Annotated in this window: 105 protein-coding genes, 1 tRNA gene and 2 pseudogenes (2 of these 108 cut by a window edge); 48 read left to right on the top strand and 60 right to left on the bottom strand. The window is 35.1% G+C overall.

Annotation, left to right across the window (positions count from 1 at the left end; translation table 11 throughout):
- From FJOH_RS22735 to FJOH_RS22675, 16 genes are all read right to left on the bottom strand, one after another.
- On the bottom strand, window positions 1-149 hold the start of the coding sequence (locus FJOH_RS22735; protein WP_012026370.1) for a hypothetical protein. Its footprint begins 292 nt before the window's first position; the window shows 149 of its 441 coding nt (coding positions 1-149); it begins with the start codon at window positions 147-149; its stop codon lies off the left edge, out of view.
- A gap of 29 nt (window positions 150-178) precedes the next feature.
- Complete coding sequence (locus FJOH_RS22730) at window positions 179-3,286, bottom strand: type I restriction endonuclease subunit R (protein ID WP_044048033.1); 3,108 nt, start codon at window positions 3,284-3,286, stop codon at window positions 179-181.
- A complete protein-coding gene (locus FJOH_RS22725; RefSeq protein WP_012026368.1) occupies window positions 3,273-4,505 on the bottom strand; it encodes an AAA family ATPase in 1,233 nt (410 codons plus the stop codon). Before FJOH_RS22725 ends, FJOH_RS22730 begins: the two co-directional genes overlap by 14 nt.
- A gap of 4 nt (window positions 4,506-4,509) precedes the next feature.
- Complete coding sequence (locus FJOH_RS22720) at window positions 4,510-5,754, bottom strand: restriction endonuclease subunit S (RefSeq protein WP_012026367.1); 1,245 nt, start codon at window positions 5,752-5,754, stop codon at window positions 4,510-4,512.
- Window positions 5,751-7,298, bottom strand: a complete 1,548-nt coding sequence (locus FJOH_RS22715) for a type I restriction-modification system subunit M (RefSeq protein WP_012026366.1) — start codon at window positions 7,296-7,298, stop codon at window positions 5,751-5,753. Before FJOH_RS22715 ends, FJOH_RS22720 begins: the two co-directional genes overlap by 4 nt.
- Window positions 7,299-7,324: 26 nt before the next feature.
- A complete protein-coding gene (locus tag FJOH_RS27290; protein ID WP_235023056.1) occupies window positions 7,325-7,675 on the bottom strand; it encodes a nucleotidyl transferase AbiEii/AbiGii toxin family protein in 351 nt (116 codons plus the stop codon).
- A 239-nt stretch (window positions 7,676-7,914) separates the two neighbouring features.
- Window positions 7,915-8,151 carry a nucleotidyl transferase AbiEii/AbiGii toxin family protein gene (locus FJOH_RS27285; protein ID WP_012026364.1) on the bottom strand — a complete coding sequence of 79 codons (237 nt, stop codon included), beginning with the start codon at window positions 8,149-8,151 and terminating at the stop codon, window positions 7,915-7,917.
- Window positions 8,148-8,969 (bottom strand): type IV toxin-antitoxin system AbiEi family antitoxin domain-containing protein, encoded by an 822-nt coding sequence (locus FJOH_RS22705; RefSeq protein ID WP_044048032.1) that lies wholly within the window; start codon window positions 8,967-8,969, stop codon window positions 8,148-8,150. The genes FJOH_RS27285 and FJOH_RS22705 overlap by 4 nt, the downstream gene beginning before the upstream one ends.
- Window positions 8,970-9,787: 818 nt before the next feature.
- Window positions 9,788-10,135 carry a DUF3024 domain-containing protein gene (locus FJOH_RS22700; RefSeq protein ID WP_012026362.1) on the bottom strand — a complete coding sequence of 116 codons (348 nt, stop codon included), beginning with the start codon at window positions 10,133-10,135 and terminating at the stop codon, window positions 9,788-9,790.
- 12 nt (window positions 10,136-10,147) lie between these two features.
- Entirely contained in the window at window positions 10,148-10,297 is a 150-nt protein-coding gene (locus tag FJOH_RS27085; protein WP_159436643.1) for a hypothetical protein, read from the bottom strand.
- 15 nt (window positions 10,298-10,312) lie between these two features.
- Window positions 10,313-10,471, bottom strand: coding sequence for a DUF6965 family protein (locus FJOH_RS27435; RefSeq protein ID WP_012026361.1), 159 nt, complete (start codon window positions 10,469-10,471; stop codon window positions 10,313-10,315).
- Between the two features lie 58 nt (window positions 10,472-10,529).
- Window positions 10,530-11,000 carry a JAB domain-containing protein gene (locus FJOH_RS22695; RefSeq protein WP_012026360.1) on the bottom strand — a complete coding sequence of 157 codons (471 nt, stop codon included), beginning with the start codon at window positions 10,998-11,000 and terminating at the stop codon, window positions 10,530-10,532.
- A gap of 270 nt (window positions 11,001-11,270) precedes the next feature.
- Complete coding sequence (locus FJOH_RS22690) at window positions 11,271-12,587, bottom strand: PcfJ domain-containing protein (RefSeq protein ID WP_012026359.1); 1,317 nt, start codon at window positions 12,585-12,587, stop codon at window positions 11,271-11,273.
- Window positions 12,584-12,964, bottom strand: a complete 381-nt coding sequence (locus tag FJOH_RS22685) for a Cas9 inhibitor AcrIIA9 family protein (RefSeq protein ID WP_012026358.1) — start codon at window positions 12,962-12,964, stop codon at window positions 12,584-12,586. Before FJOH_RS22685 ends, FJOH_RS22690 begins: the two co-directional genes overlap by 4 nt.
- A gap of 26 nt (window positions 12,965-12,990) precedes the next feature.
- The gene (locus FJOH_RS22680) at window positions 12,991-13,350 is read right to left on the bottom strand and encodes a DUF7222 domain-containing protein (protein WP_012026357.1); all 360 of its coding nucleotides are present in this window, start codon (window positions 13,348-13,350) and stop codon (window positions 12,991-12,993) included.
- 38 nt (window positions 13,351-13,388) lie between these two features.
- Window positions 13,389-13,778, bottom strand: a complete 390-nt coding sequence (locus FJOH_RS22675; RefSeq protein WP_044048030.1) for a single-stranded DNA-binding protein — start codon at window positions 13,776-13,778, stop codon at window positions 13,389-13,391.
- Between the two features lie 377 nt (window positions 13,779-14,155).
- Between FJOH_RS22675 and FJOH_RS22670 the strand changes: the two genes are divergently transcribed.
- A complete protein-coding gene (locus FJOH_RS22670) occupies window positions 14,156-14,527 on the top strand; it encodes a DUF1810 domain-containing protein (RefSeq protein ID WP_073099513.1) in 372 nt (123 codons plus the stop codon).
- A 50-nt stretch (window positions 14,528-14,577) separates the two neighbouring features.
- Here FJOH_RS22670 and mobC read toward each other — a convergent pair whose 3' ends face one another.
- The 3 genes from mobC to FJOH_RS22655 are packed head-to-tail and all read right to left on the bottom strand — an operon-like array spanning window position 14,578 to window position 18,212.
- Window positions 14,578-16,566, bottom strand: a complete 1,989-nt coding sequence (mobC, locus tag FJOH_RS22665) for a conjugal transfer protein MobC (RefSeq protein WP_012026354.1) — start codon at window positions 16,564-16,566, stop codon at window positions 14,578-14,580.
- Window positions 16,567-16,584: 18 nt separating this feature from the next.
- A complete protein-coding gene (locus FJOH_RS22660; protein WP_012026353.1) occupies window positions 16,585-17,835 on the bottom strand; it encodes a relaxase/mobilization nuclease domain-containing protein in 1,251 nt (416 codons plus the stop codon).
- The gene (locus tag FJOH_RS22655; protein ID WP_012026352.1) at window positions 17,820-18,212 is read right to left on the bottom strand and encodes a plasmid mobilization protein; all 393 of its coding nucleotides are present in this window, start codon (window positions 18,210-18,212) and stop codon (window positions 17,820-17,822) included. The genes FJOH_RS22660 and FJOH_RS22655 overlap by 16 nt, the downstream gene beginning before the upstream one ends.
- Window positions 18,213-18,613: 401 nt before the next feature.
- On the opposite strand from FJOH_RS22655, the gene FJOH_RS22650 reads away from it, so the two are divergent.
- From FJOH_RS22650 to FJOH_RS22640, 3 genes are all read left to right on the top strand, one after another.
- Entirely contained in the window at window positions 18,614-18,904 is a 291-nt protein-coding gene (locus FJOH_RS22650) for a hypothetical protein (RefSeq protein WP_012026351.1), read from the top strand.
- Window positions 18,905-19,123: 219 nt separating this feature from the next.
- Window positions 19,124-20,602: a MauE/DoxX family redox-associated membrane protein gene (locus FJOH_RS22645; RefSeq protein WP_012026350.1), complete on the top strand. Its 1,479-nt coding sequence runs from the start codon at window positions 19,124-19,126 to the stop codon at window positions 20,600-20,602.
- Window positions 20,603-20,700: 98 nt separating this feature from the next.
- Window positions 20,701-20,970, top strand: coding sequence for a DUF6520 family protein (locus FJOH_RS22640; RefSeq protein WP_012026349.1), 270 nt, complete (start codon window positions 20,701-20,703; stop codon window positions 20,968-20,970).
- 73 nt (window positions 20,971-21,043) lie between these two features.
- Here the strand turns inward: FJOH_RS22640 and FJOH_RS22635 are convergent, their stop codons facing one another.
- The 3 genes from FJOH_RS22635 to FJOH_RS22625 all read right to left on the bottom strand — a co-directional run bounded on the left by FJOH_RS22635 (window position 21,044) and on the right by FJOH_RS22625 (window position 28,123).
- Window positions 21,044-23,554 (bottom strand): alpha/beta hydrolase family protein, encoded by a 2,511-nt coding sequence (locus FJOH_RS22635; protein WP_159436644.1) that lies wholly within the window; start codon window positions 23,552-23,554, stop codon window positions 21,044-21,046.
- A gap of 106 nt (window positions 23,555-23,660) precedes the next feature.
- Window positions 23,661-25,076: a RagB/SusD family nutrient uptake outer membrane protein gene (locus FJOH_RS22630; protein ID WP_012026347.1), complete on the bottom strand. Its 1,416-nt coding sequence runs from the start codon at window positions 25,074-25,076 to the stop codon at window positions 23,661-23,663.
- Between the two features lie 17 nt (window positions 25,077-25,093).
- Window positions 25,094-28,123 carry a SusC/RagA family TonB-linked outer membrane protein gene (locus FJOH_RS22625; protein ID WP_012026346.1) on the bottom strand — a complete coding sequence of 1,010 codons (3,030 nt, stop codon included), beginning with the start codon at window positions 28,121-28,123 and terminating at the stop codon, window positions 25,094-25,096.
- Window positions 28,124-29,083: 960 nt separating this feature from the next.
- On the opposite strand from FJOH_RS22625, the gene FJOH_RS22620 reads away from it, so the two are divergent.
- From FJOH_RS22620 to FJOH_RS22610, 3 genes are all read left to right on the top strand, one after another.
- Window positions 29,084-29,347: a helix-turn-helix transcriptional regulator gene (locus FJOH_RS22620; RefSeq protein WP_012026345.1), complete on the top strand. Its 264-nt coding sequence runs from the start codon at window positions 29,084-29,086 to the stop codon at window positions 29,345-29,347.
- A gap of 332 nt (window positions 29,348-29,679) precedes the next feature.
- Window positions 29,680-30,192, top strand: coding sequence for a hypothetical protein (locus FJOH_RS22615; protein ID WP_012026344.1), 513 nt, complete (start codon window positions 29,680-29,682; stop codon window positions 30,190-30,192).
- A 3-nt stretch (window positions 30,193-30,195) separates the two neighbouring features.
- The gene (locus FJOH_RS22610; RefSeq protein ID WP_012026343.1) at window positions 30,196-30,993 is read left to right on the top strand and encodes a hypothetical protein; all 798 of its coding nucleotides are present in this window, start codon (window positions 30,196-30,198) and stop codon (window positions 30,991-30,993) included.
- A 199-nt stretch (window positions 30,994-31,192) separates the two neighbouring features.
- On the opposite strand, the gene FJOH_RS22605 is transcribed toward FJOH_RS22610, so the two are convergent.
- Window positions 31,193-32,422, bottom strand: coding sequence for a hypothetical protein (locus FJOH_RS22605; protein ID WP_012026342.1), 1,230 nt, complete (start codon window positions 32,420-32,422; stop codon window positions 31,193-31,195).
- Window positions 32,423-32,805: 383 nt separating this feature from the next.
- Between FJOH_RS22605 and FJOH_RS22600 the strand changes: the two genes are divergently transcribed.
- The 3 genes from FJOH_RS22600 (at window position 32,806) to FJOH_RS22590 (ending at window position 34,753) form a co-directional block, all read left to right on the top strand.
- The gene (locus FJOH_RS22600; protein WP_012026341.1) at window positions 32,806-33,096 is read left to right on the top strand and encodes a hypothetical protein; all 291 of its coding nucleotides are present in this window, start codon (window positions 32,806-32,808) and stop codon (window positions 33,094-33,096) included.
- 101 nt (window positions 33,097-33,197) lie between these two features.
- Window positions 33,198-34,115: a hypothetical protein gene (locus FJOH_RS22595; RefSeq protein ID WP_012026340.1), complete on the top strand. Its 918-nt coding sequence runs from the start codon at window positions 33,198-33,200 to the stop codon at window positions 34,113-34,115.
- Window positions 34,112-34,753: a hypothetical protein gene (locus tag FJOH_RS22590; protein WP_012026339.1), complete on the top strand. Its 642-nt coding sequence runs from the start codon at window positions 34,112-34,114 to the stop codon at window positions 34,751-34,753. The genes FJOH_RS22595 and FJOH_RS22590 overlap by 4 nt, the downstream gene beginning before the upstream one ends.
- A gap of 371 nt (window positions 34,754-35,124) precedes the next feature.
- Here the strand turns inward: FJOH_RS22590 and FJOH_RS22585 are convergent, their stop codons facing one another.
- Window positions 35,125-35,301, bottom strand: coding sequence for a histone H1 (locus FJOH_RS22585; protein ID WP_012026338.1), 177 nt, complete (start codon window positions 35,299-35,301; stop codon window positions 35,125-35,127).
- Between the two features lie 78 nt (window positions 35,302-35,379).
- On the bottom strand, window positions 35,380-37,053 hold the full coding sequence (locus tag FJOH_RS22580; RefSeq protein ID WP_012026337.1) for a helix-turn-helix domain-containing protein: 1,674 nt from the start codon (window positions 37,051-37,053) through the stop codon (window positions 35,380-35,382).
- A gap of 332 nt (window positions 37,054-37,385) precedes the next feature.
- On the opposite strand from FJOH_RS22580, the gene FJOH_RS22575 reads away from it, so the two are divergent.
- From FJOH_RS22575 to FJOH_RS22490, 17 genes are all read left to right on the top strand, one after another.
- A complete protein-coding gene (locus FJOH_RS22575) occupies window positions 37,386-37,991 on the top strand; it encodes a hypothetical protein (protein WP_012026336.1) in 606 nt (201 codons plus the stop codon).
- 337 nt (window positions 37,992-38,328) lie between these two features.
- Window positions 38,329-39,198 (top strand): helix-turn-helix domain-containing protein, encoded by an 870-nt coding sequence (locus FJOH_RS22570; RefSeq protein ID WP_012026335.1) that lies wholly within the window; start codon window positions 38,329-38,331, stop codon window positions 39,196-39,198.
- Between the two features lie 56 nt (window positions 39,199-39,254).
- Window positions 39,255-40,448 carry a protein kinase family protein gene (locus FJOH_RS22565; RefSeq protein ID WP_012026334.1) on the top strand — a complete coding sequence of 398 codons (1,194 nt, stop codon included), beginning with the start codon at window positions 39,255-39,257 and terminating at the stop codon, window positions 40,446-40,448.
- 198 nt (window positions 40,449-40,646) lie between these two features.
- Window positions 40,647-41,108: a hypothetical protein gene (locus tag FJOH_RS22560; RefSeq protein WP_012026333.1), complete on the top strand. Its 462-nt coding sequence runs from the start codon at window positions 40,647-40,649 to the stop codon at window positions 41,106-41,108.
- 128 nt (window positions 41,109-41,236) lie between these two features.
- The gene (locus FJOH_RS22555; RefSeq protein ID WP_044048028.1) at window positions 41,237-41,572 is read left to right on the top strand and encodes a DUF4134 domain-containing protein; all 336 of its coding nucleotides are present in this window, start codon (window positions 41,237-41,239) and stop codon (window positions 41,570-41,572) included.
- Between the two features lie 12 nt (window positions 41,573-41,584).
- Entirely contained in the window at window positions 41,585-41,899 is a 315-nt protein-coding gene (locus FJOH_RS22550; RefSeq protein WP_012026331.1) for a DUF4133 domain-containing protein, read from the top strand.
- 32 nt (window positions 41,900-41,931) lie between these two features.
- Window positions 41,932-44,403, top strand: coding sequence for a TraG family conjugative transposon ATPase (locus tag FJOH_RS22545; RefSeq protein ID WP_044048026.1), 2,472 nt, complete (start codon window positions 41,932-41,934; stop codon window positions 44,401-44,403).
- Window positions 44,404-44,412: 9 nt separating this feature from the next.
- Window positions 44,413-45,096 (top strand): hypothetical protein, encoded by a 684-nt coding sequence (locus FJOH_RS22540; protein WP_012026329.1) that lies wholly within the window; start codon window positions 44,413-44,415, stop codon window positions 45,094-45,096.
- Window positions 45,097-45,111: 15 nt separating this feature from the next.
- Window positions 45,112-45,726 carry a hypothetical protein gene (locus FJOH_RS22535; RefSeq protein ID WP_012026328.1) on the top strand — a complete coding sequence of 205 codons (615 nt, stop codon included), beginning with the start codon at window positions 45,112-45,114 and terminating at the stop codon, window positions 45,724-45,726.
- Between the two features lie 11 nt (window positions 45,727-45,737).
- Window positions 45,738-46,373 (top strand): hypothetical protein, encoded by a 636-nt coding sequence (locus FJOH_RS22530; RefSeq protein WP_012026327.1) that lies wholly within the window; start codon window positions 45,738-45,740, stop codon window positions 46,371-46,373.
- Window positions 46,374-46,376: 3 nt separating this feature from the next.
- A complete protein-coding gene (gene traJ, locus FJOH_RS22525) occupies window positions 46,377-47,588 on the top strand; it encodes a conjugative transposon protein TraJ (RefSeq protein WP_012026326.1) in 1,212 nt (403 codons plus the stop codon).
- A 24-nt stretch (window positions 47,589-47,612) separates the two neighbouring features.
- Window positions 47,613-48,221, top strand: coding sequence for a conjugative transposon protein TraK (gene traK / locus FJOH_RS22520; RefSeq protein WP_235023051.1), 609 nt, complete (start codon window positions 47,613-47,615; stop codon window positions 48,219-48,221).
- Window positions 48,222-48,483: 262 nt separating this feature from the next.
- Window positions 48,484-49,773 (top strand): conjugative transposon protein TraM, encoded by a 1,290-nt coding sequence (gene traM / locus FJOH_RS22510; protein WP_012026324.1) that lies wholly within the window; start codon window positions 48,484-48,486, stop codon window positions 49,771-49,773.
- 12 nt (window positions 49,774-49,785) lie between these two features.
- On the top strand, window positions 49,786-50,649 hold the full coding sequence (traN, locus tag FJOH_RS22505; RefSeq protein ID WP_012026323.1) for a conjugative transposon protein TraN: 864 nt from the start codon (window positions 49,786-49,788) through the stop codon (window positions 50,647-50,649).
- A gap of 15 nt (window positions 50,650-50,664) precedes the next feature.
- Window positions 50,665-51,816 (top strand): hypothetical protein, encoded by a 1,152-nt coding sequence (locus tag FJOH_RS22500; protein WP_012026322.1) that lies wholly within the window; start codon window positions 50,665-50,667, stop codon window positions 51,814-51,816.
- 5 nt (window positions 51,817-51,821) lie between these two features.
- Entirely contained in the window at window positions 51,822-52,124 is a 303-nt protein-coding gene (locus FJOH_RS22495; protein ID WP_012026321.1) for a hypothetical protein, read from the top strand.
- 35 nt (window positions 52,125-52,159) lie between these two features.
- On the top strand, window positions 52,160-52,435 hold the full coding sequence (locus FJOH_RS22490; protein WP_012026320.1) for a hypothetical protein: 276 nt from the start codon (window positions 52,160-52,162) through the stop codon (window positions 52,433-52,435).
- Window positions 52,436-52,863: 428 nt separating this feature from the next.
- Here FJOH_RS22490 and FJOH_RS22480 read toward each other — a convergent pair whose 3' ends face one another.
- Window positions 52,864-53,088, bottom strand: coding sequence for a hypothetical protein (locus tag FJOH_RS22480; RefSeq protein ID WP_044048021.1), 225 nt, complete (start codon window positions 53,086-53,088; stop codon window positions 52,864-52,866).
- Window positions 53,089-53,646: 558 nt separating this feature from the next.
- On the opposite strand from FJOH_RS22480, the gene FJOH_RS22475 reads away from it, so the two are divergent.
- On the top strand, window positions 53,647-53,901 hold the full coding sequence (locus tag FJOH_RS22475) for a hypothetical protein (protein ID WP_012026319.1): 255 nt from the start codon (window positions 53,647-53,649) through the stop codon (window positions 53,899-53,901).
- Between the two features lie 317 nt (window positions 53,902-54,218).
- Here the strand turns inward: FJOH_RS22475 and FJOH_RS22470 are convergent, their stop codons facing one another.
- The 6 genes and pseudogenes from FJOH_RS22470 to FJOH_RS22440 form a co-directional block, all read right to left on the bottom strand.
- Window positions 54,219-55,526: a site-specific integrase gene (locus FJOH_RS22470; RefSeq protein WP_012026318.1), complete on the bottom strand. Its 1,308-nt coding sequence runs from the start codon at window positions 55,524-55,526 to the stop codon at window positions 54,219-54,221.
- Window positions 55,527-55,817: 291 nt separating this feature from the next.
- Window positions 55,818-55,898: transfer RNA gene (locus FJOH_RS22465), tRNA-Tyr, on the bottom strand.
- Between the two features lie 485 nt (window positions 55,899-56,383).
- A pseudogene (locus tag FJOH_RS22455) lies at window positions 56,384-56,722 on the bottom strand (TlpA family protein disulfide reductase); the annotation flags it as partial.
- Between the two features lie 66 nt (window positions 56,723-56,788).
- Window positions 56,789-57,550 carry a DUF4369 domain-containing protein gene (locus FJOH_RS22450; protein ID WP_012026317.1) on the bottom strand — a complete coding sequence of 254 codons (762 nt, stop codon included), beginning with the start codon at window positions 57,548-57,550 and terminating at the stop codon, window positions 56,789-56,791.
- Window positions 57,551-57,809: 259 nt separating this feature from the next.
- On the bottom strand, window positions 57,810-58,250 hold the full coding sequence (locus FJOH_RS22445; RefSeq protein ID WP_012026316.1) for a KTSC domain-containing protein: 441 nt from the start codon (window positions 58,248-58,250) through the stop codon (window positions 57,810-57,812).
- A gap of 203 nt (window positions 58,251-58,453) precedes the next feature.
- On the bottom strand, window positions 58,454-58,702 hold the full coding sequence (locus FJOH_RS22440) for a hypothetical protein (protein ID WP_012026315.1): 249 nt from the start codon (window positions 58,700-58,702) through the stop codon (window positions 58,454-58,456).
- Between the two features lie 84 nt (window positions 58,703-58,786).
- Here FJOH_RS22440 and FJOH_RS22435 point away from each other — a divergent pair, with 84 nt between their 5' ends.
- The 9 genes from FJOH_RS22435 (at window position 58,787) to FJOH_RS22400 (ending at window position 67,046) form a co-directional block, all read left to right on the top strand.
- The gene (locus FJOH_RS22435; RefSeq protein ID WP_012026314.1) at window positions 58,787-59,341 is read left to right on the top strand and encodes a hypothetical protein; all 555 of its coding nucleotides are present in this window, start codon (window positions 58,787-58,789) and stop codon (window positions 59,339-59,341) included.
- Entirely contained in the window at window positions 59,328-59,468 is a 141-nt protein-coding gene (locus tag FJOH_RS27080; RefSeq protein WP_085950295.1) for a hypothetical protein, read from the top strand. Before FJOH_RS22435 ends, FJOH_RS27080 begins: the two co-directional genes overlap by 14 nt.
- A gap of 89 nt (window positions 59,469-59,557) precedes the next feature.
- A complete protein-coding gene (locus FJOH_RS22430; RefSeq protein ID WP_044048528.1) occupies window positions 59,558-59,791 on the top strand; it encodes a hypothetical protein in 234 nt (77 codons plus the stop codon).
- Window positions 59,763-60,161, top strand: a complete 399-nt coding sequence (locus FJOH_RS22425) for a YchJ family protein (protein ID WP_235023052.1) — start codon at window positions 59,763-59,765, stop codon at window positions 60,159-60,161. The genes FJOH_RS22430 and FJOH_RS22425 overlap by 29 nt, the downstream gene beginning before the upstream one ends.
- Before the next feature lie 106 nt (window positions 60,162-60,267).
- Entirely contained in the window at window positions 60,268-61,386 is a 1,119-nt protein-coding gene (locus FJOH_RS22420; RefSeq protein WP_012026311.1) for a vWA domain-containing protein, read from the top strand.
- Between the two features lie 151 nt (window positions 61,387-61,537).
- On the top strand, window positions 61,538-63,001 hold the full coding sequence (locus FJOH_RS22415; RefSeq protein ID WP_012026310.1) for an AAA family ATPase: 1,464 nt from the start codon (window positions 61,538-61,540) through the stop codon (window positions 62,999-63,001).
- A gap of 105 nt (window positions 63,002-63,106) precedes the next feature.
- On the top strand, window positions 63,107-63,961 hold the full coding sequence (locus FJOH_RS22410; protein WP_012026309.1) for a DMT family transporter: 855 nt from the start codon (window positions 63,107-63,109) through the stop codon (window positions 63,959-63,961).
- A gap of 434 nt (window positions 63,962-64,395) precedes the next feature.
- Window positions 64,396-65,682 (top strand): Glu/Leu/Phe/Val family dehydrogenase, encoded by a 1,287-nt coding sequence (locus FJOH_RS22405; RefSeq protein WP_193345421.1) that lies wholly within the window; start codon window positions 64,396-64,398, stop codon window positions 65,680-65,682.
- A 140-nt stretch (window positions 65,683-65,822) separates the two neighbouring features.
- On the top strand, window positions 65,823-67,046 hold the full coding sequence (locus FJOH_RS22400) for a sterol desaturase family protein (protein WP_012026307.1): 1,224 nt from the start codon (window positions 65,823-65,825) through the stop codon (window positions 67,044-67,046).
- Between the two features lie 236 nt (window positions 67,047-67,282).
- On the opposite strand, the gene FJOH_RS22395 is transcribed toward FJOH_RS22400, so the two are convergent.
- Entirely contained in the window at window positions 67,283-68,881 is a 1,599-nt protein-coding gene (locus tag FJOH_RS22395; protein ID WP_012026306.1) for a DUF6377 domain-containing protein, read from the bottom strand.
- A gap of 474 nt (window positions 68,882-69,355) precedes the next feature.
- Here FJOH_RS22395 and FJOH_RS22390 point away from each other — a divergent pair, with 474 nt between their 5' ends.
- From FJOH_RS22390 to FJOH_RS22365, 6 genes are all read left to right on the top strand, one after another.
- Window positions 69,356-69,877, top strand: coding sequence for a DUF5004 domain-containing protein (locus FJOH_RS22390; RefSeq protein WP_012026305.1), 522 nt, complete (start codon window positions 69,356-69,358; stop codon window positions 69,875-69,877).
- A gap of 8 nt (window positions 69,878-69,885) precedes the next feature.
- Entirely contained in the window at window positions 69,886-70,968 is a 1,083-nt protein-coding gene (locus tag FJOH_RS22385) for an antibiotic biosynthesis monooxygenase family protein (RefSeq protein WP_012026304.1), read from the top strand.
- A gap of 28 nt (window positions 70,969-70,996) precedes the next feature.
- Window positions 70,997-74,014 carry a SusC/RagA family TonB-linked outer membrane protein gene (locus FJOH_RS22380; RefSeq protein WP_012026303.1) on the top strand — a complete coding sequence of 1,006 codons (3,018 nt, stop codon included), beginning with the start codon at window positions 70,997-70,999 and terminating at the stop codon, window positions 74,012-74,014.
- 24 nt (window positions 74,015-74,038) lie between these two features.
- On the top strand, window positions 74,039-75,553 hold the full coding sequence (locus tag FJOH_RS22375; protein ID WP_012026302.1) for a RagB/SusD family nutrient uptake outer membrane protein: 1,515 nt from the start codon (window positions 74,039-74,041) through the stop codon (window positions 75,551-75,553).
- Between the two features lie 219 nt (window positions 75,554-75,772).
- Complete coding sequence (locus tag FJOH_RS22370) at window positions 75,773-77,017, top strand: glycoside hydrolase family 71/99-like protein (protein WP_012026301.1); 1,245 nt, start codon at window positions 75,773-75,775, stop codon at window positions 77,015-77,017.
- 25 nt (window positions 77,018-77,042) lie between these two features.
- A complete protein-coding gene (locus tag FJOH_RS22365) occupies window positions 77,043-79,061 on the top strand; it encodes a glycoside hydrolase family 97 protein (RefSeq protein ID WP_012026300.1) in 2,019 nt (672 codons plus the stop codon).
- A gap of 347 nt (window positions 79,062-79,408) precedes the next feature.
- Here FJOH_RS22365 and FJOH_RS22360 read toward each other — a convergent pair whose 3' ends face one another.
- Entirely contained in the window at window positions 79,409-80,323 is a 915-nt protein-coding gene (locus FJOH_RS22360; RefSeq protein ID WP_012026299.1) for a hypothetical protein, read from the bottom strand.
- 211 nt (window positions 80,324-80,534) lie between these two features.
- Here FJOH_RS22360 and FJOH_RS22355 point away from each other — a divergent pair, with 211 nt between their 5' ends.
- Window positions 80,535-81,710 (top strand): hypothetical protein, encoded by a 1,176-nt coding sequence (locus tag FJOH_RS22355; RefSeq protein ID WP_012026298.1) that lies wholly within the window; start codon window positions 80,535-80,537, stop codon window positions 81,708-81,710.
- Window positions 81,711-81,768: 58 nt separating this feature from the next.
- Here FJOH_RS22355 and FJOH_RS22350 read toward each other — a convergent pair whose 3' ends face one another.
- Both FJOH_RS22350 and FJOH_RS22345 read right to left on the bottom strand, forming a co-directional pair.
- Complete coding sequence (locus tag FJOH_RS22350; RefSeq protein WP_012026297.1) at window positions 81,769-82,203, bottom strand: DUF6526 family protein; 435 nt, start codon at window positions 82,201-82,203, stop codon at window positions 81,769-81,771.
- Between the two features lie 324 nt (window positions 82,204-82,527).
- Window positions 82,528-83,010 carry a DNA-deoxyinosine glycosylase gene (locus FJOH_RS22345; protein WP_012026296.1) on the bottom strand — a complete coding sequence of 161 codons (483 nt, stop codon included), beginning with the start codon at window positions 83,008-83,010 and terminating at the stop codon, window positions 82,528-82,530.
- 184 nt (window positions 83,011-83,194) lie between these two features.
- On the opposite strand from FJOH_RS22345, the gene FJOH_RS22340 reads away from it, so the two are divergent.
- Both FJOH_RS22340 and FJOH_RS22335 read left to right on the top strand, forming a co-directional pair.
- Window positions 83,195-84,217 carry a helix-turn-helix domain-containing protein gene (locus FJOH_RS22340; RefSeq protein ID WP_044048526.1) on the top strand — a complete coding sequence of 341 codons (1,023 nt, stop codon included), beginning with the start codon at window positions 83,195-83,197 and terminating at the stop codon, window positions 84,215-84,217.
- Window positions 84,218-84,681: 464 nt separating this feature from the next.
- Window positions 84,682-85,629: a bifunctional helix-turn-helix transcriptional regulator/GNAT family N-acetyltransferase gene (locus FJOH_RS22335; protein ID WP_044048012.1), complete on the top strand. Its 948-nt coding sequence runs from the start codon at window positions 84,682-84,684 to the stop codon at window positions 85,627-85,629.
- 96 nt (window positions 85,630-85,725) lie between these two features.
- On the opposite strand, the gene FJOH_RS22330 is transcribed toward FJOH_RS22335, so the two are convergent.
- The 10 genes and pseudogenes from FJOH_RS22330 to FJOH_RS22290 form a co-directional block, all read right to left on the bottom strand.
- On the bottom strand, window positions 85,726-86,925 hold the full coding sequence (locus FJOH_RS22330; RefSeq protein WP_012026293.1) for an NAD(P)/FAD-dependent oxidoreductase: 1,200 nt from the start codon (window positions 86,923-86,925) through the stop codon (window positions 85,726-85,728).
- On the bottom strand, window positions 86,922-87,413 hold the full coding sequence (locus FJOH_RS22325) for a low affinity iron permease family protein (protein WP_012026292.1): 492 nt from the start codon (window positions 87,411-87,413) through the stop codon (window positions 86,922-86,924). The genes FJOH_RS22330 and FJOH_RS22325 overlap by 4 nt, the downstream gene beginning before the upstream one ends.
- A 10-nt stretch (window positions 87,414-87,423) precedes the next feature.
- Window positions 87,424-90,243: an AsmA family protein gene (locus tag FJOH_RS22320; RefSeq protein WP_012026291.1), complete on the bottom strand. Its 2,820-nt coding sequence runs from the start codon at window positions 90,241-90,243 to the stop codon at window positions 87,424-87,426.
- A gap of 15 nt (window positions 90,244-90,258) precedes the next feature.
- Entirely contained in the window at window positions 90,259-91,098 is an 840-nt protein-coding gene (locus FJOH_RS22315) for an MlaD family protein (protein ID WP_012026290.1), read from the bottom strand.
- Between the two features lie 26 nt (window positions 91,099-91,124).
- Window positions 91,125-91,904 (bottom strand): ABC transporter ATP-binding protein, encoded by a 780-nt coding sequence (locus FJOH_RS22310; protein WP_012026289.1) that lies wholly within the window; start codon window positions 91,902-91,904, stop codon window positions 91,125-91,127.
- 1 nt (window position 91,905) lies between these two features.
- Window positions 91,906-92,664 carry an MlaE family ABC transporter permease gene (locus FJOH_RS22305; RefSeq protein ID WP_012026288.1) on the bottom strand — a complete coding sequence of 253 codons (759 nt, stop codon included), beginning with the start codon at window positions 92,662-92,664 and terminating at the stop codon, window positions 91,906-91,908.
- Between the two features lie 254 nt (window positions 92,665-92,918).
- On the bottom strand, window positions 92,919-94,163 hold the full coding sequence (gene fabF / locus FJOH_RS22300) for a beta-ketoacyl-ACP synthase II (RefSeq protein WP_044048524.1): 1,245 nt from the start codon (window positions 94,161-94,163) through the stop codon (window positions 92,919-92,921).
- Between the two features lie 471 nt (window positions 94,164-94,634).
- Window positions 94,635-94,721, bottom strand: a pseudogene (locus tag FJOH_RS27280) (TetR/AcrR family transcriptional regulator); the annotation flags it as partial.
- 195 nt (window positions 94,722-94,916) lie between these two features.
- Entirely contained in the window at window positions 94,917-97,187 is a 2,271-nt protein-coding gene (locus tag FJOH_RS22295; RefSeq protein ID WP_012026286.1) for a glycosyltransferase, read from the bottom strand.
- Entirely contained in the window at window positions 97,168-98,247 is a 1,080-nt protein-coding gene (locus FJOH_RS22290) for a glycoside hydrolase family 130 protein (protein ID WP_012026285.1), read from the bottom strand. The genes FJOH_RS22295 and FJOH_RS22290 overlap by 20 nt, the downstream gene beginning before the upstream one ends.
- 269 nt (window positions 98,248-98,516) lie before the next feature.
- Between FJOH_RS22290 and FJOH_RS26670 the strand changes: the two genes are divergently transcribed.
- Window positions 98,517-98,678 carry a DUF1328 domain-containing protein gene (locus tag FJOH_RS26670; protein ID WP_012026284.1) on the top strand — a complete coding sequence of 54 codons (162 nt, stop codon included), beginning with the start codon at window positions 98,517-98,519 and terminating at the stop codon, window positions 98,676-98,678.
- A 65-nt stretch (window positions 98,679-98,743) separates the two neighbouring features.
- Here FJOH_RS26670 and FJOH_RS22280 read toward each other — a convergent pair whose 3' ends face one another.
- The 12 genes from FJOH_RS22280 to FJOH_RS22225 form a co-directional block, all read right to left on the bottom strand.
- Window positions 98,744-99,208 (bottom strand): hypothetical protein, encoded by a 465-nt coding sequence (locus FJOH_RS22280; protein WP_012026283.1) that lies wholly within the window; start codon window positions 99,206-99,208, stop codon window positions 98,744-98,746.
- A 3-nt stretch (window positions 99,209-99,211) separates the two neighbouring features.
- Entirely contained in the window at window positions 99,212-99,721 is a 510-nt protein-coding gene (locus FJOH_RS22275; protein WP_012026282.1) for a DinB family protein, read from the bottom strand.
- A gap of 19 nt (window positions 99,722-99,740) precedes the next feature.
- Window positions 99,741-100,115 carry a VOC family protein gene (locus FJOH_RS22270; protein WP_012026281.1) on the bottom strand — a complete coding sequence of 125 codons (375 nt, stop codon included), beginning with the start codon at window positions 100,113-100,115 and terminating at the stop codon, window positions 99,741-99,743.
- 77 nt (window positions 100,116-100,192) lie between these two features.
- Window positions 100,193-100,402 (bottom strand): hypothetical protein, encoded by a 210-nt coding sequence (locus FJOH_RS22265; RefSeq protein WP_012026280.1) that lies wholly within the window; start codon window positions 100,400-100,402, stop codon window positions 100,193-100,195.
- Between the two features lie 11 nt (window positions 100,403-100,413).
- On the bottom strand, window positions 100,414-100,794 hold the full coding sequence (locus tag FJOH_RS22260) for a DoxX family protein (RefSeq protein ID WP_012026279.1): 381 nt from the start codon (window positions 100,792-100,794) through the stop codon (window positions 100,414-100,416).
- Between the two features lie 207 nt (window positions 100,795-101,001).
- Window positions 101,002-101,733: a GNAT family N-acetyltransferase gene (locus FJOH_RS22255; RefSeq protein WP_012026278.1), complete on the bottom strand. Its 732-nt coding sequence runs from the start codon at window positions 101,731-101,733 to the stop codon at window positions 101,002-101,004.
- Window positions 101,734-101,806: 73 nt separating this feature from the next.
- Window positions 101,807-102,412 carry a Crp/Fnr family transcriptional regulator gene (locus FJOH_RS22250; protein WP_012026277.1) on the bottom strand — a complete coding sequence of 202 codons (606 nt, stop codon included), beginning with the start codon at window positions 102,410-102,412 and terminating at the stop codon, window positions 101,807-101,809.
- A 346-nt stretch (window positions 102,413-102,758) separates the two neighbouring features.
- Window positions 102,759-103,220, bottom strand: coding sequence for a hypothetical protein (locus FJOH_RS22245; RefSeq protein WP_012026276.1), 462 nt, complete (start codon window positions 103,218-103,220; stop codon window positions 102,759-102,761).
- Between the two features lie 279 nt (window positions 103,221-103,499).
- Complete coding sequence (locus FJOH_RS22240; RefSeq protein ID WP_012026275.1) at window positions 103,500-104,918, bottom strand: TolC family protein; 1,419 nt, start codon at window positions 104,916-104,918, stop codon at window positions 103,500-103,502.
- 335 nt (window positions 104,919-105,253) lie between these two features.
- On the bottom strand, window positions 105,254-108,418 hold the full coding sequence (locus FJOH_RS22235) for an efflux RND transporter permease subunit (protein ID WP_012026274.1): 3,165 nt from the start codon (window positions 108,416-108,418) through the stop codon (window positions 105,254-105,256).
- Window positions 108,419-108,430: 12 nt separating this feature from the next.
- Window positions 108,431-109,648 (bottom strand): efflux RND transporter periplasmic adaptor subunit, encoded by a 1,218-nt coding sequence (locus FJOH_RS22230; protein WP_012026273.1) that lies wholly within the window; start codon window positions 109,646-109,648, stop codon window positions 108,431-108,433.
- 248 nt (window positions 109,649-109,896) lie between these two features.
- Window positions 109,897-110,490, bottom strand: a complete 594-nt coding sequence (locus FJOH_RS22225; protein ID WP_012026272.1) for a TetR/AcrR family transcriptional regulator — start codon at window positions 110,488-110,490, stop codon at window positions 109,897-109,899.
- Between the two features lie 1,208 nt (window positions 110,491-111,698).
- On the opposite strand from FJOH_RS22225, the gene FJOH_RS22220 reads away from it, so the two are divergent.
- On the top strand, window positions 111,699-112,133 hold the full coding sequence (locus FJOH_RS22220) for a cupin domain-containing protein (protein WP_012026271.1): 435 nt from the start codon (window positions 111,699-111,701) through the stop codon (window positions 112,131-112,133).
- Here FJOH_RS22220 and FJOH_RS22215 read toward each other — a convergent pair.
- A complete protein-coding gene (locus FJOH_RS22215) occupies window positions 112,114-112,560 on the bottom strand; it encodes a hypothetical protein (RefSeq protein WP_012026270.1) in 447 nt (148 codons plus the stop codon). The two genes, FJOH_RS22220 and FJOH_RS22215, sit on opposite strands and share 20 nt — an antisense overlap.
- A gap of 132 nt (window positions 112,561-112,692) precedes the next feature.
- Window positions 112,693-115,343, bottom strand: partial view of an efflux RND transporter permease subunit gene (locus FJOH_RS22210; protein WP_012026269.1) — the 3' portion only. The gene runs 454 nt beyond the window's last position; 2,651 of the gene's 3,105 nt are visible here — the last part of the coding sequence; its start codon lies off the right edge, out of view — the gene reads right to left on this strand; the stop codon is at window positions 112,693-112,695.

Here is a 115,343-nt window from a genome sequence, read left to right as displayed (position 1 = left end):
CTAAAATCAATAGTTAGAGCCGATGGGTTTTTATTGCAGTGAACGACACGATAACTTTGATAAGTACTCATTAAAAAGTTGGCTAAACTTAAAATGGAGGATGATTTCCCTTTGCCACTTGCATTCCATATACCTATTATAGTACTCATTAGTTTGTAATTATTATTTGTAATTTCATTTACAATTGCCCTCCAACTCCTTTAAATTTGTCGACAAAGAAGCTAATTTTCTGGAATACACTTTGCTTTTTCGTCAAATACTGAGGATTTAAAGGACTCATTTTAGGTAAAATTGCATTGAGTTCAGTTCCGTTTTCATTGGCAAATTCACGCTTTAAAGATGCTGTAATATATCGTTTTGCTTCTTCCTCATTTAAGTTTTCATCTGTAATTAATTCTGAAGCCTCCTTTTTTTGTTTTTCCTGAGCATATTTGAAGAATGAATCTATAACATTTGCTTTATCTTGAATGGTTTCAAGGTCTGTTTCATTTATAAAATCTACTACTAAACTTTCTTTTGCTCTGTTGCCTATACTTGCACGAATCACCCGGCGGATTTCTTCTATCAAGGTGGCTTTGTCTTTATTCTTTTTATTATGTTCAAAAATCAATTCAAGAATATAATCCAGGTTAATTTCTTGAGATTTAAGTAGGTCTATTTCGAAGACAACATCATCCCAATCTATAGTGGATTCTTCAGCTTCTTTTCCGCTTTTTTCACGTCTTAACCAATCGCGTATGTCATTATAAGTAGAACGATAATCTTGAATTGTTCGTTCCGGTAACAAACTTATCTCTTGCATTATTGCAATATCATTGTCTGACACAAAGTAGTTTTCTTTGAATTCCTGAATGGCTTGACCATCATTTAGATCAATACCTTGAAATGCTTTGAGATTGGTAAACTCATCGTAATTCTGCAAGATATTTTCCACTCGTAAATACTCTCCGAATAATTTTGAGAATTCTTTTTTATCTTTTTCCGTTACAATTTCATTGTGATTAGGGAATTTTTCATTTAAGTCTTTTACCACATCTATGAAACCTCTACGTGCATGTCCTGTTGCAATGTCTGTAAAACCTTCTAAATATTCTTTATAGCTCTTTTCAAGTACTACGTTTTTTGTGTTTTTGTCTCCAAATAAGGTTATAGCATCTACAGTAGCTGTTTCTAAATCTCTGAAAGTAATAATGTTTCCAAAGGTTTTTGTAGCATCATAAATACGATTAGTACGAGAAAAAGCTTGCATTAAACCATGATAACGCAGGTTCTTATCGACAAACAGAGTGTTAAGCGTTGGAGCATCAAAGCCAGTAAGAAACATACCAACTACGATGATAAGGTCAATTTCTTTATTTTTTACACGTTTTGCAAGATCACGGTAATAGTTTTGGAACTCTTTGCTCTCGACTCCAAAACTTGTTTTAAACATTGTGTTGTAGTCGTTTATTGCTGCCGTTAAAAATTCTTTGGCACTGCTGTCCAATGCCGTTGGCTCAAAGTTTTCATCGACAATTTCACCAATGGCACTTTGCTCTTCATTGGCAGCGTAAGAGAATATCGTTGCTATTCTTAATGGTTTTTCACTTTCTTTTTGCAGGTGGTTTAATTCTTCATAATAACATTTGGCTGCATCCACACTACTTACAGCAAACATGGCATTAAAACCTTTGTTTGTACCTTGATTCCTATGCGTTTTAATTCTAAAATTCTTAAGGATGTATTGTGAAACTTCTTTGATACGGGCAGGATGTAAAAATGCTTTTTTGTTTTCTGCAGCAGTTAATTTTTTTTCATCAATCTCAGTTTCTATACTTTTAAATTGTGGACGAACATCATTGTAATCTACTTTGAATTTCAGTACTTTTTCATCTCTAATCGCATCTGTAATTACATAAGAATGCAATTCGCAACCAAACACACTTTGAGTACTTTCTGCACCAAGTGCATTTATTCCTGCAAATATCGGCGTGCCGGTAAAACCAAATTGATAGAATTTTTTAAACTTCTTATTCAGGTTCTTTTGAGCTTCTCCAAACTGAGAACGGTGTGCTTCATCAAAAATAAAAACTACTTGTTTTTGATAAATGGCTAAATCACTTTCTGTTTTCATCAAGTTGTTTAGCTTCTGAATAGTTGTGACAATAATTTTATTATCATCTTTCTCCAAATTTCTCTTTAAGCCTGCTGTACTATCCGAACCGTTCACACTATCGGGAGAAAAGCGTTGGTATTCTTTCATAGTTTGAAAGTCCAAATCTTTGCGATCCACTACAAAAAATACTTTATCAATGAAATCTAATTCAGTAGCTAAACGAGCCGCTTTAAAACTGGTCAGCGTTTTACCCGACCCTGTCGTATGCCAAATATAACCACCGCTTTCTACTTTAGACCAATTTTTAGCTTGAAAGGAACTTTGAATTTTCCATAACATTCTTTCAGTAGCTGCGATTTGATAAGGTCGCATAATTAGTAATGTATCACTTGTGTCAAAAACGGAATAGGTAAGCAATACGTTTAACAACGTGCGTTTTTCAAAAAAGGTTGTAGTAAAATCTTTAAGGTCTTTAATCAATGTATTATCAGCTTTTGCCCAGTTCATAGTAAAGTCAAAGCTGTTTTTGTTTCGCTCAACAGTGTTTGCAAAATAGCGGCTGTCCGTTCCGTTCGAGATAACAAAAACCTGCAAGTATTTGAAAAGAGAATTAGTACTGTTAAGACTCTCTTTTGTATAGCGATGCACTTGGTTAAATGCTTCACGAATAGCTACACCACGCTTTTTTAGTTCTACTTGTACCAAAGGCAAGCCATTGATTAAAATTGTAACATCATAACGATTGGCATGTGTTCCTTTTTGTTCAAATTGTTTAATTACCTGTACTTTATTACGAGCGATATTCTTTTTGTCAACTAAATAAATATTTTGAATATGTCCATCATCAAAAACAAAATCGTAGATATAATTTTCATGAATTTTTCTAGTTTTTTCAACTAGATTATCACTTGGTTTGTCTAAGTATTCTTCTACAAAACGAGTCCATTCGCTATCTGAAAAGGCCATGTTATTGAGTGCCTGCAATTGCACTCTGACATTTGCCAATAGCGCTTCCATACTGTTTAGATCTGGATTTTCATATCCTTGATTGATTAAGTCCTGGATAAGTTCTTTCTCAAGTGCAGCCTCCGTTTGATAACTCGAAGGTGCTTCATTAAGCACTGAATATTTATCGTACTTATCTAAAACAATAAAATTGTTTGATTCTGCTATGGTTTTATACTGTGACATCTTCCTCATTTACAGGTTGGTAATTGTTCAATTTGAATTTGTATATTTTTTTAATTTCTTCTACTAAATGCTTTAAAACATCTTTTTCTTGAGTCGTTAATGCAGAAACTTCCTCGCTTGAAATTTTACTATGACTAGAAAGTTCAAGAATTCTTTTATAATAACCCTCTCGGGCACCTTCCGCATCATCTGGCAAAAGTTTCTTCCATTCATAATATCCTAAAAAAGTAGAAGTTTTTTCTAAAATATTGCGAAGAAAATTAAAATGATATTTTTGAATATCTCCAGAAACTCTGACTTTTTCAAGTTCATTCAAAAGGAAAAGATGATATGCAAAAGGAGAATCTTTTCCCTGGGCATGAATGTCAAAAGTACCATCATCTAGTTTTTCTAAACGCCATTTTATACAATTCCTTGGTTTGTATCCATATCGTAAATCTGAATTATTGAATTCATTGAATAACACATTGTAAAATAAAGGATTATGTGTTGTTATGATGAATTTAAGGTCTTCTGATTGGCTTGATTTTATCAATTCACCTATATTTACAGCCATTTCAATCAAATGATTGTCATCCAATGAACTTACTGGATCATCAATAAAAACATATTTCAAATCATTAAATCGGTTCGTTTCACGTTCTCCTTCTTCTGCAACATTTAAAACATTGATAGCCTGCTCTAATAAAGTGTAAAAGATACTCCAAATAAAACAACTCTCTTCTCCTTTGGAAATTTTGACAAATACAGAAGGCTCTTCATTTCCTCGTTCAAATGAGAATCTGACTTCAGAATATACATGAATAATTAAATCTTTACCATTCTTATCCTTAATTGTATATTCTTGATTAAAATTAGGCGTTAATTTATCATTTGTATAGCGTTGAAAATGTTTCGCTATGTTAGGCTCTTGTCCTTGTTCTAAAAGTACCCAATTGGTATAACCATTGGGCTGAATTTTTAATTTTCTATCTAAATCGTTATCCAAATCATTATCCCAATAAAACAAATCTTCGGTAAATGCATTATAGTACATTACCTTGATTTTTGATTCTTCTTCGCCTTCCTCAAACGCAGGATTTTTAGGAGCTATCAGTTCTTTAAATTCACGTGAAAGCCTTGTTTTTCCAGAGCCATTGAAAGCATAAATCAATTGTACTTTTACTTTTTTATCAGCATTTTTTAATTTTTGTGCTATTTCAGTTAATGACTGTGCCATATTATTATTCTAGATTGTTCTTAGGAAATGTTAGTAACAAGTCTCTATAATACTCGTATTGTTTTTTTCTTAATTCTATTTCTTTTGGCAGACCTTCACTTATAGAATTAGTTAAAACATCAAATTTGTCTAGAATAGAAACTACACGTTCTTGTTCTTCTTTTGAAGGAACTGGAATTATTGCTTTACCTAAACCATTTGCATTGATAGCAGAAATTTTACCGGAAGAAATGTGTTTTTTAATTTGATCATGGAATTGTTTTGTGCGTGTAAAATAAGCCACAAACTTTGGGTTTAATGTTGTTTTATATGAAAAACATGCATCATGAACAACTACACCTTCGTCACCTAACCAAGCCGTTCCCATTCCGATATCTTCGATAGTTTCACCTGCTGCTACTATGACAACATCACCTTTATTGGCAACCCGTAGATTTTTATTTTTAACTAGTTCTTCACTCAAAAAGGATTTTGTTTTATCTGCCCAAGTTCCGTAATGTGTATACATTTCGCCATAATGAATAACAGGAACTCCTTCAGAAATCAAATCAGTTTTTACAAAGCGTTTACCCCTTTGAAACACTCCAATACTTTCATCATCCATTGGTAAATGTTGTACTTTGTTTTTATCAAAGGTGTACAATTTCTCTCTATAATAACTATATTGCATTTTACGAGCTGTAAGCTCCGCTGTAAGCTCCGCTGTAAGCTCCGCTGTAAGCTCCGTAAATGAATCAAGAATTGCAACTATTTTTTGTTGTATTTCTAAAGATGGAATAGCGATAGTATATTCTTTTAACTTATTTGTTCCAATAATACTTAAGCCTCCATTTTTATTGGCATTCTCAATACACCATTTTCCAAAATCAAAAAAACAATAAAAAAGATACTTGATGCTGACCTTATCTATGAATGATGTTTTTAATGAAAAGTTTGTTATTTGTTGATTTGTTAAGTAAGGCACCAAGACTAATGCATGTTCACCTATTGTTGCGGTTGTAGACATTAATAAAGAGTTTTCAGGAATGAGTTGTCCTTTAACTGCTGAATCTGAAACATGCTGTATAGAATCCGAAAGTACTCTACCATTTTTACGAATATCTTCCATACGAAACCAAGGATTTGTTCCGTTAGTCCAATATTCTTGACTTGATTTAGAAGGCGTATAACCATTTTTAATATAAAAAATATCATCTACAGTTTTCCATTCAACTTCCACACCGTTTAATAATTTTTCTAAATAACTCATGCTTCAATTTCGTTTATAATTGTATCAATATCAGCACGGAGTTTATCTATTTTGATTACTGTTTTAGTAACTTCTTTGTTCAATTCAACTATGTTAGTTTTTACTCGATTGTCTTTCGGTTCTACATAAGAACTTACTGATAGGTTATAATCGTTTTCAGCAATTTTAGTATTGTCGATTGATTTTGCAACATGTTCTACATCGACCTTACTATCAAATAACTCCATTATTTTATCAATATGTGTATCGGTCATCATATTGTTGTTGGTAACCTTCTTGAAGAAATCTTCACCACTTGCATCAATAAATTGTGTAGTAGTATCAGTCTTATGTTTTGAAAGTACCAGAATTGTAACCGCTATAGAAGTTCCATAAAACAAATTAGGCGCTACAGAGATGATAGTTTCTACAAAATTATTATCCACTAAATACTTTCTAATTTTTTGTTCCGCACCACCACGGTAAAAAATACCAGGAAAACAAACTATAGCTGCCCTTCCTTTACTGGAAAGATAACTTAGTGCATGCAGAACAAATGCAAAATCTGCTTTTGATTTAGGAGCTAGTACGCCAGCAGGTGCAAAACGGTCATCATTTATCAGTGTTGGGTCATCATCTCCAATCCATTTTATCGAATAAGGAGGATTGGATACAATAGCATCAAAAGGTTTGTCATCAATATAGTGAGGATGATGAAGTGTATCACCTAAAGCTATATTAAACTTGTCGTAGTTGACGTTGTGTAAAAACATGTTCATACGAGCCAAGTTATAAGTAGTATGATTTATTTCTTGTCCAAAGAAACCTTCTTCAATGATATGGTCATCGAAGTGTTTTTTGGCTTGCAGCAGTAAAGATCCAGAACCTGCTGCAGGATCATAAATTTTATTCACTTTTTCTTGTTTGTGCATAGCTAATTGTGCAATTAGCTTTGACACGTGCACAGGTGTAAAAAACTCACCACCCGATTTACCCGCATTAGCTGCATAATTTGAAATCAGAATTTCATAGGCATCCCCAAAAAGGTCAATTTTATTGTCTTCAAAATTACCAAAATTTAGTTCTTCAACTCCTTTTAAAACCGATGCTAAACGGCTGTTTTTATTTTCAACTGTATTCCCTAATCGTGAACTTGTAGTGTCAAAATCAGCAAATAAACCTTTTATAGCTTCTTCCGATGGATACCCATTTGCAGAACTTTCAATTGCTGTAAAAATGTTTTTTAAATCGGTGTTCAGGTTTGGATTGGTATTAGCCGTTTTGGCAATATTTACATAAAGTTGACTAGGATAGATAAAATATCCTTTTGTTTTAATTGCATCATCTTTTATTTCTGGTGTAATTACATCATCCGATAAGCTAGCGTAATCAATGCTATCATCACCAGCCTCTATATAATTCGTAAAGTTCTCACTAATGTAGCGATAGAAAAGTGTTCCTAATACAAATTGTTTGAAATCCCATCCATCTACAGCCCCACGAACCTCGTTGGCTATTTTCCAAATTTTGGCTAGTAATTCTGCTCTTTGTGCGGTGCTTGTCATTATTTTTCTTTTGTTTATTTCGTTGGTTAAACCATAAAGTTTTTAATCTTTCTACTCACTTCTCTTTCCACTTGCTCAAAATCGGGTAAATCTTTTATTTGATCACTCATCGATTTTTGCCATCGTGCTTTGTATTGGGGTAATTTTTGTTCTAGTTTTTTATGAAAATCATCCGGATTTTGTTGTTTGCTTATGCATTTATTTCGGAATTCATTCGTAAAATATTCAACCTCCATTCCTTCAACTTCTACTAAATACCAAATATCATAGTAATCTCTTGGTTGCATACGTTGCATCGTACAACGTAATTTTTCTACTAATAATTCTTCTAAAGTATAACATAGTAAAGTGTATTCTTCTAAATCTGAGTATTCTATAATTGCCTCTTTTGTATTGGCTCAAACTCTAATTTTTCACTTCTTGAGATATCTATTTTCACTTTTTTGTTGTTTCCAAAACCACCCAATGGGCCAACATAACCTATGTAGAAGTTTAGACCCTCTTCTTTCTCCTCTTTTAGTTTGTTTTCATCGTCTTCATAATCGTCAATCTTTTTTAGTGATATGTTTGCTTCCTCCTTGATTAGATCAAATATTTCGTTGAACCATTCGTAAATTTATTCGTTTGAAATTTCGTTATTTAGTAATGTAAAATCTAAATCTTCTGAGAAACGATAATCTTCAAAATAGACTTTCTTTAATACTGTTCCTCCTTTGAATACTACTGTTTTTGAAAGTTGTTCGTGATTTGCTACCCCCCAAAGTATCCAAGATAAAATGTAATCTTTCTCGATTTGTTGGTAACGAACTCCAACTTGGTTTGCTTTCTTTTGTATTTCGCCCGGTTTGATCATGTGTAAATGGCTGACTTAATTGTTTCTGTTTCTAAATTTTGTTGAATACTCCAACGACTTATCATTTTACCCGATTTTGGCAATTCCGTATCAAGCTGTACGTAAGAGGCTGTTTTCATAATCAACAGCTCTGGAACAATTTCATTGTCAATTTCAAGCATTTCCAAGAGAAATCCCAGTCGTTTTAAAACTGCTTGGGATTTAAATTTTTCGGTATAATCTAAGAGTTTTTTAAAGTTAATTTTGTCTCTCGTTTCGTGTATTGCTCTAGCAATTTCGACGATTCCTCCCGCATAGTCCGGCTTGAACAAACAATCCACTATAGTTTTTTCTAAATCAGAACACAGCACTTTATTAAAATCATCAATCCAAATTTTCTTTTCACCGAAGAAATGGTTTTCATTGTGATAGATAAATTGAAATGTGATGTCTTTGATTTTAATTTCCGATGGCCTCATTTGTTTTGAAACAACAATCTGCTCTTTAAGGGAAGGTTGAGTAATGAGGTTGTGGATTTGCAGGGCAGAGTAGTAGCCAATGTAATACTTCGCATCTTTCACGAGGTATTGTGCGATTAAGTGCCAGTCAGGCATAAAAGTTTCCGGGTTTTCTTCATAGGGTATTATACAATAAATACCCTCTTTTAGCCTCATTAACAACCCTCTTTTGGTCATGTCGCTAAGCAATTCCCTTACCGCGCTTTCTTTTGATTCAGGCAAAGCTTTTAATGCTGCTTTAGAATCAAAACACAGCATATCCTTACTATTGAAATAGGAAAGGATCTCATTAGATTGTGTAGAAATATATTTATGCCTCATAGTCAACATGTCAGGTTTAACCTGACTACAATGATACAAAATATAACAACATCAACAATCATTTATTTTGCACAATTTACATATCATAGTTATCTAGTCAGGTTTAACCTGACTAGGTAAATACGAAACATAATTTTTAATAATGTATTTATCACTTGTCTTTTGTTTCGCTATCAAATGCTATTGGATATACTAACGAAAATCGGAGACAAAGTTAAGGGTGTGATTTAAATCTGTGATTTTTCACCTTGAAATATAAAGATTTGAAAATTTTACGGAGGAGGAAGAGGTTCCGCATTGATTTGTTAGGAGCTTTAGCAAATACTTGACTTCAGATGTTATGTTAGAGCAGGCAGAGGAAAAAAAGTGTACCTCGACATGTTAACAAATTTCTTTAAGCAAATGTCAAATACTCTTGGAACTTAGAAGCAAAAAAACGCCAAAAGATAATTTCTTTATGACATTGTTATTTTCGGTTGGATTATTTGCAGGAGGAATGTTTTTGATTACCAGGTTGATAGCTATTTATTTATTTATTTATTTATGTGGATAATTAACAGATTATAAAACTACTGCATCATTGCAATTCAATCTTAAAAGCGGAATCTGGGCGTGTCCTGTTTTTTTACTATTTTCCCATGCTCAGAATTTTTCTCATAAGTTTAATGTACTTGTCTAGCCGTAGAATATTTTCTCAAAAAGTGTTTAAAATAAATGATTTTATAATTAATGTAGAAAGTTCATTAGAAATGGCAAGAAGTGCAAAATACACTGCTGTCAATACTAACGAAGACAGGCTGTTTAATAAAAGTTCTTGTTTAACCCCTAAAACAATTATATTTATCTTCTTCAATAATTTTCACAAACTCTTTTAGGTTATTTACTTTTTCATTTGGTTTGTAAGTATGCCATTTCATATCAGACTTAAACCAATATACTTTCCATTTGTTCTCGGTTTTCACAAACGTTGCTTTTGCTACATTATACTCCATTTTTTCGCTTGGATTGTCCCAAACGGGACGAATTTCAAAAATAATAATGCTTTGACTTTCTATTTTATAATTGATGTCAACTTGGTTTCTAACTTCCTCTGGTGGACGAGAATTTATTAAGTAGCCTTCCATTACTTCAATAATTTCAATTTCGTTTTCAAATTCTAACGCCATTATTTTTCGTTTTTAAGCTTCTACTTTGAAAAGTATCATGCTATTTTTTATTTTAGGTTTATTTTCAGCTTTTGTGGCGTACCGATCAGCTAGCACATAACGTTTGCGGGTTTGCGAAGTGCCTTCTTTTTCCCACTCATGAATTAAAGCTAAAATAGCCAAATTTTTTAATTTGGACTATTTTATGCGATCGACAGGACCGTTAAAATTTCTAATGGTGGTATAACAGCTGTTGAGGAAAACCTGAGTGTCGGTAATCTTCGCCCACTGGGTCCACACAACTTCCTTCGGCGGCGGATTGTTCTCAAAATATCGTTTTATTTCTTCATGATTCATAGGGCAAAATTACTTAAAAAACCAGAACAGCACAAGGGCATGAAAGATGAAAACGCCTTTAAAGGGCGCCTTCATCTGCAAAAGAGTAATAGGTTTCGGGAGTTACAATCAGGTGGTCAAGCAACGGAATATCCAGCAGTTTTCCTGCTTCTCGGATTTTTCGGGTCATATTTCTGTCGGCCTCGGAAGGTGATGTTTTTCCTGAGGGATGGTTGTGGGTGATGATGATCCCGACGGCGGCAGCTTTCAGGGCTGCCGCGAAAAGCATGCGCATATCAACCAGAGTTCCCGAGATGCCTCCTGAGGAAACCTCGTAGATTCCCAGTACCCTGTTGGACTGGCTGAGCAGCAGCACTTTGAACTGCTCAAAGAATTCTATTTTTCCGGGATCCCAGCTGTCGAGCAGTATTCGGTAAGCATCTCTGGAAGAAGTGATACACGGTCTTTCAGTACTTTTTACTTTGGTTTTATAGATCAGTTCTATTTCTGATACTTTCTGCCAGTCTGTGTTTTGATGTTGATTTTTCATAGCTGCTGTAGTTTTAAGATTAATTACAGCACCGCTACCGGGCAGGGACGAGCGAACGCAGAAAGCAACGCAATAAAGCAGGAGCGCAGCCCTGCATTTATGGGGGAATTTTTTGCGGAAAACCGAAGGACGTGCCCGAACTTTGTGGTGAAATTGACTTAACATTTCACAATAGCCCCTAAGCCGGGACTGCTCCGTGTACCTTAAAGTGTCTGCGCGCGCAAAAAAAATACCGCAGTGTAAAATCTGCGGTATCAATAGTAAAATGGGTTAAGCGGGAGCAGTCTGCTTTTTGCGCTTTTTCAACCGCCCGGCAATCTCAGGGAGGTTTTTATTTATAATCCTAAGAATCCTGCTGTGATATTTAGTGGCTTTATTGCGAAGTCCCCTGCACTGGATAATTTCCATTCTCGAAAGGGACACTTCAATGGTTTCCACGGGTCTGTTTTCAATCTGCGCCGAAAGGATTAAGGAATCTTTCTTTTTATAATACTCGTTGGTAAATACGCAGTGATGGAGCGTGTCGCCTTCATGGAGAAAATCCTGCACACAGTTAAGGACTTTTACGGTAAGGTCATTATCGGTAAAAGAAAGTCCGAAGAATTGTTTTTTATCATTTTCATAAATCGGCTCAGCTTTCTGTATTTCTGCACGCATCTGCGCAAGATGTTTCTTGCGCTGAATGTCCCTTTTTTTGGCAACAAGCCTGTCATGCGCCTGGTCTAGATTTTCGGGGCAGACAAGCGCAGGGGAGCTGAGGTCTTTTTTAAACCATCGGAGCAGGGCAATATAATCCTCCCAAATTTTGGTGTCCTGAATCTGATAACGGTGTTTTAGGCAGGTTTTTACTGCCTGCCAGTTTTCGCGCAGATGCTGTTCATGGGAATTCAGGTAATGTTTCAGCAGAGAAGTCTGAGAACTTTTTAAAAGGGTTTCTGCAACGGGGTCTTTTAAAAGAGCAGTAAAGAGTATCTGCGGTGCAATGCCGTGTACGGAAGTTTTAAAACCGTTTCTTTTCAAAAGCGGAATCACTTTCATATGCGGATAAACCTTGTAGGGATTGATGCGGTATTTTGGCGAGTTCTGAAAATCCTTTGGACGGATTTCCAAAGGGGAATAGTACTGCCATGCATCATAGGCATTGGAAAAAACATTGGTGCTTCTTGAGATGGTGCGTACTTCCCCTTTTGGATTTATCCAATGCTGCATGACTTCGGTATGGGAATAGGCAGGAAGAACATTTTTTTTCATGTTCTTGTGCGAGCAGATGATGCGCACCACCTGATACCCAGAGCAGGTATCGGTGAGGGCAAAGTATTCGATTTCTTTGAAATGCACCTGATTGTGCTGATGCATTTTAAGTTTCCCCTGACAGGCGGTACAGTTAATATAATTTTTGCAGGACTGGCTTTGGCTGTCGGGTTTCCACGAATGGGTGCATTCCAGACAATAGAACTTTCCCCTTGAGAGCACCGCCCATTTCAGGAAAATATTTTTTTCCGCCCACTGGTGCATCTGCGCTGTGATTGGGGCTAGAGTGGTGCTTAAGGCGCTGATTTCTTTTTCTATAACTGTTTTGGGTATCATAAGTCAAAGAGTGTTAAGGTTTTCTGTACAGGCTTCACGGGTTGCACTATTTCTGTTTTTTGAACTGTGCTTTGAGATACTGCGGTGGCAGTTGAGAATAAATCAGGTTTGGCAGGGGGGCTTACTGCAACTCTGCATTGAACAGGGGCAGGCGTTCCAATCGTGTCGTCTGTATAGTACTTCACAGCCATGTCAAAGATTTCCTGATTGTCAAAGGCGCATTCCCCTGTTTTTTTGACCTCGCCGAAAATGTAATGGAAACAACTTTCAAGGTTTTTGCTCTCTTTTTTATAGTCCGCTGAAAACAGGGCATCATTCTGCGCTTTTTCGCTCAGGTAGCTTTCTATGGCGGTTTTAAATTTATCTGATGCTTTCATAAGGGAAGATTTAAGATTGAAAAGCGTTATTCAAAACTGTTTCTGTAAATGTCAAAACAGTATTCTTCAAAGCAGAGCCAGCATACAAAGGTGTAATGGGGCAGACGGTGGCGGTTTTTGACAGATTCCCCAAGGGAATCTTCAATTTCATATCGGATATTTTCCAAATCATCCAAATGCTGTATATAGAATTTCCTGCAGTCCGAGTTATAGACAAACTCTGAAATCATCCCGCAGATGCATCCGTTTTTCTGCAGGTCTTCCAAGAAAGATTTTAACTGCTCTTTTTTTGTCCCGTCATAGGAATCCATATTGGAGAGGACTATTTTTTTGAACTGGGCGGATACGGGATATTCTATGTAAACTGATTTTTCAAAGGCTTTCATGGCGTATAAATTTTGATGTGAAACGGTATATATTCCAATTAGAAAGGCAGGTCGTCAGGGGTGTCTTGATCCGTATTTTTCTTTTGAACTGCGGGAAGAGAAGAACTGTTTTCTGTTTTTGGGAACACCAGTATTTTAATATTACTGGTGTGAAAGGTCAGCGAACCGAGCGCTTTGCCCTCGGCATTATTGTAGACATTCAGACCTATACGCCCGAAGAGTTCAACCACAGTGCCTTTTTTAAGCCACTGCGCCATTTTGGAACCCATCCAATAGGAGCAGTCGATGTAGGTTACAATCTTTTTAAGCTCCTCAGCCCCTTTTGGTCTGTAGCTGTCGTTTATGGCAATGGAGAAATTTACCACCTCCCTGTCATTTGAAACTTTTGCCGTTACGGCATCTTTTGTAATTCGTCCGGAGATTTCCATGATGCAACATTTTAAGTGAGTATTTTTTCTGTCTTTTCTCAAGCCCCGCATAAAATTTTTCAAAGAAAAAACGGGAAAAAAGAAAGCACAAAATCAAGCGCCCGATAAAGGATCCGGAGTGCTATAAGTCCCGAAGGGCGGCAAGGCCGTTATGCGCATGCAGGAGCCTGCGGGTGCTATTTTCGCGGCTCTTTTAATCCGTTTTTATTGAAAATTTCCTTATCAATCTTTACAGCAGGCTGAACTATTTTAGACGCCTGTTTTGGGATCGGCATTACAATATTTTGTAATTTCAGGTGAGAAAAAAGTAATGCAATGGAAAAGCAATATGATCTGGACCGTTTTTAGAGGCACAAAGGGAAACGTATGAGAACGCACTGCGCGAGATCAGGCAGGGCAGCAAACAGACCCACTGGATGTGGTTTATTTTCCCCCAGCTAAGAGGACTGGGATTCACGGATTATAACATCTTTTACGGCATTGAAAACCTAAAAGAAGCCTCACTGTATCTAAATCACCCCATACTGGGAAAACGTCTGGTGGAAATTACCCAGGCAATGCTTGAGATAGAGAATAAAACTGCACTGGAAATTCTGGGAAGGCCAGATGAAAGAAAACTGAAATCCTGCATGACACTGTTCGGACTACTGCCTGAAACGCCTGAATGTTTCAGGCAGGTGCTTGAGAAATATTACAATGGAGAGCAGGACGAAAAGACACTGCAGCTTATAAAAGAATCCGGCAGCTAAAAAAACATTTCTTTTTTCTCTGTCTCAAGAAAACATCGAAGGATTAAAAGTTATTTTTCTTTTTTGAGAACCAGTGATGAAAGCTGCGGGCTTTTGATTATCCGTTCCATTTCACTGTGGATTATTTCCTGAATCTCAATTTTTATCTGAAGATAATTTTTCTGGATGATAACATTATCAATTGTCCGTATGATTGGAATTTCTTTGTAATTATCTGTTTCTTTTTTAATTTTTTCGTGGTCGTTGATGATCTCGCAGTGAAAAGTTTTAAGCTCAATTCTGCAGTCCGGGTTATCGGCTGTCATGCCTACAAATTCTCCCGAACTCAGCGAAGAAATCTTCGAAGGCGGCACTGCGGATTCCAGCTGTCGGGAACGGCTGATGGAGGTGTCGCTGCTGTTTATTGATAAGCTTTCGCGGTCCTGCATTATTTTTCCGAAACGCTCTGAGAGCTGTTTGGCCGTATCTCCGCTGACCTGTCCGCAGACAATATTTCCGACTATATTAATGATCACATCAGCCTGCTCGCGGCCGTAGTCCTTGCGAAGCTGGCTGAAGTCCTGAATTCCAAGACAGGTGCTCACTTTGTTGCTTCTTGCCGTTGCAATCAGACTGTCAATATTATTGAGATAGATGGTGGGGAACTCGTCAAAAATGAGACTGCTTTTAAGCTTTCCCTTCTGGTTTACCTGTTTGATAAGACGGCTGACAAAAAGGGAAAGGACTGCCCCGTATGTCTGTATTTTCTGCGGATTGTTCCCCATTGAAACAATTTTTGGATCAGATGGATTATTAATGTCAAGGGTAAAATCACTGCCCGAGAGCACGTAGTAAAGCTGAGGAGAGGAGAGTTTCGCCAGCGAGATTTTAGCCGACGCAATCTGACCCTCCAGCTGGTCGACTGCCTCATTCAGGAATGCGCTGACAAAGGGATTGATAAGCACTTCGATCTCTTTTTCTGTTCTCAGAATCGTGAAAAGGCTTTCATAGTCGGTCTGGATCATTTCAATGACATGTGGCAGGGTGCAGAACTCGCCATCGTTGTATTTACGAAGGTACCAGATGACGGCCGTCAGGAAATTTATAGGGGATTCCACAAAGAAATCGCCCTGTTTTTTAATCCACTCCCGGTTGAGTCCCATAAGGATTGTGCGGGCAGATTCAGCAGCATCGGTAATGTCTGTCATTGCCGCAGGATCAAGAGGATTACAACGGTGGGTTCTGGAGAGGTCGTCAAAATTTATGATGTAAAATTTGGGCTCCACGGCATAAAGATGACGGAATTTCAGCCAGGCATTATAGGCGATAACGGTGAGGTCGTCAAACTTGAAATCATAGATGAACATGGAAAAGCCCTTGGCAATATGCTGGGTGATTATATGGCGGATCACAAAGTATGATTTTCCCGAACCCGGCGTGCCTGGAACCAGAATGCCTCGAAAGGGATTTATAATGTTAATCCAGCTGCTGCGCACTTTGTCTTTGAGGTGATAACGGGCGGGAAGGTTAACTGAATATTCGTTTTCAATAAGCCTTTCCTCCTGAGGGAAAGTTTCGTTTTCCTTATTGAATATATCTGCTGAACCCAGCTTTCTGCGGATAATGCGGGAGAGCAGGGTGCCCCCGGAAAGTGTCATCAGATAGCCCAAAGAACACAGTGAGATATATAGTACGGAGCAGACCTCAGGATCCAAAAAGATTAGAATAGCCGGATAGGATCCAAAGTAAAGCAGGAGACCCAATGAGATATAATTAAAAGCAGTTCTAAAATGAAGCTTTTCATCTTTTCTTCCTCTGGCACCCATAAGGGAAATAACCAAGAGTCCAAGTGCAAAAAGTTTAGATTTATGGAAGCTGTCCAGAAGCCCCGTACGATAAATATTTTCCAGTATCCTGCAGGCAAAATCCGGAGCAAGATTCCAATGCATGAAGGAATCGAAGCAGTAATAATAAAAATGGATGAGCAGCACTGCGATGCCCATCAGTCTAGTCATATCTAAAATTTTTCTAAGCGCCTGTTCATTTTCTCCCGTCTGCATGCTGTTGATTTTTATGTGTTAATTATTATCGGACTGTCCTTTTCTCTTTCTTTTTTTCCGCTTGTTTTTAAGCTCTCTTGGAACGTAATCTGAAGGCGTTCCGGCGTAAAGCACATCATCAATTATCCGCTGAACTTCCCCTGCGGAAATCAAAGAGCCGTGCTTCTGAGCGGTACCATCAGGAACTGTATATTGCTTCTCAGAATGGGGCGAATGGCTCAGACGCTGCAGGAGCCCTTTGGCTGCATATTCCGAGCCGAGACTGCTTCCGTTGAAAACGCATTTGGTGTTATGATCTATGTAGGTCATACCGTATATTAGTCCCTGTTCATTTTTTCTGACAACTGCCGTAATGCCTTGGTTCGCCAGCCGCGTTTCAAGCTGCGAGAGCGTAATGTTTGGGTATTTTAACAGCAGTAGATCAACCGCATTTCGTGTTCTTTTCATGTTTATCATGCGAGAAGTTTTGGAGGCGGCAAAATTAATTTCAAGCTGGGAAAGGGTAGGCTTGGAATAAAAACTACTGGCCTTTATAGGAACCCCGACAGTCTTTTTGTTCCCATCCAGAATCTGATAGATAAGGCCTTTATTCTGAAACATTTTTGAATTTTCCTTTCCCCTTTCTGCCTTGACGTTATACAGGTTCAATATTGCGTTCAGCTCACCGAGGGTTGTGTATTTGTAGTGCGGAATAACTGCACTCAATACACTGCCGATGGCTCTCTTGGAATCTATTGCCCCATATTTTATTTTTTCCGCATCAATGGCATTAATAAGCGCTGGACTCTGTTTTTTTCTCGAATCTGCCCGAACCAGATTAAAAGAAATCTCCAATTCTTTGCGGGCCGTTTCAGACTGGTTTCTTCCAATATTGTGCATGTTAATCCTGGATCCGTCTGCCCGCACATTTATGGATGCGATATGAAGGTGCGGATGTCCCGCATCGTGGTGCTGGTAGACGAGATAAGGCTGTGCGGCGAATCCAATTTTCTCCATATAACAACAGGCAATCTGCATGAGTTTCTCTTTTGATAAGTCCTTGTCTGAACGATCAAAATTCAGCGAGATGTGCACTGCGCTGCGCTTGACATTTTCATTGAGCTGGAGCTGTTTTAGAAATACACTGAGCTTAAAAGATTCTGACATTTTTTCAATATCGATGGGATAATTTCCCTCGCCGATGCACACAGCTGCGCCCTGGGAAACTTTATTCTCATTATACATTAGGACGCCTCTTATCGAGTGTCCTGTGTTTATGACTGCAACCATTTTTGGGCGAGATTTTCAATGTGTTTTTTTATTTCTTCAACCAGCGAAAAATATCTGTTCCTGTCGGAATCAAAAGCCAGAATCCAAATTCTGAAATCGGCAATTTCAAAAAGGGTATGGAGTTTTTTAACGCTCTGATTGAAATTATTTCCCATGAAATTCAGCTGTGTTCTGAGCTGGATAAGCTCCTGCAGCAGCTTATCCAGCGACTCGTTTCTATATCTCATTACAATGGGTTTTCTCAGCAGATTTCTGCGCACGAAATCACTTCGTTTGCGGCAGGCTGACGCTTTGAAATTCTTATCAATAAAATCAAATTCTTCTTTTGTCAGCCGGATGTGCAGCCATCTGTTTCTGCTGCTGTTTTTGTCTTCCATGATCTTTTCTTTTTTATTGTTGCAATTTCATTCAATCTTAAAGTTTCACTGCCAGCGAGTTCCGAGCAGAGGGGCAGCAAGATTTTTGGTTGTGATACAACCAGACATCTTGCTGACTGCAGAAAACCGCAGTCCGAGAGCTTCAACAAAGTCTCTTTCAGCTTTATTTTAAGTTTATCCGCGAGTCTTGCAGTTCATTAATCATAAACCAGCTGCTGTTAGTCTGCACCGTTTAATCGCGATAAAAAACAGCTTTGAAATTCAGTATTGGGCTTATGATAAAGCTAAATTAGAAAAGCAGGGCAAGCCCTGCAATCCTCCCCAAATTTTGAGTAGGGTGAATAGGGAAGATCCTTTATAATTTTACAATGAACTAAGTATTAATTTTAAAACGTTGAATTATGATTACAGAAAATGATGCGGCCAGAGTTTTTGATACGGTGCTGAGTATCCCTGGCATGAATGAACCGGTTAGGATGGATCTTAAAATCTCACGAAAAAATGTGCTTTTATTAAGCCATCTGATTCAGGACGGACTAAAGATCAGGGAAGGTTCTTCTGTTCTTCTGGGAAGCATAAACGAGAAGGGCAGGGAAGAGCTGGAGGGAATCTCACAAGAGTGCCTTCAGAAAGCAGGACTGATTGAACTTCATGAAAAACTCGCCGGAATCAGTGCATCAATAAAAGGCTGATTCCAAGTGTACTAATTATTATTTAATGCCTGCACAATTCTTACAAAGTGCAGGCATTTTTTTTGAAAATAGCTTAAAACTATAAAATTGACTGATTTTCAAAGATTTCTGCTTGATTTTTAAAGGGTTTATGAGAAAATTCGTATCTACATTTGCACTAGATATAAGTTTAGAAATATCATTCTAATAATAGAAGCAGAGCGTAAAAAATTTGAGGAGATGAATTCTAAGAATAACATAAAAAAATATATAATAGAGACAGTCTGTGTTTTGCATATACTGCTATTTGTATACGCTTCAGTAAGTAAACTTCTGGATTTTGAAAATTTTAAAACGCAACTAGGACAATCACCTATTTTAAGTCTGTATGCTGAGTATGTTTCAGTTTTAGTAATTGGAATTGAACTTTTAACTGCTGTACTTTTATGTATCCCCAGATTTAAATTTATAGGTTTGTGGATTTCGGCAGCACTGATGATTATGTTCACTACGTATATTTATATAATTTTAAACTTCAGTCCGTTTATTCCCTGTTCGTGCGGCGGAATTTTAGAAAAACTGAGCTGGCATGAACATCTGCTTTTTAATCTCTTGTTTACAGGATTGGCCTCATTGGCAATTCTGCTCAGATCAACTTCAAAACAAACAATAAGATATCTTTTACTTTTAACCATTTTTACGATATCCAGTGTAACTGTCCTTTTCTTGTTTACTGATGACATAATGAAAAAGGAAAACCCTTTTATACGCCGGCTTCCTAATGCATCAGCTGCAAAAACTAAAGAACTTGATGTAAGAAATAATTCCTATTATATAGCTGGAATATATAATAAAAAGATTTATTTAGGAAACCGTTTAGCTCCTCTTCAGGTATTGGAAGTGGATGAAAATCTAAAGACAAAAAAGAAACACACTATAAAACTCAGCCGTGAAAATTTCCCGTTTAAAGCATTAGAAGTGAGAGTAAAAGAGAATAGTTTTTATGTCAGTGACGGAACTGTTCCAGTTATATACAAAGGTCTGATTTCTGACTGGAAGGCTGCTGTTATCATTGAGGGTAAATTTTATTTTTCCCAGATTGTTTTCATGAACGACAAGAAGATAGCTTTTCGAGCTCAGCAGCCGTCAACAGGAGAGAATATGCTTGGAATTACAGACGAGAAAAGCAGTTTTATAAACTTCGAATACCAGGCGCTTCAAAAGCAGCACGACGGTATTTTTGATACAGACGGAACAATCCAGTACAGTGGAGCCTTGAATAAATTGGTTTATACGTACTACTATCGAAACCAGTACTTAGTGATGGATACAGATTTAAATGTATTATCTAGAGCAAATACAATCGATACTACAAAGAATGCCAAATTAAAAGTGGTAAAATTAGAGCAGTCTGGCGACATAAAACTTGCAGCTCCGCCATATATGGTAAACAGGAATACTTCGGTCTGTAATAATCTACTTTTTGTAAACTCAATGCTAAGAGGAAGATATGAGGGGGATGATGTATGGAAACATGCCTCGGTTATAGATGTATATGATATGAACCAAAAGACTTATTTATTAAGTTTTTATGTATATGACGAAAACAATTTAAGGATGAAAAGCTTTTATGCTTCGGAATCTTCTGTATATATCATCTCTGGACATTATCTGCTGAAATATCAGTATGGAAAAAACATGAAGTCAAAGTTTAAATGATAGATACATTTTAAAAGAATACTAGCGCTGGTAGCAGGAGTAAGATCGAAAACCTGAAGAAAAGAGTAGATCATTTTTTTAATTTAATTTTTATTATTATGAAAGCAACTATTTTAAAAGCATTTGCACTGCCTCTGGCTGCATTTGCGCTTGCTAGTGCGGGGGCTGTAGGCACCAACACATCAAAACAAAGTAAGGCTGATTTAATTGTCGATGCTTACATTCACAATCCGCTGAATGAAGAATGTGAGCAGGTCGATGTAAACTGTGAATTGGGAACTGGGCCTGCCTGTCAGAGCGGCAGCTTTACCGCATATGGTAAAGAAAGTGAGGATTCCTGTACTATGACACTTCACCGTGTTGAATAAAAGGCTGGATCTAAGCGAAGGTAATGCAGTTTCATTTTAAGAAACTGCATTATTTTGTTCTAAAAATCGCATGTTATTCAGAAGTGCCCTTTTCGATCCAATGGATACTTTTGTTTTTTAAAAAGTAATCAAACCACTGCATCATTCTGCGGGTAAGGTCAATCTGGCTTTCAGTGTTCTCCAGAGAATGATCCTGTTTTGGGTAGCTGAGAAGAATTGTTTTCTTTCCCAGTCTTCTAAGGGCCAGATAATAGGCTGTGCTCTGGCTCCAAGGCACAACTCTGTCCTCTTTTCCTGTCCACAATAAAAGCGGGGTTTTTACATTGTCAGCATAAATAATAGGAGAATTTCTAAGATATGATTCTTTATTCTCATAGAGTGATTTTCCCATCCTCCACTGCTGGCTTTCAAAACGCCACATGTCTGATTTGAAAACAGCATTTCTGCTGATATTAAAATAGAATCCAATATTATCGCTGATTCCAGCACCCGAGATAGCTGCAGCAAAAATATCGCTCTGTGAGACTATAAAACAGGTCTCATAGCCTCCGAAAGAATGCCCGTACAATCCGATTTTGAGAGGGTCAATTGAAGTCTTTTTAATGGTTTCATTTACTGCCGCTTTTACACAGTCAAGTGCGCTAAAACCGGTATTTCCTATCTGGTAGTTAATATCTGGAAGAAGTACAAAATAGTTCTTTAAAGTATAATTAGTTATATTAAAACCTTCCATATTGAGCAGTGATGGATTGACATACTTATGGAGTTCCTTAGACATGCTGTCATAAATGTGAACAATCATCGGGTATTTTTTTTCTGGGTCAAAATCAGCAGGATAAAAAAGTGCAGCTTTTAATTTTTCACCATTACCTGCCGAATAAAAAAGGAGTTCTGACCTACCATAAAAATATTCTTTCTGCTGCTGGTTAGATTTAAACAAAACAGATGGCTTAGTACTATTTTTTTTAATGAATTCAATTTGAGGCGCAGAATTAAAACTCTGGGTTATATAGACGTAAAAGTTGCCTGCACTTTTATAAATATGGCTGTAATCCTTCTGTCCGTATACTAATAGCTTTTTATCAGATTTTATATTAAATGTAAAATAACCTGCGGACCAATCATCAGTATTTACTGCTTTTAAGATTAAGTTGCCGCTCAGATTTAAAATTTCAGGTTTCTCAAGACTGTATTCTGATTTATCAATTCTGAAAATCATATTTTTCTCTTTTCCTCTTGTGAGTCTTTTAACTGATGAACCATCAGTATCGGCAAGCCAGATATCATTTCTGTCATATAAAATGACTTTTCGTCCACAGCTGCTCCATCCAGCGCAGTTATAGACACGAAATTGATGTGGGGCTGACTCTTCTGAACTGTTGTCCCATTTGGCTGTAATTTTTCCTGTTATGTTTAGGTGGGTCTTGTACTCAGGATTATAAATCCACCAGTTATTTTCGCGGTAATATAATATTTTATTACTCATTGGATCAAATATCATCCTGTATGTATCAATAGTGAACTTTTTCAAGAACAATTCCCTTGAGTTGTTTTTGATATTTTGAATATAAAAATCCGCTTCCGGTTGGTATATTTCCTGCCTTCCGTAGGCATTTTTATTATAGGAAATAATATAATCTTCTTTACCAGTCAGTCTGGTTTCAGTCTGATCAGTGCTAGAGATTTCTAAGAATCTGTTCGATTTAGGTTCCCAAGCGGATAGCAGGAGTTTTATCCCGCCGGCTTCCATTCGAATTCTGTCAGGATAAATAGCTTTATCATTCCCATTCCAGATTTCAACCACCCCGATGCCAGCTTGAGAATCATTTCCAATGGTTTTATTTTCTCTAAAAAACACAATGCCGGCGTCGCTGGAAATAGATAAAGGAAGTCGGGAATATATAACAGGAGATGTCCTTCCGTCGTTAAATGATGAAAAAGAAGTAAAAAGTTTTCTTTCCCTTATGTTATAATAATTAATGACATCCCTTTCTGAACTTTTACCAGTTTTAGATAAAAAGGCGACAGCAAGACCATTTTTATGCCATGTCAGGTTATAAAATTTTGCCTGTTTATCTTCGGTGATGTTTTCTCTTGAATAGGAATTAAAGTTTATTATACCAATTTCGTTTAGTCCTTTTTTTTCAAAAGAAAACAAGAGTGCAGTGCTATTAAAATTAAGCTTATATTCGAGTACTCCGCTTATGGTATCAATTATCTTATAACGTCTGTCCCATATCGTAAGAAGGCTTTTGATTCCATGGTTTCGGTTCAAGGTTAGAATGTATTTTCCTCCATCAATCAATTCATACCGACTGACATTTTCAATGGTCTTCACAGTTTCAGATTTAAGGTCTTTTATTCTCAGTTTTGAATCATCGGATAGAAAGGCAAAAATATCTTCTTTTCCAAAGCGGGGATCTCGGCATTTTGGAAAAGCATAAGATTTTGCTGTTTCGGTACGGATAAGAAAGAGTGTGTCTAAATGGTTTTCATAGCTCATATGACTTGAGATCCATTCTCCTTCTGAAGAAACGGCCTTTAATTCCAGTGTTCCCCATTTTGAGAAATCCTGTTCTTCCATATGCTTCTTTTGCCGCTCCTGTCCCATTAGGGGACAGAAAGGCAGCAAAATCACCAAATTCAAAATTAAAATTCTAAAAATATTTCTCACAATTGATTCTATAAGTTTAATATCCAGGGTTCTGAGGCTTTAAGTTTGGATTTGAATTGAGCTCAACTTCCGGCAGGGGCAAAAGCTTATCATCAGTATTCCATCCGGGTTTTACGACTGACAGTGTCTGGTCAAGTCTTTCGGTTCGCTTAAGATCAAAAAAACGCTGTCCGAATTCGGTGAAGAGCTCAAAGCGGCGCTGGCTTTGAACATCTGCAATAATTTCTTGGGCTGTTAAAGCAGGTGTATCTGAAAGCCCTGCAGTGTTTCTGATAACGTTGAGGTCTTCTTTGGCTCCTATTATATCTCCCTGATAAGCCCTTGCTTCGGCACGGATCAGATACTGCTCAGCAAGACGAAAGATCACAGAGTATTCCAAGGAAGCTGAGGTGCTTAAATCCTGTTTGTATTTTGAAGCGTAGTACCAGTTGGAGATGCCATTTGTAATTTTGGCCGTCCACTGCGCTTTCCTTTTATCTCCCGGTTCGAAAGCATCTACAAAATCTGACCGTAAGGCGACCAGTGGTGGAGGTCCCGATCTAAATATATACAGGCTGCCTTCACTGGTATTTGCTCCAGAAGCCGACGGCATAAATTGCAAGATAGTTGTAGTGGATCCTTTCAGAAAAATCCTGTCCAGATTAATTTCTTGTTTATAAAGAGAATTGTTTATTACCGCTGAAGCTGCGTCAGAAGCTTCAGGGTAGAGTTTCATGTACAGATAGACTCTTGCCATTAGGGCTTTTACAGTACTTCGGTTTGGACGGATTCTTTCAGCTGCTGGATAAGTCTCTGATATCATATCAGAAGCCATTTCTAAGTCGTTTATGCAGTTTTCATAAATCCTGTATACAGGCATTTTGATGGCTCTGCTGTTTAATTTATAATCAGTAGATGTTATGTAGGGCAGATCTCCAAAAAGATTGGCCATGGTAAAATGAAGCAACCCTCTAATAAACAGTGCTTCTCCCATGATCTGTTTTTTAGCAACTGAAGGCACCGTTTCAGATTTATTCAGTCCATCAATGAGAGCATTAGCGGTATATATCTGGTTGAAGCTTTGGTTCCAAAGCGCATTAACCTGATAATCTGTGGCAAAAAGGCTGTTATTATAAAAATTGCTCACGGCTGTCTGCTGATAATAATCGAGTTCATCGGTATACAGTCCAAGATAGCAGGATATTCCGGTTGAACTGCCGTTAAGCATTCCTGTGCTTCTAAGTTTTGCATACAGGCCTGCAAGTGCAGCTCCAGCTGAAGATGCATCCGCAAAAACGGCTTCGGACGTAAGCTGGGAGTCAGGAAGATCTACCTCGACAAAACCGTCACATGAGGCTGTTGAAGCGGATAATAACAGAATAAAAAAGAACCTGATGCTGAAAATACCTCTCATATTTGAGAAAATAATGTTTAAATTTTCTATATTTTTCATTGCGTTTATTTTGAAGATTAAAATGTCAGTTCGATTCCGGCTGTGAGAACTTTTAATGGAGGCAGGTATGCGGTATATTTAAATTCTGGATCTCCACCTTTATAAGAGGTAAAAGTCAGTAGATTTTGACCTAGTAATGAGATTCTACATCCGACTCCTTTACTGTTATGTAAAGGAAGCCTGTAGCTAAGTGCAATGTTTTTAAGGCGGATGTATGAACCGTCAACGATGTTGGCATTACTATCCGTGTAATTGTAAAATGCATTTACGGCATTTCCGTTCTGGCCTGATGTATTAATCTGGTATTGTGCAACATCACCCTGTTGCAGCCAAGCATCTGTCATTGCTGAGGGCTGATTTATCGGGCTTCCTCCGGGAACATTGGACGTATAGCTGTAATTAAGCTGTTTTACAAATTGGAATAAAAAGTCGAGCTTCCAGTTTTTGTACTCAAACTGATTATCCAGTCCACCAAAATATTTTGGAGAGAGATCCATTATCGTTTTTTTATCTCCAAGTGATGTAATTATACCATCCTTGTTTACGTCTTCAATCTTGTACAGTCCAGTTACAGGGTCTATGCCGACATAGTTGTAAACCTTTACAATGCTTGTAGACTGTCCGATTACGTATCGGTTTGCATAGGTTGACCCTTCAAGTCCTGGAAAAGCAGTTAGTTTATTTTTTGCCACTGATATATTAAAGCTCGATTTCCATTTGAGCTCGTTTCTGTTCAGATTTACTGTCCGAAGTGTAAATTCGACTCCTGAATTTTCAACCTCCGCCGCAAGATTAGCACTTATTGAAGTAAAACCCGTTGTAGCAGGAAGCGGTATGCCTACAAGCTGGTTGGATGATCTGTTCCTGTACCACGCAGCCGTAAGGAATATGCAGTCTTTATAAAATCCTGCCTCGACTGCTATCTCCAATTTTTTATTGACCTCCCAGCTAAAATCGGGATTAAACAAGCGGGTAGGATCCATTGCAATAATGCCGTTATAGGACTGGCTTGAAGACACATAAGTGTCTAAGTATTGATAATCTCCGATCTGATCGCTTCCTGTTGTTCCGTAACTGGCTCGTAATTTCCCAAAACTCAAAAATGTGCTGTTTTGTAAAAATTTCTCTTTTGAAAACAGCCATGCCGCACCCGCAGCTCCGAAAGTAGCAAATTGTCTTCCCGGTCCGAATCTGCTAGAACCGTCTCTTCTGGCTGTAAGATTTAAGATGTATTTCTGATTCCAGTTATAATTAGCCCTTGCAAAAAATGCCTGATAGCGATACTGTATTTCATCGCTTAGAAATATTGTCTTGGTTGTGGCTGAAAGAAAATCCCTGATGAGGCTGTTGCTGGAGAATCCTCTTCCAAATTGATAAAGCCTAGATGTTTTCTGCTCTTGTGCGGTTCCTCCTATGAGAATATCCAATGTACTTTCTTCAAAATCATGCTTCCATCTGAGCTGTGGTTCAATAATCCATGACTGTCTCTGGGTCAAATTGGAATACATTGACGACCTGCTGCTGTTGTAATTTAAAGCAGGATTGAACATGGTGGAAGGAAGGAGACGCATTTCTGCATTATTTAAATCTGTAAAACCGAGATTGATTTTAATTTCCCACTGAGGTTTCACCTGATAACTGATGACGCTATTCATATTAAGGTCATTGGTTTTTACTTCGGCAGTGCTTCTAAGGGATGCGAGAGGATTCTGCCAGGTACTGTTTTCAAAATTGAGGCTTCCGTCGGAGTTGTACAAAGAGGGTGCATTGGGAGCCAGATTTCGTGCCGTACGGGTCATATCTGTTGCCGCCTGAAGACTACTTTGAAATGTGTATCCAGTGGAGAAAGTAAGTTTAAATTTCTTGTCTTCACTGGCATGATTCAAGTTAAAATTGAACGCTCCTTTGTCATATCCAAAATCAGCCGGCAGCACAGTTGTCTCAGTTCTGTATGTTCCACTTAACAAATACTGCGTGTTTTGGGAACCTCCGGTTAGTGTGGTCTGCAGATTGGTTATTACAGAAGTTCCTCCGGTAAGTTCTTTCTGCCAGTTGGTGTACTTCTTTTGATCCCAAGTTCCGTTAATGTCATATGCTGAAGCTGGATAAGAAGTTATTCCGTCATTTGCAAAACCCTGCCTTCTCATCTCAAGGTATTGCTGCGTATTCATGAGATCCATGAATCTTGTTGCCCTTCCAAATCCTGAAGAGGCGGCAATTATCACTTTGGTTTTGCCCGCGGTTCCTTTTTTGGTGGTAATCAGCACTACGCCGTTAGCCCCTCGAGAACCGTAAATGGCCGTTGCATCAGCATCTTTTAATACTTCTATGCTTTCGATATCATTTGGATTAATACTAGCCAGCGGGCTAGTGGGGGTTGGGACACCGGTTGTTGTATTGCTGTAGCCTATATTTTCCGATGAATATGGAACTCCATTTATAATATAAAGTGGATTGTTTCCTTCAGTCCGAAGACTGTTAAGTCCTCTGATCTGAATCTGAAATCCTGCTCCCGGGGTACCGGAATCCTGTGTAATATTTACCCCTGCCATCCGTCCCTGCATCGTGGCAAGCACATTTGATACGGGCTGTTTTTCAATATCGGTTGCACCTATTCTTGAAATGCTTCCAGTGCGTTCACTCTCTTTTACAGAATAGTAGCCTGCGTTTACTCGCACTTCCTGAAGCGTGGTGGTATCATAGAGCAGTTTGACGTCTACTTTAGTTCTGCCGTTCAGAGGAACAAGAGCAGTTTTAAATCCTATAAAAGAAACAATCAGCGTATCCTGAGGAGAAGCTTTCAATGAATACTGTCCATTATAATCCGTAATACAGGATAGATTTCGATTGCTTTTGACAGTGACCGTTACACCGGGAAGAGGAGAAATACCGTCAGAGATAATCCCCTGTATGAGATGCTGCTGATAAAACAGTGATTTACAATTGATTGAATCTCTGGAATAAATGGAGGAAAAACTAAATAGAAAGCCTGCAAAAATAAGGCAATAAAGAGCCAGCCCTCCCTTGATAAATGAAAAATTATTCATAATATTGGGATTGGTTAGTTAAATGGTATTTGATTAGCTATGGTCCTCTAATCAACCGCCAAGAAGAGTTAGAGGACCTTTTTATTTTATATTGAAGTGAAATTGAACTTTCAATTTTGTCTTCAAGTAGTTTATTCCATAAGCATTTAAGGTTAAAGGTTGATCATAGGCAAGCCAAACCGCCGTTTTCTTGTTGCAGTCTAGTATGGAGTGTTTGTTTTCCATCTAATTAAAATTAACCCATCAGAATTTATCTTATAGTTAGCTAATCTCATGAAACGGTTTCCTTGTAAAAATTTTAGAAAACATTTTAAACTTTCAGTTGTGAAATAGAAATAAAGGATATACTTTTAAAGCGCGAGCTTAAAGATTTTTTATCTTATCATTCTAAGTGTAAACAAGAGAGTGGTTAGAGGGCTAATTTTGGGTATTTATAGTTTTATGTAGGAAAGGTATTGTTAATATGGCTTAAAAAAATTGTTCTCGTACGAGAACAAACTAATGATATACATCCCACTATTTATTTTATTGGGGAAACAAAAAAATTGACCCTTATTAAGGGGGTATTAAAATAAAGGATTTTAAGTAATTCGTTCTCATCAATAATTTATTTTATGATAATTGAACGATGTCTTTCAGAAAAGTAATGAAGAGAAACAATAAGGCGAACTTCAAAACTTTGAAAAGAGGTACCGCTAAGAACCCTACAATCGAAATTGTAGTCCACAAAGATTTACATGAAGTCCGCCCTATTAGATATTTTACAAAAATAGTAAAATCTAATAGATATTGGCGAACTCATATCTTCTCATGTGGAATTTTAGCGGTTTTCTTTCATGAGAGACATCATCAATCAAGTCTTATTAGACTTAATTAAAATTTTATGTCGCAAAATTATAAATACAAATATATAAAAGTTTTACGTTAAACGCAAAACTTTTGAAAATAAATTTTTTAAGAATGAAATTAAACAGATTAAAAAAAGTCTTTGACGATCAGAAAATTAAGAACCGAGTAATTGCTAAATATTTAGGGAAATCTGAATCGACTATATCTTTATGGCGTAATAATAAAAGACAACCGAACCTTGAGGAATTTTATCAAATAGCGAAACTTTTGCGTGTAAATATACATAGCTTGATAGAACCTACTAATTGGAAAGAAGAAACCTCAGAAACTTATGAAGATTTTGCTAAGAGGTATATAGAAAAAAACAATAATTAAAGTTCAAATTATATTTGTACAATTGAAATTAGATCAAATATTTATTGCAAATAAATATCTATAAATTTGATATGTAATAATAGAGAAAAAGAACTAAAGGCTGGTGCGAGTGTCACACTCGTGAACAGAATAAAAATCAATACATTTTTCTAAATTTAAAAGGATAAGCATATATAGATCCTGCTTTATCATTTGTAATCTTTTTTGGTTATTTTTGAAAATATATAATACGAAACAAACATTCGTATATACACTCAATTTTGGGTAGATTGGCGCTACTTTGTAGCGTATATAAATAAGTTGGTGGCAATTTTAACGAAAAACGAAAAATTATGAACAAAATTTTATTTTTACTTATTTTTATTTCTCAAACTTCTATTTCTCAAACATTAAATGATTTAGATTTAAAAAATGGTTTTAGGCATTTCAAATTTGGCAGTAGTCCATCTTTAATTAAAAATATTGTCAAACAAGAAAACCAAGCATTTCAAAATCCAAATGTTGTAGTTTATGACTATGTTGGTACTGATATTAATAATATTTACAATGAAAAAGTTGAAAGTATAAGTTTAATCTTTTTCAAAAATAAACTTTTTAATATCTGTGTGAATTTTGGAGATTTTGAAACAAGTGATTTTAAAAGAATTTTATATGCATTAGAAAAAACTTATGGTAAAAAATGGGTAGAACCTACTAACAAAGAGAGCATAATATTAAATGGAGCGATTTGGGCTGGAAAGAATGTGGTTTTAGAATTGTTTAAAATGGATTCTTTATATAATGGAGGATATATAAATGTTTATGACATAAAACTTACAAACGCAATGTTTTCAAGTGATTTTTAAAATATGTCGTTCAAAAAAGAAATTCCAGACGATTTAACTAAGCAACAAAAAGAACAACTTGTTGCATACATTGGATATTCTGACTCTGATTGGTGTTTAGTCGGTCAATACGAAAATGCAATAGACATGTTAGTAAATCAAATCATTGAAGAAAAATCTAGAGTTGATCTTATTGCACATCCTCTACTTTATCTTATTAGGCACTCAATAGAATTAGCACTAAAAGAAAATATAAAATATTTAAACAAATACAGTAAAATAGGTATTGAGAAAGATTTTAAAAACCATAAATTAAGTGGTTTATTTTCTGTTTTTGAAAAGCATTATGATAAAATTGCAACAAATCAAAATTTCAAAGCTGAATTAAGTTCAGATTACGAGAAATATACAAATGATTTAAAAAATTTAATTGAGTTTCTTGGTGAAGACCAAAGTTCTTTTAGATACACATTTACACATAAAAACAATGCAATTTTTAATCATACGGATAAATTAAATATCATTGAGGTAAAAAAAATATATGATAATTCGCTAAAATTTTTGACTTTTACAGCTGATGTAATTTCACCATTTACAAATTATGCAGATTATATAGAAACTGATAAGTCTATAATAAATGATAGTTTAGGATTTGTTCTATATGTTTTTGATAATCATAAAAAAAATTGGTTAATCGAAAAACTGAATGAAAAGTTTAAAATAATTACAGGTAAAAATGTTTGGTTTGATGAAAAAGAAAATTATTTTTTGCACTTAAAAAATAAAGATAAAAAATGTTATGTTATACCAATGAACAAATAAAAACTGCCACCAACAGCCGTTACACGAGATTTGGGTATTTGGCTGAATTTAAAAATTGGTTTGTATTTGGAAAATTTGTGTTTAACCGAAAGATTACGCATCTTTAATCCCAAACCTCGTGTAGCGCCAGAACGTTATGTGGCATACTAGACAATCCCGGTAAATTCAACAATTGAGAACATTATAACTTACCTTAAACTTATTTTAAATTTGTTTTCAAACGTATAAACTCTTGCATAACCGGATTCATATATCTTGGTAATACTCGCTCGCTCGATTTTGAAAACATTATCGAACTAATATATTTAAAATCATTAATTTGCTTTGTGTCATATGAATGTGATTTAATTGCTAAATGTTTATCAATCATATAAAATGCTAATATCTCGTTTTTAGCATGTTCTATCCTTTCACGACTGTCCAGTTTACTTACTTCATCTAAATCGTAAATATACATTTCTGTAACGAAAAGGACATTAACTATTTTATCTGCTTCAATTCGTCTCGCAATTTCATTAAATTTTCTGTATACAGTAGTTTTGATCGAGAATCCGAAAGTAACTAATTCAAACGTATCATCACTATATAATATCAGGTAAGTCGGTAATAGCGATTTTCCCATTTGGAAAATCACCACATGCATAAGTTCAAATTTACTAAATAAGTCGCCGTTAGGATACATTTCATTTAGATTCTCAATTGGAACTCTAATCTGACCTGAACCAGACTGCAGAGCAACTCGAGAAGCTTTTTCAAAATATTCTTTTTTACAGTAAAATACGTAGTCATCAACGAAGAGCATATCTTTAGGCACCTGATAGAAATTCATCTTATCTATTTTCCTTTCGAGTTCATCGGATAATTTACAATCTTCATTGATTGCCTTTTTCATCTCAGCTAAGAAGAGTTTCATTTGATTTATTCCCAAAATCAAATTATCATATAAATCTTCACTATGACCATACTCAAAAAATAAAAACTCTGCCGAAAACATCACTTCCAATTGACCGGAGTTCATAAATGTTGTCCGCAACGACTCAACTATAGTTGAAATTTCTACATCATTATCAATGGTAAAAATTAATTCAGGTAATGACAACGGAATCTGACCAGAATAGATACTAATAACAATCCGCTTTTCTAGATCAAAAGGTTGTTGTTTAATTACCTCGTTACGTTTTTCGACAAACCATTTACCGAAATTATTAACTAGATATTGATCGCGTAACTCTTCGTAAGTAGGCATGAATTGTGTTTTAGCCAAAGACTTTTGAAGCACAAAAGTGACATTCCTATACTCTGAAAAAAAATTATCCAAAAAACTTATATTGTCGAAGAAGTTTGTTCCTTTTTTAAATTTTTCTAAACTGCTTAAGGCACTATAAAATTTATGCAGTGCAGGATATAATAAGCCTCTTGAATTGTTCATTTTATCTTGTATTAAAAATTAAAGATATGAAAAAACGAATCTAATATCTATTATGTATGCATTTGTGCTTTGGAAAAGTTTAGGTTGATAAAGTACGCCACATAACACACGCTACAAGCAATTTGGGTATTAGGCTTAATTTGAAATTGGTTTTGTATTTGGAAGATTTGGCAAATCCGAATAATGGGCTTAATTTAGTCCCAAACTGCTTGTAGAGCGAGAACGTCAGGCTGTGAAAAAACCTCTGAAAATTTAGGAAGTATTCGGAGGGCTACCAAAGAAAAAACTCAAATACGGGATTCTCAAGAGGGTAATTTTAGTTTTTTCACAGACTGACGTTAGCGGCAACCTAAAAAAAACCGAAGAAAATAGTCTTATAAAATATGATTTCAACAATTTCAGATTTTTTAGAAGAATTCAAAAAAAATGCTTTATCAAAAATTGACCAAGAAGAAAAAGATATAACCCATACACCAACGATTGGGAACATATTTGAGGGCTTAACTGCAAATATATTAAACAAGACAATTTTTAAAGGATTAAACTTAAAAATTGTAAATAATAGTTTTATAGGTACCGGTAACCATAAAATTAACTTTTACAGGGATTGGGATTTTGGCTACCGCCAAGATACCAAGCTGGTCGACCACGCTGGTCAAAAATGGCTGTTTTAGCACAACTTTTTTATTATATTTGAGGTAATACAAACGAAGGTTTTTTCACAGACTGACGTTAGGTGCCAGTTAAAACCAAAATCAGGAATAAAATTATATATATGCAAGCACTTTTACAGCACAAAACAAATCGTAAACATTTTCTTCTAATAGTTGCGTTGTTGTTTTTATTGATTATGGTAATTAGAATATTTGTAATGCCTCAATACCACGCGATTTCCCCTAGTGAAACCCCTGAATATATAAAATATATTGAAAATATTCTCGATAATCTAACAACTTCATTATTTGTATCAGTCTTTATAGGACTATTTTTATTTTATATTGAAGTACCTAGTTCCGAGAAAAAACATGAAATTATTGCCCCAAATCGTTTGAATGAAATTTTTTCAAAAAATCAATTAAATACAGATTTTTGGTATTTTTCCGGTGGAGCGGGTAGATATACTCGAGCTGAAACTATCCCAAAAATTTCAAAAAATTCAAAAGTTCAAAATGAGCATAAAACAATTAAGATTCTTTTAATAGATCCGATGGATGATAAACTATGTAAAAGTTATGCGAACTTTAGGAATAGTTTGAATTCTTCAAAAAATGAATGGAATCTTAATTATGTTAGGAATGAAATCATTGCCACTATTTGTAATGCAGTAATACATAAAAGTTTAAATCAGATGTTAGAAGTTGATATCTTTCTAAAAAAAACTTTTTCTACATTACGTATTGATCTGAGCAAAAATAATTGTGTCGTAACAAAGGAAGATAAAAAGGAATTTGCATTATTGATTCCAAATGACACATTTTTATACAAAACATATAAGGAAGAAATATTACAAGTAGCAAAACAATGTGAAGAGTTAGATATGCGTTGTGTTATGCAAGACCTTGATATTAAAGAAATCAAACCAAGTGAAATTGAGGAAATTTGTTTACATTTTCATTTCAACTCAAAATTAGAGGAAAAAAATTTCATAGAAATCGCAGGAATTATCAATAAAAACAATAATCCCTATAAATGAAAGATTTATATGAAAATTTACGAGATTCTTATAAAGAAAAAAATATTGCTAAAATAAAAAACAATATCAATCATATTTTAAATAATCTTTTAAATACCGATTTTTTAGAACAAAATTTGAGGTATCATCCGTTAGGATTTATATATTGTAGATTACATGAGTTTGAAAATAAAGAAAATATTAGATTACATATTTGGAATAAATTTTCGAATATCCAAACTTCATCTATGGATAAACATAATCACTTTTATGATGTTAACAGCTATGTTGTTAAGGGACAAATTATAAACACATTATATGCTTTAAAGGAAGATGAAGACATTAATTACTATCAATATAAGGGTAGCTACATTAATTCTGATAAAAGAATATTAACAAAGACAAATATTGGAAATAAACTAATTAAAATTAGTAGTACCATAATCAATTGTGGAGAGTTTTATAGAATCCCTAAAGAACATATTCATTCTGGTGGAGCAATTGGAGAGAGTATTACGATTACATATTCCGAAAATCCTGAAAACCCCACTCCTTTAATATTTGGAGAAATCGATGGAGAAAATGAGTATATTTATGAAAGTCAAAAAGTATCAAATAGTATTGTTAAATATATAAGATCGCAAATAACCGGCACCTAACAGCTAAGGGTTCGTTGCGTGCGTAGCACGAACAATGAAACCCGTGTTGAACTGAACTGCTGAGATTCCTCAACTATGGGTTTTTCGTAAAGATTTTACTGATAAGCAGAATACTTCTCTCCAGCCCCGATTGCAGCGGAAATCCGTTTCTGCCGGGGTCCGGCACAAAAGATTACAGCGCAAAGCGGGAGAGGCTGCCAGATAAAAAGCCTTGAGATTCTGCTTCAAAAAAGCACTGCTGTCATTCAGTTTAAAAATATCAGCAAGGACCAGCCATTAGAATCAGCATAAAAAGAACTAAAAACAGGCATAAAAAATGGGGTTTAAAAACCCCATTCTCTTCTTTTAAAAGTAAGTAAGACTGCCAAAAATTATTTCTTAGACTCCTCAATAGAAACTTTTCTAAACTCTTTTAAAAGTTTTTCAATTTCCAAAGTTGATTTACGAGCTCTTGCTCCAGCAGCTTTTACACCTTTCTCAACTAGAGAATCTGATTCTGTTTTAAATGTTTCGATTTCTGCGTTGATTTTTGCAACTAGATCTTTCATGATACAATTTTTTTAAATTTAATCGGGCAAAAGTAAAATTTTGCCTTAAATGAAAACGGTATTATTATAAAAATATTTTCATGAATTCTCTTTTTTCAATTCCTTAAGGAAATAACTGAACGAAATTCCTGTTTTTGAGTGGAATGCATTAGTAAACCGGGGAGTGGAAGTAAAACCGGCTTCCTCCGCCAGTGAGCCTATGGAGTAATTTCTATGCATGCTTGAGTTTCGCAGCAGTTCTACCAGATAATCAATTTTTAGGTCATTGATATAGTCAGCAAAACGCTTGCCGCTGCGATGGTATATCACTTTTGAGAGGTATTTACTGTTAGTATTAAACCTTACAGTTAAAGTGGCTAGTGTTATCTCTTTGTGCAGGAATTTTTTGTCCCTTTCAAATTTTTCAAGGTGTCTTATTATCTGCTGTACAGTCTCCTGGGAAATATCGGTTATTTCGAATTTATCGGTTGCCTGTTTTTGTAAGCTGCTCTGTTCATTTTTTTTCAGAAGCAGATCAAATTTGATCTTATTGCGCTTTTTAGTTTCAAAATGGTTATAGGTCCCGTAAATGACAGCGGAGAATAGAACGACAACCACGCTGATCAAAATAACATCATAATATTTCTCTTTTACAAGCTGCTGCTGTATTTTTTCTTTTTCAAGGAGAATTTCCTTCGTGTCATATTCCTTGTGAATTTTGCCCATTAGGTACTTATTGGTATCTGTTAATACAGAATCTGCTTTTAAAAGCTGGTCTATATAATACAACTGAGATTTCAGGTTATTTTCTTTCTTGTAATATTTAATCATTAATTCAAAAACTTCTCTTAAATCCGGACGAATGTAACCTTTCTCAATAAATACTTTTTCCACCTTTTTAAAGTAAGGAACTGCTTTTGCCTGACGCTGTAGTTTCCAATAGTTTTTTCCAATGTAAAAATTGGCAATTGATTCATTTGCAAACTCTGTCATGCTGTTTAACTGCGGCATAACTTCCTGAAGCAGTTGAATAGAAGTGTGATAATTATTTAGAAAGAACTGGTTGATTCCTTCGGAGTGCTTAAAAAATAATTCCATCTCGGGAATCTTAAGGCGCTCACATTCTTTAATTCCTAAAGCATTAGTTTCAGAGCATTTACTGTAATCTCCAATCTTGTTGTAACAAACACTAAGTGAGTGCAGTGAATTTAAATAGGGGCGGGGCTGATTTTTTTTAAAATATGTAACGCATTCATTAAAGAGTGAAATAGCCTCATCATAGAAGCCGAGATAATATTTAATCTGAGCAATATGATATTTGGTTTTGTAGATCAGGTAATCATTTTCGGTTTTTGAAATGCTTTCATTTGCTTTAATATAATAATCATAGGCTTTTACATAGTTTTTCTGGCTGTAATAGACTATTCCTTTGGATAGCTGAGCAGATCCGATCAGTTCATTATTTCTTGACTTTACAGCTGTCTGCACCATGCTGTCTGCGTATTTTAAACGGAGAATCATAGGTGACTGATGCAGCATATTTTGATATGCATTAACTAACTCTTCATGATTCTTTTCACTGCGCGCTTTTCTTAAATAGGCATATAAATATGGAGATGCTTTCAGACTGTCATTTTTGTATTGATAAATTTTATCATCCAGATATCCATAACTTTTAAAAATAAGGGAATCAGGAATTGTGCTGGGAGTATTCTGGGCAGTTAAAGATTTAATTAGAAATAGAAGCAGCAGTACCGATAAATTACATTTCATAATACACAGAAATTTTGAGTTTATGCTCTGATGAAAGCATAAATCAGATTAATAAAAAAAAATGTAGAGGCCATTGGAGAGCAACTTTCAAAAATAATGTAATTATTTGAATTTCAATATTTAATGTAAGAAAAATACATTATTGATTTCATGGAAATCGATAGTGGATTTTCCGAAAATCCACATACATGCACTTGATTTATGATTTTTTGCAATTTAGATTTGCCTTGAATTCAACAGCAAAAGATTCAGTAAAGTACTGAGCAAAAGTTCTGCTGGCCCGGGTAAAATGGACTGAGACAAGTTCTCAATTAACCAAACCATTTTGCATTATGAAAAATTTATTATTAACTGGTTTAATTATTTTATTAGTTTCATGTTCAAATGACGATTTTGACAATTCTGATTTAAGATTGGTTTCCAGCCAAGCAATCAGCAAAGAGAAAACTGCAGATTTTAAAAATGGGTCTGCTTTAGAGGAAAACTTTAAGGAAGTTCAAGCGGGAGATTACGTACTTCTAGTTCCTGCCCAATTAAAAGAAAAGATCATTTCAGTATTAAAAGCCCAACCTGGGCGAAATGAACTAAAGACTTTTGAGAAAGGCACTTCTGCTTTAGATACAATTTCTTCTACGGAGGATCCTGTCTCAACATTATTTATAATTGTTGATGAAAGTACATTGGGATCATCATTGAAACTTGATATGAAAGGGTATATAGTCAGTCTCGGAAATCTTCGCAGCCAGCAGTATCACATCGTGGATGATTTTATAATTCAATACGAGATTTCAAAAAGACAGGATTCAACACTTCTAACAGACGAAAAGGAATCCATTTTATCTATTTCTTCAATTTCGGAAGCAGTTTTATTTAGTGAAAAGGACAGAAAGGACAGAGATTGGGAGACATCCACCACCAGTAGGAGTACCGGACATTAGTGATGTAACGACGTGATTGAAGTTGAATCACTTCCTGCTTTAATATAGTTGATTAATAATTTTCTAATCTATCTGATTTATGAAAAAGAGAGCTTTGTTTTATATTTTATTGTTCCTTTTTAATCTTTGCAGCCTTTATTTTATAATGAAGCTTTTTGCTGCTGATCAGCTGGTTCAGTTCGTACTTTACGAGGACAATATAATTGAGAGTCCGAGATTAACAGCGTATATTTTATACGTCTGCTGTTTGTCTAATTTATATTTCCAGTTTTTTACATGGATGGAATATTTTTTCAAGGATGAAATTTAAAAGGAGATCTAAACTAAAAGAACAAAAATGATTAGAGAAATCTTAAATACTGAGATTAAAAGCATTGAAAATGATGGTATTGATGTAGTATACATTACAGACTATAGGGCAAAAAATATTGTACCGGTCCCATTTTCCATTTCAAATTTTTCCGTGCTTTTAATCAAAAGTGGTAAAATGAATATCAGATTTCATGACGAAACTAATATAGTTAATCGGAAAGATTTATTGGTAATCCCATTTAATTCCATATGCACCAAGCTTGAAGCTACGGATAATATCCAGCTATATCTTATAAGGACAAATTTTGATTTTGCATTTAATAATTGTTATGAGAAAGAGCTTTCGGATGCTTTTAGTTTTCTAATGTTAAAATCAGATCGAAAGATTAGTCTTCAGGAAACGGATTTTAAGGTTTTGTCACTTATTTATAAATTAATGTATTTATTGCAGAACAGCAATGACAAACCGGAAGTAATTACTAAGCTGCGCCGGATATGCTTTAATTTATTTATATATGAACTCAAGTATATACATTCGAAATATAAACCCGACTTAAATCTTGACTTTTCAAGAAGGGAGAGCATTGTAATACAGTTCCTGACTCTACTATCAATACATTTGAGAAAACAGCATCATGTTCAGTTTTATGCAGGAGCATTATTTATCACTCCAGGACATTTGAATAAGATGGTAAAAGAAAGCACAGGTAAAACAGCTAAAGCATTTATAATTGAAGCTCTTGTCAATGTTTCAAAAAATCTTCTTACGGACTCAAGCTATTCCGTGGCTAATATTGCCGATGAATTAGAATTTAGCAGCGCTGAAAACTTTGGCGTATTTTTTAAAAGACATACCGGTATGCTGCCAACCGAATTTCGTTCTAATAAAAAATAAACTGCCAACACAGCTCCTTATTCTGCCAGAGATTGTTTAATTAAAACGATAAGACGATGATTAAAATGTATCCTTTGGAATGGTTTGATTCGTTGATTATAAATTCATTTGATGCTGATAATTCTTCTTTAAAAGTATCGGAATATGAATTGGAGAGTTTGAGAAAAACAATAGTATCTGAATCAAAAAAAATTAAAATTCATATTAAAGATTCTTTTTTCGAACTGAAAAGTAAAAGGCAGATTAGACTTCTTATAAGAAAATATCATTCTTCATTGGTTTTTTTAATAGACAGGGTAGTAGAAATAAGAAAGATCGAAAAATTCAATTCTCCTGAATTTTTTAGAATATTTGACCTGATCGTTAGTTCGCTGGATGATTTGCTGTCATTTGTAGAAATCAGATATTCGTCCTTTATGAGTTTGGATCAAAGGGTGTCCTACAGCTATTTTTCAATTTGGAAAAAAGAAGCACTCGAGGTTTTAAAGAATCTGATTAAAAAAAAAGAAAATACCGGGGAGAATGATCTCGAATTGGAGTTTGTTGTCGATCTTCTTGCGGCGCCACTTCAAAACAGCATAAAGAGCAAGTATACCTATCGCCAGATTTTGTATTATAGGGAGATAATCATGGAACTTGAAAAATTAAACGATCAAGTTACGGAATCTGAAGGTTTTTCAAATCTGGATCTTGTGCTTATAAGAATGAATTTTAATTCCAGAGAATATACCGAGAGACTGGTTAATAGAATAGGCAGGTATTTAGAAGGTTTTGAGAATTTATCTGAAAGACTTGAAAAGCTGCTGTACTTCTGCAAGAAACTGTCTAAAATAAACGCAGATTTAAAATTAACCTTTAATCCATCTCAACAGAATCTTATCTCATTTTTGGAATACTGGTTCTCCAGCGAAATCAGATTTGCTGAAAAAAAGGCCGCAATTCTAATGCAGGAACAGATTGATGCTTCTGTCGGAAGTGAATTTGTAGAGCAGGCAGATTCAAAACTTGAATGTATACTTTCAGGAGATCAGATTGGACTTATTTTAAGGGCGACAGATGAGGCGAGAATTATTAAGGCCAAGTCTATGAACTACATATTTAAAAGTATTGTGCCTTATCTCTCTACTCCAGTAAAGAGAAATCTTTCGTACCAGTCAGTGAGAAGCAAATCATATAATGCGGAAGAGCGTGATAAGGAAATTGCGATTGAAAGTCTTGAGAAAATAATCCGTAAGATAAAAACGTATTAGATTTGATTGTCGTGTATAATCTGACAACCCTTCAAATTCGGGCATTTTGAAAGGGTACAAGAAGGGTACAGAAAAGTTGTACTTGTAGAAAATTTATTCTTATCGTTCCTTTGACCTGTAGAATAAATCCCATCAACATTTAACGGATGGTGATTTTCATAGAGGAGGATAAAATGTTGAACGATAAAATGAGGAGCTATGTTTACAAATATTTCATGGGGCAGTTATCTGACCGCGGCTGGTATTGCCATAATTTTCTGGTATCTAATAATCTTACTGAAATTTCACAGTAGTGATTTAAAAAAAATCTTATCAGGTGAAAAGAAACTGCAAATACCATTTTTAAAAAAAACTTCTAAAAATTTACAGGATATAAAATCGATATCCGATTCATTTCCGAAATCTTTTGATACCCTGGAAGATGCGGAAAATCTATCGCTGCGTATTAAAGAAGCAGTTAAAGAAAGTGCTGAAAAACGACTAACAAAACAGCAGTTTCAAAATTACCTGCGAATGCTTCTGGATGAATATCCTTATGTCAAAATTTCCTCCCTCAAAGAAAACATTAACCAACAAATGGTATTTGAATCTCAAAAGCATCCCAATCTGCTTTTAACGCTCAGTGAGGCAGACAGTCTTTGGGAAGGACCGGTATTTTAAAAAATTCAGAGGAGGAATATTCCCCGTTCTCTCTGGTGCGGTATGGCTTTATGTGACAGGAAAAATAGAGCAGCAACGGCGGTATTCCTCTTCTTTTTATTAAAGAATAACTTTAAAAATGATTTGTGATGAAAAAATGCAGATGGAAATTAAAAAGTCTTTTTAGACGATTTAGAGTTATGGGATCGTCGCTCCTGATGATTCTGGTTAGTAATGTTATTTACAGCCAGGATGGTGTGGCGGGCATTAATGAAGCCAACCAGAAAGTGAGAAGTTACTTTGATGCCGGCACTGAATTAATGTATGCAGTAGGAGCTATCCTCGGGCTGATAGGGGCAGTAAAGGTATACCAGAAATGGAATGCAGGAGATCCTGATACTGGAAAAGTCGCAGCAGCCTGGTTTGGAAGCTGTGTGTTTCTGGTGGTGGTAGCTACGGTCATTAAATCCTTTTTCGGGGTTTAAACGATAGAGAAGATGAGTAACAGCGTTTATTCGATCAATAAAGGAATCAATCAGAGTATAGAATTTAAGGGACTTAAAGCGCAGTACATCTGGTATTTAGGTGGAGGTGTTGTAGGTCTTATGATTCTGTTTGCTGCCCTGTATATAATTGGGGTTCCTTCCTTGCTATGCATTGGTTTTATTGGAACGGCGGGAGTTTTTCTTGTTTTTAAAATATACAGAATGAGTAATACTTACGGTGAATACGGCATGATGAAGGCTCTGGCTAAAAAACAGATCCCTAAGTGGATTAAAGTTTACAGCAGATCAGTTTTTATGAAGTTATAGCTACAGAACGTTAATGATATAATGTAGAAAGGATGGAGAAGAGGATGGAAGAGCAGCTGCCGGTTATGGCAGTGGAGCATGATTGTATTTTATCAAAACAGGGCGATGTAACTATAGTTTTTAAGGCAGAACTGCCTGAAATTTTTACGCTGTCAGACCAGGAGTATGAAGCTTTCCACCAGTTATGGATAAAGGCGTTAAAGGTGCTGCCGAAGTTTTGTGTTTTTCATAAACAGGACTGGTTCTTAGAAAATGCTTATAGAGCTGATTTTTCAAGTGAAGACAGCAGTTTTCTGACCAGAAGCAGCGAGCGTTTCTTTAACGAAAGACCATTTCTGGATCATTCCTGCTATATCATGCTGACCAAGAAACCGGCGGGAAGAAGAAATGCAACCTCATTGTTTTCTAATCTGCTTAGAAGTTCCATAGTTCCAGAGGAAACCTTAAAACCGCAGCTTCTGCAGGATTTTGCAGATACCTGCGGCCAGTTTAAGAGAATTATGGAAGACAGCGGATTTATAAAGCTGGAGCGTCTGCAAAATGAATCGCTTAGAAGCGAGAGCAGAAGAATCGGGCTGGTGGAAAAGTACTGTTTTTTATCAGAGCGGGAAGATTCATTCGTTTTTAAGGATATAAGGTTTGATGAAGGATTAGCAGTAGGGGATAAACACTGCCAATTGTTTACACTTGGTGATGCAGCTGATCTGCCTGGATTATGCGGATCGAGAATCAATTTTGACCGCTATTCAACCGATAAAACCAAATTCAGCGTTGGTTTTGCTTCAACCCTCGGGCAGCTTTTATCCTGTAATCATATTTACAATCAGTATATCTTCATTGAGGATTCACAGAAAACCATTCAGAAGCTGGAAAGCAAGCGACTCAGACTGCAGTCACTCTCTGCCTACAGCCGGGAGAATATGATTGCCAGGGATGCGACGAATGATTTTCTGAACGAGGCATTATCACAGCAGAGGCTTCCGGTTAAAGCCCATTTTAATGTACTGGCCTGGAGCACGGATATGGAAGACTTGAAAGAGATTAAAAACAAAGTGTCATCAGCTCTTGCCCAGATGGATGCAGCAGCGAAGCATGAAACAGTAGGAGCTCCTCAGATCTATTGGGCTGGAATGGCGGGAAATGCAGCGGACTTTCCCATGAATGACACCTTCGACACCTTTACCGAACAGGCGGTATGCTTTCTGAATATGGAAACGGGATATAAATCTTCGCTGAGTCCCTGCGGTATCAGGCTGGGAGACAGGCTGACAGGAAAACCAGTTCATGTTGATATCAGCGATGAGCCTGTTAAGATGGGAATCTGCACCAATCGCAATAAGTTTATATTGGGACCTTCGGGCAGCGGCAAGTCCTTTTTTACCAATCATATGGTGAGAAGCTATTACGAGCAGGGAACGCATATTGTGCTGGTGGATGTCGGGCACAGCTATAAAGGGCTCTGCGATATGGTAAACGGTTATTATTTTACTTACGATGAAAAGAATCCTATCCGTTTTAACCCATTTTATATTTCAGAAGGAGACAGTCTGGATACGGAGAAAAAAGAGAGCATTAAAACGCTTCTGCTCGCACTCTGGAAAAAAGACGACGAAACCTTTAACCGGAGCGAGTATGTAGCACTCTCAAATGCGCTGCAGCTGTATTACGAGAAATTGGATGTTAACACAAATATATTTCCCTGTTTCAATAGCTTCTATGATTTTCTGAAAGAGGATTTTATCTCAATTTTGGAAGGCGATAAAGTAAAGGAGAAGGACTTTGACGTGAATAATTTTCTCTATGTGCTTAGGCCTTATTACAAGGGAGGCGAGTTTGATTATCTGTTGAACGCGACAGAAAATCTGGATCTTCTAAAAGAAAGGTTTATTGTCTTCGAGCTGGATAATATCAAAGACCATCCGATTCTTTTTCCAGTAGTGACCATCATAATAATGGAAGTTTTTATAAACAAGATGAGAAAACTTAAGGGTATCCGAAAAATGATACTTATTGAGGAAGCATGGAAAGCCATAGCAAAAGAAGGGATGGCCGATTATATAAAATATTTATTTAAGACTGTGCGTAAATTCTTCGGGGAAGCAATAGTGGTAACTCAGGAGGTTGAGGATATTATTTCTTCACCTGTTGTAAAACAGGCTATTATCAATAATAGCGACTGCAAGATTCTTCTGGACCAGAGCAAATATCAGAATAAGTTTGACCAGATTCAGGAGCTGTTGGGACTTACAGACAAAGAAAAGGCACTTGTACTTTCTGTAAATAAAGCCAATGATCCAGCCAGGAAATACAAAGAAGTGTTTATCTCTCTGGGAGGGATGCTTTCAAAGGTCTATAGAACCGAAGTTTCGCTGGAGGAATACTTAGCTTATACAACAGAGGAAAGCGAGAAAGTGAAAATGAATGCCTATGCGAAGAAGTTTGGCGGGGACATAAAGAAAGGAATAGCCGCAATGGCTCAGGATATGAGAAATGGAATTAAATAAAAAGGAATAATGAAAAAGAAATTAATAGTCGTGATGGTCTGCCTGCTGCTAGTGGGCACCTCGGCAAGACCTGCGGAAAAAGTTGCGGTATTGCCGATACTGGAAATTGTAAAAGCTGTTACGAAAAAGGTGATTAAAGCAATTGACCTGAGAATCCAGCGGCTACAGAATAAAACGATCTGGCTTCAGAATGCACAGAAGCAGGTGGAAAATGTACTTTCCAAATTGAAGCTCGATGAGATCTCGGACTGGACTCAGAAACAGAAAGATCTTTACAAAGGCTACTATGAAGAACTCGCAAAAGTAAAGTCAATTATTACCTACTATCAGAGGATAAAAGAGATTATCAAAAAGCAGACACAGCTTGTTCAGGAATATGAAAGAGCCTGGAATCTTTTTAAGCAGGATACCCATTTTAAAGACAGCGAAATCCAGTATATGGAGCGCGTATATACAGGAATACTCGAGGAAAGTGTGAAGAATATCGACCAGATTTTTTTGATTCTGGATTCTTTTGCCACCCAGATGGGCGATCTCAAACGTCTTGAAATCATCAACAAGGCTGCTGATCAGATTGATGGGAACTACGACGACCTTACAATGTTTAACCAGCAGAACATACTGCTGAGTCTTCAGAGGGCCAAAACAGAAGCAGATGTAAACCAAGTGAAACAATTTTACGGAATTCCATAATTCAATAAAACAAACATGAAAAAGATAGCTGTACTACTAGTAGCGCTCTGTGTTTTTAATCAAAGTGTGAGCGGGCAGACAAAGCAGAGGAAGGAACTAATCCTTCAAATAGCGGCACTTCAGGTTTATATTGACTATGCAAAGAAAGGATATTCGGCAGTATCAAAGGGGCTTAATTTCATAGGTGATGCCAGAAAAGGAGAGCTAAACCTGCACGGTGATTATTTTACCTCACTTTTAAAAATCAATCCAAAGGTTCGGAATTATTATAAAACTGCTGAGATCATTTCCATGCAGTTTAAAATAATGAAACTCTGTAGAAAGACTTTGGCAGATCTTAAAACTGCTGATTTGTTTTATGGTAATGAACTGGACTATATAGAGAGGTCTTTTGAGAAACTTCTTCAGAACTGCAGCCAGACTCTTGACCGGCTGCTTGTTATTACCACAGATGCAGAACTAGAGCTAAAAGATGACCAGAGGCTTGAGCGCATTGATCTTCTGCACAAAACTATGCTGGAGGATTATAATTTCTGTCTTTCGTTCAGCAGGGATGCCAGACTGCTGTCGGTTTCAAAATCTGCCGATAAAAAGGATTCTAAGAATGTTGATGAATTATATGGATTATAAATTAAGCTACTATGAAAAAGATTTTGATTTTGACAATATTGATCACTTTGTTAATGATTCCAGTTAAATCAATGGGGCAGTCAGCAGAAATTCAGCAGCTAATTTTGAATATCGAAAAGCTATCCCAGTTCAAGAAAATTCTAAGTGACATGAAAAAGGGATATGAGCTGCTTTCAGGTGGATACAAAACGGTGAAAGATATGACTGAAGGAAACTTCAGCCTGCATAAAACTTTTCTAGATGCGCTTATGCAGGTAAGTCCAGCGGTAAAGAATTACAAAAGGGTAGCAGAGATAGTAGAATATCAGATTTCAATAGTCAAGGAAAGCCGCAACGGAATGAACCGATTTATAAAAAGCGGAAATTTCAGCGGACAGGAAATAAATTACTTTGAGAAAGTTTACGGAAACCTGCTTAATCAGAGCCTGCGAAATCTCGATGAACTTACGATGATCATAACAGCAGATAAGCTCAGGATGTCGGACGACGAAAGACTAAAGGCAGTTGACGATATCTATGAGCAGATGCAGGATAAACTGCTTTTTCTCAGAAACTTTAATACCACGTCGAACGTGCTGGCTCTACAGCGGGCAAGGGAGAAAAATGATGTTTACGCGTCAAGAGGATTACAGACATTTAAAGACTAAAGAATGAAGATGTTATTAAATAAAAAAGTAGTATCAGCGGTGCTTATGGTATTATTGTTTCCATTCAGGATCATGGCTCAGGGACTTGGTGATGATATGAGTAGTCTTCATGGGGTTTTAGAACAGCTTTATGATGAAATGATGCCTTTGTGTTCTAATCTTATAGCAGTAGGGCAGGGAATAGCAGGCTTTGGAACTATATGGTACATTGCCTCACGCGTATGGAGGCATATTGCAAGTGCCGAGCCCATTGATTTTTATCCGCTCTTTCGTCCCTTTGTTATAGGATTCTGCATTATGATCTTTCCGTCGGTTCTGGCACTTATTAACGGAGTTATGAAACCAACTGTTACAGCTACTGCAGCTATGGTAACAGGCTCTAACAATGCAGTTGCTGTTCTGCTTAAAGAGAAAGAAAAAGCAATTAAAGAAACCGATCCATGGAAGATGTATGTCGGGACTGCAGGTACGGGTGATCGTGACAGATGGTATAAGTATACGCATGACGGTGCTGATCCATCGGATGAGAGCATGCTCGCAGGCATAGGCAATGATGTCAAATTTGCGATGGAAAAAGCTTCTTACAGTTTTCGAAATTCGGTCAAGGAATGGCTAAGCGAGGTGCTGAGGGTTTTGTTTGAAGCGGCCGCCTTATGCATTGACACCCTTCGGACCTTTCAGCTCGTGGTGCTTTCCATTTTAGGTCCGCTGGTATTTGGAATCGCAGTATTTGACGGCTTCCAGCACACGCTCACTGTCTGGCTTGCCCGATATATCAATATTTACCTCTGGCTTCCTGTTGCCAATATATTCGGAAGCATAATCGGAAAGATTCAGGAACTCATGCTCAAGCTGGACCTCTCGCAGGTGCAGGCAACAGGTGACACTTTTTTCAGCAGGACCGATATGTCATATTTAATTTTCATGATAATAGGTATCATAGGATATTTTACCGTGCCTTCTGTTGCCAATTATATTGTTCACGCAGGCGGAGGAGGAGCCCTGGGTCATAAAGTGACAAGCATGTTTGGCAATTCAGCTAGTTCTGTTATGAGAACCTCTTCAAACGCGGTTGGAATGGCTGCTGATGCGATGGGAGATGCGGATCGGAGAATGACCAGCAGCATGGCTGCGACAGCAGGAAGCAGTCCTTATTTTACTGATAAAGGAAACTATATGAATGACAGGCTTAAAGGAAATTCTAAACAGACTTAATAACAGGAGCATATGTTTACCAAAATGAAAAACGTTGATACGGCATTTAGATATGTGAGAGGTTTCACGATGCTTGTAATTGCAGGCTGCATCATAATTAGCTGCTATGCTGTCTATAAAAGTTTCCAGACAGTGAGCCTTATGCAGGATAAAGTATATATTCTGGCAAACGGCAAAGCGCTGGAAGCTTACGCTTCGGAAAGAAAAGATAATATTGCTGTTGAAGCAAGGGACCATGTGAAAACCTTTCACAAGTTTTTCTTTACCCTTGATCCTGATGATAAGGTCATTAAAACCAATATCACAAAAGCGCTGTATCTGGCAGACGACAGTGCAAAACGGATTTATGATGACCTGAAGGAAAACAATTTTTATTCGGGTATTATATCAGGAAATATCAGCCAGACCATCCAGATTGACAGTGTGAGTATTGATATCCGTGAATATCCCTACCGTTTTAGATGTTATGCCGGACAGAACATTATCCGTACTACCAGTATTTTAAAAAGAAGCCTGCTTACGGAAGGTGCGCTTCGCAATGTATCAAGAAGCGATAATAATCCGCATGGTTTTCTTATCGAGCGGTTTAATACGATTGAAAACAAAGATCTTTCCGCAGAAACCAGAAAATAGAGATTTATGAAATCCTTTTTTACAAGACAGACTGAGCCTTTTGTGTATCACAAGTATTATCTGCTATTGCAGAAAAGATGGGCAGAAAAAATGAAGAGCGTCACAGATGGGCTCTCTAAAACAAAACTGATCTGGGGACTTCTGTTCTTTACGGTTTTGACATCGGGTTATTTAATTTATAACCTGTATAGGACATTTTATAAACAAGCTGAGGTTTCAACAGCTTCAAAAATTAAGACAATCAATTTAAAAAACTAAAATTATGCAAGAGAAAACATTATCTCCAAAGGAATCTAAAAAGAGAAAGATGCTTTTAATGCTGCCTCTTATAACATTTCCATTTCTCACATTCTTATTTTATTCATTAGGCGGCGGAAGAATGGAATCCAAGATGGCAGGGAACGACGAAAGGAAAGGATTCAATTTTCATCTGCCACTGCCTAAATTTAAAGAAGATTCAGCACTGGATAAGATGAGCTATTACGATCAGGCAGCAGTTGATTCGATAAAACTGCGAGAGCAGATAAAAAAAGATCCTAACTATATTGATAATAAAGTCTCGGAAGATAAAGCAGATTCTTTTTCCACAAGTGATTTTGAATCCCGCATGCTTCCAAAAAACAGATCAGCTTTTAATTCTCAGTCTTTTCAGGACCGCAATGAACAGAAAGTTTATGAGAAGCTGAGGGCTCTTGAAAACATAATCAGCCAGCCAGCTGTCCCTGCTTACGGTCAGGACATGAGGGAATTTGAAAATTACGGCACTTCTCGTGGAGAATCGGAAGAGATTAAAAAACTTGAAGGGCTAATGTCGACGATGAGCACGACCCAGGAACCTGATCCGGAACTTCAGCAGTTAGGCGGTATGCTGGAAAATATTTTGGATATACAGCATCCGCAGCGCGTGCAGGAAAGGCTTAGACAAACATCTGAGAGCAAAAAAGGCAAAATATATTCAGTGCAGAAAAAAGAAGCAGAGAATAACATAAGCTCACTTCAGCGGAATGCCGATTGGCAGACCTCTTTGAAAACAAATGAATTTTATTCTCTGGACGAAGCAGAGCCTGCTGAAGAAATACAAAATTCTATTGAAGCAGTTGTGCACCAGACGCAGACTATTGTCAATGGCTCGGTGGTTAAATTAAGACTCACGAATGATATTTTTCTCCAAGGAACAATTATACCCAGAAATGCTTTTCTGTATGGTATGGCGGCTTTAAAAGGAGAGAGGCTGGAGGTAAAAATCACAAACATCCAGTACAATAATTCGATATTTCCCGTCGAGCTGGCTGTCTATGATATGGACGGGATTGACGGCATCTATATTCCCGGAGCGATTAACAGGGATGTGGCTAAGGCATCAGCTGACAGATCCATTCAGACACTCGGTCTTACCGGGATTTCGGATTCATGGGGTGCACAGGCCGCAGGTATGGGTATCGAGGCTGCTAAAAGTCTGATGAGCAAAAAGGTAAAACTCATAAAAGTGGTTGTAAAGGCAGGGTATCAGGTGCTGCTGTATGATGAAAAACAAAAGAATTTAAAACCTTAAAAGAGAGAAAATATGAAAAGAGCGAATTATTTGTTTTTAATCAGCTTGCTGCTGGTTTGTGTTTCAGTTAATCCACAGTCAAACGCAAGGGAAACTGTCTTTTACGAAGACCAGTATAAAAATCTAAAAATAGGTTTTTCTAAAACCACAAGCATTATTTTTCCTTATACAATCAAGAGCATAGATAAAGGAAGCGCAGAAGTGCTTGTACAGAAAGCAAAAGGAGTTGAGAATATACTACTTGTAAAAGCTGCTAAACAGCATTTTTTCCAGACCAATCTGACAGTTGTAACTTCTGACGGGAAATTGTATGTTTTTGTACTAAATTATGACGATTCTTGCCCTGACTTAAATTTTAAGGCTGAAAATGCAGTGGCTGCAAGCAGGGATGTGCTGTTTTCTTTAGAAAACGAAAATCAGAAAAGAATTGAACAGTGTGCTTTGGCTGCATATTCCAAAAAGAAAAAAATCAGTGGTCTAAAAAAATCAAAGTATCAGATCAGACTGGAGGTGAACGGGATCTTTATCCAGCAGGATGTTTTGTATCTGCGTATTGTTTTTGAAAACAAATCAAAGATTAACTACGATATTGATCAGCTCCGTTTTTTTATCAGAGACCAGAAGAAGTCAAAACGTACCGCGTCGCAGGAAATTGAACTGCAGCCTTTGTACGTGACTTCATCTTCTTCTGTAATTCCTTATAAATCTGAAATAATAAAAGTTTATGCTCTGGAGAAATTTACCATCCCGGAGAATAAGTATCTAACACTTCAGATGATTGAAAAAAACGGCGGAAGACATTTGGAAGTGGATATTAATAATAATCTGACTGATAAGGTAATTCCGATTACAGAATTAAGCAGTGACACTTTTTAAGCTTTAAAATAAATTATGATAATCAATCTAGCTGACACTGAAATGATGCTGTCGTTTGCTGAGGAAATGGCTTATAACGGCCATCGGTTTGCTGCCTTTAATACAGATGAGGTGACTGATACCTATAGCATCGAGTTTTTTAGAAACCCATTGGATGCGAAGGAGTACTGTCTGGTGATGACCAATGATGCGAATTATTTTCAGAGCCTGCCGATTGAATCAGTTATCAACGACTTGCGAGCAGTTTTGAATAGCGGGGCAGATACTTCCGAAAATGAAGCAATACAACTTACTGGATTTGCCAAAAGGGAAATAGATAGGAGAGAAATTTTAGAAAATAATTTAAATGAAAATGCAATGAATGAGAAAAATTTAGAATACCTGAAAGACCAGTTAAAATATACTGGATTTGGAGAAACGTTCGATGCTGAACTGCGAGAGAACATAATGAAGGGAGATAAGGATTTTAAAATTATGCACACCGGCATTATGAACAATGGTCTGCCAAATAAGGATACCTTAACTGTAGAATTAAATTTCAAAAGGTCTGAGCAGACAGATATGTACTTTTTTAATTCCTATCATGTCAATCTTCAGAAAGAAGAAAACAAACCTGGTCTGGAACAGACCTTCTACATCAACAAAGACAGCGCCAGCATTACAATGAAAGAGGCATATAATTTGATGGAAGGCAGATCTGTCAATAAAGATCTTAAAAACAAAGAAGGGGAGAGCTATAATTGCTGGCTGAAAATCGACTTTAAACAATCTGACAATGGTAATTTTAAACTGAACCAATACCATCAGAATTATGGGTATGATTTGGAAGCAAGTCTGGCAAAACATTCAATCAAAGAGCTCAATACTCCGCAGTATAAAGAAGACCTTTTAAATTCCCTTAAAAAAGGAAATCTTCAGTCAGCGACTTTCGTAGTTAGCGGTGTTGAAAGTAAAATGTTTGTGGAGGCAAATCCCCAGTTTAAGACTGTTAATGTTTATGATGAAAATTTACAAAGAATCAACCATCGAGAGAGCAAGGAAGAGAAGAAGGCTGAATCTCAAAAAGAATCAGTATCTAAAGATCAAAAAAAAAATCTAGATTCTGATGAAGGTGATTCAGGGAGGAAAGATAATAAAGTAAAGAAAAGAAAAACTCCTTCACTTTAAAAGTTATGGAAAAATTAAAGCCTTTATCGGATTTTTTCAAAGCAATAGAGAATGATTACCGGATTAGTCCAATGCATATTGCCATTTATGCAGCTCTATTACAATTTAGATCCGTTAAGGGCTTTATTAATCCAATTTTTGTCTTTAGCTCGGAGATTATTGTTATTGCTAAAGTTTCTTCAGCAAATACGTATCATAAATGTGTCCAGGAACTTCATCAGTATGGATATATAAAGTATAGACCATCTTTTAAAAAAAATCGTGGAAGTGAAGTATATTTTTTGTTTTCAGCTGACGCGGACATCTAAAGATTCTGCAATTAATAATTTTATGAAATTGTACTATGAATGAAATTGTAACCAAGGAAGATCTGAGACAGTTTGGTCTTCTTCTAGTAGATAAAATACAGGCTTTATTTAAAGATAAGGATTCTGGACGGAAAGAAACTTTGGAACCAGAGTGGATTAAAAGCAAGTCTGTGAGAAAACTGCTTGATATTTCAGCAGGTTCAGTACAGAATCTTAGAACAAGCCAAAAAGTCCGTTTCAAAAAAGTGCTTGGCTCGTATTACTACAATAAAGAAGATCTTCAAAAACTATTTGATGATGATAAACACTAAAAGATTAAAAGAAAGCGATATAATGAGTTATCTGTCAATATATAGTAATGATCCTAAACTAAATGTCTGGCATCTATCAATTTTGACAGCAATACTGGGATTAGGCTATAGGCAAGGCCAACGAAGAAGGATTAAAGTCAGCCGCAGTAAAATTATGGAGCTGTCACATGTGAATACGCTGCCGACTTATCATAAGTATTTTAAACAGCTTCAGGATTTAGGATACATTAAGTACACCCCATCTTATCATCCAGGATATAAAAGCGAAGTTAAGTTGTGTAAAAAGAGGCTATCTCAAATATTTTGAGATAGCCTCTTTTAAGTTTAAAGATATTTTAAAATGATAATAATATACCCAGTATACCACATTGAAAATCCACTTAAACAGGTGGGTTTTTATATTATAAGAGTTTGTTTTTATAACCCATTTAATAAAGATAAGGCTCAAAATATTGCCATGCATTAATCTGTTCTGTTATAATTTCTTTGATGCTGTCATCTTCAAAGCCATCACATTTATGCCATTTATCTGTATCAGCATTGTAATATGCTATATAATTAAAAGTAAAACCTTCACTATCACAACGTCGAGTTATGCTAACAAGATAAGTCCTAGATGATTCAGGTTTATTTTTTGCGGATACGTTAGCCAACTCATATTCTAGTTTTAATTTGAAAAAAGATACAAAGATGTTCTGAGAAAAAAGAAAAGGCGTGCTTAGAAAGCACGCCTTTTCTTTTGCATCATTTCGAACTTTTAAAAAGCTTTAAACATTCTTTGAGCAATATTGTTCAATTAGTGAAATTATAAAAATTTCATCATGCTAGACACATTAAAACAAACATTGAAGTTCCTACACGAACAATTTTCAAAATTTTTCAAATCATTTAGAGAACTAATGCAATTTATTGTTCGGCTTTATAATTTTTATAAAGCGTTTCACTTTTTAAAGGATTTATTTTCTAAATGATGTTTTCAAACCACCTACTCCAATAGGTGGTTTTTATTTTATAAATTAAACAATATCATTGATTTACTTCGAAGACTTCCTAAAGTTATGACCGACGTCGACATCTATGATTTCAATTCTTGCTACAATAGTTGAAGAAGTCGGAAACATGATAGATTTAGCTCGTTAATAGTATTTCAAAAATATTAGTATCTTAACTTATTATCATTCTTATTTTGTAACTTTAAATTAAAACTATTTATGGAACTACCATTGGCATTGTCTGACGAAATTCTTAAAATACTTGCTCAAAATTATAACAAGACTTACAGTTTAGAAGATTTAACTAGTATAATTATGCTTACAGATAATACGTGCTCAGAAGTGGAATGTCAGGCAAAGGTATTGGATGTTCTAATACAATTAGATGATGACGAGTTAATTGTTTTAAATCCTGAAACTGATGAAAGTTCAATAACTAAAAAAGGTGTCATAAAACAAACTATTAAAATTTAACATAAGATAGTTTATGCTAATATTTTTTTTTTTCTATATTTTTGATAATGTGTTGTTTGCATATAAAATTAAGTTATCAATCATCACTATCTTATAAGCCATTGCAACCAACATAGAAAAATTCTTTAAATATTTACCTGAACATCTGGCTATGATTTCTTGGAAAGATTTAAAGACATATTAAAGAGCAAATATTACTATTTGCTCTTTTGTTTTGTGTAAAATTGAATTCTTATACATAATTAAACTATATCGCGATTATATTGCACCTTTTTAAAGTGGTATACTGTGTATATTATTATCTTTAAAATTATTTATCACGAAGAAATGTTGTATTTCTTTTTGATTGCCTGAATTTCCTTTTCGAGCCTGCTGAGAACCGCCAAATCAGGCTTAGACATTTTGGACCCAGTTTTATTGAGTTTTTTATTGAGAATAGACATTTCACGTCCGATTGTGGCCTGCTCAGTTATAGCATATGCCTCAGTCTGTTTTACCGATGCATGACCCAGCAGTTCTTTAACTACATTAATAGGGACGTTGTTATTTAATGTCACAGTGCTTCCAAAAGTACGGCGTGCCATATGCGTGTTTAATGTAAAAGGAAAGCCGCATAAGACTGCCACCTCTTTTAGATACTCATTCATTTTCTGGTTGGATGAAACAGGAAGCACGGTTCCACGCTGGATACACAGCGGGTGCTCTTTATATTTTTCAACTATTTTCAGTGCTTGGGGAAGAAGAGGGACATTAAATGATGAGTTTGTTTTCTGCCTTTCGGACATAATCCATAGATTTCCATCAATGCCTTCTTTGATATCAGTTTTCTTTAATTGATAAGCGTCTATGTAAGCCAGACCAGTGTAGCATTGGAAGACAAATACATCCCTTACGACATTGAGCCTGTCAGTTGTGAAATAATGACTTTCAAGTTCGTACAATTCCTGTGCGGTGAGTGGTTTTTTTACCAGTTTTGTTTTACGTCCCTTAAAGTTCTTAAATGGGTCCTTGGTGATTAACTCCTTATCAATGGCGCGGATTACAATCTTTTTGAAATTTGCAATATACTTTAGGGTTGTGTTGTTGCTGCAGTCGCGTACAGTTCTAAGGTAAAATTCGAAGTCCTTTACAAACTCAAGATTCAAATCCGCAAATTCAAGATCGTGCTTTTTAAGCTTGAATTTTATAAACGCAGTCAAATGGTTTTTAGTAATGGTAAACCGGTCAAGGGTGCCTTTTGCATAGCCTTTTCCAAGAAGCGCCTCCATTTCATCATTATGCTTTTGAAATTCTTCGAGCACCTTAATCTTTGGCGCTGTCTTTCCCAGAACCCCGTCCATAATTTTCTCAGCGGTTATGGTTTTGCCGCTGTACATCATTTCGGTTTTGATTTCATTGATTTTTAAAGTCAGCGAATCTAAAAAGAAGTTCAGCGACTTTGCATCTTCCTTTGAGCCGACCGCTCTTTCGAACCTTTGATCCCATCGTGTATTATCCCATCTTCTCTTAGTTGAGCTTTCCTTACGGATACCGTCAACAGTTATTCTGAAATACACGATCCATTCTTTACTTTCTATTTTGGGTCTTTTTAAAAAGAATCCCAAACCAAAACTGCTTTCCAACATAATCCTACTTTTTAAATTAATAAATGTAGAATAATATTACTGCCAAATCAAGTCGTTAATCTCATTAACCCCTATGATATAAGGGATTTTTACTGTTTCTGGTGCACTTTTCAGCGCGCCGGAAAGTGCACCGATTCTGCACCTTTAATTTTGTGAGGATTTATAAATATTGAAAACAGGCCTAAAATAAAAAAAACCTGCAAATCCTTGAATTTGCAGGTCTTCAGACATTTTTTGTGGCTTTTTAAAAAGAATGAAAACTTTAAGTTTTCCGCCTTTTAGGCCTTTCCGTGGGGAGAGCAGGATTCGAACCTGCGAAGTTTTCACAGCAGATTTACAGTCTGCCCTCGTTGGCCGCTTGAGTATCTCCCCGAATCTCTAGCGTTGTGCTTTGTTGTTCTAAGCGGTTGCAAAGATAGGAACTCTTTCTACATTTCCAAACAAAAAAACGACTTAATTTTAAGTTATTTTAAAGTTATTTTTTAATTCATTGGAAGTGAATAAAATAAAAAATCTCTAATTTGTATTTTTTTTAATTTATTTTTAAAAGTAGGAATATTTTTATAGTAAATTTTTGGTTTTACATTTAGATTTTTTCTTAAATCAAGTCGCCAGCCATTACTTTTGCTGGTATATTTAAATAAAGATTTATGAAAAAAAAATATTGATGTTGTTTTATAATTGGCTTCTGATGAATTTAAAAATAGCATTACAGTTTTAAATTACTCTTCAAATGAGCTTTTTTAAGCCAGGTTTTTGTTTTTTGTTGATAGACTCCATTTCTGAATTTATGATACAGTATAAAACAAAAAAATCTCCCTAAGGAGATTTTTTTTTGACTTATTTTAAAAGGAGAATTATTTTGCTAATAATTCTAATATTTTAGCTTTCAATTCTGGACCTCTTAAATCCTGAGCAACCACTTTTCCTGATGCGTCAAGAATAAAAGTTGCCGGAATTGATTCAACATTATATTGTTTTGCAATTGGTTCATCCCAGAATTTTAAGTTTGAAACATGAGTCCATGTTAAACCGTCAGCTGCAATAGCTTCTTTCCAGTGTTCAGCATCTTTGTCTAAAGACACACCAATAATATTTAATCCTTTTGAATGCAGTTCTTTGTAAATAGCCACAACATTTGGGTTTTCTTTTCTGCATGGTCCGCACCATGAAGCCCAGAAATCAACAATAGTTACTTTGCCTAAGCTTTCTTTAAGCGAAACTACTTTTCCTTGAGGGTTAGGAGCCGAAAAATCTGCTCTTCATTTAGCGCTGCCAACTGGAGGAGCTGTTGCACCAACCGCAGGCATTTTTGCTTGACCTAGTCTAGATTTAATTTCTTTACCAGGAGTTGTATTTTTTACAGACTCATCTAAAGCGTTGTATAAACTTTCAGCTTTTTTCATATCTGTACTTGGATCATTGATCATTCCTTGTAAAATCAATACAGAAATAAAAGATTTTGGGTGGCCTTCAGCATAAGCTAAGTATTTCTTTTTGCTGTTAGCTTGTACTTCTGTTTGAATTTCCATGTATTGTTTCATCAAGCTGTTGATAGTTGCTGTATCTTGAGCCTGTTGAGCTTGCTGCATTTTCTGAGTATTCTTTTTCTGAAAATCAATTAAGCTTTTTTGAGTTTTGTTTAATTCTTCGTTGAATTTTACGTACTCATCATTGTTGTAAGTTCCAGAAACTTTAGATTTATGAATACTGTCTTTATCAATTTCAATATTAATTTCTCCAGTCTCTAATATAAATGGATATGGCTGGTTAGCACCTTGAATGATTAGAGTGTGGAAAGCAGGCTCAGTAACTTTTCCTTTAATTTCAAATTTTCCATTTTCAACTTTTACTGTATCCAGCGCAACTGACATTCTTGTAGCAGGATCTAAACCTTGAAGAATGATTGTTTTTCCGTTTTCAATTCCTTTTGCAGTACCTGTAATAAGGTATTCTCCATCTTTAACTTTACTGCATGAAATTATAGCTGCAGAAGCTGTAAGTAAAAAAAGTATTTTTTTCATTATAAAAAATTAATTAGTTAATTGATTTGTGCAACAAAAGTATCTAAAATTATAAAACATATAGAATTTTGTAACCTAAAATTTTGTTATAGTTTTTTTTGTTCTAATCGTCCTAAAATCAGGGGTTTTGTTGCTTTTATTTGATTTAAAACTCCTATTTGATTTTTGTTTCTAACGTGAAGATAGGATTTTTATAATAATAAAGTATAAAAAAAGCACTCTGTAAAAAGAGTGCTTTCTGAAATATTTTTGAATAAAATTATTCTTGATTTGTTTTCTTTCTCCAGGTAAAAGCATTTAAGATATGTCTTTTTGCAAACCTTGCAGGAGAATCAGCATTTACCATTTTCACGTAAGTTGCTTTAGGAACACTAATGTATTCGTAAACACTTCCATTAGAAAAATCAATAATCAAACGTCCTTCTACAAATTTAAAATCAGTAATAGAACAAGTTGAAATTGTTTCTGTGTACTCAGGTAAATTAAGTTTGATAGTATCAGGGTGAATACTTACTAAAAAGTGGTAAGCTTCGATAATCGTTTTACTTTTTTCTTCTGCAGCTTTAAGACCAGCTTCATCTCCAACAAATTTATCAGGATGAGATTCTTTCATCGCATTACGATAAATTGTTTTTAAATCTTTTAATTCTGCAGTTTTCTCTACGTTTAGTAACTTGCGGTATTCAACTATTTTTTTCATAAATAAAAGGTAACTACTTGTCTATTAGTTTGAAATTGATCTTTTTTAGTTCAAATCGACAAATTTTTTGCAAAGGTACACTTTTTTTTAACTTTTCAGTTTTCATGTAAAAAATATTCTTTTCGAATTATGAATTATGAATTATGAATTATGAATTATGAATTAGTAGATTAAAACTCATAATTCATAACTTATAACTAACTTTAGTTTCCCGGTTTATGATTTGCTTTATCAAAGTTTCTTGACTTTTTAGGATATTTATCATAGCTGATATCGCTTGGGTTCTCAATAACAGATTTTATGGTAACCCAGTCGCCAACTTTAAAATTAGACTCAACCGTTTTATAATCTAAAAGATATTCTCCACAGAAATAATTGTTGTTTTCATCTTTTTCGATTACGCCGGTGTAAACTCCTTTTTGCGGCAATTTTTCATGTGAATCTTTAGACATGTTTTTATATTTTAAATTGAAGAAGCAAAGTTAATCAATTTAGTTTGTTTTGGGGAGTTCGCCGTAATCTGAGTATATTTGCACATGCAGAAAAATTTTAAACCCCATCCTAATTCATTCAAAAATACGTTTTGTGTTTTTAATGAAGTACTTCCAAATGAAATTGAAGGTTTAAACAAACAATTCGAAAGCAAAGCAGGAAGTTCTTATTATTATACCCAAGCCGGAATGTATCGCGTATCAAACCATTGGGGAAGATTAGCCAATAGTAAATGGCGTTTACTGGCTCGTGAGCCCGAAACTGAATCAAAAACAAAAATAGGATTTGCTCTTTGGGAAGAGTTTTATCCGGATAATGCCGATGAAAAACTGTATTATATAGAAGCCGATTTTGAAAAAAATCTAGCAAATTATCAGCATAAAAAAAATCCAAAATACGACGGAAAAGCAATTTTAAGGACCAGTTTTGAAACAACAAAACGTTTAAAACAAGTCAGAAATCTGCAGCAATTAACTTCATGGGCAAAACATTTTGAATATGAAGATATAAACGATTTAAGAAAAGAGATAATTACCGAACTGATTTTTACCGAAAAAAGTTTAGAAGAAATTAAAAGAGCAATATATGGGACGCAATAATGAACGAAATATCAAAATTCACAATGACAAATTGCACAAAGCCCAGGCAAAGAAAAAACAAGCCGAAGTTTCCCGCAAAGAAAAACTGAAAGAAATTGTGAAAAAATTCAACGAAAGTAAAGAGTAAATAAATTATAGTTTCAAGTTTTAGGTTTCAAGTTTCACGTTATGCGGCAACTTGAAACCTGCAGCTTGAAACCTCAAACAAAAATAACCATGAGTAATAAATTCGAAACCTTAAAAGCCAGCGTTCAGGAAATCATTGATTTAATTGCTGCAGGAGATTCCAGAGAAGCCAATAATAAACTTCTTGAAGTAAGTGATACGCTAGACGAAATGATTGATTTTGCTGAAGAAGATGAAGAAGTGAGAGAAATCAGCCGTTATCAGGTTTTATTAAATCAGCTTCACGTTAAAATTAATGGAGAAGAACCAGTCGATGGAGAATAAAATCTGCTTTTGTGACACAGGATTACTTTTTGAAAATTGCTGCGGATTATATCTCCAAAAGAATCAAAAAGCACCAGCAGCTTTGGCCTTAATGCGTTCCAGATATTCTGCTTATGCTAGCCATAATGCTGATTATCTTATAGAAACGACCTATATTTCTGAAAGAAAATATTATTCTAAAACAGAAATTTTAAGATGGGCACAAGAAAATAAATGGCAGAAACTGGAAATTTTGAGTTTTACCGAAAATACAGTTGAGTTTAAAGCTTATTTTTTAGATTCTGATCAAAAACCTCAAATACATTACGAATTTTCTACTTTTAAATTCGAAAATGGCGCTTGGTTTTATGTTGACGGAAAGTTTGAATAATTATTATATCTAACACTGTTAGTAGTAGATTTTGGTTAAATATTTTAACTAAAAATTAATAAACGTTTCGTTTTTCATAATTCTAAAAAAACGTAATTTTAAAATTATGAAAAACGAATTTAAAAAAGGTTTTTATTTTAAGTCGTACGAAGCCCCTTTTCAGTCTCCGTTTGAAAAACTTTTTGGCATTTTCAAAGAGCTGATCACCCATACTTCGGGTGATTTTGATGAAGCAATCAGCTGGCTTCGTGAGTTAGATATAGAATATAAACTGACCGACGAGAACTACACAATCGATGATTTTATCGAAGATTTAAAAAAGAAAGGTTATATAAAAGACGAAGTCAAAGAAGACGGAACGAACGGTTTTGGAATTACGGCTAAAACAGAACGTGCGATTCGACAGCAGGCTTTAGATCAGATTTTTGGAAATCTGAAACGTTCCGGAAACGGAAATCACAAAACAAAACATGCCGGAAATGGTGATGAACATACCGGAGAATTTCGTGAATTTAATTTTGGCGACGGTTTAGAACGTATTTCGTTAACCGAAAGTCTGCGAAATGCCCAAATCAATAACGGTGTCGAAAGTTTCATGCTGACTGAAAATGACTTGGTTGTAGAAGAAACACAGCACAAAGCACAAATGAGCACCGTTTTAATGATCGACATAAGCCACAGTATGATTTTGTATGGCGAAGATAGAATCACGCCTGCCAAAAAAGTTGCAATGGCTTTGGCAGAATTAATCACAACACGTTATCCAAAAGACACACTTGATATTTTGGTTTTTGGAAATGATGCCTGGACAATCCCAATTAAAGATTTGCCTTATTTACAAGTTGGACCCTATCATACCAATACAGTTGCCGGACTTCAGTTGGCAATGGATATTTTACGCCGAAAACGAAATACGAACAAGCAGATTTTTATGATTACCGACGGGAAGCCAAGCTGTGTGCGCGAACGTGACGGTTCGTATTATATGAACAGTAACGGCCTCGACGAATATATCGTAGACAAATGCTATACGCAGGCACAGCAGGCCAGAAAATTACATATTCCAATTACGACTTTCATGATTGCCAATGATCCGTATCTACAGCGTTTTGTAAATCATTTTACAGAAGCTAATCAGGGAAAAGCATTTTATACAGGACTAAAAGGTCTGGGCGAAATGATTTTTGAAGATTATGAAACGAATAGGAAAAAGAGAGTTAGGTAAAGTGTTCAGTCACAGTAATCAGTCTCTGCCGCAGTTGTCACGCTGAGCGAAGTCGAAGCGCTGTTTTTTTGCCAGCTGGTGTTTAAATTAAATTCAAGGCTTATAATCTGCAGAAGATAAAAACAATAACAAAATCTATATTTCAATAAAAATGGAAATAAACAATATAAAAACATTAGGGCAGTTAAAAGCTGCAGGATATAAAAGCACAGGTATAAAGGACGAATTACGAAATAATCTTCGTGAGAAAATCAAAACCGGAAAACCAGTTTTTGAAGGTGTTCACGGATTTGAAAATACGGTAATCCCAGAATTAGAACGTGCAATTCTTTCTCGTCATAATATCAATTTACTTGGACTTCGCGGACAAGCAAAAACACGTTTGGCACGTAAAATGGTCGAATTATTAGATGAATACATTCCGTTTGTAACAGGTTCAGAAATCAATGATGATCCGCTGAATCCAATTTCGCGTTTTGCAAAAGATCTAATTGAAGAGAAAGGAGATGAAACTCCAATTTCGTGGCTGCACAGAAGCGAACGTTTCTTCGAAAAATTAGCAACTCCAGATGTTACAGTTGCTGATTTAATTGGTGATGTTGACCCAATTAAAGCAGCAAATTTAAAATTATCATACGCAGATGACCGCGTAATTCATTTCGGAATGATTCCGAGAGCAAACCGCTGTATTTTTGTAATCAACGAATTACCTGATTTACAAGCCAGAATTCAGGTTGCATTATTCAATATTCTGCAGGAAGGAGATATTCAAATTCGTGGTTTTAAATTGAGAATGCCTCTTGATATGCAGTTTATTTTTACCGCAAATCCAGAAGATTATACCAATAGAGGAAGTATTGTAACACCTTTAAAAGACAGAATAGGTTCGCAGATTTTAACGCATTATCCTGAAACCGTAGAAATTGCAAGAACCATTACACAGCAGGAAGCTAAACTGGATCAAAACCAAAGCGATATAGTGTATGTGCCGAGTTTAGCCAGAGATATTTTAGAACAAATTAGTTTTGAAGCACGCGAAAGCGAATACATCGACAATAAAAGCGGTGTAAGTGCCAGAATGAGTATTACGGCTTTTGAAAACCTGATCAGCAGTGCAGAACGCCGAGCTTTAAAATCCGGAGTAGATAAAACCAATCTGCGTTTATCAGATTTTATGGGAATCATTCCAGCTATTACCGGAAAAGTAGAATTGGTTTATGAAGGAGAGCAGGAGGGAGCAGCTGTTGTAGCACAGCATTTAATTGGTTCAGCAATTCGAACTTTGTTTCCATCCTTATTTCCGAAAATTGAGAAACTAGAAAAACCGGGAGAAAAAACACCATATTCTGATTTGATCGAATGGTTTTTTGCAGAAAGCGGTTTCGAATTATTAGACGATGCTTCTGATGCGGAATACCAAAGTATTTTAGATGAAGTAACACCTTTAGATCTTTTACTGAAAAAATACCATCCTGAATTAGATAAAAAGGATCAGTATTTCATGAAAGAATTTGTTTTATGGGCATTGGTAGAATATAAAAAACTGAGTAAAGATCGTTTTGCACAAGGACATCAGTTTAAAGATATGTACGGAAGTTATATCAGCAAACTTTAAAGAGCTTTCTTTTTAGAATTTTAATCTGGTCTAGCCGGTTTTTTAAAACCGGCTGGGCCTTTTAAATTTAGAATACTTTACTTTTACCCCTCAAAATATAAATTTATGTTGTTTCTTATTTTAAGTGTATTGTGCAGTGTTACGGTGGGTGTGATTTTCAAAATAACCCGAAAATACAATGCAGATCCTATTCAGATTATTACGTTCAATTATGTAACAGCCTTAATACTCTGCTATTTTACCTTTAGTCCGGATTTAACGGTTGTTCATGCAGATGCACCTTGGAATATTTATGCAGCAGTGGGCGTTTTACTGCCAATTGTTTTCTTGTTTTTGTTTACTTCCATCAAATATATGGGAATCGTAAAGACTGATGCCGCACAGCGTTTGTCTTTGTTTATTCCGATAATTGCCGCCTGGTTAATTTTTAAGGAAGATTTTAATACTTATAAAGTTATCGGACTTATAATTGGTTTTATAGCCCTTCTTTTCATCTTAAGAAAGCAATCAACTAACGATCAGAACAAATGGATATTTCCGGCCGCTGTATTTTTAGGATTCGGGATTATCGATATTCTTTTTAAACAGATTGCGCTTTTTACCGCTTTGCCTTATACAACATCTTTGTTTATTGTATTTGATATTTCTCTTGCCGTTTCTTTATTGGTAGTAGTGTATAATGTAGTTTTGAAAAAAGTAAAATTAAGTTCTAAAAATATTCTTTTTGGAGCCTTAGTTGGTATTTTCAATTTCGGAAATATTCTATTTTATTTAAAAGCACATAAAGCTTTTGCCGAAAATCCTTCAACAGTTTTTGCCGGAATGAATATGGGAGTTATTGTTTTAGGAAGTCTTGTCGGTCTGCTTTTTTTCAAAGAAAAACTATCAAAAATTAACTTCATAGGTATCTTTTTAGCCTTAATTGCGATCATTTTTATCGTTTTCTCGCAATTTATGTAATTTTTTTTACTGTTTTAAGGTCTTAATTTACAGTTGTTTTGCTGTTAATTTGCATTTTTTTTAAAATTAACTCTACTAATTCGATAGAATTTATAAAATATATTTATAAATTTGTCATAACAATGAAAAACTATATTCTAAATATCATCCCGTTTATGTGCTGCTTGACGATGTGCTGCATGTCAAACTATGGGATGAAATGGCGTTAATAGAGAAAGTACTTGTTAGTTATTTTTTTTTTGAGCCTTTCATGCACCATGAAAGGCTTTTTTTAGAAATAGTAAAACCAATACAATGAGATCAAATAGAAATTTAAATAGTACGATGCACAGTTTTCAGACAAAAATTCCGTGTTGTATGTGCTGTTGATTTTATTGCCGATAAACTTTATTAAACCCAAATTCTATAAACCCCAAAAATTTAAAATAAATACTATGAGTACAGAAATTATAAAACAGAATCCCTTTCAATCGATGATTGACAGGTTTAATATAGCAGCCGATATTCTTAATTTAGACGAATCGATCAGACAAAAGCTGCAACGTCCTGAGAAACAAATTGTAGTAAATTTTTCGATTACATTAGATAACGGAACCGAACAAAACTTTGAAGGATACCGCGTAATTCACAATACAGCTTTAGGCCCTTCAAAAGGAGGTATACGTTATGATACTGCCGTAAACCTTGATGAAGTAAAAGCATTGGCCGCCTGGATGACCTGGAAATCTGCTGTAACCGGAATTCCCTTTGGAGGAGCAAAAGGCGGCATTATCTGCGATCCAAAAACACTTTCTAAAACAGAATTAGAAAGAATTACAAGAGCTTATACAAAAGCGTTATCCGATATTTTTGGCCCTGAAAAAGATGTTCCTGCGCCGGACATGGGGACAGGCCCGGACGAAATGGGCTGGTTAATGGATGAATTTTCATTGGTTCACGGAAAAACGATTCATGCTGTTGTAACTGGGAAACATCTGCATTCCGGAGGTTCGTTAGGCAGAGTAGAAGCAACAGGAAGAGGAGTAAGCATTATTACGCTGCTTGCACTTGAAAAATTAAAATTGAGACCGGCAAGATCTACGGCAGCAATTCAGGGATTTGGAAATGTTGGTCTGCATTCTGCTTTGTTTTTATACGAAAAAGGAGTGAAGATTGTAGCCGTAAGCGATGTTTCAGAAGCTTTTTACAATCCGGACGGGATTAATATTCCAGAGTTGATTTTGTATTACAATCTAAATAATAAAACCATAAAAGGTTATCCAAATTCAGTTGCCATTAAACATGAAGATTTACTGCTTTTAGATGTTGATGTTTTAATTCCGGCTGCAAAAGAAGATGTAATTACACAGAAAAATGCCAAAGACATTCGCGCAAAAATAATTATCGAAGCAGCAAACGGTCCTGTTTCATCTGATGCCGATAAAATTCTGCATGAAAACAACGTTTTGGTCGTTCCGGATATTTTAGCAAATGCCGGCGGTGTTACGGTTTCTTATTTTGAGTGGCTTCAAAACTCATTATTAGAATCATGGAGAATTCACCAGATTAACAAACGTCTGGAAGATATTTTAGAAAAAGGTTTTGAAACCGTATTTAGAGTTGCAGTGAAACATGACGTTACGCCCAGAATTGCAGCGTATATAATCGCGCTGAAAAAAGTAGCCGAGACACAATCTGTAAAAGAAGTCGCTCTCGAAGCGCCAAAATTTAAACAGAATTAAGTTTTTATAACCATAATCTAAGATGGGTTTCATCAGTCAATATCATGTCATAAAACAGCAGATATTGATTGATGAAATTGTCTTTTTAATTCAATTAGTTGTTTTTAGTTCTTTAAAAATCAATAAAGTAATCTTTAAAAATGAAAAATATTAATTTTCTAGCTTTTGCAATGCCCGCTTTCTTTCTTTTTTTATTTCTGGAATATAAGCTGGCACAACGAAAAAAAAGACCTGAAATTTTTAATTATGAAAGTTCTGTTTCTAATATAAGTATTGGTATTGCAGAACGATTGATTAATTTATTTGTTGCCGCAAGTTTTTATCAATTGTATTATTTGATTTACGACGAGTATCGAATTTTTGAAATCCCAAGCGGATTTCTGGTCTGGACTGCATTGATTCTGGCAACAGATTTTGTTTGGTACTGGTATCACAGACTAGGGCACGAAGTCAATTTTTTCTGGGCTGCACATATTGTTCACCATCACAGCGAAGAATTTAATTTTACCGCTGCAGCCAGAATTACTACTTTTCAGGCTGTTATTCGAACGGGATTTTGGTGTATTCTGCCATTAATTGGTTTTCACCCCACAATGGTAATTACCATGCTTATTGTGCATGGCGCTTATTCTTTTTTTACCCATACACAGCTTATTGGTAAAATAAAATGGCTGGAGTATATTTTTGTAACGCCTTCAATTCACGGTGTTCATCATGCTTCTGATGAAAAATATCTCGATAAAAATTACGGAGATATGTTTACTTTTTGGGACCGTCTTTTTGGTACTTTTCAGGAAGAAGAAGAAAAACCCAAATACGGATTAACACATCCGCTGAAAAGTTACAGTTTCCTTTGGCAGCATTTTCATTATTATTTTGAAATATACGAGTTATGGAAACGCTCAAAAGGTTTTAAAGCAAGATGGCAGGCCGTTTTTGGAAGTCCGGCAAATATGGATCAGGATATTCGTCCAATATTAGAAAAACGATTTTTGCAGGATAAAAGCAATCCGCATCAAAGGCTTCGTTTTAGAAATTATCTTTATATCCAATTGGCTCTTTGCACTTTACTTCTTACGGTTTTTACCTATTATTTTGATAATTTAGAAATCTATGATAAAGTTTTTGTTCTATCAATCACCATTATCACTTTAATTAACTGCGGTGCAATATTAGAACAGCGAAAATGGATTTATTATCTTGAATACACTCGTATTTTTATGATAACAACTTATTTTTTATATGAAGAAAATCTAATCATGTTTTTCTTTGTTCCGCTCGCCATTATGATTTTCGCTGAACAATTGTTTTCGCTTAGTAAATATTATCAAAATATGATTCTGCAGTTGGAAAATGTTGAATAAGAGTTTTCACCGCGAATTCACGAATTATTTTAATTCATGATATCCCAGCGGGATGAAATATTTGTAGAAAAAATTGATGTTTATACAGCAAAGCTCCAGCGGAGCGACATAGAAAAATGTGTCGCTCCGCTGGAGCTTCTTTTTATGAGATGAATGTTTTTCTATAGATATATCGCTTCTCCGAAGCTTTTAATGAGAAAAAAACTTAGAACCTTAGCATCTCGAACCTTAGCCCCTTAAATAGTCTTAATCGCCATAATTTTCTCCTCAAAAGTATCTTTAAAATCAGATTTGCTTTTAATTCTGGTTTTGTACGTATAGATTGTAGCCACAGAAAGTTCCAGAAATTCTGCCATTTGACTGCTGTCCTGAATACCTAATCGGTACAGAGCAAAAATGCGGAGTTCAGTATTTAAAAGTTCGCCTTTTTTTACAATGCATTTATGATCGTTTGGAAACAAATTATTAAAATCGGTTACAAAAGTTGGGAACAGTTTCAAGAAAATTTCATCAAACTGATGGAATAGATTTTCTCTTTCTTCCTTTACATTATAACGCTTTAAACTCGCAATAACTTCATCTGTTTTCTTTGTAATGATTTTATGAAGCGTGCTTTTTTGAATATGATCTATCTTATTAATAAACGCCGATGTTGCCTTAATGAAATACGTAATATATTCTTCTTTAATTGCGTTTGCTTCACTTAAACTTACATTCATTTCCTGTAATTGTGCATACGACGAAGCCATTATTTTTCGGGCTTTATTTTTCTCTTTTAATTGTTTGAAAATAATAATAGAGAACAAAATGATTATCAGCGTAAGGATTGTCAATAATATGATAATCTTCTCCAGTTTATCATTTTTGTCTTTTACATTATTCAGCTGTGCCTTTTCGATAATAGGCAGTATTGATGAAATTTCAATTTTGCGATGTCTGGCATTGTAAAAAGTAGCATCATCCATTGCAATATTGATATATTCGTTTGCTTTGTCTAAATATCCCATTTTAAACAGCTCGTTTGCGAGGTTTCTAAGTGCAACGGTTTCTTTGGTTGCATTTTTAACATCGGCAATAGCAGCAAGTGCTAAGTAATGAATGGCTTTTTTTGTATAACCTCTTTCAGAATAAATATAACCAAGACTAGAAGTCGCAATTCCGTAATAATCAGGCGGAAGATGATAGTTATTAATCCAGTAGCTGAAAGCAAATTCTGCACCGCGCCAGTCCTGTTGTTTTAGGCGTTTTAAACTCTCGGCAGCCCAATATTCATTTGTATTGGTTCCAATTAATTCTAAGGCTTTTTTAAGGAAATGATTTCCCTGCTGTACATAATGAATATTAAAACGCTGATCACGGTTATAATCGGCTAAATCATAATATGCGCGGGCTTTAATGTTATAATATTCAAATTTATTTTTTTGATCCAGTTTTTTGTCATCAATAACATTCAGCGTATCGATTGCTTCTTTAAATAATCCAGAGGAAAGAAGTACAAAACCTTCTTTGATTCGGCTTTTAGCCAAATACTTCGGATCTTTTAAGATTTTGGCCTTGATTTTTGACTGTTCTAAATAATAATATGCCGAATCGTATTTGAATGATTTGTATTCATCAAACAATGACATATAAGTATTGTAAAGCTCTTCGTTGTTCTGGCTTACGGTATACTTTGATACATTCTTTTTTAAAGTTTCTATTTTGCGGTATTTCTGTTTCAGGTAAACTTCTTTTTTAAGAAGCACTTTATCTAATTCTTCAAGAATTGGATTTGTCTCTTTCGCAGTTAGAGAAAAACCCATTATGAAAAAATATAAAATGAATATTTTTTGCATGGTTTGGTTGTGGTTTTAGGGTAAGATAAATTATAGGTTGAGTTAATTCGTTTTAAATACAAAATTAATTAAAACTGATGATTTTCAGTTTTTAGAGTCAAGAGCAGCTTGTTGAGATTTTCTTTAAAAAAGCATCTCAGAGGCCTAGAAAGGGCTTTGAAATGTTAAAAGTACTCTAATAATTTGCAATTATACAATAAAATGTGATTATATATATGTATAGTTGAAAAATTATCATATAAAATTTCCATATTGTCATATTTACCATTATTCTACACGCACTTTTCATCTAAACAAGACCTTGATTTTTATGTTTTTACTAAAATTTTAAAATATTGACATTCAGTATTTTAATTACGAAAACGTTTGAAATATATCTTGATTTTTCGCAGATATTTTTTTTTAGATTTATTTAAGATCTAGTTTCGTACTGTCCTTTTAAGAGGATGAAAAACTAACAAAAACCAAAAATTTATGAGAAGTAAAAGTTATTACTGGTTAGCTCTTTTTATGTGTTTTTTCGCCATTAGCTGCGATAATACAGAAGACGGCAGCTATGTTGATCCAATTACGATTTATGAGAAAGTAAATGGCAATTGGGGATTAACAAATTTAAAGATGGTTGATGAATTTGCTAAGACAAATAAGATCGAACCAAACGAAGAAAACTTGAGTACTTTTTTTAACTACGAAGATTTTAAAATTAATTTCAGCGTAGACGAAAAAAACAGACCTACAAGTTATGAAGTAACGGGGAATGTTCCTCCTTTATTTGCTCTAAAAGGATACTGGGAACTAAGTTCAGATTTTCAGCAGACTAATGCCAGTGCGGTTAAAATTTACTTATACAGCGACGCACAAAAAACTCAAAAAACAGACGAACTTAGATTATCATCTGTCCCTGGAAAGAGCGGCGAAATGGAATTTCAGCTGGTACGTTCTTCAGAAGGAACTGCGTTTTTGACTTATGTATTCAAATTAAATGCTATTAACTAAAAAGTAATATGAAAAAATTTCTATATACAATTTTACTTGCCCTTTTGATGGCTCCTAATTTTACTAAGGCACAAGAAGCCGCAGGAGCTGTTGGTGCAATGTCATCATTTCCGGTAGTTTACAAATATGATGAAAAAGTGACGTGGTATTTCGATCTTGCAAGTACTACATTTGCTGAAAATGAAGATCTATACATTTGGATCTGGTCTCCATCTGAACCGGATGCAAACAATTGGGAAAACTCATCTGATTTTGCCAAATTGAAATATGAAGGAAACAAAGTATGGAGTTTTACTTTAACTCCAACATTATACTTTTCTAAAACTCCGGCAGAAATTGCTGCAAGTGCAGGCTTTTGGTTTCGTTTAAAAAACAAAAACGGATCTAAACAATCTGAAGTTGCGAATATGCCTTACACTGATTTTACAACATTTTATACTGCAAATGAGTTAATCAGAGCATATCCAACAAAACCAACTTTAGACAAAGGTGTGAGTATCTTGTTTAATGCCAATTTAGCTCCTGGTTTTGCAGGCGCATCAAGTGTTCACATGCACAGCGGACTAAACGATTGGGATCTTAAACAAGAATATCAGTCATGGTTACCGGACATTGTTGAAAAAACAAAACTTAAAGATTTAGGAAACGGTTTCTACAAAATGGATTTAGTTCCTAAAGATTATTACAATGCGCCAGATGGTTATGAGATGAAAAACTTAGTTTTCCTGATGGTAAAAGACGACTGGGCAGGAACTACTCCGGATCAGGTATTATATGCAGGGGCTTACGTACCGCCGCCGGCACCGATTTTTGGATTTTTTCCATTGCAGATCAGTCAAAAAGATTTCTTAGGAATCTATAGAAAAAATAATGAGCCGGGTGTAAACAAATTAATCTACACGATTACTGCCGGAACAAAAGTGATTTCTGGTGAGTTTACCGGAGGAGTTGCAGAGATAAAAGGATTTGTCAATTTAGTTTCAGAACTAAAAGATTCTCCAGCTTTAAGCGAAATACATGTTTTGGTAAAAGACAACAAAGACAAAACAATTTCAGACACAACGATTCCGCTTAAAACTTTAGACAAATAATTCACTATCAAATTAAAACATCATTCTAATGAATAGTAAAAATAAAAGAATAGTCCTGCATCAAATGTGGACTATTAAATCGCTGGTATTCATGATTTTCATGCTTTTTCTTTCGGCAGGAATGTTTGCTCAGGGAAAAAAGCTTGTAACGGGTACCGTTTATGACAATACGGGTACTGTGCTTCCGGGTGCTTCGGTATTAGAAACAGGAACCAGAAACGCAACAACAACAGATTTTGACGGTAAATTCACCCTTGAGGTAGCCGTAGGAGGTTCAATCGAAGTTTCATTCATCGGATCATCAACACAAAAAGTTCAAATTACGGCATCGACTTCAAAATTAGAAGTTCGTCTGCAAAATGATGGTTATCAGTTAAACGAAGTTCAGGTAGTTTCTGTAGGTTATGGAACGCAGAAGAAATCTGATTTAACGGGTGCAATCTCAACTGTTACGGCAGATAATTTAGTAAAAGGAACAATTTCTTCTACAGAGCAGGTTTTGCAGGGAAAAGTTGCCGGATTAAACATTATCCGTCCTTCTGGAGATCCTGCAGCGGGTTCAACAATCCGTTTACGTGGAGGAACTTCTTTAACAGCAAGCAACAGTCCGCTTATTGTAGTTGACGGTATTGCAGGTGTTGATATAAACGTAGTGCAGCCTGCAGATATTAAATCAGTAGACGTACTTAAAGATGCTTCGGCAACCGCTATTTATGGTTCAAGAGGAGCAAACGGAGTTATTATTATTACAACAAAATCAGGTACAAAAGGAGTTTCTGTAGTGTACAACGGACAGTCCAGCATTGGTTATGTTACAGATAATTTAGATCTTTTATCTGCAAACCAATGGAGAGGTTATATGCGTGAAACTGGAAATAAAGATGCTATTGATTTTGGAGGAAATACAAACTGGCAGAAAGCGATTGAGCAGACAGCAATTTCACAATCTCATACTTTAAGCATCAATTCTGGAAAAGCGGACAGTGGTTTTAGAGCTTCTATTGCTTACCTGAATAATGAAGGTGTTATTAAAAAATCAGGTTTAGAAAGATTAAGCGGAAACGTAAATGCTTACCAATATCTAGGAGACAATAAAGATGTAAAATTCGACATGGGGTTATTTGCTAATATCGACAAATGGCACCCTATTGATTATAGAATTTTTGAGCGTGCTTATAACTTAAACCCAACTATTCCGGTTTATGATAAGAATGGAAATTTCACGAATGTGAATTACACATTATACGAAAACCCGGTTGAGATTTTAACTAACAGAACGGTTGATAATGAGAGACACAGACTTTTAGGATATTTTAAAACAGAGGTTAAATTCTTAAATGATTTTCAGGCAGTTGCTAATATTTCATTAGAGCATAATGCGGCTAAAGGCGGTACTTACAAACCAACTTATGCTATTATGGAAGGACGTTCTGAATCTGGTTACGCACAAAGAACTTACGAAGAATATACAAATGCTCAGGGAGAACTTTATGTAAATTATTCTAAAGTAATCGACAAACATAACATCAGCGCTCTTGCAGGGTATTCTTATCTTGAAAATATTTACGAAGGATTTGGCGCACAGCGTTCTGGTTTCGTAACAGATGCTTTTAGTTATAACAATTTAGGTGCAGGTTCTAATTATCGTTTAGGCGATGTGTATTCATACAAAGGAAAATCAAATTTGGTTTCTTTTTATGCTCGTGCTAACTATGGTTACGATGGGAAATACTTACTTACTGCAACTGTAAGACGAGATGGTTCAAGCCGTTTTGGAGAAAATAACAAATGGGGAACTTTCCCATCTGCATCTGCAGCGTGGAGAATCTCTAACGAAAATTTCATGAGCGGTACAAAAGACTGGTTAAATTCTTTAAAATTAAGAGTAGGTTACGGAGTTACAGGTAATCAGGATGGAATTGGCGAATACAAATCATTATCAATTTTAGGAGTTGGAAACGACAGTTACTACGATCCTGCTACAGGAAGATGGAGTTTAGCATATTCTCCAACACAAAACCCTAATCCTGATTTGAAATGGGAATCAACAAGACAATTAAATATTGGAGTTGATTTTACTTTATTCGACAGAATTACGGGATCATTAGAATGGTACCAAAAAAATACTGACGATTTATTATATACTTACGAAGTGCCTCAGCCTCCTTACTTAGTAGGAACAATGCTGGCAAACGTAGGTGAAATGTCAAACAAAGGAGTTGAGTTAACTTTAAATGCTGATATCGTAAGAGGTGATAAATTTACATGGAATGCAAATTTAACTTTAGGACACAACGTTCAGAAAATTGAAAAACTTTCAAACCCTACTTATAAAACTGATGTTATTTACAGTGGTTCATTACACGGTTTAGCTGGTATGTCTGGGCAGTATTCTCAAATTATTGCCGAAGGATATCCTGTTGGAACTTTCTGGGGATTCAGAAATGCAGGTCTTGATGCAAATGGTAAAATACAATACTACAATGCAGCTGGTGATATAGTAGCAGAAAATGCTTTAGTTGATGCTGATAAAACAGATTTAGGTAACATTCAGCCAGATTTAACTTTAGGTATTGGTATGAACTTTACATACAAAAACTTTGACCTTGGAATTTCTGGATATGGAATGTTCGGGCAAAAAGCACTTAATGCGACAAACATGATGCTTAATGATCCTAACAGGTTACCTACTTACAATGTACCAGATGATTTCTTAGGAAGCGGTATTACTTCTGCTCCAAAATATTCAGATTACTGGATTGAAGATGCTTCTTTCTTTAGACTTCAGACACTTTCAATAGGATACACTTTACCATTGAATTTCAAGAATTCAAAATTAAGAATGTACATCATGGGAGAAAACCTTGCTGTATTTACAAAATATAAAGGAGTAGACCCTGAGATTGGATTAAATGCGCAGGATGGTGTTAATCAAAACGGAGTGATGGATAAAACCGGATTAGCAGGACCTGGTATAGACAAGTACAACAATTATCCTAGACCAACTACAATTTCTGTTGGATTAAACTTTACGCTTAATAACTAGGCGACTAACTCAAAAATAGAAAAAATGAAAATCAAAATAACAGCAGCATTATTAGTAAGCATGCTTTTTACGATATCATGTACCAACTTAAATGAGGATTTATACGACAAGGTACAGGATGGAAATTTTGGAAATACTCCAAAAGAAGTTGATGCATTGGTAGGAGGAGCATATTCTTCGTTAAGAGGATTTGCTGATAATATATCGAACAATTACCCAACCTGTGAGTTTGTATTCTTTTTGAATGAAACAGTTTCTGATGAAGCTACTATTCCAACAAGGGGAACAAACTGGTACGATGGCGGACAATATCAGGACGCACAAAAACATACCTGGAAAGCAGATAACCGTTTGATTCTTGCAGCATGGCGTTACAACTACACCGGAATTGCAAAAATTAACGCGATCATTTATCAAATCGATAAATCATCTTTAAGCGATGCGTCAAAAGCACCAATTTATGCAGAATTAAAAGCATTAAGAGCATATTACTATTACAATCTTTTAGATGCATTTGGAAACGTGCCTATCGTTACCAATTTTGAAGACACTTCATTACCGTCAAATTCTACAAGAAAACAAGTATATGATTTTGTCGAAAAAGAATTCTTAGATGCAATTCCATATTTATCATCAAATGTGGTGTATTCTAAAATGACAAAAAATGTAGCATATTCTATCTTAGCAAGATTATATCTTAACTCTGAAGCTTTCATAGGAACACCACGCTGGCAGGATTGTATCAATATGTGCCAAAAAGTTTCAGGTTACACATTAACACCAGATTTCTTTACCAATTTCTCAACAGAAAATGAGAAATCGCCTGAAATTATTTTTGCTATTCCTTACGATTCAAAAGCTGGAACAGTTGGAAATTACATGAACTCAATGTCATGCCACTACCTGCACAGATTAACAATGTCTGTTTCTGGAAACGATTATCCTTGGAGCGCAAACGGAATGTGCGCACAGCCGGGAGTATATTCTTCTTTTGCAGATACAGATAAAAGAAAGAAATGTATGGTTGCCGGAGACCAGATCAACATGGCAACAGGAACTGTAATTATGATGGATAACGGAGAACCTCTAACTTATACTGAGGAAGTTACAAGTGTAGCTAACGCTAAAGACAATCAGGGAGTTCGTTTAGGAAAATACGAAATGAAAGCCGGAGAAACTTGGGAACGCGATCACGATTTAGTTTTAATTCGTTATGCCGAAATTTTAATGATGCAGGCAGAATGTTACGTTCGTTTAGGTTCACCAGATTTGGCAAAACCATTTGTACAGCAGATAACATCTCGTGCTGGAGCAGAAATGCCGGCAGTAATTGATCTTGACTTTATTGATAAAGAATTACTAAGAGAATTTACTTTCGAAGGAAGAAGAAGAACTGATAATATTCGTTTTGGAACATTCTTCAATCCATGGTGGGAAAAAGGAACAACTGAAAAATACAGAGCAATTTTCCCAATTCCTAGTACAGTTTTAACGACTAATAAAAATCTGGTACAAAATCCTGGGTACCCGGTAAATTAGGTTACTGAATGTCAGTCTTCCATGTTGGTTAGTCGTGGAAGGCTGACATATTTTAAAATGAGAATATCTGAATGGCTTCAATTTTAATGAAAATATTTTTGCCGCAGATTAAATGATTTTCACTGATTAAAGAATTAAGTTTTTAATAAAAAATCCTTTTTAATTTTTTATCCCGATAACTATCGGGAGTGGCAAAAAATAATAAAAACAAAAATCAATATGAAAAGATATATCACATTATTGTTTTTCGGGATAATGAACATTTTAGTCGTTTCTGGCTGCAGCAGTGATGATAAAGGTTCAGATGAGCCTGTAAAACCTGAAACGCTTAAACCGGTTGCGATTGAAAAAACAAACAGCACCAAAATTTATGTTCATTACATGCCATGGTTTGAAACCAATGAAAGCAGCGCCGATAAAAAATGGGGCTACCATTGGACAATGGCAAACAAAAACCCGAATACGGTAGGAGCAAATAACCGCAGAGAAATTGCGTCGTACTATTATCCTCTTATCGGACCGTATCATTCCGGCGATAAAAATGTGATTGAAAATCATTTATTATTGATGAAATATTCAGGAATCGATGGAATTTTAATCGATTGGTACGGAACTTACGACGTAAACGATTACCGAATGGTAAAAGAAAACACAGAACAGCTTATTGCAGTTCTGGACAAAGTTGGTTTAGAATATGCCATAGTTTATGAAGACAGAACTACAACAAATGTGGTAAATGCCGGAAAAGCAATTTCTGTGACCAGCGCTGCAAAAACAGATTTGGCTTACATGGAAAAAAACTATTTTAATAATGCCAATTACATTAAAGTAGACGGAAAACCATTACTGCTTAATTTTGGACCAATTGTATTGCAGACACCTGCTGAATGGACGAATGTTTTTAATACATTAACTACAAAACCTACATTTTTAACCCTTTGGGATCAGTCTGTAGAAGCTGGTGCAAATGCAGCTGGAGAATATGCCTGGGTTTATAAAGACAATAGTTTCTTAACGAATTATTACACCAACACAAAACCAAAACTTTCTGTTGCTATGGGAAGTGCTTATCCTGGTTTTAAAGATTTTTATGCCGAAGGCGGCGGCGGAGCAGCAATTGGATGGACAATTGAACACAACAATGGCGCAACGCTGGATGCAACACTCGAATTAGCTAAAAATGCCAATTTAAATTATCTGCAGCTGATTACATGGAATGACTTTGGAGAAGGAACAATGTTCGAACCTACAGTTGAATTTGGATACACGTATATCGAAAAAGTAAAGGCATTTGCCGGAGTTAAAAATACCGAATCTGTTTTTCCGGAAATAAGCAAAATGTACAATCTGCGTGTAGAAAAGAAAGGGAATGCCGATGTTCAGAACAAGCTGGATCAGGCTTTTAATTATTTTGTTTCAATGCAGCCTGCAAAAGCAAAACAGTTAATAAACGAAATAAAATAAGAGCCGTAATTAATACCAATACATAATGAGAAACATAAGATATAGATACTGTATAATCGCCTTAGCTTCAATGCTTCTTTTTGCCTGCAGTACTAAAAAAACATATAAAATCAACTCGCCGGGAAAAGTCACCGAATTAATTTTTGAATTAACACCTTCAGGACAGCCTCAATACAGCTTTTCTAAAAACGGAAAATCGGTTATAGAACCCTCTTTGTTAGGATTTGAATTTCAGGGAATTCAAAAAATGACCGACGGTTTTGAAGTCGTTTCTACCGAAGAAAAATCTGCAGATGAAACCTGGGAACAGCCTTGGGGAGAATTCAAAAAAGTCCGCGATCACCACAACGAATTGATTGTTCATTTAAAAGAATCAAAAGGAGAAGAGCGTTTAGTAGATATTATTTTCAGAGTTTTTGATGATGGTTTAGGATTTCGATATGAATTTCCAAAACAGCCTAATTTAGGTAAAGTGAAAATCTCGAATGAAATCACGCAATTTACTTTTAAAGATAACAACGACGTTTGGTGGATTCCGGTACACCGCGAAAATAGTTATTACGAAAGTGAATACCGTAAAACTCCTATAAGTAAAACCGATACAATTAATACGCCGGCTACTTTTGAAACAAAAAATAAATTGTATGTAGCAATTCATGAGGCTAATTTGACTGATTTTGCTTCGATGACACTTTTAAAAACAAGCGACAAACAATACAAAAGTGATTTAGTGCCGTGGGCAGACGGAGTAAAAGTATATGCTGAAACTCCATTTAAAACACCTTGGAGAACAGTTGTTGTGGGTGAGAATCCGGGAGAGGTTGCAACTTCCACGATCATGCTGAATTTAAATGAACCTTCAAAAATTGAAGATCTTTCCTGGATTACACCTTCTAAATATATTGGAATCTGGTGGGGAATGCACTTAGAAAAATTCACTTGGGGACAAGGGCCTAAACATGGTGCTACAACAAAAAATACAAAAGAATATATTGATTTTGCTGCGAAAAACAATTTTGACGGCGTTCTGGTTGAAGGCTGGAACGAGGGCTGGGACGGCGACTGGACTGCCGACGGAAGTGCATTTAGTTTTGTAAAAGCATATCCTGATTTTAATCTGGAAGAAATTACAAAATATGCTGCCATGAAAAATGTTCGTTTAATAGGACATCACGAAACAGCAGGTGCTTCTAAACATTATGAAAGCCAATTAGAAGATGCTTTTAAATTGTATCAAAAAATGGGCGTGAATTCAGTTAAAACAGGTTATGTAAACAAATATTTGGATAAAAAAGAATGGCATGACAGCCAGTATGCATCTCGTCATTACAGAAAAGTGATCGAAACTGCGGCCAAATATCACATCATGATCGATAATCACGAGCCAATAAAAGGAACAGGATTACAGCGTACCTATCCAAACTTTATGTCTCAGGAAGGCGGAAGAGGGCAGGAATACAACGCATGGTCTGTAGACGGCGGAAACACGCCGCAGCATTTAACAACTTTACCGTTTACAAGAATGCTTTCAGGTCCGTTTGATTACACTCCGGGGAATTTCAATTTTGATTACAAAACACCTTCTGGAGCAAGAGTACAGACAACCCTGGCAAACCAATTAGCATTGTATGTTATCATTTTCAGCCCATTGCAAATGGCATCAGATTTACCGGAAAATTATGTTGGCAAACCTGAATTTCAGTTCATAAAAGATGTGCCTTGCACCTGGTCTGATACTAAAGTTTTAGATTCTAAAATTGGAGAATACACTACAATTGCGCGTAAAGACTGGGATGAGAAAAACTGGTATTTAGGATCAATTACCAACCAAAATGCAAGAGATCTAAATGTTGCTTTATCATTCTTAGATGCCGGAAAAGAATACGAAGCCGAAATCTATGCTGACGGCAGCGGAGCGAATTACAAAACAAATCCATACCCGGTTGCAATCTCTAAGCAAAAAGTAAATAACAAAAGCGTTTTAAACATCAAATTGGCAGCTGGAGGAGGAACAGCTATAAAATTTACTCCAATCGAGAAATAAGTAGTTGAGTTTATTTTGAGTTAAGTTAAGTTTAAGTGAATGAACCCGATATCTTGCAAAAGATGTCGGGTTTGTTTTTTTATTTTTTTGTTTCAGATTTAAAGTTTCAGGTTTACCGTTTTATTTAACCGCAAAGCACGCCAAGAGTGTTATACATTACGGTTGTAGATTTCCTATAGATTATTTTCTACAATTATTAAGTCATTACATAGCTCCGGCAGGAGCTCAATATTTGTAGAAAATAATAAAAGTAGATAATAAAAGCTCCGTAGGAGCGGCATATATTCATATCTAATTTTGAAGTTTCATCATATAATTCACAATTCACAATTCACCATTAATTTTTTTTAGTGTTTATAAAACTTCACATGATTTCCAAAACTATATGTTGCAGCAATAGTTGGTCCGTTATAACCCCATTTAAAAAAACCGTCAATTTTTGGTCTGGCAACATCAACTCTAAAATTTAATCCGGTGTATCCGGCAGTTAAACTAAAATTTTGATATACATTATACAAAACCGATAAATTATAACTCACAATTCGGCCGTCTATATCATCTATTTTTAAGGCAAAATAATTTAGGTTGGCATATAAACCCACTTTTCTTCCGAGTACAAATTCGCCCCAGATTCCAATATCAGGCAGCGGAGCAGTAAAATCAACGTTGTCTCTATATTGTGCCTGTATTGTGTTTCCTGCCAGTCCAATTCCAACATCGGCAAGCATTATGTGAGCACCTATTAATAAACCCAGTTCATATTTCGGTTTAGAAACAATAGCATATCCATAAGCAAACCGAATCATCTGATTATCCATAAAAGCCGCAACCTCGGCGTTAACAGGATACACATGATCTTTAAATTCAATTTCTTTTTGAAGCGTTTTTGTTGAATTTCTTTTTAAATAAAAATATTCCAGATTAAAACGGGATCTGCGGGAAGCACGCCATTCAAAAGTTCCAAAAAAGGAAACCGTATTGTTTTGAAAACCTAAATCACGTTCAAAATCAATATCAGTTCCAATTCTGCCGTTTGTTCCATTCACTTCAACTTCGGTATTGTTTACAGGAAAAAAAGCACCTGCTGTAGCTTTAAACCTTCTTCCGTGCCACGGCAGATCATCAGGCTGATAATCCTGAATTTTTCTGTCGTCGTTTTGAGTTTCAGTTAAAGTATTTTCTTTAGTTATTTCGGCAGTAGTTTGCGCTTGAGCCGAAAAATAGGAAAGGGGAATTATCAAAAAATAAACTAATTTTTTCATGAGATTGATGTTTAGGTTTATTAATGAAATTTTAACAATTAAAGTTAACAAAAAAAATCATTCAAATTAATTTTGTACTGGTTTATTATTTTGATATTCAGATGTATATGTTTTTGCGTTTTAAGAATATGGCTTTATAGCAGAGTATATAAAATATTGAGTTTTGCCATTGTCGTTGTCATTCACTATATTTGAATATAAACTCTTTGTTATGAACAAGTCCTTAAAACAATACTTCGTTAAGTCTTTTATTATTTTGGCAATTGTACATTTAGCTTATTTTTTATACGGCTATTTTACATTTGAAGGAATCAAGAAAATCGATATTTACTCAGAGTTTTACAGGTTTAAGTTTTATGATGATGTTTCGATTTCGCATTTTTTTGTGAGTGGTTTGTTTCTTCTTTTCTTTTTAATTTTCTTATTGAAGAATCATGCAAGACAGCAGTATTCATCTGCTAAAATATTCCAGATTGGGTTTCTCTTACTTCTGGTTTCCTTTTTTACTTTTACGTTTTTTGTTAGTTTCAGCTTTGGTCAAAATGCAAAATTGAGAGGAGAATTGTCCCAGAAAAATTACAATGAAGATAAAAAACTGTTGAATGTTTTAAATCCGTTTTTGTACGGTTCAAGTTCGTATCATTCAGAAAAATTATTCAATTACGAGAATATTCTATATCCAAAGCCGTATCCGGTTGTTAAAGAAGAAAAACAAGTTTTAATTTACCATGATCAGTTTAATACTGAAACAACATATTATAGTATCGATACGCTGAAAGTTTTGACGGAAACCTATAATAAAGTTTCAGGAAAAACTGATTCTCTTCTGGATTTTGCAGGTCTCGATAAAAATATTGTTAAAGATAGAATTATCAAGAAAACAAGTATTGGAGACAGTACACAGGTTATTTTTAAAGGTCAGGAAGTAAGTCCAGAATACGATAAAGATATTTGCATTTTTCTCCAGAATAAATCGCTGTTCAAATCAATTCATAATGATTCAGTACAAAAACAACAATACCAAGCTGCAGTAAAACGATATAAATTATTGTATAAATACAAACAGGATTCGCTTGAATATGAATTTGCGAAACTGGATACTTTATTTAAAAAATACAATATTGAAAGCCACGTAAAACCAAATATTCTTGTACCTGAAATTTTTTATTATGTAGAAAATCCGGACAGGTTATTTGGCGGACTGGATAATAATTTTGATCACAAAGCGCTTCAAGAAAAATTCAAGACTTTAGACCGTTATTTTTACGAGCCTAATTATCTGCATCCTTCAATAATGCCTATGTTTTTTACAGTAGTGTTTTCGGTATGGATAGTGCTGCTTTTGTTTTATATTTTGTTTAATAAAAGGAAACAAAAAGATATTTAAGATTTTTAGATTTTAGTTTGAGTCTAAAATCTAAAATCTAAAATCTAAAATGTTCATCTTAAACTCTATTATAATCGGCTCTCCAATGCACGATTGCTTTTTTGATGGCGTCTCCCGTGAGGTTATTTTTTAAAGCATCTTCAAGCAAAGGCAGAAATTCATCATCTGGAGCAAATCGAAGCGCAAATATTTGATCGTCGGTTAATTTGTGTTCAAATTCTTCAAGACGTTTTCCTGTAAGCGTAAAATAGCGGTAACGCATTTCTAAACGCACAATTCGGTTTTGTAAAATAAGTGCATAATGCTGGCGAAGCATGAAAGCAAGGCAAAACAAAAACACAAATACAACGCTTATAAAAGTCCAGATAAGATAATCTTTTGTTGTAAAAGCAAAATAAACGCTGGATGCCAAAAAAAGCGTTAAAACTGGATAATACACAAAATGGTGCGGTGTGTAAAATCGTATATGATTGTAATAAGTTTGAATTTTCATAATTAGGTGATTTCAAAATACATAAAAAAAGAAAGCTACCCTAGAAATCTAGAATAGCTTTTTTCTCAAAAATAAACTAACATAACCAATGTTCTCTTTATAATCTAAACTTGTTACAGTTTGTCTTAGTAATATCTATAATTTTTAAAAAGCCTTCCTTCATCATCAATCCGTATAAATCCTGGCTTTGATTTCTTAATTGTAAAATTATATTAGATTGAGAAATTTCGTGTTATATTTTAAAGTTCAAAAGTTACATTATTTCAACATTTTGTTTTTTTTGCCGCGAAATCATAAATTATTTTTTAGTCGATATTAAAATAGTTAAAGCGAAGCTATAACTTTCCATTCATCCAATTTTGATTGAAAAGCTTTACTGGCATTTGCCGGACTTGTTGATGGAAGTGTAATAAGAGTATAGTCTTTTTTTAAATGAACATACTTTTTAAAGAACGCTGCAGCTTTTTGTCCGTTAAATGCTATTGTATGAATGTTTGGATGCTGTTTTAAAAAAGTTTCAAAATCATTCGCGATTTCATTTTTTATGGCACTGTCTAAACTTCCTACGCGGTCGCAGTATTGTAAAACATCCCACAGTGCAATTTTGTTTTTTAGCAAAAGGGCTTTTTTAGTCTCATAATCAGTTGAGAACTCTTCTTTAAAAATTGTAAACATAAACTTCCAGAAATTATTCTGGCTGTGTCCGTAATATTGATTTAACTCTAAAGATTTTGTTCCGGGCATCGTGCCTAAAATCAACACTTTAGAATCTGGTGAGCTTATAGGAGAAAAAGAATAGCTTTTCATTTATTGAATTAAGAAATAGTTTGTTTGAGTTAAAAATATCATTAATTAGTAATTATAAAACAATTGAGGAAAATTATATAACATTTTTGGTTTACGATTGAGCGAACTTTGAATCTGCTTTTAAAACGTAATAATGCGGGTTTTAAAATCTCATTTAAAATTACAGAATTTAAATCGAAACAAAATGAAAATAGTTACTATACATACAGAGAAAATTCAAAACATATTTGAAGAATTGAATGCAAACTTCGGCGGAAAAGTAACTTTTGACGTTGATGAATATACACTTGAAGTCAATAATAACTTTGCAAAAGGTTCTATTATTGGGGCTTCATTTAACGATAATATTTCTTATGTTCAGTTTGATATGACTTTTTCGGCTGATTTAAAGCTGAATGTCATTAACGGATCATCTTCTCCTATATATTTTGCTTATTGTTCAAAAGGAAATCTTTCACATAGTTTTGGACTTTCAGGCGAAGAAAGAAAATTAAAAACATTTCAGACTGCCATTGTAACTTCAAAACTAAATCAGGATAATGTTTTATATTTTGAAAAAGATAAAAAAACAAAGTTTACTTTAATTATTGTAGGAACGCAGACTGAACCAAGCCATGCCAATTCTTTAAACCAAATGGTGAGAGAAACGTTTTTTGAAGAAAACTTAAATGAAGAATTCTTTTATGCCGGTTCTTATAATTTAAAAATTGGCGAAAAAATCGAACAGTTAAATGCTGTAACACAAACCGGAATTGTTAGAAATTTATTGAAAGAAGGAATTTTGAGAATTATTCTGGCAATGGAAATTCAGCAGCATACAGATGATGTAAATTCATTCTCGAAAGAAACAAATTGTTTGAATTTGAGAGAAATGGAAGAAATAAAAGAACTTTCAGAAGTAATAAAAGCAAATCCCGAAGAACCTTTTACTATTAAATCATTAAGTAAAAAATCAGGTCTTTCTCCAAACAAACTTCAGGAAGGTTTTAAAATGATTCACAACAGAACTGTAAACGATTATATCACACATATGCGCGTTCTAAAAGCCGAAATCCTTATTAGAACATCAGATTTAAATATCTCTGAAATCGTATACTGCATAGGATTTACAAGCAGAAGTTATTTCTCTAAAATCTTTAAACAAAAATTCAACTGCAGCCCAAAAGAATACAAGTTTAATTTGAATCCGATGGGGATTACAGCTTAAATGAGGGGCAAAGAGACAAAGGTTCAAAGGGACAAAGTTTTTTACTGCTGTCTTACACAAAAGTAATGTCGTTAGCTATTAAGCATGATATATTCCAAAAATACTAAGGTTCTGAGTCGCTGAGGTTTTTAGTAAATACGAAAGGCTCCACACTTAGAATCTTAGTTTTTTTTAAGTGACAAAAGTTCAAAGTAACATAGAGACAAGGTTTACTTTCTAAAAAAATAATGCCGTTAGCTGTTAAGCAAGATATATTTCCTAAATAATAAGATTCTAGATCTATCAAATTTTAAGTAAAAACTTAAATGAGGGCGATTTAGAATCTTATTTTTTTATAAAAAATTCAAGTAAAAGAGTAAAAAAACTTTGTCTCTATGTTCCTTTGTAACTTTGCACCTAAAAAATCTTTGCAAAAAAGATTTTTTTTATACATTTGCATAACTAGTTATATAATTAATTATAATATGGAATTTTTTGACAAAGTAGGCAAAGCGGCACTAGGAAGCCGTTTGCGATTAATGACAGCTGTTATTACAGATGATGCTTCTAAAATTTATGAATTATACGGTGTAGATTTTGTGCCGAAGTGGTTTCCGGTTTTTTATATTTTAACAGAAGAAAGAGAACTTACCATTACCGAAATTGCAAATGAAATTGGACATTCTCAGCCTTCTGTAAGTAAAATTATTCAGGAAATGAGTAACGCAGGAATTGTAAAAGAAAGTAAAACGGATGATAAGCGAAAAAACAATGTTGTTTTGACTGAGAAAGGGGTTTTGCTTTCGCAGAAAATACAGCAGCAATTAAAAGATATTGATGTAGCAATCGACGGCATTATATCTGAATCGAAACACAATCTTTGGGCAGCGCTTGAGGAATGGGAATTTTTATTGGAACAGAAATCAATGTTCAAACGTGTAAGCGATCAAAAAAAACTTCGCGAAAGCAAAGATGTTGAAATAGTAGAATATAAACCAGAATATCAGGAAGCGTTTCGGGCTTTGAATGTAGAATGGATTTCGAATTATTTTGAAATGGAAGAAGCAGATTATAAAGCACTCGATAATCCTGAAGAATATATCTTAAATAAAGGCGGAAAAATTCTGGTGGCATTATATCAAAACGAACCCGTAGGTGTCTGCGCTCTTATCAAAATGAACAATCCCGATTATGATTTTGAAATGGCAAAAATGGCAGTTTCTCCAAAAGCGCAGGGTAAAAATATCGGCTGGCTTTTAGGTCAGGGAATCGTTAAAACCGCCAGAGAATTAGGCGCAAAAAAGATTTATCTGGAAAGCAACACAATTTTAAAACCAGCTATAAACTTATATTACAAACTAGGTTTTGAAAAAGTCTTTGGTCTTGAAACGCCTTATAAACGATGTAATATACAGATGGAGTTAGTTCTTTAAAAGTGGCAAAGTCACAGAGAGACAAAGGTTCAAAGTTTTAAATCTTTGTTTCTTTGTCTCTCTGTGACTTTGATCCTAAAAACTGTCAAACAGTTTTCAACGCCCAAATCGATAATACTCTAAATCCAGATTTTTTTTATTGTTTATAGAATCTACAATCGAGTTCATGCCTATTACGCTAAAGGTGATTCCGTTGCCGCCGAAGCCCAGAACATAATGCTCGTTTTTCTTTGGGTCAGGTTTTCCAAAATAAGGAAGTCCGTCTTTGGTTTCGCCAAAAGTTCCGGCCCAGGAATAATCCAATTTGAAGTTTATATCAGGAAATCTTCGTCTAAATTGTCTAAGTAATGATGCCTCTTTTTTGGGTATTAACTTATCACGTTTTTTAGGATCTTTAAATTCCTCATCACCGCCGCCCATAATAATTCGGTTGTCAGAAGTAGCGCGATAATAATAATATGGCGAAGATGTATCCCAAATAACAGCGTTTTTTAAAATTGACGGTAATTCAGGGACACTTTCTGATGCGAGTGCATAAGTGCTTTTTAAATCGACTATTTTTTCCTGCACAGTTTCGGTGCTTTCATAACCGCTGCAATGAACAACATGATCGGCTGTTATGGTGCATCGGTTTTCGGTATGAGCCACGCATTTTCCTTTTTGAGTATGGATAGAAGTAATGTTGGTTCGGTCAAAAATCTGCATTCCGTTTTCATAGCAGTAATTCAATAAATCACAAGCCAGCTTAAACGGATCCATAACGGCAGCCGTTTTTGATTCGATTGCGGCTATGGCATTTAATCCCATTTTTTCGAGTTCATATTTATTAAGCCATGTAACATCAAAATCATGTTGTTTACGGGCTTTAAATTCATTTTTTAAAAACGGAATATCTTTTTTGTAAGACGTAAAATAAATACTTTTTTTAAATTCAAATCCGCAGTCACTTTCTACCGTATCAATTATATTTCGCAGGTCAAAAATGGCTTTTTTACCATTTCTATAACTCTCTACTGCACATTGTTCGCCCCGAAGTTTTATTAATTCATGCAATGGCACATCAATTTCATATTGAAGTAAGGCTGTACTTGCCGCCGTACTTCCGTTTGCCACATCACGGCGGTCAACCAATACTATTTTTTTTCCCTGCGTAATTAATTTGTAAGCCATTAAAGCACCCGTTATTCCTCCGCCAATAATTAAAATTTCGGTTTTAATATCGGCATCAATTGAGGGATAACTGATATTCATGGCATTTTTTAAAGGCCAAAAGGTTTCTGTCGAACGTAATTTCATTTTTTATCTGTATTTCGTGCAGTACGATGTTTGGTTCTGTTTTTATCTTTGTACTCATGCTGCGAATGTGCTTCGGCAACAGAGTGTGAGGTTCTAATGCTTTCATCTTTTTTAGCCAGCTCAGCTAAACGATGATAATATTTTTGAATGATAACCATTTCTTCTTCTGTCATATTTTCAATATCAACCAGACTATTGCTTGAGCGCTCGCCTGAAGCTACCAATTCGTTCAGTTTTAATTGAATGGCCAGAGAATCTTTATTCTGGGCTTTCTGAATTAGAAAAACCATCAAAAAAGTAATAATCGTGGTTCCGGTATTGATAACCAATTGCCAGGTTTCAGAATAATTGAAAATAGGTCCTGAAACTGCCCAGGCAACCACAATAACAAAAGCGCCTATAAAAGCAGTAGTGCTTCCGGCCGCTTTTGAAACTTTTGAAGCAAATTTTTCAAATGCACTTCCGCCATTTTGTTTCTTCTTTTTCATTGCATTTTAATTAGGATTTCTTTTTGCTTACTTTTTCTTTTTTTACCACTTTGTTATTCTTTTCGTCGTAAACCGCTCCAATAATTTTTTGGCCTGTTTTACTGAAAATTTTAATTTTAGGATTTTCGTGCGTTCCGGTAATTACGATTGGAAAACCAATAATACCGCCCGGCGGCAATCCTAAACGCATTCTTAAATCTAAAAGACCGTCAAAACTTGTGGTTCCTTTAATTGTGGGTCTAAAACTTGCTACACTAAACGTAAAAGGCTCTATAGAAATAAGATTATTATTAATATTCGATTTTATTTCGATTCCTTCCATTTTTGGATCATCCAAACCTTTTTGTCCGGTTTGCGAACTCACGCCTTCAAATAATTTTAAACCTTTAATTTTTACATCACGAAGATTGATTGTTCCGCCTCCTTCAAGCGATTCGTAAATTGGCCCCATATTTCCGTTTAAATCACCTTTTATTTTGTAATCAACAGAAATAATTCCCTGTGCTTTTTCGGCAACAGTTACCATATCATGAAACATCGGAATTTCTTTGTAAGCACGCTGAACACTGAAATCTTTTGCAGTGAAATGTGCGTCAAAATGTGCAGAAGTCGGTGATTCGTCTTTATATGCCGCATTAACTCCAAGAATACAGTCAATAATATTTAAAGAAGTATTTTCTAAATAGAAACTACCTTTTGTAATGCCCACTTTTCCTGAAAGTTTGTTTAGGTTCAATCCGTTATATTCTACTTTATCGGCATTTGCAGTAAGCGAAACATTTAAGTTTTTAGGAATCATTACTACACCGCTCATTTTTGGATGGTCTTCTTTGGCATAATCAACTTCGAGTTTTCGGTCTTTATTTTCACCTTTTTCAAGCGCCATAAATTCATCTACATTGATGAGTTTAGATTTCATATTAAAGTCACCGCTTAGAGTTCCGTGCGATTCCAGAAAATAATTTATAGTATTTAAAAGATATCCGTTAATATCAAAATCAGATTTTCCGTAAGAAGCATAGAATTTTTCAAACCACATTTTCTCGTTCTGAAAACGGAAGTTTCCTTGTTTTATAAAAAAAGCTTTTGGGAATAATTCTGAAGTAGCTTTGATATTTTTAAGCAGAATTGTGCCTCGATTATCCAGTTTGCTATATTGTCCCGTCGTGGCGTAGCTTTGTTTTCCTTTAAGAGATAAATCGGCTTTTGCATAACCGGTTACATCAAGACCTTTTTGTGAAAATACCTGGTATATTCTACCCACATTGAGTTCTCCTTTAATTTTAGCATTATAAGCCAGATCGCTGAAATCTGATAATGCCATATTTACATACATCGGATTTCCTTCAAAAACAAAAGAAGCGGGAGAAACAGCCACAATTAGATCCTCATAAGTTCCGGCTTTATTAAGCACGTTGGCTACAAAAGTTATATCTTTAATTGGGTTAGGGTAGTAGTCTGTTTTCAGCCATCCGTTTCGAAGCGAAATACCGCCGATTGTTTTAGGAAAAAGTTTTTTTGAGGTGCTGAAAAGCCCTTTTGCCTGAATATTGGTTTTTAAAATTCCTTTTAAATCAATTTTTTCCAAACCAATTGCAGCGTCTACAACAGCCAGATCCAAAGCACCTTTTATACTGGCATCTACATTCATTTCGCTTAAACCTTTACTATGCAGATAAGCGTTGAAATAATCTTTTTCGCCTACTTTAAATCGTAAAGTTCTAAGGTTTACCAATAATTGTTCGGTATCAAGAGAAGGCAGCATGGCATTTAAATCCATTTGGAAATCGGTAAGCGGAACGGGCGCATTTTGATAACTAACGGCTCCGTCTTTTATCTTTAGGTTGAAAGCTAAATTGGGTTTTTGTTTTTTCGAAACATTATAATCTCCTTTAAAAGAAAGCACCAAATCACTTTTTCCTGAAATTTCGGTTTTTTCCAGCCAGGTTAAATATTCCGGAGGCATAACAGAAAGTAAATCTTTTACGGTTGTGTTTTCTGATGCTGCTTTGATATTGATTTTATACCCGTCTCTTAAAATGGTAAATAGACCGGTAAACTTTAAAGGCAGTTTGTTAATCTGTAGTTCATTTTTTTGAAGAATGAATGAAAGTGCGTGCGTATTGATTCTGGTAATTAAATCAGCACGAACGGCTTTTTTTCTTAGATATGCAGTTCGGTTATAGTAGAAATCCAGCGTATCGATTTTGGCATCGGTATTTAAATCGAAAATATCATCGCTCAGGTTTCCTTTTCCAATGTAATTGAAACCTTTGGCATCGACTAAAACTTTAGCAGATCGGTCGTTGTATTTTACATGGCAGTTTTCTAAATCAATTCGTTCTAATTTTATTGCTGTTCCTTCTTCGGGAGCATTTGGATCTTCTTTTTCGTTTTTTCGGTCTTCGGGTGCTACATAAATATTATAATTAGCTTGTCCTTTTTCGTTGACCATTACATTAATTAATGCGTTTGAAACGTATAATTTATTGATTTTAACTTCGCTGTCAAAAATGAGTCTTTTCAGGTTTATTCCAAAAGCCACCTGATCTGCTTTTAATAAAGTATCATTTCCAAATGGTTTTGAACCCGTCATAGAGATATCGTCAAGTGAGACAGTCAATGAAGGGAAATGGGTAAAAAATGAAAGTTTAGACTTCGAAAATTCTAATTTGGTATCTAAACGTTCGTTTGCAATTTTTTTAACTTCTGAGGCTACTTTTCCGGGAAATAACAGCGGAATCAAAAAAAGTAACAGCAGTATTCCCGCTATTACTATTCCTGTCCATTTGAGTATTTTAAGGCTTATATTTTTATATGAAGTTTTCATGGCGCAGAGTTTTAATTATTTCTTTTCAGCCTCTTTCTTAGCTTCTTCGGCTTTTTGCTTTTCTTTCTCTTCTTTGGCTTTTTCCTGTTTTTCTTTTTCTTCTTTAGCTTTGGCTTCTTTTTCTTTAGCAGCCTTTTCCTGCTGTTCTTCTTTTTTCTCTTTTATTTCTTCCTGTTTTTTCTCTTTTTCCTTTTCTTTTTTCTTGAAATAGCCTCTAAACAGGAAATTACTTTTGGCAGCTTCCATATTTTCGCTGAAACCTTTTGTACCAGTTTCCAGATTCGAAAGCGTATTCGAAACACTGTTTGCCATTTTATCATCTCTTACTAATCTAGCCAGCGCGCCGTTTCCGTTATTCATACTGTGGCTGAAAATGGCCAGTTCTTCAGAAATAACGCCTACATTATCAACACTTTTTTTAACGCTTTTCATGATGTCATTCATTTCAATTCCGTTGATAGAAGCGATGGCGCCGTTGTCTTCGATTACTTTTGTAGATTTTTCACCCGGAGTAATAGTCAATACTTTATCGCCCATTAATCCATCTGAACCAATACTGGCTCTGGCGTCTGTTTTTATAAATTTTCGGACTTCATCTTTTATAACCATTGAAACGACTACAGAAGAATCATTTATCAATCTGATTTCTTCGACTGTACCAATGTTAATACCTGAAAAACGGACATTGTTTCCAACTTCTAAACCGCTGACCGTTTTAAATTTTGATGTTATGTGGAATGTTGAACCAAATAGGTTTTTTTGTTTTCCAATAAAATAAATGGCGATTATAAAAAGCAACAGTCCAACTGTTACAAACATTCCTAATTTCCAAGTATATCCAGATTGCTTTTCCATGATTTCTACTATTTTATTTTGCTTTTTTATTCAAAAAATGAGCGTACCCATTCGTCTTCGTCTTTTTCTAATTCTTCGTAAGTTCCTTCGGCATGAATTACACCGTCTTTTAAAACCATAATTCTGTCAGCTGTCATTTTTGCACACGCCATATCGTGCGTAATAATGATCGATGAGGTTTTTTGTTTGTGTTTGATATCAAGTATTAATTCACTGATTTCTCTGGAAGTAATAGTATCTAATCCTGTTGTGGGCTCATCATATAAAATGATTTCGGGTTTTAAAATTAATGTTCTGGCCAAGCCAATTCTTTTTCGCATCCCGCCTGATAATTCAGAAGGCATTTTGTCTATTGCATCGCCAAGGCCTACACTTTCAAGGGCTTCTATTACTTCATTTTCAACTTCATCTTCGCTTAAATCCCTTTTGTGGGCGCGTAATGTAAATGCCAGATTTTCTCGAACCGACATTGAATCGTAAAGAGCACCGCTCTGGAATAAAAATCCAATTCGGACCCGCATTTTATTTAATTCATCTTTTGAAAGGTCCAGTACATTTTCATCAAAAACAATTATTTCGCCCTGATCTGGTTCAATCAGCCCCACAATACATTTTATGGTAACTGATTTTCCTGAACCTGAACGTCCTAAAATCACTAAATCTTCGCCTTTGTTCACAGTAAGATTAACGCCTTTTAGAATTTGGTTGTCTTCGCCAAAAGTTTTATGCAGGTTCTTAATTTCAATAATTGGAGTCTGCTTTTTATCTTTTGATTTTGGTTCGGTATTTTTTTCTTCTTTAATCATCTTAATAAATTAAATCAGTTAATTGCACGGCTACCATATCAATAATAAATATGCTGAGAGAGGCTGTAACTACTGCCGAGTTTGCAGCGTGTCCTACACTTTCTGTTCCGTTTGCAGCATTAAATCCTTTATAACAGCCAATCATTCCTATGAAATAGCCAAAGAAGAATGTTTTTATCGTTGCGGGAATCAGATCTGAAAATTCTAATGATTGAATAATCTGGGTTAGATATCGGTAGAAATTAACATCACCATGAATATTTATTCCGGCATAACCGCCTATAATACCAACAGCATCTGCAAAAATTACTAATATAGGCACCATTAAGGTACAGGCTAAAATTCTTGTTACGACTAAATAATTATAAGGATTGATGGCAGAAACTTCCATAGCGTCTATTTGTTCTGTTACTTTCATCGAACCCAGTTCGGCACCAATTCCCGAAGAGATTTTTCCGGCGCAGATTAAGGCTGTAATGACAGGAGCAATTTCTCTAATTAAAGAAAGTGCCACCATTCCTGGAAGCCAGCTTTCGGCTCCAAATGTTACTAATGTAGGTCTTGACTGAATTGTTAATACCAATCCCATAATAAAACCTGTTATGGCTACTAATGGGAGTGATTTGTAACCAATTAAATAACATTGTTTCAAAAACTCTTTTGTCTCATAAGGGGGAATAAAAACCTCCTTAAAAAACCTATTGGCAAATAATGCAGCATTACCAATTTGTGCGAATGTATTTTTTAAGCTGAGAATCAAAATGTTTTGTTTTTAAGTTAGTTGTAGTTTCAAAATCAAATATTTAACAGTTTTTTCCACTTTTTAAATTATATATGAAAGTTACCTCTATACTTGTTAAAAAACTTTACAGAACTTTTTTTGAGCCTTATATAATTTTCATCAAATCACAATATTTGTATAAATGCTGCGTTGTACGAGTGCTTAAAAAAAATAAAAAGAGCTGTCTCAATTTTTGAGACAGCTCTTTTTATTAATAAATATGTTATAATTGTTTATTCTTTAAATTTTTTAAAGATCGAACTGGCTACGTGTCCGCCAAAACCAAAAGTATTGCTCATGGCATAATTCACTTCTCTTGCCTGCGCTTTTCCAAGAGTCAGATTAAATTTTTCAGCATAATCCTGTTCAATTGTTTGTGTATTTATAGTTGGCGGTACAATGTTTTCCTGAAGCGCTTTTATACAAGCAACTGCTTCGATTGCTCCCGCGCCTCCAAGTAAATGCCCGGTCATTGATTTTGTAGCACTAATGTTTGCATTAGGATTTATTCCAAATACTTTTTCTATTGCTTTTAGTTCGCTTAAGTCACCCGCTGGAGTAGAGGTAGCGTGAGCATTGATATAGTCAATTTTATCCGGAGTAATTCCGGCTTCCTCAAGAGCAAGTTCCATACCTAAAACAGCGCCTTCGCCTTCAGGGTGTGTTCCTGTTAAGTGATAAGCGTCTGCCGCTAAACCTCCGCCCACAATTTCGGCCAGGATTACGGCATTTCGTTTTACTGCATGTTCGTAGCTTTCTAAGATAACAACTCCAGCACCTTCTCCTAAAACAAATCCATCTCTTGTAACATCAAAAGGACGAGAAGCTTTGCTATGATCTTCGTTTAAAGTTGACAGTGCTTTTGAAGCATTGAAACCTCCAATTGAAGATTCTGAAACTGAGGCTTCAGAACCGCCGCTGATAATCATATCTGCTTTGCCCCAGCGAATGTAGTTAAAGGCATCGATAATGGCAGTATTACTGGCAGAGCAGGCAGCAGCTGTTGTATAGTTAATACCGCGAAGACCATATTTAATAGAAATAACACCTGAAGCAATATTGACAATTCTTTTCGGAATAAAAAACGGACTAAATCTTGGTGTGCCGTTTCCTAATTTATATTCTCCAAATTGTTCTTCAAAAGTAGAAATACCGCCATCGCCGCATCCCCAGATTACTCCAATTCGGTTTTTATTTAAGGTATCAAAATCAATATTGGCATTTTTTACAGCTTCGTCTGCTGCATGCAGAGCATATTGTGTAAAAAGATCATATTTTCTAATTTCATTTTTTTCAAAAATAGGCGAAGCATCGAAGTTTTTAACTTCGCAGGCAAATTTGGTTTTAAATTGTGTGGTGTCAAATCTTGTTATGGGAGCGGCACCGCTTACTCCGTTAATTAATGAATTCCAATATTCCTGAACATTATTGCCAATAGGAGTTACTGCTCCTAAGCCTGTTACTACAACTCTTTTCATTATTTTTTTAGGTCTTAATTCTGTTAATATTGTTTCTCTTACCAATTCAAAATCATCATCGTTTGTTAGTCTTGAAAGCTGGACTATTGCTACCATATTGGTTATTATCATTAATGCTTTTGTTCTTGCAGAAGTTTGAAAATCAAATATATTTTGTTCTTTCCCTTCAGTCAGAACTTCAGTCAGCCAGTCAATCACCAATTTGGCAAATATTTTTAGTTCGTCTTTTATTGATTCATCTAGTGTATTTAAGTCTGTTGCCAGCGATCCAACAATGCAGACTTTATTTTCATGTTTAATTTGTGTATGAACAGCTAAAAAAGATTCTAATTTTATTAATGGAGATTCGTTAGCAACCTTTTTTTTTAAAACTTCATATCTGGCAATATGTTCTTTAATAGTCGCTACACCAAGATCTGATTTTGTAGGGAAGTGGTAATGTATAGAAGCGGTTTTTATGCCTATATCATTTGAAATATCTTTAAAACTAAAGGCATTGTAGCCTTTGTTTCGAATAAATTGATCTGCTTTATCTATAATATTTTCACGTGTTGTCATCGCAGTAATTTTTTAGCAAATATACTACCTATTAGTAGATAGGCAAATTTATTTTGTTTATTTTTAACAAAACAAAAAATCCCTTTCATTAAGAAAGGGATTTTCCGGGTTTAATAGAATTTTGGTCAGTCTATTGCTTTTAAAAATTTCAAATTACAATTTCGAATTTGAAATTTTTTTATAATTAGAATTTCTTTATAAGTTTATAGCAATACCAGTTCTGGATTTTATTAAGGGAATAACCTTAGACTCTGAAAGTGCAAATTTTTCCATTAATAATCTTGCGGTTAAATAGCAGACAGTTGATTCTGCTCCTTGATTTAAGTTTACGTTTTCTTTTTCAAGACCATCGTAACCGCCTCCGCTTACCGGATTGTACATAATTTGATTTAAATGATTTTTTCCTAAGAACCAGTTAAATGCAGTTTTCATTTTCTTTTTATATTCCGGAGTTTTAAAGGCTTGGTAAAAAGCATTTAAAGTCTGGATTGTATAAGTAACATCAATTGGCTGTTCTCCGTATTCCTGTGGTTCAGAACCTTTATGATACCAGCTTTGGTTTGAAATGGCTTTGAAATTACCATCGATAAAAGTTTTAGACATTAAGAAATCTAATGAATCTAGTGCAACTTTTTTGTAAACCGGTTTATTGGTTACTAAATAAGCATATAACATTGATTCTGGCAGAATACCGTTTCCGTATGTTAAATAGTTTTCAAACCATTGCCAGTCTTCAGAAGCAGTGTCTTCATAATTTGCAAGCAGTTTAGCATTCAGCTTGTTGATAATGGCCGCAACATATAAGTTTGGAATAGCATTGTGATACAGATACAAACCTTTTGTAGCGAAACCAATAGAACGAGGCGACTGGATATTTTCGGCCCATTTTAATGAGTTAAGGAAACATTTTGATGCTTTTTTTGAAATATTTTCAGGAAGAATATCAGCATTTGCCACAACTGTTCCCAAAGCCCAAATTGCTCTTGCATTAGAATCTTCAAGGTTAACTTCGGCATTTTGTTCAACGTGTTCACGATATTCCTGATCTACGTAATTGATGAAGTTTCCTTTTGGTTTCTGGCATCTTTCGATGAAATCCAGGTAAATTAAAATATAAGGAAGATCGTCTTTGTCTCTTGTTAATTTGTAATGCATGCAGAATGCAATTAAAGCACGTGCATTATCATCTAATGTATATCCTGACTCCAAATCTGGAACTGAGATTTTACTAAACTGGATAATACCAAGATCTGTAGTTAATTTTTTGATATGTCTTAATTGAATATCCGGATAGCTGTATTTAATATCAGCTGGATTTTCAATTAGTTTTTTATACGTATTCATGTGTGTTAATGCAGCATTTTCCCAAGATGAAGCTCTCATTTTGGTAAAAGCCTGAATTCCCATTTCATGTCTTAAATTTTCGTCGGCAATTAATTTTAAGGTTTGTTCTGCAAATTGATCGACATCTCCAATATCAACTAACACACCACAGTCTTCGGTTAAAACTTCTCTTGTGTGCGGAATTTTTGATGCCACCATTGGACATGCACAGCTCATAGCATAAGCAAAAGTGCCGCTTACAGCCTGGTTTGGATCTTTTGATGTAAATAAATAAATATCAGTAGCTTTTAAATATTCTAAAAGTTCTTCAGTATCTAAATATTGATTGATGAAACGAACATTTTTGCGTAAATCTAATTCATCAACAAGTGCTTCCAATTTATCGCGATAAACATCAACACCGTCTTTAATTAAATTTGGATGCGTTTTGCCAATAATCAGGTACAATACATCTGGTTCTTTTTTGACGATTTTTGCCAAAGCCTGTAAACCGGTTTCGATGTTTTTACCTTCACCCAAAAGTCCAAAAGTTGATAATACAATTTTGTTTTGAATATCGAATTTAGCTTTTGCCTGTTCCGGAGTTTCATAGATTACAATATGAGTTCCATGTTGTACACAAGTAATTATTTCTTCATTAACATCGTAGTCTTTTATCAAAATTTCTTTTGACTGGTTAGTCATTACAAAAACAGAATTGCTGTAGCTTAAAAGTAATTTTACAAAGGTTTTTAATTCCTCATTTGGATTAGGAATAACGCTGTGAAAAGTATAAGTAACCGGTTTTTTTACAGTATTTAAAAAATCTAGCAAATGATCTCCGTAATTTCCTCCAAATAAACCAAATTCATGCTGAATGTGAACTAATTTCACATTCTTATCTTTATTGATTTCTTCGGCAACTTTTGTATATTCTGCTCTGTCTTTTGTATTTAGTGTAAAGGCTTGTGTTGGGTTTGCTTTTGGCTTATCGACCAATTCGCAAATTTCACAAGTTATCGATTTACCAAAAACATTGGTAATTCCTTTAATGGTATCTTGAGTATAAGTTGCGATTCCACATTGTGTTGGAGGGAATGTAGAAAGAAAAACAATTTTCGATTTATTTGATATCTTCTTCATGGGAGTTCAATTTTAATTCGGTTAATAAGTCGTTAAGGTTCAGAGAAGCCACCGCAATCTTATCATCGGCGGCACCGTAATAAATATATAATTGGTCGTCAAAAATGGCAGTTCCGGTTGGAAAAACTACATAATTTACATAACCATGTCTTTCATAATATTCTGATGGCGTTATAATTGGTTTTGTTAATCTTCCAATCACTTTACTGGGATCATTTAGATCTAATAAAGCGGCACAGGCATGATAAACAAGACCTTTTTCGCGTCTTTCGGCAGCGTGATAAATCAACAGCCATCCATCTTTTGTTTCAATTGGCGGAGCGCCTGGTCCAATATGACTTGTTTCGTGTTCAAATTTGGGCTCCATTACAATATAATCAGGCAGGTTTTTAAGATAATCTTTCCAAAAATCTACCGTCAGGTCTTTTTTCTTTTCAAATGAAACGATTTGAATTGAAGGAAATAAGCGGTGTAAAGCCACAAATTTTCCATTTATTTTTTTAGGAAATAGAACGACGTTTTTGTCCCACACTAATAAATTTTCCTTTATTGTTTCGCTCAAAGGATAATTTCGGGCAGTATTAAAAGCCAATATACTTGCAACACTTGGATTTTGTAAATGTTTGCGGATCAAATTGGTGAACTCGTGTAAAATGAATTTTGGAGTTATAATTCCTTTCTTTTTAAACGATGTCAAATCTTTTGATACTGCTACAGCTCCGCAGGCATTTATTCCATCGTAAGTAACATAAGTCATATAATACTTATCATCAATTTTGGTAATTCGGGGATCTTCTACACCGTGAATTTCATAAATGTATTCCGGTACAAAAATGGGTTCAGTGCGACGTTCAACTAACGTTGTCGGCCCCTCGAATCTGCAATATCCAATGGTTGAAAAATTTCCTCTTTTTGCAGCTCTGTAAAACATATGAACGCTGTTTCCATCTTGATATATGGCAGGATTTAAAACACCTAATTCCTCAAAAGACCGGTCTGTTTTCTCTAAAATAACACCCAGTTTTGTCGCTAAAGTGTTTTGAGTCGTTACTGCTTCCATATCTAAATTTCTATAGGTTAAAATTACCTTGGGAACAGAGGGGCGATTAACTCAATCGATCAAAAAATTAACTCTAAAGCATTTACATGGGAATTGTATAAGGTTGAAACTGAAATTCTAAAAAGTCGTGATAAAATTATGATTTGTAGTTGATTGCGCTAAAAAATATAGCATTTGAGTTAATTGTTTTTGTAAGTAAACAGGAACTTTGAGATACAAACAAATCAGACTTGTAAAAAGTCCTATTTTTTAACTTAAAATTGAATATTATGTTACGTTGGACAGTCACATTTATAATTCTAGCTATAGTAGCGGGAATTTTTGGTTTTGGAGGAATTGCCGCCGGAGCCGCCAGTATCGCAAAAATCTTATTCTTTATATTCTTAGTTTTATTTGTTATTTCATTAATAAGCGGAAGAAGCAGAGTTTAAGATTTAGGTTTTAATCAAAAAAATAAAAAAGCGAAATTAACTATTGAAGTTTGATTTCGCTTTTTTTAATGTCTTGTATAAAACTTTTGGGTTATGTATGCAATGGGAAGGCCAACACAGAAAATTAAAATCAAGATAGAAAGTAATAAAGGGAAATCAAATTGTTTTGGAGGAAGTTTAGGAAATACAATTGGCAGTACAATAAGATTCATTACAATCCAAACAAACAAACCATAAATAAGTCCCGAAAGTAAAAAGCTTTTCCGCAGAATAGGAAAATAGGGATAGATTTTAAAATAGAGATAAGCAAAAACTAAAGCAATAAAATAATGAAGCAGTAAACCATAAAATGCCATTTGCGATCCGTTTGTGTACGCTTCTTGTTTAAAAATACCGCTTGCGATAGACTGCAGAATTTTTACAGCAGTTGTTTGGTGTAATATAACCGTATAAATAATAATGGCAGCCAGAATATCTAAGGTGCCGGATAGAAAACCAGAATATAAAATAGTTTTAGATTTTGATTTCATTATTTAGAGTTTGGTTATATACTGAAAAATATTGTTTAACTGATGTGTATGCCTTTGTGTATGTACTAAAGCAAAATCAATCCATTCGTACATTGTAAATTTATCAAAACCTGGAACCTGAAAATCAAGACAAGTAAGCGTTAAATCATATTTTGATGCCGAATCTAGCAATTCTGATTCAATTTTGAGCAATTTCATATTCAAAGCATTTTTGCTGTATTCTTTTTTTTCAGGCTGAAGAAAAACAGGAGCGTCCATTTTTATATTGAAGTTTAAAAAGAGGCCGTCAATATCTTTGATTTTTTCGTCGGGTTTGCGGGTTGTTTTTTCGGTATTTCCCGCAAATAATTCCGGAAATCCGGAACAAGCAAGGATAATATGCTGTACGACCTGTCCGGCTGTCCAGCTTCCTTGATAGGGAATGAGATTTAATTCACTTTCAGAAAATTTAGAAAGCGTATCATTTAATTTTTTATATGTTTCAACAATATCTTTTTGAACATTTGTATTCATATCATTGCTTTTTAAATTGTTATTGTACAGATGTTATCCACCATACATTTCCAAACGGATCTGTTACACCGCAGGTTCTGCCATACTCCTTATTACTTAATCCCATTAAAGAACTTGCTCCGTTTTCAATTGCTTTTTTATAAGTTTCATCAGCATTGGGAACATAAACAAATAAGTGTGAAGTTTGTTTTGACCAGTCGGGTATTACATCTGTAATCATTATTGTACTTGCGTTTAAAGTAATTTCAGCATGTATAATAGTTCCATCTTCACGTACAGATTTCGTATTGGTTTCTGAAGCTCCAAAAACTTTTTTGGTAAAGTCGATAAATTTTGATGCACCTTGTAAAATCAAATACGGCATTATAGTTTGATGTTCTGCAGGAATATTCATGTTGAGATATTTTAAAATTTAGGATTTTAAAATTACGATTTTTTATTTTAAAATTTTGTAAATCAGTAAATTATGATTTATAAAAGTGCTTCGCAATGAAAACCGTACGAATTTAGAAGTTCGATTATTTTAGGATTTGAAATAGAAGCACCATTAACACGCAGGATTTTATCGCAGTCTTCAAGGTCAAAATTGATCGCACTGTTAGGGAAATGTTCAAGAAGTTTTCCTATAATCATTATAGATTCTTCGACTTCCTGAACATTTGTTTTGAAAACTTCTATCATCGTTTGAAGTTTTACAAAGCGATATTTTTGTATCGCTCTATTTTATGATAATAGATATAAGAAATTGCCAAAATCACTAAAAAGATTAAAGGGAAGAAACTTTGAAAATTGATTCCGTCTACCGCAAAATGACTAATTGAAGCAAATATAAAATCGAAACCAAATCCGGCATACGCCCATTCTTTTACATTTTTAGGAACTGATGGAATCACTAAAACTAAAACACCCAGAATTTTGAAAATCACAAGGGCATTTCCAAAATATTCTGGATAGCCTAAATGTCTGATTCCTTCTTTGGCTAATTCTGTTTGTGATGTCAAAGCCGGCATAACACCTTCGAATAGAAAAATAATAGTAGTCGTAATCCAAAAAATAATTTTTGCTTTTTTCATGTGGTTTATTTTTAAATAGTTATCAGTTAATGTATTACAAATGTACTATTCTTATTTTTTCATGAAACAGCTATTTCCGACTATTTTAGGGGCATTTGAGACATTTCTTGATTTTAGATTTTAGATTTTAGATTTTAGATTTTTTATTTAGTATAACTATATAGTTTGTCATCCTGACAAAAAATGCAAAAAAATGATATTTGAAATTTATGTAAGCTGGTAATTCGTAATCGTAAACAAATCCTCGAAACCTAATCTGGTATAAATGCCTTTTCCAAGAGCAGATGCTTGTAATTGTGCATATTCACAATCGGCATCTATCGCTTCGTTGATGGCAAATTTCATGATTTCTTCTGCAAAACCTCTTTTGCGCATTTCAGGAATAACGCCTACACCGTGAATTCCCATAGTTTTTTCAGTTTGAAAAAGTGTCAGCGTTCCAATCGCTTTTCCTTCAAAATGAACTAAATAAAACTTCACATTTTCATAATTATGAACCAAAGTTTCTTTGCTGATTACATAGCTGAAAGAAAGCGGATAAATATCTGACCAGGTTTTGGCATCTTCTTCATTTAAAACTCTTTTAAAAGTGAGATTGTTTTGAAGCGGCAATTTTTCTCCCAGTTTTAAAACCATTGCAACCAGCTGAATTCGGATATGAAAACCATTTTTTTCAAAAAAATATTTAGAACTGCTTCCAAAAATATCCCAGTACGGAATAACCAAGCCTGGTTTTTTTTCCATGATTTCCTGAATCTGCGGAAAATTTTCTTCGGTAATATCTTCTCGAAACCATAATCTATTTGGCCAGCCTGAGTTTTTTATGTGTGAAACTTCAAAAGGGTCGTTTTTATGATAGGAAAGGAGAGGAGATGCAACGGTTTTCCAAAGAGTGGTTAAGTTGTCAATATTGTCTTTGATGAGGTTTATAGAGTTCATTGTAAATGACGAGTTTGAATTATACTGACAAAGGTAAATTGAGTTTTTCAGAAAAGCCTTTACATATGTTGATTTACAAATCTTTTTCCAAACTTTTTCTAATTCGGCTTAACTGCGTGGGAGTAATACCCAAGTGCGAAGCAATATGCAGTAACGGAACGCGATCAGCAATAGTGGGATGTTTCTCCAGAAGATTAACATATCTTTCTGTTGCGTTCTGCATAACTAACGCCACTTCTCTTTGTTCTTTTTCGATAATCCAATTTTGTTCTAAGTATGCTATATAAAATGTTTTGAGATCGTCATTTTCGCTAATCAACTGAATATATTTTTGATAATTAAGATTGATTAAAATGCAATCTTCTAAAGCTTCAATTGTAAAGTTAGAAGGAGTTTGCAATATTGATGAAACTTTAGAGCATGCAAGTTTGTTTTCGAGAAAAAGATTTTTGTTATAGAAATTTCCTTGTTCGTCAGTAATAAAAGTTCGTAAAATTCCTTTGGCAATAAAATAAAGATTTTTGCAGATTTCTCCATTTTCTAGTAGTATTTCTCCTTTTTTGATTGTCTGGAAATGTGTCAAGCTTTCAATCAAATTCCAAGACTTTTCAGAGATAGGAGCGTAACTTTCGAAATATAATTTTAGATTGTTGAGGTATGTTTCTTTGTTGAAAGTCATAGATTGGTTTGGTTTTGGCACAAAGGCGCTAAGGCACAAAGTTTTTTTTATTTTAATGCACTAGATTTACTATTCAAAAATAAAGAAATAAGCGCAATTTTGTCATTTCGACGAAGGAGAAATCTTCGCGAGAAACTCTACAAAGATTGATTCTCGTTGCGGAGCTACTTGTGGAGATTTCTCCTTCGTCGAAATGACAAAAATGAGAATAAATCTGAACAATCTGCATAATCTGCGAGAGACTTAAAAATACTTCGAGCCTTAGCGCCTTGGCAGCAAAAATTTAAAAAACGCTAAAAACTCAGAGCTTCCAGCGGTTTTAAATTGTAATTATTTGTATCGTTGCTTAATCAGCATAATGATAAATACTTCTTTTAACAGTATTGTTTATTTTTTCAAGGGTTACTTCAGTTACACCGCCTTCATAATTCATAGAAATAGCAACTTTATCTTTTGTAATTTGATAATCAATTGAGATTAAACCGTTTTGATTTACTTCAACAGATTTGTTTTCATTTGGAATCGTACTTAAAAAGTAATTTGATTCTTCAACTTCTTTGTTTTTAATAATATTTTGATAAACTTTATCCAGATCAGAATCCTGTAAAATACATTCTCTGCCATCTCCCATTTCTACTTCGATATCTTTACAGTCTTCTTTTGGCTCAGTCTTTTTTTCTATTTTTTCTGTTTTTACAACTGCAATTGTATCTGCTGGTTTTTCAATAGGTTTTGATTCTTCATTATTGCTTTGCTTGCAATTTGTAAATAGTAAAGCTAAAAGCGCAATACATGCTATTTTCTTCATTTTTTTAATTTTAATTATGGGATTCAAAATTAACAAAATAAGTCCAGGTTTATCATTTAAACGAAGGAAAAATCTTAATGCGAAACTCTTTCACAAAAATCAAATCTTTGAATATAATCGCTCAGCATAATAACATATAAATCTTTTTAATCTGTGAAATCTGCGGCAAAAAAACTTGCGTTCTTCAGTAAAATTAAACTAAAAAACGCCATGAAACCCAAAGGTCTCACAGCGTTTTCATCTCAAAAAATAAATAATTAACGGGTAATGTAACGGGTATTATTTCCAGCCTCCGCCTAGAGCGCGGTACAAATCTGTATTGGCTGTAAGTTGTTGTCTTTTGATATCAGCAAGTTCTAGTTCGCTTTGCAATAAATTTGCCTGTGCCGTTAAAACTTCAAGATATTCTGCCATACCATTTTTAAATAAAAGATTGGCATTTTTAATCGCTTGCTGCAGCGTTTTTACTTTTTCTTTTAAGAAAGTTTCCTGCTGTTGTAATTTCTCTACTTTAACCAAAGCATCAGAAACTTCGCTTACAGCAACCAAAACAGATTGTCTAAAACTTAAAACAGCTTTTTCTCTTTCTGCGACAGCGATATTATATTGCGTTCTTACTCTTTTGTTATTTAAAAGAGGCTGCGTTAATCCGCCCGCAACAGTTCCAAACAATGAAGCCGGAATGTTGAACCAATTACTGGTTTCGAAAGAGTTTACGCCGCCTTGAGCCGTAATTCTGAGAGCTGGGTATAAATCCGCTTTCGTGATACCGACATTTGCGTTGGCAGCTTTTAGCGCCAATTCGGCACTTTTTACATCAGGTCTTCTGCTTACTAAGGCAGATGGAACTCCAATTGCTGTATTGTGTTTTACTTCAATCGCACTTAATTGAGTAGATCTTTCTTTTGAATTTGGAAAAGAACCTGTTAAAACACTCAAAGCATTTTCCTGAATGGCAATATTTTGTTCCAATAACGGAATCAATTGCGCTGAGTTTAATTTCTGTGCTTCCGATTGTTGAATTGCTAAAGTAGTTACCTGACCGGCATCGTATTTTAATTTGATAATATTGGTTGTACTATCATTTAAACGAAGATTTTGTCTGGCAATATCCAATTGCGCATCCAGCATCAAAAGATTATAATATCCTCTAGAAACATTAGCGACAATATTAGTCTGCAATGCTTTTTTTACTTCTTCAGATTGAAGATATCCTGCGTAAGCCCCTTTCTTTTGGTTTCTGATCTTTCCCCAAATATCAGCTTCCCAAGAAAGAGAAGCTCCAGCAGAATAGTCGTCAATATGTTTAGCACCAATTGCTTGATTTAAGTTCAATCCCGTAAAACTATTGTCAGACGGATTGCTTGTGCTTGCGTTTACAAATAAGTTAACCTGAGGCACATTTCCCCATTTTGATTGTGTAAAACGGTATTGGGCAATTTCGATGTTCTTTTCGGCAATCTGAAGGTCGTTGTTTCTTGCAACGGCGCTGTCAATTAATTTTATAATATCTTTTTCTGTAAAGAAGTTTTTCCACTCCACATCGGCAATACTGGTTGTATCACTCGAAACCGATGCATTCCTGAAATTCTCAGGAAATGCATCTTTTGGAGTTTCAATATCCTTTGAGACTTTACAGGATATTAAAGTCGTGATCAGAATGGCGAAGGTCACGATTTTGGTTATATGATTTTTCATTTAGTTTTTTATTAAATTTTTTTATCCGTTGGGTTTAGTTTTTTAAACACATAGAAACATAGTTTTTTGAGGATTTAAAAAAGGCGTTTCACTTATTTTAAATACACATAGTTTTCTATGTGTGGAAACTGGTTTCTTTTATTCTCTTTTTTCGAGACAATCCCGATAGCTATCGGGACTATGTTTCTATGTGTTAAAATATTATTTTCCCAAAAAGGTTAAATTTCTGTACAAGTATCTTTTCTGGTTTCCAGATCTCTTGAGATTCTGTACGATATATATCCGATGCCAAATATGATGGCGACAAGAATGGTTGTTATATAGTTTTCCATTTATTATTTTTCTTCGTTATGAATTACAGCGATTGGTTTTCCGCTCACTTTTTCTTGTAAATGCTGGAAGATGATGAATAAAACAGGAATGATAAACAATCCTAGAATTACTCCAGATAGCATCCCTCCAGCTGCCCCGATACTGATGGAGTGGTTACCTTGTGCTGATGGACCTTTGGCACTCATCATTGGCACTAATCCTACCACAAAAGCAAGAGACGTCATGATAATTGGTCGCAAACGTAATTTTGCTGCCATGATTGAAGCTGCTGCTAAACCTTGTCCTGATCTTCTTCGCTGCGCCGCAAATTCCACAATCAAGATGGCATTTTTGGCGAGAAGCCCGATAAGCATGACAAGAGCAACTTGTACGTAAATATTGTTTTCAATTCCAGTTAAACCAATAGCAACGAATACTCCAAAAATACCTGCAGGGATTGACAAGATTACTGCAAGAGGCAAAATGTAACTTTCGTACTGTGCGGCAAGTAAGAAATAAATGAATATCAAACACAGTAAGAATATTGTTGCCGATTGCCCTCCTGACGAAATCTCCTCACGAGTCTGGCCCGAGAATTCAAACCCGTAACCTGCAGGTAATTGTTGTGCTGCTACTTCTTCAATGGCTTTAATGGCATCTCCGGAACTAAATCCTGGTTTCGGAATGGCATTAATAGAAATTGAGTTAAATAAATTATATCTGGAAGCGGTTTCTGAACCATAAATACGAGTCAGTTTAACTAAAGTATTTATTGGCACCATTTCGCCTGTTTTGTTTTTTACAAAAACTCTGTCAATTGCTGTTGGATCTGCTCTGTCTTCGATATCGGCCTGAACAACCACACGGTAATATTTACCAAATCGGTTAAAGTCAGATGCCTGTGCGCTACCAAAGTAAGCCTGCATGGTTTGTAAAATGTCTTTTACATTAACACCCAATTGATTTGCTTTTTCGTCGTTAACCTCTAATTGCAACTGAGGATAATCAGCTTTGAAAGAAGTAAAGGCAACGGCAATTTCCGGACGTTTCATTAATTCGCCGATAAAGTTTTGAGAGATTCCACTGAACTTATCCAGCTTTCCTCCCGTTTTATCCTGAAGAACTAAATCTAAAGCCTCAACGTTACTAAATCCGGGAACAGTTGGGAAACTGAATACGAAGAAACTTCCGCCGGAAATAGCGCCCAGTTTACCACGAACCTGATTCATGATTTCGTCGATGTTTTTTACTTCGCCGCGTTCTTCGTTTGGTTTAAGCAATACGAATACAACCGCAGAAGATGGACTTGTAGAGTTGGTCAATAAGTTGAAACCTGAAATTGCGGTTACAAATCGAGAAGCGTCTAATGCTTTTAAAGTATTCTCAGCTTCAGTCATTACTTTTTGAGTTCCGTCTAATGATGTACCAGATGGCGTATTTACTGCAATCGCAATAAATCCTTGATCTTCTGTTGGAATAAACCCTTGAGGAGTTGTTTTTACCATTACCACTGTTGCCAATGTAATTAAAGCCAATCCGCCTAAACTCAACCATTTTCTTCTAATTAAGAATTTAAGTCCGCCTGTGTAACGGTTTGTCAACGATTCAAAACTGCTGTTGAAAGCGGTAAAGAATTTCTCTTTAAATCCTTTTTTCTGATAAGGTTCATTGTGATCGTGTGCTCCGTGATTATCTTTTAAAAATAATGCTGCAAGCGCTGGACTCAATGTTAAGGCATTTACTGCCGAAATTACAATTGCAATTGCCATAGTAAAGGCAAACTGACGATAGAAAACTCCTGTTGAGCCTTCCATAAAACCAACCGGCAGGAATACAGCAGCCATTACCAGCGTAATCGAGATAATAGCACCCGTTATTTCGTGCATTGCTTCATGGGTTGCGATTTTTGGAGACAAACGTTTATGCTCCATTTTCGCATGCACCGCTTCGACTACCACAATGGCATCATCGACCACAATACCAATCGCCAGAATTAATGCGAAAAGCGTTAAAAGGTTGATCGAAAATCCGAATAACTGCATGAAGAAGAACGTTCCTAAAATTGCTACAGGTACAGCAATAGCCGGGATTAATGTTGATCTAAAATCTTGCAAGAAGATAAATACCACAATAAATACCAGTATAAAAGCTTCTAGTAATGTATGCTCCACCTGTTCGATAGATTGGTCAAGAGATACTTTTGTACTATAGAAAATATTGTGTTTTATGCCTTTTGGAAAATCTTTAGAAGCCTTTTCCATCATTTTATTAATGGCAATCTGAATATCATTTGAGTTAGATCCAGCTAACTGGATAACCCCAATTACAATTCCTTTTTTACCATTTAAACGAGTTAAACTGTTGTAAGAGTAAGCACCCAATTCAACTCTCGCTACATCTTTTAAGCGAAGTACTGAACCATCTGCATTAGAACGTATAGCAATATTTTCATAATCCTCTGGTTTAGTTAATTTCCCTTTGTATTTAATAACGTATTCAAAAACTTCTTTGCTTCGCTCTCCAAATTTACCCGGAGCAGCTTCCAAACTTTTGTCCTGAATCGCTCCCATAACTTCGCTGGGAGTCACTTTATAAGTTGACATTTGTGTTGGATTTAACCAAACACGCATTGAGTAATCTTTTACACCACCAAAAATACTGGCAGAACCTACACCCGGAATACGTTTTAATTCTGGAATAATATTAATCTGTGCATAGTTGGCAACAAATGTCTGGTCGTATTTTGCTTCATCATCAGTGTACATACCAATTGCCATGATGAAACTGTTTTGTTGTTTCGCCGTAACAATACCTTGCTGTACAACCTCCGCAGGAAGCTGGCTGGTTGCCTGAGCAACACGGTTTTGTACGTTAACCGCAGCCTGATCGGCATCTGTACCCAGTTTAAAGAAAACTGTAATAGCCAAAGTACCGTCGTTACTGGCTGTAGAACTCATATACGTCATGTTTTCTACACCATTTATAGATTCTTCGATAGAAGGTGCCACAGAACGTAAAACCGTTTCTGCGTTGGCTCCCGGATATACCGCCGTTACCAAAACCGATGGAGGCGCAATATCAGGAAACTGTTGTAAAGGCAGTTTAGTTAAACCCAATACCCCCAGAATTACCAATAAAATGGAAATTACGGTTGCCAGTACAGGTCTTTGTATAAATATTTTGAACATTGTGTTTTAGAATTATTTTTTATTAGTTACTTCGGCAACTTTAGTTGATTTTTCAGGCTGAATCGCTTGACCATCCTGAAGTTTGTCAATACCGCTTAACACGATTTGGTCACCCGTTTTTACACCTTCTTTAATTAAATAATTGGTACCGCTTTTACCCACAACTGTGATAGGCATTTTGGTTACTTTGTTGTCTTTGCCTACAGTGAAAACAAATACTTTGTCCTGCATTTCAACTGTAGCCGACTGTGGTACTAAAATCGCATCGTCGTGCTGTAATCCTAAACGGATTCTTCCTGTGTTTCCAGAACGTAATGTTCCGTTTGCATTTGGGAATGTTGCTCTAATCGTGATTGCTCCTGTAGTTTTATCAAACTGACCATCAACCATATCGATTTTTCCTGTTTGCGGATAAGCGTTGTTATCAGCCAAGATCAAAGTAACTGGAGGTAATTTTTTAATTTTATCACCAAGAGAACTTCCTTTGTATTGCTCTTTAAAGTTGATGAAATCAGTTTCGCCTAAAGAGAAATAAGCAAATACTTCGTGAACATCAGATAAAGTAGTAAGTGCTTCAACATCAGATGCAGAAACTAAACTTCCTTGTTTTTTAGGTAATCTTCCAATGTATCCGCTCACTGGAGCTGTTACGTTAGTATATCCTAAATTAATTTTAGCAGAACCTACCATTGCTTTTGCCTGCTCGATATTAGCAGCAGCAATTTTTTGAGAAGCTTTAGCTGTTTTTAACTGATAATCAGAAACTACTTTGTTTTGCACTAGCGGAGTCAGTTTATCAACTTCTAAATTAGCGTTGATTAAAGCTGCTTCTGCTGCGTGTAGACTTGCTAAAGCATTGTTTAACTGCTCACGAAACGGACGTTCATTGATTTTAAATAAAGTTTGTCCTTTACTTACATAAGCACCTTCGTCAACAAAAATTCTGTCAAGGTTTCCGCTTACCTGCGGGCGAATTTCAACATCAACGGTTCCTTGTATAGATGCTGGATATTCAGCATCAGTAGTTGTGTTTGCGCTTGTGATAGCTAAAACTGGTAAAACCGGTGGCGGCGGGGCAGTAGGCGCTTGATTTTTGTCGCCACAGCTGCTTAATACTAAGGCCAGAATAAAACTGGTTATAATTACATTTTTCATTTTCATAGTGGTTTTAATTGGTTGAACATTTTCTCGGATAAAATTCTTTGGTATTCTGGCATTCTCGGGATTCATATTTAATTGAATTAAATTATCTAACGTTGTTAAGTAAAAGTGCACAAATTTCCATACAGTAAGCCTTTCCAATTCTATTTCGAATCAGTATTAAATTATCTAACGATGTTAAGTAAAAGTCTAAAAAAAGAGCTTTTATTACCTTTATTAAATTTTCTAACAGTGTTAAGCGAAAGTTATAAAAAAAAAGGATTTTATATTATCCCGTTTAAATCATTTTACACTGTTAAGTAAAATTGAAAATTTTTTTATTGTATAGATTTGATGATACCAGTAATAGCATCTTTCAAAATCTGGGCATTTATTGTTTCTAAAATATCACTTTTGTTAATGATGTTGATGGCGATTAAACCATGAATAACAGAAAAGAAAGTAAAATATTTTTGTTTAATGATATCTTCACTAGGATTGCTGTCTTTCATAATTTCAGCAATAACACCAGTAAACAATTTGTAAGGTGCTTCCTGAGCCGAACATCGCTGTGCACAGCAGGTCATTTGAACACCAAACATAAGTTGATACATTTCAGTATTAGTAAAAGCGAAATCCCAGTAAGTCATCCACATGGCTTCTAACTGATCTTCGGGTTTTTCAAACTTGCCTTTTGCAGTCTGTAACTCTTTTGCCAGTTTAATAAAACCTTTGCCTGTCAGTTCTTCTAATATTGCTTCTTTATTCGAGAAATATTCATAAATAATAGGAGCAGTATATTCGATTCTGTCGGCAATTTTACGCATACTCAAACCATTCCAGCCTTCATCTTTTACGATATCATAAGCAGCGCCAAGGATATTATTCCTTGTTTCTTCTTTTTGTCTTAAAATTCGATCTTTGCTAGCCATTGTATTCAAGTATTAAATCGTTTAACACTGTTAGGCAAATGTATGGCGGATTTTCGAATTTCAAAATATTTTTATCATAATATTTTCTTATCGTGCAATAAGCGTTTTTGAAATTCTTTGCAAACCCTTTATTTTATTGAGATTTTTAGTCATGTAATTTTTTTAAGAAGCAGAAGTTTTTCGGTTTTCATGACCATTTGTCCCGCTCTGCATTATATTTTTTGTGGTGAACCCCACCACAAAAAGATAACATTTCGATCGGGGCTAGGAGAGAACGTGTGTTTTTTTCATTAGATTTTCAACTCGCAGTTTGTCATCCTGAGCAACAAAGGATCACACGCGCAAATCGACAAAGATTGGAATTTCACAAATAAAGATTGGAATTTCACAAATAAATAAAGCTCAAAATTCACATCCCGCAAAATTCCGGAGGAATGAAATATTTATAGGTTTATGGATACACGGTTTACAAAAAAAGCTCCAGCGGAGCGACATATTAATTATTATAGATCCAAAAAATATTTCGCCCCGCTGGGGCTTCTTTAATATAGAAATCATTGTTTCTATAAATATTTCGTCCCGCTGGGACTTGTTGTGGAATACTTATTTCGGCTTATTAAAATTCCGGAGGAATGAAATATTTATAGGTTTATGGATACACGGTTTACAAAAAAAGCTGCAGCGGAGCGACATATTAATTATTATAGATCCAAAAAATATTTCGCCCCGCTGGGGCTTCTTTAATATGGAAATCATTGTTTCTATAAATATTTCGTCCCGCTGGGACTTGTTGTAGAATACTTATTTCGGCTTATTAAAATTCCGGAGGAATGAAATATTTATAGAATATCCGATTCCTAGGTAGAGAAAAGCTCCAGCGGAGCGATATATTAATTATCGCAAATCCAAAAAATATTTCGTCCCTCTGGGAATTTTGTAGAAAATGATTTTAATGTTGGGTTTGTCATCCTGAGGAACTAAGGATCACGCTCGTAAATCGGCAAAGATTGTCAATTTAGATTGTGGAGTTACTTACGAAGATTTCTCGTTCCTCGAAATGACAAGATTGTGAAAAAATGCAGATGATCTACAAAGATTGATAATTCTGATTTTGGAATTTCTAGTATTATCTTTCCTTCGTCAGTATGGTAAAAACATGAATGCAATCAACTGTATTCAATTTTTTCGTAACATTACAATAAAAAAAAATGAAAAGGCTGACTATCCTAAAAACCACAATTGCTGTTTTATTTTTCCAGCAGACTTTCTCACAGGAAACCAAAAAAGAAACCACAGCACCACAATACACAATCGAAAACTGTGTCAATCATTTTGAAATTGATAAAGCCACGAAAACCAAAGCAGGTTACCAATATTGGTTTGGCGACAAAAACTTCACTCAGGAAAACACATTAAAAATGAGCATTGTCGAACCTGGAAAATCAACACACGCGCCGCATCATCATCCTGAAGAAGAATTTTTCTACATCTTAGAAGGCACAGCCGAATTTTACCTTGACGGAAAAACCAAAACCGCCGGCCCAAATACCAGTTTTTACTGTCCGTCGAATATGGAACATGGAATTAAAAATGCTGGGAATACTGATTTGAAATATTTGGTTATTAAAAAGGATTTGAGGTAACATTATCAATCTTTTTTCTATTGACATAAACAATAACAGGATTTCTGCCATCAAGCTCTCTTTTATTGCGTCCATGCAAACCTATTTCTGCCATATCTGGAGTTTTCCAGTTTTTTTCTTTTGGGTTTACATAAGTATACATTCCGTAGCAATGTCCGGAAACAATCCAGCCTTCTGTCTTTTTTAAGTCGGTGACATCAAAATCTTCAGATGGAGTTTGCACATAAACGGGACCGAATTCTTTCATTAATTTTATGGCTTCATTTTCTATATCGGGAATAGTTTCGGCGTGATCAAAAATTATATACGTTCCGTTTTGGAATAAAACCCAATCCTGACATTTTTCATTTATACTAAGTCTGACTTTATTCAGCAGCTCAGTTTTATCTATTTCATCTGTTTTTTGATTGTCTGCTTTCTTTTTCATAAAAAGAGAATTTAATAGTATTGTTGCTTTGTCATTTCATTGTAATGGGGGATTTTTGATTGTGGTATTATTTATAAAAACACCTTTGGACAAACTGCCAAAGGTGCTTTTTCAATTTATATAGAAGTAAGATTAAGATTCGGTATTGCTGATATCTTTTTTGCGGTAAACGAGATAAAAAACCTGAGGTAAAACCGTTAATGAAAGAATCATACAGGTTATAAGTCCGCCTACGATCATGATCGCCAGCGGTTTTTGAACTTCAGAACCCATTCCTGTCGATAAAGCAGCAGGTAATAATCCTAAAGAACCCATTAAGGCAATCATAACAATTGGACGAATACGGCTGTGAATTCCCTCTGAAATAGCATCTCGTAAATGCATTCCGGCACGCATATTTTCCTTAATCATTCCGATGAGGACAATACTGTCAATTGCGCTGACCCCAAAAAGTATGATAAATCCAATTCCTGCCGAGATACCGAAAACGGTTCCTGTTACCCAAAGCGATATGAATCCTCCGATAAAGGCATACGGCATGGCACTTACGGCAATCATGGTGTCTTTGAAATTGCCAAAGTTGAAATACAGCAGACATAAAATAAGGATCAATACAACGGGTACAATCATCGCTAATTGTTTAGAAGCTCTTTCTTTACTTTCAAATTCTCCCGCCCATTTCATGACGTTTTCTTTTGGAAGTTTAACTTCGGCAGCTACTTTTTTCTGAGCTTCTTCGATCGTGCTTCCCAAATCTCGTCCTTCAATACTAAAACCTACGGCAATGTAACGGCTGTTTCCTTCGCGGTAAATAAAAGTTGGCCCGGTTTTGTATTCTACAGTTGCAATTTCTTTTAAAGGCACTTTTTTGCCATTCATTGTTGGAATCAGAATGCCTTCTATTTTTTCTTTAGAATCACGGTATTCTTTTTCAAAACGCAGAGTAATGTCAAAGATTTTTTCGTCATCATAAAATTTTGTTGCAGCCTGACCGCCAATTGTCATTCTGATAACCGCCTGCGCATCGGCAGTTGTTACGGCATAACGCGCCATTTTTTCATCTTCAAGCTGAATTCTCAATTCTGGCAATCCAATATTTTTATAAACATTAATGTCTTCGATTCCTTTTACGTCTTTAATCGAATTAGCAACTTTTGCAGCCATTTCTTCCATTTGGAAAAGATCGCTTCCGAAAATCTTAATCGCCAGCGGACTTTTTACTCCTGCAACATATTCTTCAACATTATCCTGAATAGGCTGACTGAAACCAAAGGCGATTCCGGGATATACATCGAGTACTTTTTTGATTTCGGCAATCAGTTCTTCTTTGCTTATGTCGTGTTTCCATTCGTCTTTATGTTTTAATTCGATATGGAATTCGATATTAAAAAATCCTGTTGGATCGGTTCCATCATTTGGTCGTCCCGTTTGCGAAAGCACAAATTTTACCTCTTCAAACTTTCGGATCTTCGTTTTCATTTCTTTTGTCAAACGAACTGATTCATCCAAATTAATACTATTAGGAAGCGTTGCTCTTACATAAATAGCACCTTCATTCAGCTTCGGAATAAATTCTGATCCGTAAAAAGCAAATCGTACACAACAAACTGCCAATAAAGCCAGAAACGAATAAATCGTTAATTTACGGTGTTTGGTACTCCATTTAAAAAGATTGAACAAATTGGTTCTAAAGAAACGCGAAATCATGTTTTCTTTCTCGACAATGTTTTTCGTCAGCATTACTTTACACATTGCAGGCACATAAGTAAGTGATAAAATCAGCGAACCTAATAAGGCATAACCTAGAGTAAAGGCCAGGGGAGAGAACATTTTTCCTTCTACTTTCGTAAATGAGAAAATTGGCATTAATGCGACAATCAAAATAATCAGGGCGAAGAAAATATAGGTAGCCACACTTCCGACGCTTTTCTTAATTAATCCCATTTTGCTCATATTGTTAAAGCGTTCCATTCCCACTTTATGAGCTTTCTTTTCTAAAGAAACGAACACATTTTCTACAATAACCAATGTTCCTTCGAGCAGTAAACCGAAATCGAGCGCTCCCATAGAAATCAAGTTCGCAGGAAGTCCCTGAATCCGCAACATTACAATTGCAAACAAAAACGAAAGCGGAATTACAGTCGCTACAATCAACGAGGTACGCCAATTGTAAAGGAAAACAAACACAATCAATGAAACAAGTAAAACCCCTTCGATTAAGTTTTTGGTTACCGTTTTTACGGTTGTATTGACCAATTCGGTACGGTCGATAAACGGCACGATTTTAACATTATCAGGAAGAACCCTTTCATTCAATTCGTTTAAACGTTCTTTCAATCTGCCAATAACTTCTCCCGGATTTTCTCCGCGAAGCATCACAACAATTCCTTCTACAACATCATCGTTTCCGTCAAGACCTACTTGTCCTAATCTTGGTTTTGCCGAAATTGAAACTTCGGCTACGTGTTTTACTAAAACTGGCGCTCCGCCTTTGGTTTCAATTAATATATTGCCAATATCTTCGACTTTATTAATTAAGCCGACACCTCGCACCACATAAGCCTGATCGCCTCTTTTAATGACGTCTCCGCCCACATTGATATTACTTTTTGAAACAGCTTCATAAACATCTAATGCCGATAAATTGTAATTTTCAAGCTCAGTTGGGTTGATTTTGATTTCGAACATTTTTTCTTCTCCACCAAAACTCACCACATCGGCAACTCCGGGTACAGAAACCAATTCGCGCTCGATAACCCAATCCTGAATGGCTTTGATTTCTT

Origin of the sequence: Flavobacterium johnsoniae UW101 (assembly GCF_000016645.1) — a bacterium.
Taxonomy (GTDB): domain Bacteria; phylum Bacteroidota; class Bacteroidia; order Flavobacteriales; family Flavobacteriaceae; genus Flavobacterium; species Flavobacterium johnsoniae.
The sequence above is the reverse complement of the archived record's forward strand: the minus strand, read 5'-3'. Positions and strand labels throughout refer to the sequence as shown.

Excerpts from the sequence above, each read along its gene's own strand:
- FJOH_RS22375 (WP_012026302.1), top strand. The coding sequence starts at position 74,039 with ATGAAAATCAAAATAACAGCAGCATTATTAGTAAGCATGCTTTTTACG.
- FJOH_RS22635 (WP_159436644.1), bottom strand. The coding sequence starts at position 23,554 with ATGGAAGAACAGGATTTCTCAAAATGGGGAACACTGGAATTAAAGGCC.
- FJOH_RS22565 (WP_012026334.1), top strand. The coding sequence starts at position 39,255 with ATGATTAAAATGTATCCTTTGGAATGGTTTGATTCGTTGATTATAAAT.
- FJOH_RS22585 (WP_012026338.1), bottom strand. The coding sequence starts at position 35,301 with ATGAAAGATCTAGTTGCAAAAATCAACGCAGAAATCGAAACATTTAAA.
- FJOH_RS22530 (WP_012026327.1), top strand. The coding sequence starts at position 45,738 with ATGAAAAAGATTTTGATTTTGACAATATTGATCACTTTGTTAATGATT.
- FJOH_RS22445 (WP_012026316.1), bottom strand. The coding sequence starts at position 58,250 with ATGAAAAAAATAGTTGAATACCGCAAGTTACTAAACGTAGAGAAAACT.
- FJOH_RS22345 (WP_012026296.1), bottom strand. The coding sequence starts at position 83,010 with ATGAAAAGCTATTCTTTTTCTCCTATAAGCTCACCAGATTCTAAAGTG.
- FJOH_RS22390 (WP_012026305.1), top strand. The coding sequence starts at position 69,356 with ATGAGAAGTAAAAGTTATTACTGGTTAGCTCTTTTTATGTGTTTTTTC.
- FJOH_RS22320 (WP_012026291.1), bottom strand. The coding sequence starts at position 90,243 with ATGAAAACTTCATATAAAAATATAAGCCTTAAAATACTCAAATGGACA.
- FJOH_RS22730 (WP_044048033.1), bottom strand. The coding sequence starts at position 3,286 with ATGTCACAGTATAAAACCATAGCAGAATCAAACAATTTTATTGTTTTA.
- FJOH_RS22600 (WP_012026341.1), top strand. The coding sequence starts at position 32,806 with ATGATTTCAACAATTTCAGATTTTTTAGAAGAATTCAAAAAAAATGCT.
- FJOH_RS22270 (WP_012026281.1), bottom strand. The coding sequence starts at position 100,115 with ATGAATATTCCTGCAGAACATCAAACTATAATGCCGTATTTGATTTTA.
- FJOH_RS22370 (WP_012026301.1), top strand. The coding sequence starts at position 75,773 with ATGAAAAGATATATCACATTATTGTTTTTCGGGATAATGAACATTTTA.
- FJOH_RS22570 (WP_012026335.1), top strand. The coding sequence starts at position 38,329 with ATGATTAGAGAAATCTTAAATACTGAGATTAAAAGCATTGAAAATGAT.
- FJOH_RS22435 (WP_012026314.1), top strand. The coding sequence starts at position 58,787 with ATGCAGAAAAATTTTAAACCCCATCCTAATTCATTCAAAAATACGTTT.
- FJOH_RS22255 (WP_012026278.1), bottom strand. The coding sequence starts at position 101,733 with ATGAACTCTATAAACCTCATCAAAGACAATATTGACAACTTAACCACT.
- FJOH_RS27080 (WP_085950295.1), top strand. The coding sequence starts at position 59,328 with ATGGGACGCAATAATGAACGAAATATCAAAATTCACAATGACAAATTG.
- FJOH_RS22700 (WP_012026362.1), bottom strand. The coding sequence starts at position 10,135 with ATGGCGTTAGAATTTGAAAACGAAATTGAAATTATTGAAGTAATGGAA.
- FJOH_RS22415 (WP_012026310.1), top strand. The coding sequence starts at position 61,538 with ATGGAAATAAACAATATAAAAACATTAGGGCAGTTAAAAGCTGCAGGA.
- FJOH_RS22350 (WP_012026297.1), bottom strand. The coding sequence starts at position 82,203 with ATGAAAATTCAAACTTATTACAATCATATACGATTTTACACACCGCAC.
- FJOH_RS22630 (WP_012026347.1), bottom strand. The coding sequence starts at position 25,076 with ATGAAAAATATAGAAAATTTAAACATTATTTTCTCAAATATGAGAGGT.
- FJOH_RS22355 (WP_012026298.1), top strand. The coding sequence starts at position 80,535 with ATGAACAAGTCCTTAAAACAATACTTCGTTAAGTCTTTTATTATTTTG.
- FJOH_RS22545 (WP_044048026.1), top strand. The coding sequence starts at position 41,932 with ATGGAGAAGAGGATGGAAGAGCAGCTGCCGGTTATGGCAGTGGAGCAT.
- FJOH_RS22450 (WP_012026317.1), bottom strand. The coding sequence starts at position 57,550 with ATGAAAAAAATACTTTTTTTACTTACAGCTTCTGCAGCTATAATTTCA.
- FJOH_RS22475 (WP_012026319.1), top strand. The coding sequence starts at position 53,647 with ATGGAACTACCATTGGCATTGTCTGACGAAATTCTTAAAATACTTGCT.
- FJOH_RS22400 (WP_012026307.1), top strand. The coding sequence starts at position 65,823 with ATGAAAAATATTAATTTTCTAGCTTTTGCAATGCCCGCTTTCTTTCTT.
- mobC (WP_012026354.1), bottom strand. The coding sequence starts at position 16,566 with ATGCAGACGGGAGAAAATGAACAGGCGCTTAGAAAAATTTTAGATATG.
- FJOH_RS22295 (WP_012026286.1), bottom strand. The coding sequence starts at position 97,187 with ATGAAGAAGATATCAAATAAATCGAAAATTGTTTTTCTTTCTACATTC.
- FJOH_RS26670 (WP_012026284.1), top strand. The coding sequence starts at position 98,517 with ATGTTACGTTGGACAGTCACATTTATAATTCTAGCTATAGTAGCGGGA.
- FJOH_RS22440 (WP_012026315.1), bottom strand. The coding sequence starts at position 58,702 with ATGTCTAAAGATTCACATGAAAAATTGCCGCAAAAAGGAGTTTACACC.
- FJOH_RS22675 (WP_044048030.1), bottom strand. The coding sequence starts at position 13,778 with ATGGAAATCTCCGGACGAATTACAAAAGATGCCGTAACGGCAAAAGTT.
- FJOH_RS22695 (WP_012026360.1), bottom strand. The coding sequence starts at position 11,000 with ATGAAAAATCAACATCAAAACACAGACTGGCAGAAAGTATCAGAAATA.
- FJOH_RS27285 (WP_012026364.1), bottom strand. The coding sequence starts at position 8,151 with ATGATCAAACCGGGCGAAATACAAAAGAAAGCAAACCAAGTTGGAGTT.
- FJOH_RS22595 (WP_012026340.1), top strand. The coding sequence starts at position 33,198 with ATGCAAGCACTTTTACAGCACAAAACAAATCGTAAACATTTTCTTCTA.
- FJOH_RS22410 (WP_012026309.1), top strand. The coding sequence starts at position 63,107 with ATGTTGTTTCTTATTTTAAGTGTATTGTGCAGTGTTACGGTGGGTGTG.
- FJOH_RS22280 (WP_012026283.1), bottom strand. The coding sequence starts at position 99,208 with ATGAAATCAAAATCTAAAACTATTTTATATTCTGGTTTTCTATCCGGC.
- FJOH_RS27435 (WP_012026361.1), bottom strand. The coding sequence starts at position 10,471 with ATGAATCATGAAGAAATAAAACGATATTTTGAGAACAATCCGCCGCCG.
- FJOH_RS22425 (WP_235023052.1), top strand. The coding sequence starts at position 59,763 with ATGGAGAAGAACCAGTCGATGGAGAATAAAATCTGCTTTTGTGACACA.
- FJOH_RS22680 (WP_012026357.1), bottom strand. The coding sequence starts at position 13,350 with ATGAAAGCCTTTGAAAAATCAGTTTACATAGAATATCCCGTATCCGCC.
- FJOH_RS22340 (WP_044048526.1), top strand. The coding sequence starts at position 83,195 with ATGAAAATAGTTACTATACATACAGAGAAAATTCAAAACATATTTGAA.
- fabF (WP_044048524.1), bottom strand. The coding sequence starts at position 94,163 with ATGAAAAGAGTTGTAGTAACAGGCTTAGGAGCAGTAACTCCTATTGGC.
- FJOH_RS22365 (WP_012026300.1), top strand. The coding sequence starts at position 77,043 with ATGAGAAACATAAGATATAGATACTGTATAATCGCCTTAGCTTCAATG.
- FJOH_RS22310 (WP_012026289.1), bottom strand. The coding sequence starts at position 91,904 with ATGATTAAAGAAGAAAAAAATACCGAACCAAAATCAAAAGATAAAAAG.
- traN (WP_012026323.1), top strand. The coding sequence starts at position 49,786 with ATGAAAAGAGCGAATTATTTGTTTTTAATCAGCTTGCTGCTGGTTTGT.
- FJOH_RS22655 (WP_012026352.1), bottom strand. The coding sequence starts at position 18,212 with ATGGAAGACAAAAACAGCAGCAGAAACAGATGGCTGCACATCCGGCTG.
- FJOH_RS22560 (WP_012026333.1), top strand. The coding sequence starts at position 40,647 with ATGTTTACAAATATTTCATGGGGCAGTTATCTGACCGCGGCTGGTATT.
- FJOH_RS22640 (WP_012026349.1), top strand. The coding sequence starts at position 20,701 with ATGAAAGCAACTATTTTAAAAGCATTTGCACTGCCTCTGGCTGCATTT.
- FJOH_RS22225 (WP_012026272.1), bottom strand. The coding sequence starts at position 110,490 with ATGGCTAGCAAAGATCGAATTTTAAGACAAAAAGAAGAAACAAGGAAT.
- FJOH_RS22290 (WP_012026285.1), bottom strand. The coding sequence starts at position 98,247 with ATGGAAGCAGTAACGACTCAAAACACTTTAGCGACAAAACTGGGTGTT.
- FJOH_RS22590 (WP_012026339.1), top strand. The coding sequence starts at position 34,112 with ATGAAAGATTTATATGAAAATTTACGAGATTCTTATAAAGAAAAAAAT.
- FJOH_RS22360 (WP_012026299.1), bottom strand. The coding sequence starts at position 80,323 with ATGAAAAAATTAGTTTATTTTTTGATAATTCCCCTTTCCTATTTTTCG.
- FJOH_RS22660 (WP_012026353.1), bottom strand. The coding sequence starts at position 17,835 with ATGGTTGCAGTCATAAACACAGGACACTCGATAAGAGGCGTCCTAATG.
- FJOH_RS22470 (WP_012026318.1), bottom strand. The coding sequence starts at position 55,526 with ATGTTGGAAAGCAGTTTTGGTTTGGGATTCTTTTTAAAAAGACCCAAA.
- FJOH_RS22250 (WP_012026277.1), bottom strand. The coding sequence starts at position 102,412 with ATGACTTTCAACAAAGAAACATACCTCAACAATCTAAAATTATATTTC.
- FJOH_RS22380 (WP_012026303.1), top strand. The coding sequence starts at position 70,997 with ATGAATAGTAAAAATAAAAGAATAGTCCTGCATCAAATGTGGACTATT.
- FJOH_RS22705 (WP_044048032.1), bottom strand. The coding sequence starts at position 8,969 with ATGAGGCATAAATATATTTCTACACAATCTAATGAGATCCTTTCCTAT.
- FJOH_RS22220 (WP_012026271.1), top strand. The coding sequence starts at position 111,699 with ATGAAAAGGCTGACTATCCTAAAAACCACAATTGCTGTTTTATTTTTC.
- FJOH_RS22690 (WP_012026359.1), bottom strand. The coding sequence starts at position 12,587 with ATGATACCCAAAACAGTTATAGAAAAAGAAATCAGCGCCTTAAGCACC.
- FJOH_RS22235 (WP_012026274.1), bottom strand. The coding sequence starts at position 108,418 with ATGTTCAAAATATTTATACAAAGACCTGTACTGGCAACCGTAATTTCC.
- FJOH_RS22275 (WP_012026282.1), bottom strand. The coding sequence starts at position 99,721 with ATGAATACAAATGTTCAAAAAGATATTGTTGAAACATATAAAAAATTA.
- FJOH_RS22260 (WP_012026279.1), bottom strand. The coding sequence starts at position 100,794 with ATGAAAAAAGCAAAAATTATTTTTTGGATTACGACTACTATTATTTTT.
- FJOH_RS22575 (WP_012026336.1), top strand. The coding sequence starts at position 37,386 with ATGAAAAATTTATTATTAACTGGTTTAATTATTTTATTAGTTTCATGT.
- FJOH_RS22500 (WP_012026322.1), top strand. The coding sequence starts at position 50,665 with ATGATAATCAATCTAGCTGACACTGAAATGATGCTGTCGTTTGCTGAG.
- FJOH_RS22535 (WP_012026328.1), top strand. The coding sequence starts at position 45,112 with ATGAAAAAGATAGCTGTACTACTAGTAGCGCTCTGTGTTTTTAATCAA.
- traK (WP_235023051.1), top strand. The coding sequence starts at position 47,613 with ATGAAAAACGTTGATACGGCATTTAGATATGTGAGAGGTTTCACGATG.
- FJOH_RS22725 (WP_012026368.1), bottom strand. The coding sequence starts at position 4,505 with ATGGCACAGTCATTAACTGAAATAGCACAAAAATTAAAAAATGCTGAT.
- FJOH_RS22215 (WP_012026270.1), bottom strand. The coding sequence starts at position 112,560 with ATGAAAAAGAAAGCAGACAATCAAAAAACAGATGAAATAGATAAAACT.
- FJOH_RS22395 (WP_012026306.1), bottom strand. The coding sequence starts at position 68,881 with ATGCAAAAAATATTCATTTTATATTTTTTCATAATGGGTTTTTCTCTA.
- FJOH_RS22540 (WP_012026329.1), top strand. The coding sequence starts at position 44,413 with ATGAAAAAGAAATTAATAGTCGTGATGGTCTGCCTGCTGCTAGTGGGC.
- FJOH_RS22615 (WP_012026344.1), top strand. The coding sequence starts at position 29,680 with ATGAACAAAATTTTATTTTTACTTATTTTTATTTCTCAAACTTCTATT.
- FJOH_RS22245 (WP_012026276.1), bottom strand. The coding sequence starts at position 103,220 with ATGAAGAAAATAGCATGTATTGCGCTTTTAGCTTTACTATTTACAAAT.
- FJOH_RS22230 (WP_012026273.1), bottom strand. The coding sequence starts at position 109,648 with ATGAATCCCGAGAATGCCAGAATACCAAAGAATTTTATCCGAGAAAAT.
- FJOH_RS22420 (WP_012026311.1), top strand. The coding sequence starts at position 60,268 with ATGAAAAACGAATTTAAAAAAGGTTTTTATTTTAAGTCGTACGAAGCC.
- FJOH_RS22605 (WP_012026342.1), bottom strand. The coding sequence starts at position 32,422 with ATGAACAATTCAAGAGGCTTATTATATCCTGCACTGCATAAATTTTAT.
- FJOH_RS22720 (WP_012026367.1), bottom strand. The coding sequence starts at position 5,754 with ATGAGTTATTTAGAAAAATTATTAAACGGTGTGGAAGTTGAATGGAAA.
- traM (WP_012026324.1), top strand. The coding sequence starts at position 48,484 with ATGCAAGAGAAAACATTATCTCCAAAGGAATCTAAAAAGAGAAAGATG.
- FJOH_RS22315 (WP_012026290.1), bottom strand. The coding sequence starts at position 91,098 with ATGGAAAAGCAATCTGGATATACTTGGAAATTAGGAATGTTTGTAACA.
- FJOH_RS22325 (WP_012026292.1), bottom strand. The coding sequence starts at position 87,413 with ATGAAAAAGAAGAAACAAAATGGCGGAAGTGCATTTGAAAAATTTGCT.
- FJOH_RS22620 (WP_012026345.1), top strand. The coding sequence starts at position 29,084 with ATGAAATTAAACAGATTAAAAAAAGTCTTTGACGATCAGAAAATTAAG.
- FJOH_RS22650 (WP_012026351.1), top strand. The coding sequence starts at position 18,614 with ATGATTACAGAAAATGATGCGGCCAGAGTTTTTGATACGGTGCTGAGT.
- FJOH_RS22240 (WP_012026275.1), bottom strand. The coding sequence starts at position 104,918 with ATGAAAAATCATATAACCAAAATCGTGACCTTCGCCATTCTGATCACG.
- FJOH_RS22645 (WP_012026350.1), top strand. The coding sequence starts at position 19,124 with ATGAATTCTAAGAATAACATAAAAAAATATATAATAGAGACAGTCTGT.
- traJ (WP_012026326.1), top strand. The coding sequence starts at position 46,377 with ATGAAGATGTTATTAAATAAAAAAGTAGTATCAGCGGTGCTTATGGTA.
- FJOH_RS22555 (WP_044048028.1), top strand. The coding sequence starts at position 41,237 with ATGAAAAAATGCAGATGGAAATTAAAAAGTCTTTTTAGACGATTTAGA.
- FJOH_RS22335 (WP_044048012.1), top strand. The coding sequence starts at position 84,682 with ATGGAATTTTTTGACAAAGTAGGCAAAGCGGCACTAGGAAGCCGTTTG.
- FJOH_RS22580 (WP_012026337.1), bottom strand. The coding sequence starts at position 37,053 with ATGAAATGTAATTTATCGGTACTGCTGCTTCTATTTCTAATTAAATCT.
- FJOH_RS22405 (WP_193345421.1), top strand. The coding sequence starts at position 64,396 with ATGAGTACAGAAATTATAAAACAGAATCCCTTTCAATCGATGATTGAC.
- FJOH_RS22265 (WP_012026280.1), bottom strand. The coding sequence starts at position 100,402 with ATGATAGAAGTTTTCAAAACAAATGTTCAGGAAGTCGAAGAATCTATA.
- FJOH_RS22685 (WP_012026358.1), bottom strand. The coding sequence starts at position 12,964 with ATGAAAGCATCAGATAAATTTAAAACCGCCATAGAAAGCTACCTGAGC.
- FJOH_RS22550 (WP_012026331.1), top strand. The coding sequence starts at position 41,585 with ATGAGTAACAGCGTTTATTCGATCAATAAAGGAATCAATCAGAGTATA.
- FJOH_RS22430 (WP_044048528.1), top strand. The coding sequence starts at position 59,558 with ATGAGTAATAAATTCGAAACCTTAAAAGCCAGCGTTCAGGAAATCATT.
- FJOH_RS22495 (WP_012026321.1), top strand. The coding sequence starts at position 51,822 with ATGGAAAAATTAAAGCCTTTATCGGATTTTTTCAAAGCAATAGAGAAT.
- FJOH_RS22330 (WP_012026293.1), bottom strand. The coding sequence starts at position 86,925 with ATGAAATTACGTTCGACAGAAACCTTTTGGCCTTTAAAAAATGCCATG.
- FJOH_RS22625 (WP_012026346.1), bottom strand. The coding sequence starts at position 28,123 with ATGAATAATTTTTCATTTATCAAGGGAGGGCTGGCTCTTTATTGCCTT.
- FJOH_RS22610 (WP_012026343.1), top strand. The coding sequence starts at position 30,196 with ATGTCGTTCAAAAAAGAAATTCCAGACGATTTAACTAAGCAACAAAAA.
- FJOH_RS22715 (WP_012026366.1), bottom strand. The coding sequence starts at position 7,298 with ATGACAAGCACCGCACAAAGAGCAGAATTACTAGCCAAAATTTGGAAA.
- FJOH_RS22385 (WP_012026304.1), top strand. The coding sequence starts at position 69,886 with ATGAAAAAATTTCTATATACAATTTTACTTGCCCTTTTGATGGCTCCT.
- FJOH_RS22490 (WP_012026320.1), top strand. The coding sequence starts at position 52,160 with ATGAATGAAATTGTAACCAAGGAAGATCTGAGACAGTTTGGTCTTCTT.